Genomic DNA, 113555 nt, shown 5'->3' with positions numbered 1-113555 from the left:
GGCCAATCACAATGAAAAGTCAGCAGTGCTGTCCTATTAATGAATTTTTTACCGGCGCGGCATTCAGGCGGGCGGAAAAGCACCTGATATTAGGTCCGATACGATACCTATCTTCGGTCTGGCGACATTGCCTGCGTCGGCTAATGTGGCGGCGAATCATGAATGGCGGACAAAGGTGACTGCGGAATGACGCTCTTTACTCTGGTGCTGGTGGCCTTGATCCAAGGCGTGACCGAATTTCTGCCGGTCTCGTCCTCGGGGCACCTTGTGCTGCTGCCTTTGTTGACGGGCGAACCCGCGCAGGGATTGGCCATCGATGTGGCGGCGCATCTGGGCACATTGATTGCCGTTGTCCTGTTTTTCTGGACCGATGTGCGCATGGCGCTGTCAGGGCTGTCGCGGCTGATCCGGGGCAAGGTCGATACGCAGGGCGCATGGCTGGCGCTGTGCCTGATGGTTGCGACGATCCCGGTCATCCTTGCGGGACTGATTCTGAAGGTCACCGGACTTGCTGATCTGATCCGCGACAGCATGGTGGTCATCGCGCTGGCGTTTATCGTCTTTGGCATCGTGTTGTATCGCGCCGATCAGACGAACCCGGAGATTCGCACGGCACCCCAATGGACGATGAAACACGCCGTCATCATGGGATTGTGGCAGGTCGTCGCACTGATCCCCGGCACATCGCGGTCTGGCATCACCATCACGGGGGCGCGGACATTGGGATACACCCGAACCGATGCAGCACGCCTGTCGATGCTGATGTCCATTCCGACGATCCTTGCATCAGGGTCGTTGCTGGCGCTGGATGTGATCGGTGACACCACACCGGGTCTGTGGACCGATATTGCAATCGTGGCCGGGCTGTCCTGCGTCGCGGCCCTCGCCGCATTGTCACTGATGATGCGCCTGCTGCGGTCGGTCAGCTATACGCCTTATGTGGTCTACAGGGTCGCACTGGGTGCGATCCTGCTGATCATCGCTATGACTGGCGGAGGTTCTTTGCCGAATTCTTGATCGCGGCATACTGACCCGACGGGCGGAACCGCCACAGATAGTCGGGCAGCACCGATTCCAGTGACGTCGGCGTCAGACCCAGATCGGCAAAGCCACGCGCGCCGTCGGACACCACGTTGTCGATCGCAAGGTTCTTGACCTGATCGGTCGTCAGTGGCGCGGGGGCAAGACCAAACGTCACCTTGGACAGCAGACCAAAGGCCGCCGCCATGGTGCGCGCCACGAAAAACGGGATGTTCATGACCATGTTGTTGCGATTGATGGTGTTCAGCATCTGGCGCATCAATTCGCGGAATGACGCCACATCCGGGCCGCCCAACTCAAAGACGCCAGCGACCGACGGATCGCGCAGGGCCACGGACACCGCACTTGCCACGTCGTCTACGTATACGGGCTGGAACAACGTATCCGCACCCACCACCGGCAGCACCGGACCCATCCGGGACATGCCGGCAAAGCGGTTAAAGAATTCATCCTCTGGTCCGAACACGATGGAGGGGCGCAGGATCACGGCATCGGGCTGATGTTCCAGCAGCGCCTGTTCGCCCAGCGCCTTGGTCCGGGCATAGTCGCTGTCCGCATCTGCATCGGCACCGATGGCGGAAATCTGCACCATCCGGTTGATACCTTCTTCGGCGGCGATCCGGGCGATCCGGCCCGGGGCCTCGGCCTGAAGCGCCTTGAAGGTATTCTTGCCCTTTTCGGCAAGCACGCCCACGCAATTCACGACCGCATCGGCACCGCGCGTCACGGTGCGCACGGAATCATCGTCGCGTATGTTGCAGAACACAGGTTCAACCTGTCCGACCACACCATAGGTGCGCACGAACATCGCCTCGTTCGGGGTGCGGCAGGCCACGCGGATGCGCCACCCGTCCTGAGCCAGCCTGCGCGCGATGTATCGACCGACAAAGCCGGATCCACCGAAAATCGTAACGAGCTTGGACATGGGACGCCTCTTTTGCAGTACCCCGCTGATGTAAACCGCACCCCGCCCACGAGCAAGACGAAAGGCGCTGCGGCAAATTCGTGAGCGTGACGCAAAAAGAGGGGTTTACAGTCCCCCGCACTCCTTCTAAATCGCCCCTCACGTGACCTGCCCAGGTGGCGGAATGGTAGACGCGCTAGCTTCAGGTGCTAGTACTGGCAACGGTGTGGAGGTTCGAGTCCTCTCCTGGGCACCACGATTTCCCCTCAGATCAACGCTTCCCCTCGGGGCACACAGGTCATCGTTGGAATGACGCCTGCCGGGGTCTAGGCTAGGGTATCGCGCCAGAGGATACACCGTGCCGTTCAGCCTGCTAACCACCCATTTCGAAATCGTTTTCCTGACGCTGCTGGTGCTGCTGGCAGCCGCATTCATGTTGCAGCAACGCAGAACGCCGCAATCGACCGCGGCGTGGTTGCTGGCGCTGGTCGTGCTGCCCTACCTGACGGTCCCGATTTTCATCGTGCTGGGGTTTCGCAAGCGCCCGGGCAAGGACAACAGCATTCAGTTTCGCGACGTCGATGCCCCTGACCCGGTCGACGGCTGGGACAGAACACTGCGGTGCTATGACCTGCCGCCGGCCACCGCGGGGCATGATCTGACACTGCTTGATCGCCCGCACACCGCCCGAGAGGCACTGACCGACCTGATCGCAGGGGCGCAGCACCGGATCGACGCATTGTTCTACATCGTCGCGAACGACCCGACGGGTACGGATTTCGTGGCGCAATTGACCCGGCGCGCAACCGAGGGCGTGCAGGTCCGGCTGCTGATCGACCGGCTGGGGACATTGCGACCTCCGACAAAAGCGCTGCGCGCACTGAAGGCCGCTGGCGGTCAGGTGGCCTATTTCTCTCCTTTTACGCAGCGACCGCAGCGCGGACACATCAACCTGCGCAACCACCGCAAGATGCTGATCGCGGACGGGGTGCGGGTGTTTTCGGGCGGCATGAACATCGCGCGCAACTATCTGGATGACACACCAGAGGCCTGGGTCGATCTGGCCTACGTCCTGACTGGCCCGGCGGTGACAAGCTTTGGCGATGTCTTTGCATCCGACTGGTCCGTGGCGGCCACCCAGATCGACGCCAAGGGCGGTGCTGCGGACAGCCACGGCGCGGCCGTCGTGCAACTGGTCCCGTCCGGTCCGGACCTGCCGCACGACGGGTTCCACGATTCGCTGGTGAACGCCATCCACCGCGCCCGCGACCGGGTCTGGATCGCGACACCCTATTTCCTGCCCACCGACAGCCTGTCCGAGGCGCTGGCCGTGGCAGCCCGGCGGCAAGTCGATGTCAGGCTGCTGCTGCCGCACAAATCGAACCAGATGATCGCCGATTTCGCACGCGGCGCCTATCTGCGCGAATTGCAGGAGGCAGGCGTGCAGGTCCTGCTGTTCGCGGACGGCATGATGCATGCCAAGGCAGGCGTGATCGACACAAACGCCTACGTCGGGTCCAGCAATTGCGATGTGCGGTCAATGTTACTTAATTTTGAAACGACACTGGTACTGCATGATGACGCCAGTGCGGCGCTGATTGCGAATTGGTTCACGGGACTGTCGGACCGCTGCACGGTCGGCGTCGCAGAGGCCGGTACGCTGCGCCGCATCGCAGAGGGATTTTTCCGCATCGGGGCACCCGTGTTATGACCGAGGACAGGCCGATCAGGCTGCTGAGCTACAACATCCGCAAGGCGTTAGGCACCGACCGCAGGCGCGATCCCATGCGGATCGTCCGCGTGCTGTCGCACACCCAGGCTGATATCGTTTTGCTACAAGAGGCCGATCTGCGGTTGGGTAACCGTCCTGCGGTGCTGTCCGAGGACGCGCTGGGCGATATCGGCCTTGCGCCGCTGGCGGTCGCGGACACCGACGTCAGCATGGGCTGGCATGGCAATGCCATCCTGCTGCGCGCGGATTGGACGGCACGGCAGATCACCCGCATCCCCCTGCCCGGATTCGAACCGCGCGGTGCCGTTTCTGCCATCATCGACACGCCACAGGGACCGCTGCGCGTGATCGGTCTGCACATAGGCCTGTTGCGGCGGTCACGGGTCGCGCAACAAAATGCGATACTCGCGTGGATCGCGGACCAATCGGACATCCAGACCATCCTTGCCGGTGATCTGAATGAATGGACGCTGCACCGCGGCCTCGGCCCCTTTGCCAAGAGCCACAGCCTGCATGCGCCCGGTCGCAGCTATCATGCGCGCTGGCGACTGGCACCGCTGGATCGCATCGCGGTAGATCGTCGGCTGGACCTGATCGACACGGGCATGATCGACACGAAACTGACCCGTGCGGCCTCGGACCATCTGCCGATCTACGCCGATCTGGAACCCGGATCGCTGCGCGGGGTCTGATCCGCCAAGGCCAAAGGGGGTTGAGCGAGGCGCCACAGCGTCCTATCTGACAGCGAACCCAAGGAAAGCGGAACCACCATGGCGAACCATCTGTATCAAAACGATCTGCCCGACGGGCTGGATCTGGGACCGGTGGTTGCCATCGATTGCGAAACCATGGGCCTGAATCCACACCGCGACCGGCTGTGCCTGATCCAGATGTCCGGCGGCGACGGCGACTGCCATCTGGTGCAGGTCGCCAAAGGCCAGACAGAGGCCCCGAACCTGTGCCGGATGCTGGCCGACCCAAAGGTGCTGAAATTGTTCCATTTCGGGCGCTTTGACATCGCCGCGATGGAACATGCATTCGGTACACTGGCCGCGCCCGTCTATTGCACGAAAATCGCGTCCAAGATGGTGCGGACCTTCACCGACCGTCACGGGCTGAAATACCTGCTGCAGGAACTGGTCGGGGTCGATATTTCCAAACACCAACAGCAAAGCGACTGGGGTGCCGAAACCCTGACCGAGGCGCAGTTGAATTATGCCGCATCCGATGTGCTGTACCTGCATCAGTTGCGGGACGAGCTGAACCTGCGGCTGGAACGCGAAGGCCGCATGGATCTGGCCCAGTCCTGTTTCGATTTCCTGCCGACGCGGGCGAAACTCGATCTGGTCGGCTGGCCTGAAACTGACATCTTTTCGCACTGATGTCCGGGGCAGATTCATTTCAGGCCGTGGGCCGCCGGGTCATCGACGCAGAGGCCGCGGCGCTGACTGCGCTGTCGCGGTCGCTTGGTGCTGATTTCGATGCCGCTGTTGCCCTGCTGCTGAAGGCGACAGGCCGGATCATTATTTCCGGCATGGGCAAATCGGGCCATATCGGCAAGAAGATCGCCGCGACGCTAGCCAGCACCGGCACGCCCGCGCATTTCGTCCACCCCGCCGAGGCCAGCCACGGCGATCTGGGCATGTTGGCGCGGGGCGATGTGGTGATCGTCTTGTCCAATTCGGGTGAAACCCCGGAATTGTCCGATATCGTGGCCTATACCCGCCGCTATGACATTCCGCTGATCGGTGTCGCCAGCCGCGCGGAAAGCACGCTGTGCCGTCAGGCTGACATCGCGCTGATCCTGCCGCAGCTGGGCGAGGCCTGCGGCACCGGCGTGGTGCCTACGATTTCGACGACGATGACCTTGGCGCTGGGCGATGCCTTGGCCATCGCGCTGATGGAACACCGCAAATTCACGCCGGAAAATTTCCGCGACGTGCATCCCGGCGGCAAGCTGGGCGCGCGCCTGTCCAAGGTCGCTGACCTGATGCACACCGGCGACGCGCTGCCCCTTGTCAGCGCAGACACGCCGATGGGAGAGGTGCTGCTGACGATCAGCCAAAAGGGATTCGGCGTCGCAGGCATCGCAAGCGCTGACGGCGGGCTGGCCGGTGTGATTACCGACGGTGACTTGCGTCGCCACATGCAGGGCCTGCTGGACCATACCGCATCCGAAGTGATGACCCCGAACCCCACGACCGTGCCCGCGGGTGCATTGGCCGAACGTGCCGTCGGCGTAATGAACGCGCGCAAGATCACCTGCCTGTTCGCCCTTGATGCCGATAACCGCATTGCGGGGATCCTGCATATCCACGACTGCCTGCGCGCGGGCGTCGCCTGAGCCATGTCACGGGATATCAGCCTCCATACACAGGTGGTGGGTTGGCTGCGCATCCTGCTGCCACTGGGGGCGCTGATCCTGCTGTCCACGCTGTTTCTGATTGCGCGCGGCGACCCGGCGGAGACTGAAATCCCGTTTGCCCAGATCGACGCGGTGGCGGATGAACAGCGGATCGGTGCGCCCCGGTTCACCGGGCTGACCGATACGGGCGACAGTATCGCGCTTACCGCGACCTCGGCCCAGCCCGGTGCGACAGATCCCGACCTCGTGGACGTGACGCGGCCCCGGTTGGCCCTGGACGGTTTGGACGGCACATCGCTTCGGGTGACGGCGGGCAATGGCACGATGAACACTGCTGCACAGCAGGCGACCCTGACCGGCCTGGCACGGCTGGACCTGTCTACGGGGTATGCGATGGAAACCGCCGGTCTGAACGCCGACCTCGCGACGGGCGTCATTACCTCTGACGGGGCATTGGCGATCAAGGCACCTTACGGTGATTTGACGGCGGGGCAGGCTCGGATACAGTTGAGCGGGAACGGACAGGGCACGCAGCTGCAATTCAGTGACGGCGTGCGGCTGGTGTTTGTGCCGCAGCAAACGGGCGAGGAATGACCATGAAACGAATGACCGCCCTGATCTGGGCCCTGCTGGCCGGACCCGCATTGGCGCAGACCAACATCAATCTGGGCGGCATTTCAGCCGATCCGAATGCCCCGGTCGAGGTGACGGCGGATAACCTGAACGTGGACCAGGACGCCGGCACGGCCGTGTTCAGCGGCAACGTGGTGATCGGACAGGGCGATCTGCGCCTGTCTGCGCCGCAGGTCGACGTTACTTATGGCGCTGACAGCGGCGACATTGCCAGGTTGCAGGCCAGCGGCGGCGTAACATTCGTCACCGCAACCGAAGCCGCAGAGGCGCAGACCGCCGACTATGACCTGCAGGCCGGCACGCTGACACTGAACGGTGACGTGCTGCTGACGCAGGGCGCATCGGCGCTGTCCTCGCAAACCATGGTCGTCGACCTGAACACAGGGCGCGCACAGATGTCGGGCCGGGTCAGCACCGTGTTTCAGCAAGGCGGCAACTGATGAAAGACCTCGCCGTGCCCGGTGGTGATCGCGGGCTTGTGGTGCGCCACCTGCGCAAATCCTACCGCAAGCGGCCCGTGATTCGCGATGTGAGCCTGGATTTGGGCCAGGGCGAGGTTGTGGCGTTGCTGGGCCCGAACGGGTCGGGCAAGACCACATGTTTTTACCTGATCGCCGGTTTGATCCGGCTGGAAGGCGGGCAAGTCAGCGTCGATGGCGAGGATGTCACGACATTGCCAATGTACCGCCGTGCCAACCGCGGCATCGGCTATCTGCCGCAGGAAATGTCGATCTTTCGTGGATTGACGGTCGAGGACAACATACTTGCCGTGCTGGAAATCGCCGAACCCGACAAGAAACGCCGCCGCGACAAGCTGGAACGCCTGCTGTCGGAATTTTCGATCAGCCACCTGCGCCGGGCGCCGTCGGTCGCGCTGTCGGGCGGCGAACGCCGCCGCGCGGAAATCGCGCGATGTCTGGCGGCAGGGCCGAAATACGTGCTGCTGGACGAACCCTTTGCCGGGGTGGACCCGATCGCGGTCGCGGAAATCCGCGGATTGGTCGCAGATCTGAAAAACCGTGGAATCGGCGTTCTGATTACCGACCACAACGTGCAGGAAACGCTGCAAATCGTTGATCGCGCTTATATTTTGAATGACGGCAAGGTTCTGATGTCCGGCACCGCCGAAGAAGTCGTCAAGGACGAGAACGTGCGCCGCGTCTATCTGGGCGACAGCTTTCGCGTGAATTGATACGCCATTGACACACGGGCGGTTTCAGCGCTTCATTCAAGGGATGACGATGAATGGATCCCCTTTCTTTTTCGTCCCCACCGCGTCTGAAAAGGACCGGTTCGGCGGATCAGGCAGACCATTTTCTTCATTTTTCACCCGCAGAAACGACATCGGTGCCACCGCCTGAGGGCGCGGTACCTGCACGCCTGCACGACCATCCAAGGAGAAAACCATGCGCTATCAAATCAGTGGCAAGCAAATCGACATCGGCGAGGCGCTGCAAACCCACGTGCAGACCGAGATGGGTGAAACGCTGTCAAAATATGCGGGCCGCCCGACCGAGGCGATCGTGGTTTTTTCCAAGACCGGCCATGAATTCGTTGCCGAGGCCGTCGTTCATCTGTCGACCGGCCTGACGGTGCAGGCCACCGCCCGCGACCCTGAAATCTATGCCGCTTTTGACGCTTGTTGCGAAAAAATGGACAAGCAGCTGCGCCGCTACAAGCGCCGGTTGAAAGACCATCACAGGGACCGTCCCGATCCGGTTGAAATCTCTGGAGGTGGCGCGTATATCCTCGCCGCAACGACAGATGACAACGACGAGACAGAGCAGACCAGCGACGTACCCGTGATCGTGGCAGAAACGGAAGCCAAGATCCCGTCGCTGTCTGTCGGTGAAGCGGTCATGCAAATGGAACTCGCAAGCAGCCCGGTGCTGGTTTTTCGCAACGAAAAACACAACCGGATCAATGTAGTTTATAGACGGGAAGACGGAAACATTGGATGGGTCGATCCTCACACGCGTGAGGAGTAGTCCGTCAGCCGTCCTGGGGAATTGTGATGCAGCTCGCAGAAATCTTGCAACAAAGCGCGATCAAGACCCTTGGCGGATGTTCCAGCAAGAAACGACTGTTTCATGAATTGGGCGTGCTGGCGGAGCAGACCTACAGTGTCCCCGCCAGCGACGTCACCGAGGCCCTGATCGAACGTGAGGGGCTGGGGCCGACCGGTGTCGGACATGGCATCGCCCTGCCCCATGCGCGGCTGAATCAGGTCGAGGCCGTGCGCGGCGTCTTCTTGCGGCTGGAAAAACCCCTGAACTTTGACTCGATCGACCGGCAGCCGGTCGATCTGGTGTTCGCGCTGCTGGCCCCGTCAGAGGCGGGTGTCGATCACCTCAAGGCGCTTGCACTGGTGTCGCGGACACTGCGCAACCCCGACGTCTGCGCCAAGTTGCGCGCGAACGTCGAACCCGCGACGCTGCACATGATCCTGACCGAAGCGACCGCGTCACAAGCCGCCTGATCAGCGCAGGCTGCCGAAGCCAAAGGATTCGTAATCCTTGCCATAGGTGTCGCGGGCCGCGGCCTCGATATCCGCGTCGTAAATCGCCTCGAGGCGCGCGGCGTAGGGGTCCGTGACTGTCGGCACCTCTGGCATCGTGTCGTGACCGACCTGTCCGGCCAGCCGCGCCAGATCACCGCGCAGACCGGTTTCGCGCACGATCACATCCGGCAATCCGAAATCCGACATGGCCTGCAACAGCGACAGTTGCGACGCCCATGCGGCATCCGTGCGCACCGCTGTCTGCGCAGACAGGTTGTTGCGCAGGAATTTCAAAAAGGCGAGGAACGCGATCTTGTGCGCGGCCATGTTGTAGGTCGGATGGGTTTCGGGCTGTGGCCCGCCGTCCGGCACATCGACACCGTTCATCTTGCGCAAGGTGCCGCGAATCTCGGTGAAACTGCCTTTGCCGTTGAACACGATCCGTTCGCAGAATGCGGTATGGGCCCAGATCACCGGGTGCCTGACCACGGTAAATTTGCGATGCGCAGGGTTGCCGCGCAGCCATTCGCGCAACGTTTTCTGACTGAAGGACTGCAACAGATCATCGACCGGAACCTTGTCCAGACGCGCCAGCCAGTCGGATATCGCAGCCGTGGGGCCAGATTTCAGAGGCATATACAACAGCGGGCTATGTGCCGCAGCGATATACGTCGGGATCATCGGGCCACGGCGCGGTTCGAAATTTGGCGTCCGGGTCAGGTTGAACCGGTCCAGACGCGCAAGGGTGGTTTCCATCGCGTCGAAATTCGCGACCTTGTCCGCCATCGGCATCGGGTTCTGTTTCTTCAGCTTCTTGTTCAGGGCCGTGATCTGGCTGTCGACCCCCAGCCAAAGCGTGAGGCCGTTCATCACCTCGACATCGTGCAGGTCCTCGTAGGCGACATAGAAAGCGGTCTGGCCCGTGCGTTGCAGCGTGTTCATCAGCCTGACCTGAAAGCCCTGCAAATCGGTCAGATGACGTTCAAATTCGGCGGGATCGAACCGGATCTGACTGGTTTTGGCGTGGGTCGCATTGGTCAGTTTCCACTGGCCCGTGGCCGTCGCGATTTTCCAACTGACATAGCTGTCGGCGGGATTGCGGGTCAGAATGATCTTGGCGCAGCGCGGATCGGTCAGCGCAATGTCCAGCACCCTTGGGTCGTGATCGTTAAAGAAACGAAACCCGTTCAGACCGGGGGCAGCAATGACGGCGTCGATCAGTTTCTGGGGATCGTCCTCGCGTTCGCGCTGCGTGATGCCCAGCACATTGTCGGTGTCAGGATACCCGATGAAATGCGGATTGAACGCCTCGCCCAGACAGGAAATGCCGTCAAAACTGTTCAGGTTCGCCTCGAGGAAATTGGACCCGGTCCGCATTTCCGCAAACAGGATAAAGTAGTCGTATTTTGACACGTTATTTCACCAGATAGGGTTTGCGCGGCTTTGGCGACTGATTGAGCGGTGCAGCCTCGACCGGGAAATCGCCCATAAGGTAGGGGTGCATCCCCTGATTTTTCAGGTTTTGCAGGAATTGCCCGAACCCGGTCAGATCATGCATCCGGGGTGCCTCTGTCAGGCGTCGTGTGGTTTTTCCGGTCATTTCGTCAACGATGGTCTGAAGCGATTCCATCGGCGTTTCGATGAATTCGGCCATCGTCCAGATCCGCACCCGTGCCTTGGTCCAGGGGGACCGCAGCACGGTCAGGTGATCGTTTTCAATCTTTTGCAGGCGTGCCGCCTCGTGACGCAATTCGGCAAAATTGCGGTTCGACTGGAACAGCGGGACCGCCCATGCGCCCGAAATGACCGACACCTGCGCATTGCCATCCTTGGCCAGCATCCAGTTGATGTTCTGGCTGTCACCGGGTCCGTATTGAAACGCCTGACGTTCGCCCCGGGTGTTCCAGATCAGGTTGGTCAGGAACATCTGCGGGCTGTGGTCGCGCATCGGCGCGCTGTCGGACAGCGCCCCGTTGAAACAGGTCTGCCGTCCGTCAAACTGCACCCGGTCAGGCGCATATAGGTGGCCATGCACCCGTGCGCCCGAAATCTTGGCCAGCCAGGGTTCGAAATTCTCGAACAGTTCGGTGAACCCCTGAAAGACAGAATAGGAGGCTGCTGTTATCCCGTTTTCCCAGTCCTGATTTGGCCAACGGCTTTGCATGTACAGGCCGCGGCGGCCTTGCGTGCGCCGTTCCACGGCCTTGGCAAAGATGCGGTCGATCTTGCCCGGATTGGGTTCCGCGCCTTTCATCGTGGCGGCGTCATCCGACAGGAATGCCTGATAAAGCCGGTCTGCATGCGGCCAGATCTTGCGGGCCACGAAACAATCGGACCGCCGCAGCAATTGCAGGTGATCGTCGTAAAAGATGTGCGGTTTGCCCTGAAAGTCGAATTTCGACAGCGTCAATGACCGGCTTTCGATGTTGAAGGAATAGCTGCGGGCAAGCGTCTGGAAATAGCTTTCGTCGGGAATCCAGACCCGCGAAAAGTATTTGTCATACAGCGGACGATCAGGGTCCTGCAGGATCGCCGACAGGGTCTGCCGGGTCAGGCACCACCACTGCGATCCCATGTGCGGGACCAGCCCATCCGGAATCTTGCGTCGGAAACCGATCGCGCGCTGGAATGCCACGTATTTGTCGAACATGTAGCGATTGGTCCGCCACGAAAACGGGAACCGCAGCGTGAAACGTTCCTGATCCAGTCCGCCGACCGTCCAGGGCACATCGGCCGTTGTCGCGCTTTCGATGAAATCGGTGCGGGGCCGGCTGTCGAGATAGCGGCGCAATTCGCGCACGGGGCGCAGTGGCATGCACGACCCCGAGGCCAGATAGACGTGGCGCACATCCGCAAAGCTGCTCAGCATCACTTCGGCTGCGGACTGCGTGCCCGCCACGATGCCCCATGTGCCCCATTCGCAGCGATGGCGTTTGCAGAACTTGATCATGTCCACATCCGCAAGTGCGGCGCGAAAGATCTTGAACCGGGCGTCGCTGACATTCTTGTCCACGTGGATCACCACGGGACAGCCACCGCTGACCCAGTGCCGCGCCACCTGTTCCGCGCGGTCAAAGGCAGTGTGCACCAGCATGATCACACCCAGCGTCATGCCCAGTTCCCCTTGGACATGAGCCCCAGAATTTCGAGCTGCCGCCAATTGATATAACGTTCCGACCACGTGCACCAAAGGTCAGGTGAATCGTCACTGGCGTAGGCCCGATATTCCAGACTGTTGGCATAGTGCTGCTTGCGTTCCATTTCCTCCTTGGCCTTGTCGGAAAAGGTCGAGAGGAACTTGGTATGCAGCAATGCACCAGAGGCCTTTTCGCCGCCCCACTCGTCGTAAACGAGGTTCAGGCCGCGCGGCAACAGCATGTGGGTCGAACTGACGTAGGCGTAGCGGCGATTCCATTTCACCAGCGGGATCTTGTTCAGCGCCGGGGCGCGTTCGGGTTCACCTGCAAAGAACGTGCGCGACCGTGGGCCACCCTGAATCCACAAATTACCGAACCGCGGGTTGCGGTTGATGGTGTAATTGCCGCTGTCGAACCATTCCGCGATCTGTAGCGGGTCAGCACCACGCCGGTACGGCAGATCATCGACCCGTCCCTTGGGATACATGTCGACCAGCATCGCACCGAACGATTTGATCGACGATGCATCCAGCCAGTCGGTCAGGGCACGCAGTGGTCGGGTGTCGCAGAACGGATAGACCAGCAATTCATCGGGATCGACCACCAGTGTCCAATGACCGTGCCCGTATTTGCACTGAAGCCAGTTCAGCCAATCCACGCCGAAACGGGCCCGTTTGTAACTGGCACCGGTGCGGAACAGGGTGACATCCGGCTGATCCCGCAGAAATTCGCCACCACCATCGGTGCTGGCGTTGTCCACCATGATGAAATGGTTAACCCCCAGCCGACGGTAATATTCCAGAAAATATGGTAACCTGATGTTTTCGTTACGAAATGTCGAATAGACGATGATGTCGTCAGGCTTGATCTGCGACGTGCGGTTCGCGACTGATTTCAGTTCCCGACGCTTACGAATAGCGCGGACAAGCCAACGCTGTCGCTGGACCCTCAGCTTGTAGGACTCCCACGCACCCACCGCGAACCTTTCACCATCCGAAACGACGCCAACACTACGGCGCTGACGTTAACACAGTATCAAAATGTTGCTTCCATGACGGCGCGTCGCGCCTTGATGTACGGCGTGCCGGCGCATGATCCAGAAGCGTCCTGATCTCTATGCTCCATTCATAGCGATCCGAGGGGTTCAGGTAAACGGGCCAGTCGCCCATCGCCTCGCGGCAGGCCGCAAGGTCGGCGCAGATGACCGGCACGCCCAGCGCCGCCGCCTCGATCGGGGGCAGGCCGTAGCCTTCGGCAAAGGAGGGAAACAGCAACCCCTGTGACCCGGCCAGCAGCGCGGCGATGGCACCATCGCTCAGATCGTGTGCCTCTTTGACGTGGGGCACGCCCTCGTCCAGCCTGCGGAACACGTCCTCGTTCAGCCAGCCACGGCGACCGCAGATCAGCAGATCCGGCGCGCCAGGTCCCCAGTCCTGCCAGATATCCAACAGCAGCGCATGGTTCTTGCGAGGTTCGATCGTGCCGACGACCATGAAATAGGGACGTACCGGCGACAGACGGTAGGGGATTTCCTCGGGCGCGGGTCTGGGCGGTGTCACACCCAACGGGGCCACAACCACATCAAGCTGACCGGCACGCGGTCCGGCATGGCGGCGCAGGTCATTCGCCGCGGCCTGGGTCGTGCAGATCAGCTGATCGGCGTGGTTCAACGCAGCTGTCAGCATCTTGCGAAACCGCGGAACAGACTTGGGGCGCTGCATGTCGGGATGATCCAGCGGAATCGTATCGTGGATCAAGACAGTGACCCGCGATCCATCGTGGTTCGACAACGTGCGCAACAGCTGCCCGGTCAGATTGCTGTGGCCCACGTTGTAATAGGATAATCCGCTTCCCAGCCGGTCGAGCATGCGGCCCAATCGGTGCGGCCTGCACCGGTCCACCGCCCGCCAGCGCACAAAGGACTGACCACGACGCGCGGCAGGCGTCAGATTGCCGTTCAGGCGCGACAGGATGTCAGGCAGATCGAACGACCCGGTCCGGCAGGCTGTGGCAAATGCCGTCAGACCCTTGCGATCCAGCAAGGCCAGTCCCAGCGCCGTTCGGGCCAGCCCGTAGACGGGCGTCTGTGTGTCCGCGAGGAATGCATCCACATAGGCCAATTCGACGCGATCCACGCCTGTCGGGGTCAAACCAGCCCTGGACACAAGACGAGAGATGTCCAGCAGGCGAGTCCGGGTCATGTCAGGAATCGGCAACAACGCGTTTGAGATAGGCACGGAAATCATCGCCCAGCTCTGCATTCGCGAGAGCAAAGGCGACGGTCGCCTCCAGATAGCCGGCCTTGGACCCGCAATCGTAGCGTTGTCCCTCGAACCGGTAACCAAAGACGTCACGGTTCTGGGTGATCTCGGCGGCGATGGCGTCGGTCAATTGCACCTCGTTGCCGGACCCGCGTCCGATGTCGTTCAGGTTCGACATGACATCGGGTGTCAGGATGTAGCGGCCGATCACCGCCAGGTTCGACGGTGCGGTGCCTGCCGCGGGTTTTTCGACCATACCCTTGGCACGGACCAGACGGTCATCCTGGGTCACGGCCTTGTCGTCCACGTCCAGAACGCCGTAGGATTTCGTCTGCTCGGGGGCGACCTCCATCGTGGCGACCATCGACCCACCGCATTCGTTGTAGGCCTCGACCATCTGCGCAAGGCAGGATTTGTCGCCGGCGATCACGTCATCCGGCAACATCACGGCAAAGGGTTCGTTCCCGATCAGGCGACGTGCACACCAGACGGCGTGGCCCAGCCCCATCGCCTTGTGCTGGCGGATATAGGCGATGGCACCACTTTCCATGTTGGTGGATTTCAGTGTTTCCAGCAGCTCCAGCTTGCCGTCCTTGCGCAGGCGGTTTTCAAGCTCTGGCGCGTTGTCGAAATAATCCTCAAGCGCGTTCTTGCCGCGCGCGGTGACGAAAATGAATTCCTTGATTCCCGCCTCGCGTGCCTCGTCGATGGCGTATTGCACCAGCGGGCGGTCAACCAGCGTCATGATTTCCTTGGGCACGGCCTTTGTAGCCGGCAGAAATCGCGTTCCCATGCCAGCTACGGGAAAGATCGCTTTGGTTACTTTTTTGCGCATTTGGGCCTCGGAAATGAATATTCTGGCAAGTCAGGATAGCGTCTAGGCCAGAGAAGCAATAAATCCAAGACAAGTTGTTTTAATTTACATTCGACTTTTGCACCTGCGGCACACGCAGATCATGGACGCGCTGCGCCTCGCGCAGGGAACGCGCACGGGCCGTCACGAACGTCAGGATCGGCGCATCCCTGTCTGATCGGCCGAACTGCCCGCCAGATTGTTCCCAAACGCCTGCGTCAGTGAACCGGACCCGATGAAACAGGCCCGAAAACGAAAACAGATACAGCGTCACGACGGCCCCGCCGCTGACCCGCGCGCGCGCCTCATCCCGCAAGCGTGACGCCTGCCAGAAACGTCCCGACATGACATCGTGCGGCCGCACCGTCGTGGGAAAACGCAAACGGTCCCGGGGGCCCTCGACAAGCGCAATCTGCCCCAACGGGCGGGTCATGCCAGCCGCCCAACCCGCGTCAAAGGTCGCGAGGATTCGGCGCACGTCCCCCGGCATCATGTGCCCGGCAACCATATGGCCCAAGAGGCGTCTGCGTTGTTCGGCACGGTGCAGAACGCGGGACGGGTTGCGGGTTGGACCGTGTTTGCGCAGGAACACCGCAAGGCTGGCACCGATCTGGAACAGATTGCGCGGCACACGTCCGGCCGTGCGGCGCGGGCTGGCAGCATAGCCGTGATGCACCTGCGCCAGCGGCACCAACGCCGTGACCGCGCCGCGTGCAGCCAGTCGCAGGTTCACGTCCGTTTCATCCAGATAGAATTCAAAGGCAGGATCGAAACCGCCGAGCGCCATCAAGGCATCGCGGCGCACGGCCATGTTCGTGCCTTCGGTCTTGGCCGCACGCCCCACAGACCCCTGCACAAGAACCGGACGGTCACCCTTGACCGGCAGCGGCACGGCCTGCCCGTCACCGAACACCATCCGCCCGCGCCACTGGAAACTGATCCCGTTGCGACCGCGCACGAAACCCCCGGCAACCGTGACGCTGCCGTCCTGCAACGGGGCCAGCAGATGCGACAGCCAGCGCGGTTCGGGCACGGCGTCATCGTCGATGAATGCAATCAGATCACCCGTTGACTGTGCCACGCCTGCGTTGCGCGCAGCCGAGATGTTGGGCGTATCGAATCGTACCAGTCGGATCACGTCAGCCAGACCCGACGACATCACCGCAGGCGCAGAGGTCGCATCGGCAACCACGATCACCTCGACGTCCGGGTAGTCGATTTGCGCCAGACCCGTCAGGCAGCGCCGCAGCGCGTCGGGTCGGCCGTGGCTGACAACGACGACGCTGGCAGGCAGCATGTTAGTCCAGTCCCATCTTGGCCAGCATCGCCTCGATCCGGGGAACATCCTCTGGGTTGTTCAGCTCCCAAAACTCGCGCCCCTTGGCCGCGACCTTGACGCAGAGCACGCGCTGCGCCTGTTCCAGGAACCGCAGTTGCTCCAACCCTTCGAGGGTTTCCAACGGACCAGTGGGCCAGGTCATGTAGGCCCGTAGCGCATCGGGGCGGTAGGCATAGACACCCACGTGATGCCAGACGGGCGTCATGGCATCGTCAGCGTAGGTTTCACCCCGGTAGGGGATGACTTCCTTGGAAAAATAAAGCGCGTTCATCGCCGCGCCGAATACGGCCGTCGTCCCGCCAACGCGGCCCGCCTGACGGTCCTCGAGGAACCCGCGCAGGGCTGCCCCTTCGGTTTGCAGGACAGGCGTGGCGACCATCGCGTCTGGGTTTGCACGCAGACCAGCGACCAGTTCCTCGACGAACCATGCGGGCGTCAGCGGCGCGTCGCCTTGCAGGTTCACGACGATTTCGGGGTTGCCCAGCGCGTCCAGTGCCGCGGCACAGCGTTCGGTGCCGTTGGCGCAGGACACGGGCGTCATCACGACCTCTGCGCCGAAGGCCTGAGCCGCGTCCCGAATACGGTCATCATCGGTGGCGACCACCACGCGGTCCACGCCCGTGACCGTCATCGCGGCATCCCAGCTGCGACGGATCAGGCTGCGCGCAGTCCCATTGGCACCGCGCAGATCCACCAGCGGCTTGCCCGGATAACGGGTCGAGGCGTAGCGGGCGGGAATGACGATGACGACACTCATGATGTCAGCAAGTCCACATCGGGCGAATAGGCGATAAAGAACGGGTTGGCGAAACCGTCCTTGCCGTATTGCAGCGGCTGGTGGTTATCGAACCGGACGACACGACCACCCGCACCGTTCAGCACCGCATGACCGGCAGCGGTATCCCATTCCATCGTACGACCCAGACGGGGATAGAGATCCGCCTCTCCGGTGGCGATCAGGCAGAATTTCAGCGAGGAGCCCGCAGATTTCATGTCCTTGACCATGTACAGGTCGATGTAGTCGTCCGTCGCCTGATCACGGTGCGATTTCGATGCCACCACCAGCAGCGCATTGTTGTCGGGACGCGACACGCTGATGGCCTCGATCTCGCCCACGGTGTCCTTGTCGAATGGTCCCAGTTCCTCGACCGTGGTGCCGTCGGCCTGCGTATAGAACATGCGGCCCTTGGCCGGGGCATAGACGACGCCCCGGATCGGCGCGCCATCGACCACATAGGCGATGTTCACGGTGAAATCGCCACGGCGTTTGATGAATTCCTTGGTGCCGTCCAGCGGATCGACGATCAGGAACGTGCTGGCTGTCTCACCATGCGTCTTTGATTGTTCCTCGGTGACCAGCGCCACATCGGGAAAGGCCGCGCGCAGGCCCGCGCTGATGATTGCGTCGGCCGCCTCGTCCGCCGCCGTCACGGGGCTGTCGTCGGATTTGGAACGGACCTCGAAATCGGGGCTGTCATAGATTTCCATGATGCGGTCACCCGCCTCGAGCGAGAGGCGACGCATCACGGCGGTCAGCTTTTCAAAATCCATGGTCATACTTTCTTCGCAATCCTGGGCCACACGTTGAATTGATTGATGAACAATGCTGCGGCCCTTATGCTGTGGCGGCAGACGGACGGCAAGAATTTCGTCAACAGACCCGCAAGGCAGTGAAATGTTTCAACCCGATCTTCGCAGAACACGGACGCGCACCGTCTTTGGCATGATGGAATTGATCTACCACAGTGCCGTCCGCGACATCCGCAAGAGCCATCGCAACGCGCTGATGGGTCTGGTTCTGAACATTTTCCAGACGGTGCTTTTCGTCCTCAGTTTCTACGCGATGTTCATGCTGCTGGGGATGCGCGGTGCCGCGGTGCGTGGTGATTTCCTGCTGTACATCATGTCGGGTATTTTCCTGTACATGAGCCATACCAAGGCGATGAACGCCATCGTCCAGTCCGAAGGCCCGGCCAGCGCGATGATGCAACACGCGCCGATGAACACGGTAATCGCGATCTGCGCATCGGCTCTGTCGGCGCTGTATCTTCAAATCCTGTCGATCCTTGTGGTGCTGTTTTTCTACCACGTCCTGTTCACGCCCGTATATATCGACCAGCCTATCGGCGCGCTGGGCATGGTGATTCTGGCGTGGTTTTCAGGCTGCGCCGTGGGCACGATTTTCCTCGCGATCAAACCCTGGATGCCGGAATTTGCGAAAATCGGCAGTTCGATCTATGGGCGGGTGAACATGATCGCCAGCGGCAAGATGTTTCTGGCCAACGCCCTGCCTGCGTCGATGCTGGTGATGTTCGACTGGAACCCGCTGTTTCACTGCATCGACCAGATGCGCGGCTTCGTGTTTGAGAACTATCACCCCTATAATTCCAACGTCAGCTATCCGGTCAAGGTTGCGATCGTCCTGCTGGTGCTGGGCCTGCTGGGCGAATTCTATACGCGGCGTCAGGCCTCTGCATCGTGGAACGCGGCACGCTGATTGCTGACGCACCGGCAAGACGGCCATGCAAAAATTCTAGGCAATTGGTGCGACACCCCCGGTTGCAGGCCCCCGAACCCCCTCCTATATACGGCCAGTCGGTGTGAAAGGCTCTGCCTCGCACCTGAAATCAAATCGGGCGCAGGTGCCGCAATGGGTCTGCGCCTCTCAAACCGCCTGATGTTAAAGGGATTTGAACCATGGCCAAAGTGATCGGTATCGACCTCGGTACGACCAACTCCTGCATTGCCATCATGGATGGCAGCAAACCACGCGTGATCGAAAACAGCGAAGGTGCCCGCACCACGCCGTCGATCGTCGCGTTCACGGATGACGAGCGCCTTGTGGGCCAGCCGGCGAAACGCCAGGCCGTCACCAACCCCGAAAACACGATTTTCGCCGTCAAGCGCCTGATCGGTCGTCGGTTCGACGATCAGGATCTGGCCAAGGACAAGAAGAACATGCCGTTCGACGTGGTCGACGGCGGCAATGGCGACGCATGGGTATCCGCCAAGGGCGAGAAGTATTCCCCGTCGCAGATCTCTGCATTCATCCTGGGCAAGATGAAGGAAACCGCCGAGAGCTATCTTGGCGAAGAAGTCACGCAGGCCGTCATCACGGTGCCCGCCTATTTCAACGACGCCCAGCGTCAGGCCACCAAGGACGCAGGCAAAATCGCCGGTCTGGAAGTGTTGCGCATCATCAACGAGCCGACCGCCGCCGCACTGGCCTATGGTCTGGACAAGAAAGACACCAAGACGATCGCCGTCTATGACCTGGGTGGCGGTACGTTCGACGTGACCATCCTGGAAATCGACGACGGCCTGTTCGAAGTGAAATCCACCAACGGTGACACGTTCCTGGGTGGTGAAGATTTCGACATGCGGATCGTCAACTACCTCGCTGACGAGTTCAAGAAAGAGCATTCCGTCGATCTGACCAAGGACAAGATGGCGCTTCAGCGTCTGAAGGAAGCTGCTGAAAAGGCCAAGATCGAGCTGTCCAGCTCTTCTTCGACCGAAATCAACCAGCCCTTCATCTCGATGGGATCCAACGGCCAGCCGCTGCACATGGTCATGAAACTGACCCGCGCCAAGCTGGAAAGCCTGGTGTCCGACCTGATCAAGAATTCGATCAAACCGTGCAAGGACGCGCTGAAGGATGCCGGCCTGTCCGTCGGTGACATCGACGAGGTCGTCCTCGTCGGCGGCATGACCCGCATGCCCAAGGTTAAGGAAGAAGTCGCCAAGTTCTTTGGCAAAGAGGCGCATCAGGGCGTGAACCCCGATGAGGTGGTTGCCATGGGTGCCGCCATTCAGGCCGGTGTGCTGCAGGGCGACGTCAAGGACGTGGTGCTGCTGGACGTGACCCCGCTGTCGCTGGGTATCGAAACGCTGGGCGGTGTGTTCACCCGTCTGATCGATCGCAACACGACGATCCCGACGAAAAAGTCGCAGACGTTCTCGACCGCCGAGGACAACCAGAACGCCGTGACCCTGCGTGTTTTCCAGGGTGAGCGCGAGATGGCGGCCGACAACAAGATGCTGGGTCAGTTCAACCTCGAAGGTATCCCGCCCGCACCGCGCGGCATGCCCCAGATCGAAGTCACCTTTGACATCGACGCCAACGGCATCGTGTCCGTGGGTGCCAAGGACAAGGGCACCGGCAAGGAACAGACGATCACCATCCAGGCGTCCGGCGGCCTGTCCGACGAGGACATCGAGGAAATGGTCAAGGATGCAGAGGCCAACGCGGACGCCGACAAGGAACGCCGCGAACTGGTCGAAGCCAAGAACCAGGCAGAGAGCCTGATTCACTCGACCGAAAAGTCGATGGAAGAGCATGCGGACAAGGTCGATCCGACCACGATCGAGGCGATCGAGCTGGCCATTGCCGCCCTCAAGGACGATCTGGAAAAGAACGATTCCGCCAAGATCAAGTCCGGCATCCAGAACGTCACCGAATCCGCGATGAAGCTGGGCGAGGCCATCTACAAGGCCAGCCAAGAGGCCGAGGACGGCGGGTCGGATGAACCAAAGGGGGCCGATGCGGATGACGACATCCTCGACGCCGACTTTGAAGATCTGGACGACGAAAAGCGCAACTAAGGCATTCGCCTGACGGAATAGACCGGCCCCTTTAACCGGGCCGGTCTTTTTCCATTCCCAGAGGGGAACACAATGGCAAAACGCGATTACTACGAAACTCTCGGGCTGGCGCGTGGCGCAGATGCGGCCGAGATCAAGAAAGCCTACCGCCAGAAGGCAAAGGAACTGCACCCCGACCGCAATTCCGACAACCCCAAGGCAGAAGAGCAATTCAAGGAAGCCAACGAGGCCTACGAGGTCCTCAAGGACGCCAACAAGAAGGCGGCCTATGACCGCTACGGTCACGCCGCGTTCGAAGGTGGCATGGGCGGCGGTGGCGGCGGACCGCGCGGACCGCAGGGCCAGGGTGATTTCGCATCCGCCTTTTCGGACGTGTTCGACGACCTGTTCGGCGATTTCATGGGTGGCCAGCGCGGCGGTGGGCGCGCGCGCGCGACACGCGGGTCGGACCTGCGCTATAACCTGCGGGTCAAGCTGGAAGATGCCTACACCGGCCAGCAAAAGACGATCAACGTGCCAACGGCCGTGCAATGCGGCAGCTGCAAGGGATCGGGCGCAGAGGATGGGTCCGACCCGGTCACCTGCCCCACCTGTTCCGGCATGGGCAAGGTGCGCGCGCAGCAGGGCTTTTTCACAGTGGAGCGGACCTGTCCGACCTGCAACGGTGCAGGCCAGACAGTGAAAAATCCGTGCCGCGTGTGCCACGGCGCAGGACGTGTGGAAAAGGAAAAATCCCTGTCGGTGAACATCCCGGCCGGGGTGGAAACGGGCACCCGTATCCGTCTGGCCGGCGAAGGCGAGGCTGGGATGCGCGGCGGACCGGCGGGCGATCTGTATATCTTTATCGAGGTCGAGGATCACCAGCTGTTCGAACGGGAATCATCGAACCTGTTCTGCCGTGTGCCTGTCAGCATCGCAGCCGCTGCACTGGGTGGCGAAATCGAAGTGCCGACAATCGACGGTGGCCGCAGCAGGGTCAAGATCCCCGAAGGGTCGCAATCGGGGCGTCAGATGCGCCTGCGCGGCAAGGGCATGCCCGCCCTGCGTGGCGGCGGTGCCGGTGACATGTTCATCGAACTGGCGGTTGAGACGCCTGTGAACCTGACCTCGCGGCAGAAGGAAATCCTGCGCGAATTCGATACACTGTCCAAGGAAAACAACCCGCAAGGGTCCAGTTTTTTCAAGTCAGTCAAAGGGTTCTGGGATTCCATGAAGGGCTGAACGCCCCGTCTGACCGACCCACAACGGCCCGGACCTGCATGGTTCGGGCCGTTTTTCTTGGACGATTATGATGTCATCTCAGGCCGCACCGGATCGCGGTTAACCCTGTCTTCATTCATTGGCGTCACTCTGATGGCATGACTGGATTTCAGGATGCCCTTCCCATCTTTGGCGACCCGGACGAGGCGGCGTGCCCATCCGGCGGCCCTCGTCAGCCATCCTATCTGCGGGATCATCGGGCGCGATTGCGCGACCGGTTTCGCACCGGCGGGGCGGCGGCCTTGCCTGACTACGAAATGTTGGAACTGCTGCTGTTCCGGTCCATCCCCCGGCAGGACGTGAAACCGCTGGCGCGGGCGTTGATCGACCACTTTGGCGACTTGAACGGCGTGCTCTCCGCCACCCCAGACAGGTTGGGCAGGATCAAGGGCGTAGGCGATGCGGTCATCACGGACCTGAAACTGGTCGAGGCGGCGACCCATCGCATGGCGCGTGGCCGCGTGATGCAGCGACACGTCGTGTCCAGCTGGGATGCGCTGCTGGACTACTGCCATACGGTCATGTCGCATCGGGATACCGAACAATTCCGCATCCTTTTTCTGGATACCCGCAACACGCTGATCGCGGACGAGGCACAGGCCAGTGGCACCATCGACCATGTTCCCGTCTATCCGCGCGAGGTCGTGAAACGCGCGCTGGAACTGAACGCGGCATCGCTGATCCTTGTGCACAACCATCCCTCGGGCGACCCGACCCCATCCGACGCCGATATCGCCATGACACGGCAGATCGCCGCCGCTGCGGAAACCATGCGCATCACGGTGCACGATCATCTGATCATCGGGAAATCACGCGAATTGTCATTCCGCGCAGAAGGTCTTCTTTAGTCGCCGATCCAGACTTCAACCCGGCGATTCGCCTGACGACCGCGGGCTGTGTCGTCGCAACCGATGGGCAGCGCCTCTCCAAAGGCTGCCGTGTCGATCTGTACGGTTTCGGGCAAATCATCACCCAGGACATCCAGCAGGCGGTCACGGACACGCGTCGCACGTTCCCCAGAGAGTTCCAGATTGGCAAGCGCCGGCCCCTCGCCGTCACTGAAGCCGATCAGCAGAATGTCACGCCCATCATACAGTCCCGCCCGGATGTCATGAGCCAGCGTCAACAGGTTTGCGTTCGAGACAGGATCCAGCGTCGCGGTGCCGACATCAAAGCGGAACGTCAGCGACGACCGCGCGCGGGCGTGCATCAGTTGCACCATGCGCTGCAATTCGGTCAGTGGCGTATCCACGCCTGCAATCGTGATCGCATGGGCAAGCCGCCCGCCTTGCCCATCCAGCGGAATGGGCACCACACCCAAATCCACAAGACCCGCGCGGCGAATGATCAGATGCGCCTCGGGGCTGCGCAGGTAGCTCAGGAAATCAAGGACGATCTGCGGCTGCCGCTGCTGGGCCAACGTCAGGAACAGTGGGGTGGTCAGCGGGTAATCCTGCGTCTTGATGCTGCTGATACGCGGCGCACTGACCAGACCGCAGGTATCGACCAGACTGACAGCCTGGGCCACACCGGTTTCCGACAGGGCGGTGACGCCCAGCGCCCCGACATCCTCTGCCACAGCGGCACTCAGGGCGGCAGCGTCACCGTGCCGGGTCAAGAATGCGGCATCCCCCGGCAGACTGGCAAGAAAGGCATCCGCTTGCCCGTCAAGTTCGGGCCCCAGATGCAATGACAACGGCGTGCCATCGGGCCAGACCGTCACATCCCCGGTAAAGGCCGCATCCAGCAGACCGGGGTCGATCCTGCGTTGCGGGTTGAGCGGGGACACGATGGGCACCAATGCATCAATCCCAAGGATGAACGCATGGCCCAACCCGCGCAAATCCGCGAGGCCCACGTCAGCTGCCCGCTGGTTTTCAACATCAAGGATTTCCCGGAACGACAGCGCGGCATCGGCCCGAAAGGTCACCAAATCTGCAAACGCCTCGGCGGAATTGGATGGCAGGACAGGCACGTCCAGCACGGGCGCATTCTGGGCATCCAGCAACATAATTCCGGATAGCATATCGTCCGTCACGATCTGCTGTGCCGTCAGGTCAGCCTGTCTGGCGAATCCGTCCAGCAGCGCCGGCAACAGGATTTCGGTCGCGCGCGCCTCGCCAGAGATGCGCAACCGCGGCACGTATTTTGCGGGGTCAGGGCATGCAGCACCGCTGCATTGCACCGTGGTGTAGTCGACCGTCAGCGGACCATAGTCCGATTCTACGCGCATGTATTGCCCGTCGTAACTGACGATCCGCCCCGTCACGCTTAGCCCTCCCTGCGCCGAGGTGATCGTCACCTCTTGGGCAGCCAGTGGGGACAGGCACGCGAAAAGTGCGGCAACCGAAGCTGCCGCACTTTTCAAGATGGATCGGAACCTGTCGCGTGCATTCATCGTGCCGCGAGTGTCAGGTCCTCGAACATATTATTCAACACCAGAAATTCACCAACTGCATCGCAATCGGGCATCGACATTACCAGATCGGTCGCATCCGTGGGCTTGCCCGGAACCACCTGGAGGCTTTGAGCCGCGACCTGACGACCGCAATTTCCTGCTGTCACTTCTGCCTCGACGCTGAGTGCCACATTGCCATCGCGGGCATTGGACCCGCTTGGGAATGTATAGACCTCGGCCATGAAACCGTCGCTGATCGCCGGATCACCCAACGGCGTCAGGACTCCGCCTGTTCCGAATTCCGCAGCGGCCAGATCGCCGGTTGCGCCGTTCCAGATATGGCCGTCCTCGAAATATGCCGCGCCAAACTCGAGGGCGTGCAACTGAATATCCTCTGCACCCTGCCATTGCAGCACGGCACGGTCGTATTGGTCGATGTCGGACACGTCCGCGCTGGCAGCAGCCCCAAGACCCGTGCCGAAATCAGCCACGAACAGCGCGTTACGCGCCAGTGCCGGCACCGTCACGACCAATGCACCGTCATCGTCGGTCAGGTTCTGAAACATCATGCCACGATGATGGATCGTGACGGCTTCGTTCGGACGGCAAGTGTCCGTCAATGTGATCTGCACCATCGCGATCGGCAGCACCTGAGCAGCCATTTTGGGGTTGCAATCGGCGATTTCGACCTCGATCTCACCCTCTGGTTCTGCAACCACTTCTGGCGCAGCCTCTACAGATTTGATCTGAGGCAGGGGCATGGCCTCTGGTGTCTGCAGGACGGGCGCGGATGGGGTCGCTGCAACCGGTTCAATCGCCACCGCAGGTTCGGGCGCTGCCTTGGGCAGCGGAATCATGCCTGGGGCTGCGGTTGCGGTGCGTACGGGCGGCTGTGTCATCGCCTGCGGTGCGTCGTCGCCGCCGATGCGCGACGCAAGTGCGTCGCCGTATTGCATGACCGTACCAATGCCGAGTGCTGCGGAAAACGTCAGCCCGGCTGTGGCATATTTCTTCATCTTGGTCCGCATGTCCCACTCCTCGTCCAATGACTTGGGGCAGATGTGACATTCCCCCGTGTCGTCAGCGGGACGGACTCGCGGAATTAACGTGGCATGAATGCGGCAGCGTAGATGTCGCGATCAGCGCAGATCATAGTCAAAATAGGTGATCATCGGGCAAAAACCTTAACCGACGGGTCGCCCGTGGCGTGGGTGGCCATGTCAGCCAGAACTCGGCCAGTTGGGTCAATGTCTCTGTCCGGGTCACGCCCGTGGGCCGGACCCGGACAGGTTTTCCTGATGCCGCGTCAGACCTGACCGTGACAATGCTTGAACTTTTTGCCCGACCCGCAGGGGCAGGCATCGTTCCGGCCAGGATTGCCCCAGGTCTTGGGGTCGTCCTCGACGAAACCTGCACGCGCCGAGGCGTCGCCCGGCGTCTGGGCCGAGGTCGCCCGTTCTAGGCTGGCATCCGCACGCGCGGCGGCCTGCGCCTTCATCTGGGCGATCAACTGCTGCTGCTGTTCGGGCGACATCGGCCTGATCTGAGACAGTTTTTCGGTCACATCGATCCGCAGACCGTCCAGCAGACGTTCGAACAGCTGGAAACCTTCGGTCTTGTATTCGTTCAGCGGGTCACGCTGGGCGTAGCCACGGAAACCCACCACAGACCGCAGGTGTTCCAGCGTCACAAGATGTTCACGCCATTTGGTGTCGATAGTTTGCAGCAGGATCTGCTTTTCCACGCTGCGCATGGTGTCCGCGCCAAAGGACGCCTCTTTTTCGGCCATGGCGTCGTCGCTGGCTTTTTCCAGACGCTCGCGCATATCGGCATTATCAACGCCTTCTTCTTCGCCCCATGCGGTGACGGGGGCGTCGACACCCAGAACGCGTTTGACCTCGGCGCTCAGCCCCTCGGTATCCCATTGATCGGCGTAGGATTTTGGCGGCATGAAGTCATCGACCATATCCTCGATCACCTGATGACGCATGTCAGCGGTGATTTCGGACAGATCCTGCGCTTCCATGATCTCGCGGCGCTGGCCAAAGATGACCTTGCGCTGTTCGTTCATCACGTCGTCGTATTTCAGCAATTGCTTGCGGATGTCAAAGTTGCGACCCTCGACCTTGGCCTGGGCACGTTCCAACGACTTGTTCACCCAAGGGTGGACGATCGCCTCGCCCTCTTTCATGCCCAGCGTGGACAGCACCTTTTCCAGACGCTCGGACCCGAAAATCCGCATCAGGTCATCCTCGAGCGAGAGGAAAAACACCGACCGGCCCGGATCGCCCTGACGGCCCGAACGTCCGCGCAGCTGGTTATCGATCCGGCGGCTTTCGTGACGTTCGGTTGCCAGCACGAACAGACCGCCAGCCTCGAGCACACGTGATTTCTCGTCGGCGTGGTCAGCCTCGATCTTCTGACGCAAGGCATCGACATCGGCATCCGGATTTTCGGCCAGCGCCTCTTGAACCTTCATTTCGACGTTGCCGCCCAGCTGGATGTCGGTGCCGCGGCCGGCCATGTTGGTCGCGATGGTCACTGCCCCGATCTTGCCGGCATCGGCGATGATCTGCGCCTCTTGTTCATGCTGACGGGCGTTCAGCACGTTGTGCGTGATGCCTTCCTTGGTCAGCAGTTGCGACAGGAATTCGGATTTTTCGATCGACGTGGTGCCAACAAGGACCGGCTGCCCCTTGGCGTGCGCGGTCTTGATTTCCTCGACCACGCCGTTGAATTTCTCGACTGCGGTCCGGTAGACCTGATCGTTTTCATCCTGCCGCGCGATGGGCTTGTTTGTCGGCACCTCGACCACACCAAGGCGGTAGATCTCGCGGAATTCGTCGGCCTCGGTCAGCGCGGTGCCGGTCATACCCGCCAGCTTGTTGTACAGGCGGAAATAATTCTGGAACGTAACGGATGCGAGGGTCACGTTTTCAGGGCGGATCTGGACGCCCTCTTTGGCCTCGATCGCCTGATGCAGACCGTCGGACAGGCGGCGGCCCGTCATCATGCGCCCCGTGAATTCGTCGATCAGCACGACGTCATCGCCGCGCACGATGTAATCCTTGTCCTTGGTGAACAGCTTGTGCGCACGCAGGGCCTGGTTGACGTGATGTACCAGTGACGCGCTCTCGGGATCATACAGCGACTGACCCTCTGGCAACTGATCCGCACGGGACAGCGCGTCCTCGAGATAATCGTTGCCTTCGTCGGTATAAGTCACCTGACGGGTCTTCTCGTCCAGCGTGAAATGGTCGTCCTGGATGCCCGGCACGATCTTGTCGATTTCGCGGTACATCTCGGACCGATCTTGCGCGGGGCCGGAAATGATCAGCGGCGTGCGCGCCTCGTCGATCAGGATGCTGTCGACCTCGTCCACGATCGCAAAGTTATGCGGCCGCTGATACATTTGCGACAGTTCGGATTTCATGTTGTCGCGCAGGTAGTCGAACCCCAGTTCGTTGTTCGTGGCATAGGTCACGTCGCACTGGTAGGCGTGTTTCTTTTCCTCGTCGGGCTGCTGCGGGACCACGACGCCGGTGGTCATGCCAAGGGCTGCATAGACCTTGGACATCCATTCGGCGTCGCGCCGTGCGAGGTAGTCGTTCACGGTGACGATATGCACACCTTCGCCCGACAGCGCGTTCAGATAGGCCGGGAACGTCGCGACCAGCGTCTTGCCCTCGCCGGTTTTCATTTCGGCGATATTGCCCTGATGCAGGAAGATGCCGCCCATCAACTGCGTATCGAACGCCCGCAGACCCAGTGCGCGGCGCGCGGCCTCGCGGCAGTTGGCGAATGCTTCTGGCAGTAGCGCATCCAGGCTTTCGCCACCCTTGGCGCGGTCCTGAAGGCTCCGGGTGCGGTCGATGATTTCGGCGTCGGTCAGGGCGCTGAATTCTGACTCAAGCGCGTTGATCTGTGCGATCAGCGGGCGGACGGATTTGACCTTGCGATCATTGGCGGTCCCAAAGACCTTTTTGGTGATGGTTCCAAGACCCAGCATAATCTCTCCGCGGGCGAATGGCGCCCATGTGATCCGAATGACAGAGGAGGTTGCTTGTAGGCTATCGCCTGCGCCCCTAAACAGGGCCGAGACCAGCCCCCTCAAGGCTTGCAGCCGATGTAAGGGGCCGACCCAATACTGTCAACGTGCGCTCGTTTTTGGCGCAATGATGAAAGGACACGACCCCATGAACAGACTGACCGCCCTGATGGGCGCAGCCGTCATCGCAGGCAGCGCGCAGACCGCCGTCGCACAGGATGCATCCACCGTCGTCGCCACCGTCGGTGACACTGAAATCACGCTGGGCGAAATGATCATCGCCCGCGCACAATTGCCTGCGCAATACGACCAGTTCCCCGCCGATGTCCTGTTCGAAGGCATCGTCGACCAGCTGGTGCAGCAGGAACTGCTGGCCGCATCGCTGACCGATGTGCCGTCCCGTGTTGCCCTGTCGCTGGCGAACGAAGAAAGGTCCCTCAAGGCCGGTGAAGTCATCACCGCGCTGACCGGTGAGGCCGTCACCGAAGAGGCCGTCCAGGCCCGCTATGACGAAATCATTGCCGAATTCGAGGCGAACCCCGCCACCGAATACAACGCAAGCCACCTGCTGGTCGAAACCGAAGAAGAGGCGCAGGCCGCAGCCGAGCGCGCAGCGGACGAGGATTTCGCCGCGCTGGCGATGGAACTGTCCACCGGACCGTCCGGCCCCAATGGCGGCGAATTGGGCTGGTTCAGCACCGGTGCCATGGTCCCCGAATTCGAGGCCGCCGTCGTTGACATGGAGGTGGGCGCGGTGTCCGCACCGGTGCAGACCCAGTTCGGCTGGCATGTGATCAAGCTGAACGAAACCCGCCCCGTGGCGGCCCCCGACCTCGAAGAGGTGCGCGGCGAAATCAGCAGCGCCATTCAGGAAGAGGCGATCACGGCGCGCATCGCGGAACTGCGCGATGCGACCGCCATCACCCTTCCCGAAACCGGCGCGATCGACGCAGAACTCTTGAACAACCTCGAACTGCTGGAACCCTGAACCATGGCTCTGTCCCCGCTTGCACCCGCTGCATTTCCTGACCTGCCCGTCATCGACGGCGTGACCTTTGCGGCGGGTGCCGCGGGGGTCAAATACCAGAACCGCACTGACGTGATGCTGGCGCTGCTGGCCCCCGGCAGCACCATTGCAGGCGTCTTTACCCGGTCGGCCACGCGGTCGGCCAACGTGCTGGACTGCCAGGCCAAGATGGGCAGCGATGCGCAGGCAGGGGCAGCCATCCTTGTAAACTCCGGCAATTCCAACGCGTTCACGGGCAAGGCGGGCGAATCCTCGGTCAAACGCATCTGCGAAGGTGTCGCCGCCCGCGCGGATGTGCCGCTTGACAGGGTATACACCTCCTCGACCGGGGTGATCGGGGAACCGTTGCCGGACGATCGGATCACCGCCAAACTGGACGACCTGATGGCAGCCCAGTCACCCGACGGGATCGCCGAGGCCGCCCGCGCCATCATGACAACCGACACCTTTGCCAAGGGGTCGGCACAGACTGTCACCATCGACGGAAAGCCCGTTCAGATTGCCGGCATCGCCAAGGGGTCGGGCATGATCGCGCCCGATATGGCAACCATGCTGGTCTATATCTTTACCGATGCACAGATCGGCCACAGCGCGCTGCAATCCTTGCTGTTGCGTCTGACAGACCGGACATTCAACAACATCACCGTCGACAGCGACACGTCTACATCCGACACGCTGCTGATGGGGGCTACCGGCACATCCGGCGTGGACGTGACCGACAATGCCGCGTTTGCGGACGCGCTGCATGCTGTCATGCTGGACCTGTCGCATCAGGTCGTGCGCGACGGCGAGGGGGCCACCAAATTCGTGACCGTGAACGTCACGGGTGCAGCCAATGACACCGATGCGCGTCTGGTTGCCATGGCGACCGCCAACAGCCCGTTGGTCAAAACCGCCATCGCCGGTGAGGACCCGAACTGGGGCCGCATCGTCATGGCGGTCGGCAAGTCCGGCGCACAGGCCGACCGCGACCTGTTGACCATTCGCCTGGGCGATCTGGTGCTGGCCCGTGACGGATGGCGCGCACCCGAATATTCCGAGGACGCCTGCGCCGCCTACATGAAAGGCCAGAACATCGACATCAATGTCGACCTCGGGCTGGGCGATGGAACCTGCACTGTCTGGACCTGCGATCTGACCCATGAATATATCCGCATCAACGCGGATTACCGGTCATGAAAACGATCCTCGTGTCCGCCGTTGCCCTGATCGACGTCGAGGGCCGCATCTTGCTGGCCCAAAGGCCACCCGGCAAATCGCTGGCGGGCCTGTGGGAATTTCCCGGCGGCAAGGTCGAACCCGGCGAAACCCCCGAGGCTGCACTGATCCGAGAACTGCAAGAAGAGCTGGGGATCGACACTTGGGCCTCTTGCCTCGCGCCGCTGACCTTTGCCAGCCACAGCTACGATGATTTCCACCTGCTGATGCCCCTGTTCGCCTGCCGCAAATGGAACGGAACACCACAGGGGCGCGAGGGCCAGGTCCTGAAATGGGCCCGCGCATCAGAGTTGCGCGACTATCCCATGCCACCCGCCGACATCCCGCTCATCCCCATCCTGCGCGACTGGCTCTAGACACCCGGCTGCCGCGCACTGCCTGCGGCGGCCGTGCTGTATCATCTTGCCAAAAATACTCAAAAAAAACAGGCCCGCCAGCATCGCTGACGAGCCTGTTGTCGGACTGCGCGTCGATTGCGGACCCTTACAGGTTCCGCTCGACCGATTCGCGCTCAAAGATTTCGATGACGTCACCGTCACGGATATCCTCGTAGTTCTCGAACGCCATGCCGCATTCCTGACCGGACTGCACTTCGGCAACTTCGTCCTTGAAACGCTTGAGCGTTTTCAGCGTGCCTTCGTGGATCACGACGTTGTCGCGCAGCAGGCGGACGCCTGCGGACCGACGTGCCACACCTTCGGTGACGATACAGCCTGCAACCTTGCCGACGCCCGTAACCTTGAACACCTCTTTGATGTTGGCATAGCCGATGAACTTTTCGCGGATCTCGTCACCCAGCAGGCCGCTGGCGGCGGATTTCACGTCATCCACCAAATCGTAGATCACCGAATAATAGCGGATCTCGACGCCCTTCTGGTTGGCCGAATTCCGCGCGGTCGCATTTGCACGCACGTTAAAGCCAAAGACAGGTGCACCGGATGCCTCGGCAAGGCCGATATCGGTTTCCGTGATGGCGCCCACACCGGAATGCAGGACGCGCACGCGCACCTCGTCGTTGCCGATCTTTTCCATCGCCTGAACGATGGCTTCGGCAGACCCTTGCACGTCGGCCTTGACGACGATCGGCAGTTCGCTGACGTTTTCGTTGGCCTTGGCGTTGGCCATCAGCTGTTCCAGCGTCGTGGCGGCCCCCAGTGCGGCCCGCTTGTCCTTGGCGACCTGTGCGCGGTAGTCGGCGATTTCACGCGCCTGCGCTTCGGTTTCGGTCACGTTCAGAACGTCGCCTGCCTCTGGCGTGCCGTTCAGGCCCAGAACCTCGACGGGAACGGACGGACCGGCCTCTTTGACGCGGTCGCCCTTGTCGTCGATCAACGCGCGGACCTTGCCCCACTGTTCGCCGACAACAAAGATGTCGCCCTGCTTCAGCGTGCCGTTCTGCACCAGAACGGTCGCGACAGGACCACGGCCCACGTCCAGCTGCGCCTCGATCACGGCGCCCATGGCAGCGCGGTCGGGGTTGGCCTTGAGTTCAAGGATTTCGGCCTGCAACGCGATGGCGTCCAGCAGGTTGTCCAGACCCTGACCCGTCTGAGCCGAAACCTCGACGTCCTGCACGTCACCAGACATCGCCTCGACGATGACCTCGTGTTGCAGCAGATCCGTGCGGACCTTGTTGGCGTCGGCCGACGGTTTGTCCATCTTGTTGATCGCGACGATCATCGGGACCTTGGCGGCCTTGGCGTGGTTGATCGCCTCAATCGTCTGGGGCATGACCGCATCGTCAGCGGCAACCACCAGAACGACGATGTCAGTGACCTGCGCGCCGCGTGACCGCATTGACGTGAACGCAGCGTGGCCGGGCGTGTCGAGGAATGACAGCGTCTGACCGGATTTTGTCACAACCTGATAGGCACCGATGTGCTGGGTGATGCCACCAGCCTCGCCTGCGACGACGCGGGCGTTGCGGATCGCGTCCAGCAGCGACGTTTTACCGTGGTCGACGTGGCCCATGATCGTGATGATCGGCGCACGCGGTTTCAGGTCAGCAGGTTTGTCCTCGGACTGTTCGATGACCTGCTCGACGTCGGCATCGGACACGCGCACAACGCGGTGGCCGAATTCCTCGATGATCAATTCAGCGGTATCCGCGTCGATGGTCTGGGTCTGCGTGACCATCATGCCCATCTGCATCAGCGATTTCACCACGTCGGACACGCGTTCCGCCATGCGGTTCGCCAGTTCACCGACCGTGATTGCCTCTGGCAGCTGCACGTCGCGCACGACCTTTTCACGCTCGACCTGACCGCCCATCGCCTTTTGACGATTGCGTTCCTGCTTGCGCTTCATGGCGGCCATGGACTTCGGACGACCGCCGGCACCGCCGCGCAATGCGTCGTTGACCGTCAGCTTGCCGGACCGACGACCATCGTCGCTGCGGCCGGGTTTGCTGTCGCGGGGTTTCACGTCGCGGTCGCGGTCTGTCTTGCGCGGCGCGGCAGAGGGGCGCGACACGGCTGTTTCGCCGGGTGCTGCGGCAGCGGGATCGGGGGACGCGGCAGGCGCAGGCGCGTTTTTCGCGGCCTCTTCCTTGCGGCGCTTTTCCTCTTCCTCGGCGGCTTTTGCCTTGGCGCGTTCTTCGCGTTCGCGGTCTTCGGCCTCTTTCGCCTCGATTTCGGCACGACGGCGGTCACGCTCTTCGGCGCGCGCCTTTTCCTCGGCGGCACGTTTCGCAGCGTCCTCGGCCTCGCGGGCCTTGGACATCGCGAGTGCCTTCATCCGGCGCTCCAGCTCTGCATCGGAAATGCCTGCGGGCCGCTTGGACGGATCGCCGCCCAGTCGGTTTGCTGTTCCGGATGTCGTGGGTTTCGCTGCACCGGGTTTCGGCACAACCACGCGCTTGCGCTTGGTTTCCACAACAACGTTCTTGGTCCGCCCATGCGAAAAGCTTTGCTTTACGTTGCTGGGGCGGGACCCGCCAAGGCCGAGTGGTTTCTTGCCGTCAGTATCGCTCATCTAGCTATATATCCTTCCCGACAGCCGGATCGCTGTCGTCAATCTCGCGCAGGCCGCGCAGTCTTGCGGCCTCCATTACAACACGGTCGCTAATTCCGCCAGTCGCGAGCGCACCATGTATCACACTTTGCCGTCCGAATGCCAAACCCAGTTCGGCACCCGTCAGGCAGTTAAAATAGCGGGCCCCTTCCGGGGTCCAGAGTTTCGCCTTGCCGCGGTCAGACCCATCGGCGGCCTGCAATAACACGCGGACACGCGCGCCACCCGCTAGCCAGCCCTTGACCTTTTCAAAGCCACAGATCGCTAGACCCGCCTTGCGGGCCATCGCGATCAGGTCAATCACACGCCGCGTCATCTGCCGTTCAACCTCGTCCGCCAGATCGTCAGGCACCGTCACCGCCTGTTTCGCGGATCGGCTGAACTGGCCCTTTTTCGCGGCATCCAACGCGTCACGGGTGGATGACACATACATGCCACGTCCGGGCAGTTTTTCCAGTACATCGGGCACAACAAGATTTTCTGGCCCCACGACGAACCGAACCAGACCCGATTTCGGGGCCGTCTCGCCGGTGACGATGCACCGCCGTTCGGGGCCATCATCCCGGTTCTTTTTCAATCCGCCGCGCGCCATCGCGATGTCAGAGGCCTCAGGCCTCTGCCTCCTCGTGCATATCGGCATCGTCCGCGTCAGATACAAGGTCATCGGGATCGACCCAACCCAGCATCACGCGGGCCGTCATGATCATGTTCTGCGCTTCTTCGAGGCTGATGTCGAATTTTTCCAGCGTGCCTTCGTCCTTGTGACGCTCGCCGTTGACGATGGTCCAGCCACCGGCCAGTTCCCAGTCGGCACAGGTTGCGAAATCTTCGAGCGTTTTCACGTCATCCTCGGCCAGCGCCTCGACCATTTGCGGTGTAAGCCCCTCGAATTCGATCAGGCTGTCCTCTGCACCCAGTTCGCGGGCGCGATCCAGCGCCTTGGCGTTCTGCGCCTCCAGATAGTCGCGGGCGCGTGCCTGCAACTCTCCGGCGGTGTCGTCGTCCACGCCTTCGATGACCAGCAGTTCCTCTGCGTCGACATAGGCGACTTCTTCGAGGTTGGTGAATCCTTCGGACACCAGCAACTGCGCAAAGAATTCGTCCAGATCCAGCGTGTCCATGAACAGTTTGGTGCGGACTTCGAATTCAGCCTGACGGCGCTTGGATTCTTCTTCTTCGGTCAGGATGTCGATATCGAGACCGGTCAGCATCGACGCCAGACGCACGTTCTGACCGCGACGACCGATGGCCAGGCTCAGCTGTTCATCGGGCACGACCACTTCGATCTTGCCAGCTTCTTCGTCCAGAACGACCTTGCTGACCTCGGCGGGCTGCAATGCGTTCACCAGGAACGTCGGCATGTCCTCGTTCCAGGGGATGATGTCGATTTTCTCACCCTGAAGCTCGTTCACGACGGCCTGGACGCGGCTGCCGCGCATACCCACGCAGGCACCCACGGGGTCGATGCCGCTGTCATAGGAAATGACGGCAATCTTGGCGCGCGAACCGGGATCACGGGCAACGGCCTTGATCTCGATGATGCCTTCGTAGATTTCCGGCACTTCCATCTTGAACAGTTCGGCCATGAATTCCGGTGCGGTCCGCGACAGGAAAATCTGCGGGCCGCGCTGTTCGCGGCGCACGTCCTTGATGTAGCAGCGGATGCGGTCGTTGGGGCGGTATGCCTCGCGGCCGATCTTTTCGTTGCGGCGCAGAATCGCCTCGCCAGAGCCTACGTCCACGATGACGTTGCCGTATTCCTCACGCTTGACCATCGCGTTGATGATCGTGCCGGCGCGATCCTTGAATTCTTCGTACTGCTTGTCACGCTCGGCTTCACGCACCTTTTGCAGGATCACCTGCTTGGCGGATTGTGCCGCGATGCGGCCCAGTTCGACCGGAGGAACCTGTTCGACCAGCGTGTCGCCGACCTTTGGGTCCTCGATGTAACCCTTTGCGGTCTCGACGGTGAATTGCGACTGATAGTTTTCGTATTCTTCCTCGTCCACCACCGTGCGCACACGGGTGAACGTCGCACGACCGGTCTTGCGGTCAATGCTGACGCGGATGTCCATTTCAGCGCCATAACGCGACTTTGCCGCACGCGCGAGCGACTCTTCCATCGCCTCGACCACCAGACCGGGGTCGATGTTTTTCTCGCGTGCCACGGCCTCTGCGGTCTGCAAAAGCTCTAGCTGGTTGGCGGATGTAATGGCCATCAGTTCATCTCCTTGCGCGAACTCGGTCGCTTTTTCGATCTCTTGTCGGGGGCGACGTTGTCGTCGCTGTCAATAATGGTCTGGACTTCGTCGAATTGGGTCTCGTCGATCAGGCCGCCGTCCTTGCGACCCTTGAGAGCCTCGCGGATCAGGTCGTCGGTCAGGACCAGTTTCGCATCCGACAGCCATTCGAATTTCAGGCCGATGGTGCCTTCTTCGATTTCGATCAGCACTTCGTCGCCCTCGACGCCGGCCAATTCGCCTTTGAACCGACGGCGACCGTCGATCAGCTCGTCCGTTTCGATCTTGGCCTCGAACCCCTGCCATTGTTCGAAATCCTTGAGACGGGTCAGGGGGCGGTCGATACCGGGGCTGCTGACCTCCAGCGTATAGGCGTCCAGGATCGGGTCCTCGACATCCATGACGGCGCTCACGGCGGTGCTGATCTTGCCGCAGTCATCGACTTCGATGGTGCCGTCAGGTTTTTGCGCCATGATCTGGAGCGTCGTTTCCTTGCCGGACATCAGACGGATTCGCACGATTTCATAGCCCAGGTCCTCGACCACGGGGGTAATGATCTCTGCGATGCGACGGTCGATGGCCGCCTTGGCGATGAGGTCGTTCATGGATTCCTCCAAGCACAAAAAAACGGGCGCGCGGCCCGTTCGAAATTCCGGTTGGGCGCTGGGGGTGGAGGCCAGCACGCCGCTGTTGAGCATCACATAGAGCAACCTCAGACAAACTGCAAGTGATGCCGATCAGCGCCCCCGTGGCTGGATGTCAGGCCATCCACCATCGTTCGGCCATGCGTGCATCGTCCATCGGTCGCTGGTGCCCCAGTTGCGCTGGCGTGCCGATCCGCGTCGATGCGGCCTGAAGCGTCGTGGCAAAGGCCGGAATGATCGCGCGGCCCTGATCACGCAGCAGCATCTGCGCCTCGGCATAGACTGCATCGCGCAGGTCGGCGTCCATCGTGGACCGCCCCTGCCGCAGCAAGTCCCGGAACCGGTCGGATGCCTCGATCCCGTCGGTTGCCTGACCATAGGCCACCAGCAACATCCAGTCGGCGGTTGCCCGCCCGGCGGATCCGATCCCCGCACAGGTCAGAACTTCGCGGCCCGACGCATCACGCAAGCTGATCCGGGGGCCGGTTGCGCCCCATGACGGCGTGATCCGCGCTGCACCAAAACCAGCCTGCGCCAGATGGTAGCCTGCCCGGTCAGGATCGCAGGCCAAGGTGTGGCCAGCCTGAAAATGAGGGTTCGCCGGGCCAATCGGACTGTCCGTGGCGACCTGACCATATCCCGCCAAGAGGTCATCGACCCAGGCCTGCCGGTCTATCCCATGACGCAAGGCGGCCCGCAAATCATGCGCTGCCGGGCCCTGCGGCACGTGAAACGCATCGTGCTGGTTGCCCGATACCTGTTGTAGCGACAGTCGCGGATGTGCCGCGATTGATGTCACATCCGCCGGGGCGACCCGGTTGATCGCATCCACACGCCCCGCGAGCAACGCCGAGAGCCGGACTGCGGGATCATTCATCGCGACATAGTCAATCCGGTCGAACCAACCCGCCGTCTCGCCCTTGTAATGATCGTCCACGCGCACCGCCGTCATGCGCCGACCGGGCTGAAACGACGTCACGCGGTACAGACCTGTGCCGATCCCGTCGCGCATCGCTGCGTTCATCTGGCCTGCCGGATAGATCAACAGGTGGTGATCCGACAGCAAGTAGGGGAAATCCGCATTCGGCGCAGTCAGTTTCAACGTGACCTGATACGGGCCGGACGCCCGCAGATCGTCGATCAAACGCACGATTGCGCCCGCACCATAGGCGCGGTCGTCGTCGCGGTGCAGGTTCAACGAGGCGATCACATCCGCAGGGCCGAAATCCGCACCATTGTGAAAACGCACGCCACGCCGCAGATTGAAAACCCAGGTCTGGCCATCCGTGCTGTCCCAGCTTTCGGCCAATTCACCCTTGAGGCTGCCATCAGCAGCGATTTCCGTCAGGCAATCGAACACTGCACCCTGACCCGCCGCGATCATGAACAGATCGCTGTGACCGCGCGCATCCCAACTGTCGGACGGATGCGCCCCGCCCAGACCCGCGATCAGCGTGCCACCACGCGACTGCGCCCGCAAAGGCAGCCCTGTCAGCCCCAGCACACCGGCAGCCACCGCGCCCTGCAACAGGCGGCGGCGGTTGGGAATACTGGTCTGTGCGCGTCGGTCTGACATGGCCTGCCTGTGCTGTGACTGTCTTGCAGGTTCGGCCGCAATGGCCGTCCTGTCAAACCCTATAGGCCCAGGGCCGCGCGCTGGGCGGCAAAGCGGTCCATCGCCCGCACCAATTCTGCGCTGATCCCCGGCTCCGACAGCGCGTGACCCGCGCGCCCGACCAGCTTCAGCTTCGACATTGGCCAGGCCTGCGACAGCCTGTAGGCCGAAATCGGCGGACAAATCATGTCATAGCGCCCCTGGACGATGACACCGGGGATCTGCGCCAGACGGTCCATGCGGTTCAGGATCGCCGTGTCGTCGTCCAGCCAGCCCTGATTCTGAAAATAGTGGTTTTCCAGCCGCGAAAATGCGCGGGCATAATCGGCGGGGGATTCGCCGGTCACACCATCGCTGTCTATCGCTGCCAGCGCGTTTTCCCAGGCAGCCCAGGCGCGGGCGTATTTGATTTCCTGCATCATGTCGCCGGAAAACAGGCGCTTGTGATAGGCCGCAATCAGGTCGCCGTGTTCGTCCTCGGGGATCAGCTTGGTAAAGCGGTCCCACAGATCGGGCCAGAACCGGCCCGCACCACCGCCATAGAACCAATCCAGTTCCGGCTGCGTCATCAGGAACACGCCCCGGATCGCAAGGGCCGCTGCACGGTCGGGATGCGTTTGCGCATAGATCAGCGACAGTGTCGCACCCCAGCTGCCACCAAACACGATCCACCGGTCAATTTTCAGCGTTTCGCGAATCAGTTCGATATCGCGGACCAGATGCCAGGTCGTGTTGTTGCTGACCGCGGCATGGGGCCTTGATCGTCCGCAACCGCGCTGATCGAACAGAATGACCCGGTAGTGTTCGGGATTGAAATAGCGGCGCATCGCGGGGCTGCATCCACCGCCCGGACCACCATGCAGGACGACCACGGGAATGCCCGCAGGGTTTCCGCATTGTTCAACGTAGACCGTATGCCCATCACCAACGTCCAGAGTCCGCTGATCAAACGGATCAATCGGCGGGTAGAGATAGGCTGATGCGCTCTTTTGTTTCAGGCTTCTGTCCATGACAGTGGCATATAGTGCGCTACAATCTAAATCCACGCCCAACCCACTTGAGGACGCGATGAATACCAATACGATTGATGACGGCGAAATCGCCAAGTTCGAGGCGATGGCTGCAGAATGGTGGGACGAGACTGGCAAGTTCAAACCGCTGCACATGATGAACCCCGTCCGGCTGGACTATATCACGATGCAGGTGGCCGCCCATTACAACCGCGACCTGTCGGCCGACCGGCCCTTTGCCGGGCTGCGCATCCTCGACATCGGTTGCGGTGGCGGTCTGTTGTGCGAACCGATGGCGCGGCTGGGGGCCGATATCGTGGGCGTCGATGCGGCCCCCCGAAACATTCCCGTCGCACGGGTTCATGCCGAACAATCCGGACTGGACATCGATTACCGTGTGGGCACCGCCGAGGCGCTGGCCGCAGCGGGCGAACAGTTCGATGTCGTCCTGAACATGGAAGTGGTCGAACATGTGGCCGATCCCCAAGGCTATCTGGACGCTTGCCACGATCTGCTGAAACCGGGCGCGATCCACCTGTGTTCGACCATCAACCGCAACGCCAAATCATTCGCCATGGCCATCGTCGGGGCCGAATGGGTGATGCGCTGGCTTCCCAAGGGGACGCATGAATGGTCGAAATTCATCACCCCGGACGAGCTATTCGGCATGATGACCAAGGCCGGAATGGAACCCGTTGACCGCACAGGTTACGTGTTTAACCCGCTGAGTTTCACTTGGTCGATGTCGCCCAAGGATCTGTCGGTGAACTATGTCACCGCCGCGGTCAGGCCCGCCGGCTAGGATACTGCGCGGGACGTCAGGTCTGATCCGACAATTTGACCCGCAGTTCGCGCAATAGCGGCAGGGCGGCGCGGACCTTGTCCTCGCCCACCTTGCCGGCGACATCTGCAACCAGCGGTGTGATCGCCGCGATGGCCGCGTCTCGGGCGGCGCGACCCGCCGGACTGATCGACACCATCTTCTTGCGGGCGTCATCCCAATCGGGGCGGATATGGATATAGCCTGCCCACTCCAGCTTGGTCAGCGTGTTTGTCATCGCACCGCGCGTCAGGTGAAAGGTCTGCGCCAGCTGCGTGGGCGAGCGTTCCGCGTTGCTGTGGGCCAGATGGTTCAGCACGCTGAAGTGCGACAGTTCCATCCCCTTGGGCAGCACACGCGTCAGGGCATGGCGCACCAATTGATCCACGGCCAGCAGTTCGCTGAACAGGCTGACGGCAAGGTGCTGATTGGTATCGGTCAATGTGGCCCCGCGAATGGTCTGTCATGCGACAACGCCGGAATACGCCGCCGGGCCTGTTCTACCTGCGTCAGGTCAAGGTTCACAACCGTCACGCCGGGCGTGGTGCCGGCGTCGGCCAGCACCTCTCCCCAGGGGGCCACGGCCAGCGCATGCCCCCAGGTCTGACGCGGCCGCCCCGCCTGTGCGGGATGCGTGCCGGTCTGGGCGGCAGCAAGGACGAAACACCCTGTTTCAATGGCACGCGCACGCAGCAGCGTTTCCCAATGGGCCGCCCCCGTGACCGGAGAAAACGCAGACGGCACAAGCAGGATATCGGCACCCGCCTGCGCCAATGCCCGATAGAGATACGCAAACCGGAGATCATAGCAGATCGACAGGCCCAGCGTGGCCGTATCCGCGCGCACCGTCACGGCCTGCGCCCCCGGACGGTAGCCCGCGGATTCACGATAGCTTTCCGTGTCGCTGACGGTCACGTCGAACATGTGGATCTTGTCGTAGTAGGCCGCTATCGCGCCGTTTGGATCGATCAGGAAACTGCGGTTGGCGAACCGTCCGTCCACGTCATCCGTTTTCAGCGCCAGCGACCCGATGGACAGCCAGATTCCCAGATCCGCCGCCTGCGCGCGCAGGGCTGTCAACGTGGGATCATCGTCCTGCCGGCGCAGAACAAGCTGCTGGTGCGCCCGGTCCTGACTGACGCAGTTCGTCACCTCTGGCGTGCAGATCAGGGTGGCACCGGCCGCGGCAGCCTGCGCCACATAGGCCTGTGTTGCGCCCAGATTGACATCCGGGTCGTCGCCACTGGTCAGTTGGACCAGCGCCGCCTTCATGCGGCCAAGAGGGCGTCCAGCTTACCCGCCTGTTCCAGCGCATATAGATCATCGCAACCACCCACGTGCACCTCACCCACGAAAATCTGCGGCACGGTGCGGCCACCATTGGCGCGCTGCATCATCTCGGCCCGTTTTTCGGGCTGCTGTGCAAGCGAGATTTCCTGAAACGCCACACCCTTGGAGGTCAGCAAGCGTTTGGCGGCGTGGCAGAAACCACAGGTCGGTGTGGTGTAGATTTCAACGGATGACATGACGATCCCTCGGGTTCAGTGGGTTTGATCATATCTAGTCATCTTTGACCGCCCTTGCCAGTGTGAGGACATGCACCTGCTGTGCGCCAGCGCGCAAAGCCGCGTCAGCCGCAGCTGCAAGCGTGGCACCCGTGGTCATCACGTCATCCACGATCAACATGCGACGACCCGCCATCGCCACCCCACGGCGCGGATGGGGCTGGATGGCGCGGTCGAGGGCGGCAAAGCGGGCGCTGCGGCCTGTCTGCACCATCTTGGGTGCGGGACGTGGGCGCACCAACGCATCAGGCAGATGTTCCAAGCCCAACCGGTGGGCCACCAGCGTCGACAGCAGGTTCGCCTGATTATAGCGCCGCGCCAACAGGCGGGACCAATGCACGGGAACCGGCACGACGAGGGTGTCATCGTCAAAGAGCCCGGACGCCGCCTGCGTCATCCAGCGCGCGGCAGGCACGGCCAGATCGGTGCGGTCGCCGTGTTTCAGACCCAGCACCATCCGCCGACCGATCCCGTCGTAGACCAACGCCGCGCGTCCCCGCGCCCAGGGACGCGCCAGGGTCATGCAGTCGTCGCAATGCAGCACCGCACCGCCTGCGTCGTCCCCCATCAGGGGCGCACCGCACAGGTCGCAGGCCGTGCCGGTGATGAACCGCGTATCGCGCCAGCACGGGCCGCACAGACCATTTTCCGCAGCCGTGGGCTGATCGCAGGCGACGCAACTGGCGGGATAGATGGCGCGGATCACGCTTTGCAACTTCATCGCTTGCCCCTACATGACGCGGATGCAGCCATTGACCGACCGCCCCGCCCTGATACGCAATCGCGCCCGCGCCACCGAAAATTTCCTGCGCGTCCGCGCCATCGACGATGTCGAGGAAAGACTGCAAGAGGTTAACAGGTCGTTTACGGATGTGGCGATCGTCACGCCGCGGCCAGACCTGTGGCAGACGCGCCGGGCAGACGCGCGAATTGTCGCAGACGACGATATTCTTGATCTGCCGCAAGAGGCGTTCGACTTGGTGATCCACGACCTGTCCCTGCACTGGGCGCAGGATCTCGTGGGGCAGTTGGTGCAATCGCGGCGGGCCTTGCGTGCGGACGGATTGTTTCTGGCGACACTGTTCGGGGGGCAGACACTAAACGAGCTGCGCAGCGCATTGGGACAGGCCGAGGCGCGTATCACCGGCGGGCTGTCGCCACGGATCGCGCCGATGGGCGAAATCCGCGATCTGGGCGGGCTGTTGCAACGTGCTGGATTCGCGCTTCCCGTCGCTGATTCCGACACGATAACAGTGACTTATACCGATGCCCTGGCGCTGATGCGTGACTTGCGCGCCATGGGCGAAGGCAACGCGCTGGACGCACGCCTGCGGCATCCGACACGCCGCAGGGTCATGGATGCGGCAACGCAGCTGTATGCGGATCACTTCGGCACGCCGGACGGACGCGTCACCGCCACCTTCGAGATCGTCACGCTGACGGGATGGTGCCCTGCCGCCAACCAGCAGCAGCCCCTGCGCCCCGGCTCTGCCAAGACCCGGCTGGCTGACGCGCTGGGCGTGCCAGAGGCACCGCTGGACCCGTCCATAGATTGACCTGAGCCGCAAAGCGTTTATCTGACCCCTACCCCGCCGCAGAGGAGTTTTCGATGTTCGACGCAAAGTCAGAAGTGCGCCCCGCCACATGCCCGGTCCATGCCCCTGCGGACCACCCTGCCATTGAACCGGCCCGCGTCGGGATTCTGCTGGCGAACCTCGGCACACCTGACGGCACCGACTATTGGTCGATGCGGCGTTATCTGAACGAATTTCTGTCGGACAAGCGCGTGGTCGATTATTCCGCATGGATCTGGCAGCCCCTGCTGCAGCTGGTCATCCTGTCGAAACGCCCCTTTACCTCTGGCGCGGCCTACCGGTCGATCTGGAACACCGAAGCGGACGAAAGCCCGTTGCTGACGATCACCAAGGAACAGACCGCCGCCATCAAGGAAGAGATGCACAAGCGCTATGGCGACCGTGTGCGTGTCGATTTCTGCATGCGCTACGGCAACCCGTCGACCAAATCCAAGGTCCGCGAAATGACCGAGGCCGGTTGCCAGAAAATTCTGTTTTTCCCGCTGTACCCGCATTACGCTGGAGCCACGTCGGCCACAGCAAACGACCAGTTTTTCCGCGCGTTGATGCAGGAAAAATGGCAACCGATCGCCCGCGTGGTCGAACCCTATTACGAGGATCCGGCCTATATCGACGCCTTGGCCCAATCCATCGAAACCGCCTACGCCAAGATGGACAAGAAACCGGAAAAACTGATCTGTTCCTATCACGGTGTGCCGGAACGCTATCTGCGTGAGGGCGATCCGTACCACTGCCAGTGCCAGAAAACGACGCGCCTGCTGAAGGAACGGCTGGGCTGGGACGACACGCAAATCGTCACGACATTCCAGTCGCGTTTCGGGCCAGAGGAATGGCTGAAACCCTACACCGTCAAGGAAGTCGCTCGTCTGGCCGAAGAAGAAGGCGTCAAAAACATCGCCGTCTGCGCGCCTGCCTTTTCAGCCGATTGCATCGAAACGCTGGAAGAGATCAACGAAGAGATCAAGGAAAGCTTTGAAGAAGCGGGTGGCGAGCATTTCACCTATATCCCGTGCCTCAACGCTGACGCCGCGCATATCCACGCGCTGTCTGGTGTCATCGACCGCAACCTGACGGGCTGGATCGACCAGTAGGGCTTGCGCGTTTGCCCTGCCCGTGTCAGCGATCACGCTGACATCAGGGAGGGTTCCATGTCGATCATTGGCCGGATGAAACCGCAGCACCGCGTCTTTGCGGGATTTGCAATCTATGCATTCATCTTGGGTCAATTGTTCACCCGCCTGCCCACGGTCAAGGACGCGATGGGCATTGGCGAAGGTGCGCTGGGCCTTGGGCTGATCGGGGCGCCCGTCGGCACACTGATTGCGCTGACACTGGCCCCGCCGCTGATCGAACGGTTCGGTCACAAACGGTCGATGATTGCCGCGCTGTGCGCCATGTCGGTATTCTACGCCATTGCCGTCCATGCCACCGGGCCGGTCGCGCTGTTCTTGTTGCTGGTGCCCGCGGGCCTGACGCTGGGCACCGTCGAGATCATCATCAACCTCGAGGCCGACCGGGTCGAGGCGACCCTGCCCTACCGTATCATGAACCGCGCCCATGCGTTCTGGTCGCTGGGGTTTTTCGGTGCCGGCCTGTTCGGTGCGCTGATGGCGCAGATCGGGCTGTCGCCACAACTGCATCTGGCGCTGGTCGTGCCGCTGTCGGGTGCCGCGATCTGGCTGCTGCTGTCGGATTTCAGCGCCGCACCGAAACGGGGATCGGAAATGACCGGTCCGTCATCCATGGTCGCAAGGCCGTCGCTGGCGATCATGGCGCTGGTCGGGCTGTGCCTGTCCGCCATGGTGCTGGAAGGCGGATCGATCGACTGGTCCGCGATCTACATGCGCACGATTTTCGAGACAGCGCCCTATTTCGGCGGGCTGACCGTGGCGACCGTGGCGCTTTCCCAGGCGCTGTTGCGCTATTTCGCGGACCCGGTCGTCGACCGTTTCCAGCCCGTCCCTGTCGCGCGCGGGATGCAGGTGGCAATGGCTGTCGGCGTCGTCATGGTCTTTTTCGCGCCGAATGCCTGGGTCGCACTCGCAGGTTTCGCCATGATCGGGGCCGGCACGTCGGCGCTGTTTCCACTGGCCATGTCCGCCGCAGCACAACGCACGGACAGACCGTCATCGGTCAATGTCGCAGCACTCGCGCAGTTCAGCTTTGTCGCATTCCTGCTGGGACCGCCGCTGCTGGGTTTCGTCGCGGAACACATCGGGTTGCGTTGGGTGTTTGGCCTTACCCTGCCGCTGATCCTGCTGTCGGCAGCCCTGTCAAAAGGCCTGCAACCAGACACGGAAAAGCGCGCGGCCTGACCGGCCCGCGCGCCTGCATTCCGGCAAGTCTGATCCGTTACAGAACCAGAACCTGCGTGCCCAGTTTGGTCATGTTGAACAGCTCGGCGATATGTTCGTTGTACAGACCGATGCAGCCGTTCGATGACCGGCGACCGATCTTGCGCGTGTCGTGGGTGCCGTGGATGCGGTAATACTGCCATGTCAGCCACAGCGCATGGGTGCCCAGCGGATTGTCGGGGCCGGGACCGATGTAATCGGGCCATTCGGGGTTGCGTTCCTTCATCGACGGGGTCGGACGCCAGTCGGGGCCATCGACCTTCTTGATGATCTCGGTTTCGCCACGGCGGGTCAGATCGTCGGTCAGCGGAACGGACGTGGGATACAGCTTGTAGATGCTTTCGTCCTCGCTCCAGTAATGCAGCGCCCGGCTTTGCAGGTCGACGAGGATCGCACCATTCGTCAAGCTGCCAAAGTAGGGGCGCCAGTCCAGCGACCGGAAACTGGCGACGTTACGCGTGACGGCACTGCCACCGCGGATGTTGGCTTCCATCTCGGTGCTGTTGGCTTGCGCCAATGCAGGTGTCGCAAGGGCGGCGGCACCGGTTGCCAGCATGGCACGGCGCGTGATCAGGGTCGGTTTCTTCATCAAATCCACCTCAGCTTCTTATTTTGCTTTTGCAACGGATAGGCGGGGCGTATCCAGCGGACAATTCAAACTTGCGTGCATTGGGCAAAGCCTTGCCGAAGCGTGTTTGATTAGCATCGCAAGCTCGCGTAACACAGAGCTGAATTTGAAGGATCACCTGATGCATCGACGCCTTGTTCTGACTGGTCTGGCCACCGTCTCACTGACTGCCTGCGCACGCGCACCGCGTGGCCGGATCGGCCCTGACGGCCTGCCGCTGCCGCAGGTCTACAACATTCAGCCTGGCGACGAGGATGACATCCAGTTTCGCATGCTGGACAGTGTGAATACCCTGCGTCGCGCTGCCGGCGTACCATCGGTGGAGCTGGACCCGCAGCTGACCGCCGCGGCTGCCACCCATGCCCGCGACATGCAGGCCCAGAACCGTCCCTGGTTGTTCGGATCTGACGGATCGTCACCGCTGGACCGGGCACGCATCGCAGGATTCCGAGGTCGGATTCTGGGCGAAAACATCGCTGAATCCTACGAAACAGAGCTGGAAACCCTCGCCGCCTGGATGAAGCAAGAAGACACGCGCCGTGTCGTGCTGGACCCGGCCGCGCGGCGCATGGGCCTTGCTTGGTCCCAAGAGGCAAACGGCAAGCTGTGGTGGACGATGAACATGGGTAGCGACCCGTTCGCACAGGCACCAATCGCCAGTGTCGCAGGGTTCACCCCCGCGATCACGCGCTAAGGGTAGATAAAGATCGGCGTGCCGTCGCGCACCATGGCATAGATTTCTTCAATCTCGGGATTGGTGACGGCGATACAGCCCCAGGTCCAGTCGGGCTGTCCGATATACATTTCTGGCGTGCCGTGGATAAAGATATCGCCGCCCGGTGATTTACCCATGGCACGTGCCACCGCGATATCGCGCGAATTCGGGTAGGAAATGCCCAGTGACAGGTGAAACCGGCTGTTGGGGTTGCGGCGATTGATACGATAGGCGCCTTCGGGCGTGCGACCGTCACCTTCGACGACCTTGTGACCTTCGGGGGCGAACCCCATTTCCATTTCGTATTGCTTCAACAACTGGTTGTTGTGCAGCAATTGCAGAATGCGCTGGCCCTTGAACACCTGAACGCGTGTCACCTCGGGACCGTTGTAGGTCAGAAAACGCGCTGGTTTACCGGCACATGCAGCGAGAAACGCGCCCAATGCCCCGAAAATGGCGAAACGTCGTGTCAGGTTCATGGCTCGTCCCCACAGGTCCGGTCTGCGCCGGTCACCCGCAATCTACGACAGCGCGCGAACCTGCGCTAGCGGACAAGCGGTGCAACATCACCCGCGTGTCAGTTGCGCCACCACTTCTGCGTGAGGTGACCAGCGGAACTGGTCCACAACCTGAACCCAGTCAACGACAAATCCCGCAGCGACCAATGTGGCGACATCCCGCCCAAAGGTGACGGGGTTGCACGATACCATCGCCACCCGGTTGATCCCGCTGGCCGCAATCGTGGCCACCTGTGCGGCAGCGCCTGCACGCGGCGGGTCGATGACAACGGCATCAAACCCGTTGAATTCGTCGGGTTCAAGCGGACGGCGGAACAGGTCGCGTGTCAGCGTGGTGACCCGTTTCAACCCGCGCGCACTGCGCCAGCCCCGATCCAGTGCGGCCAGCATCTCGGGCTCGCTCTCGACGGCCAGCACCTCTGCCTGCGTGGCGAGGGCCAGCGCAAACGTCCCGCAACCGGCAAACAGATCAACAATGCGATCAGCGCCTTGCAGGATCTCCTGAACCGCGTCGCGCAGGGCACCCTCGCCATCAGCTGTGGCTTGCAGGAATGACCCCGGCGGCGGCGTGACCTGCACCGGGCCAAAGGACTGCGCCGGGGACTGGATCGTCACCAAGGTTTCATCGTTCCACGTCAGCCGTGCCAACCCGCTGTTCTGCGCAAAAACCGCAAGGTCGAGGCGCAACTGGTCGGTCAGTGGCTGGTCGGTGCCGATCAGCACATCCAGCCCGTTCAGGCTCTCGGTAACGGTCAGCGCGACCTCGCCCCGGCGGGACGCGGCCAAGACGGTCAACGCTTCCAGCATCGGGATCGCGGCAGACAGCGCGGGCGTGACCAGTTGGCAATCGGGCACCGCCACCAGAACATCGGATGCACGTGCGTGAAACCCGACCATCGCCCCCTTCTTCGTACGGCGACCGGCAAATTTAGCACGCCTGCGCGATTGCGGTGGAGAGGTGTGCAAGGTGCGAAACGGCGGTGTCAGGCCATGCGCGGACAGGGCCCGTTCGACGATCCCCTGTTTGAAACCAGCCACATAGGCATCAGAGGCATGCTGCAACGCACAACCGCCACAGGTTTTAAAATGACGGCAGGGCGGTGCGACCCGATCGACCGACGGTGTCATGATCTGCGCCGATCCATCGTCGCGCAGGGCCACGTCCTCGCCCGGCAGGGTGCGCGGGATCAGCGTGCCATCCTCGGTGCGGCCCAGTCCCAGATGCGTCATCGCGGTGATTTTCATTCAGCGGCGTCCTGTAGCGTCAAGAAGCCCCCCGATTGCCTATTCCAGTAGCGCGCGTAAAGCCCATTTTGCGCCAGCAGGCTGTCATGGGTGCCTTCTTCGACGATACGTCCCTCTTCCAGCACGATGATCCGGTCCATCTGGCGCAGCGTGGACAGCCGGTGTGCAATGGCGATGACCGTCTTGCCGTCCATCACCTGATCGAGTGCGGTTTGAATCGACGCCTCGACCTCGGAGTCCAGCGCACTGGTTGCCTCGTCCAGGATAAGGATCGGCGCATCCTTGAGGATCGCGCGGGCAATCGCGATGCGCTGCCGCTGGCCGCCCGACAGTTTCACGCCGCGTTCGCCCAGATAGGCGTCGAACCCGGTGCGTCCGGCATGATCACGCAAACCCGGAATGAAACTGGATGCCTCGGCCCGGTCGGCGGCGGCTGTCAGGGCTGCATCGTCCGCATCGGGATTGCCGTAGCGGATGTTGTCGCGTGCAGAGCGGTTGAACATCGACGTTTCCTGCGTGACCATCCCGATCTCGCGCCGCAGGCTTTCTTGTGTGACGTCCCGCAAATCCTGACCGTCGATCAGAATCCGCCCCTTTTCCGGGTCATAGAGCCGCAGCAACAAGGCAACGAGCGTGGATTTCCCCGCGCCGGATGCACCGACGATCCCCAGTTTTTCGCCCCCGCCGACGTGCAGGGTTACGTCGCGCAGACCGCCCTGCCCACCGCCATAGGTAAACGTCACACCGTCCAGCGTGACCGCACCATCCGTCAGCGCCAGTGCTGCGGCATCAGGGGCATCGGTCAGGGCATGGGGTGGCGACAGCGTCTGGATCGCGTCCTCGATTTCGCCCACGTTGCCGTACATCTGCATCAGAGTGAAACTGACCCACCCCGTCATCTGCGACAGCCGCAATCCGATGGTGCCTGCAATCGCGATGTCACCGGCGGTGGCCGCACCATTGGTCCACAGAAGCAGCGTGATCCCGACGAGAAGGACCGGCAGCGTGCCCGCCAGCGCCATCAGGAACAGGCGAAACCACACGTTCACCCACCCATAGGCGAGCCCCGCCACGCGGAATTTTTCCATCGCGCCGATGGCGGCCCGGTCCTCGTGGTCGGCATGGGCAAACAGCTTGACCGTCTTGATGTTTGTGATCGTGTCGACGACCTGCCCGCTGACCATCGCCCGCGTGCCGGCCCGCGCCTTGGACGTGGCGCGGATTTTCGGCATGAACCCCCGGATCAGCGCGATATAGGCAACCAGCCAGACGGCCAGCAACAGGGCTGACCACATATCAATGCCGGTCAGTAGCAGCACGGACCCCACGACCGAGGCCAGCGCGTAGACCACCGTTTGCACGAAATCGACAGCCGTGTCGGTCGTCGCCCGCGCCGCCTGCATCTGTTTTTGGCTGATCCGACCTGCAAAATCGTTGTCAAAGAAACTGACCGCCTGTCCCAGCGTGTGCCGGTGCAACCGCGACAGCACCAGCGTATAGATGCCCGGCCCCATCACCACGACGTTCAACAGCGCCGACAGCCCCAGCGTGATCGGCCGCGCGAGGATGAAAAACGCCACGACAGCAGCCAACAACCAGACGTTGCTGGCAAAAAACCCATCCGCGTCCGCTGCAAGCGCCCGGTCGATCACCCGGCCAAGAATCAGCGCGGAGATCACCTCGAGCGCGCCAGCCGCGATGGACAGCAACGATCCCAGACCCAGTGCACGCCCACTGCCTGCCAACGCCCAGCGCAGGAATGCGGCCAGTGAATCCGGTGGCGGTCCCTCTGCCGGGGCAAAGGCGTCGATCATCGTTTCGGGTTTCATCCGTCGTCCCCTAAAAATCCGCCTGACTGACGCGCCCAGAACTGGGCATAGCGCCCTTGCTGCGCAAGCAGGCTGTCGTGCGTGCCGTCCTCGACGATGCGCCCGTTTTCCATGACGATGATCCGGTCCATGCGCGCGATGGTCGACAGGCGGTGCGCGACGGCAATCACCGTCTTGCCATCCATCATCGTGACCAATGCGGACTGGATCGCCGCCTCGACCTCTGAATCTAGCGCGCTGGTGGCTTCGTCCAGCACCAGGATTGGTGCATCCTTGAGAATGACGCGGGCCAGGGCGATACGTTGCCTTTGCCCGCCTGACAATTTGACCCCGCGTTCACCCACCAGTGCGTCGTAACCACGCCGCCCCTCGCTGTCCTCGAGCGTCAGGATGAAATCATGCGCAGCGGCCTGCCGGGCTGCGGCAATCATCGCGTCCTCGTCCGCATCGGGCCTGCCATACAGGATGTTGTCCCGCACGGACCGGTGCAAGAGAGAGCTGTCTTGCTGCACCATTCCGATGGCACGCCGCAGACTGTCTTGCGTGACGTGGCGAATGTCCTGTCCGTCAATCTCGATCCGACCCTGTTCTGCGTCATAAAAACGCAACAGCAGTTTGATCAGGCTCGATTTTCCGGCCCCGGACGCGCCAACGAGGCCGACCTTTTGCCCCGCCGGAATCGTCAGGTCGATCTGGTCCAGACCGCCGCCGCCCCGGCCATAGTGATGGCTCAGCCCTGTGATCTGCAATGCACCTGCGGTCATCACCAGCGGTTTGGCATCGGGGCTGTCGACCAGCCGCGTGCGCTGGCCGATGGTTTCCAACCCCTCGGCCACGACGCCAAGGTTCTGGAACAATGTCGAGACCGCCCACATGATCCATCCGCTCATGCCGTTCAGGCGCAATGTCAGCGCGGTGGCAGCCGCGACAACGCCGGCACTGGCCAGCCCGTTCAGCCACAAAAACAGCGCATAGCCGACGACGCCGACGATCAGCCCGCCGTTCAGCACCAGCAGCGCGATGTCCATGATGGAATAGAGTCGCATTTCACGCTGGAACGTGGTGCGCGCGCCCTCGATCGCGTCGCGGGCGTAGGCCACTTCCTTGTCGTGATGGGCAAACATCTTGACCGAGTGGATGTTGGTGTAGCTGTCCACGACACGGCCCGTGACCACCGAACGCGCATCGGACGCAGCCTTGGACGCAGGCCCGATGCGGCGGATCGTCCATTGCAGCAGCAACAGATAGGGCACCAGCCACAGCATCATCGGCAGGATCAGCCGCGCGTCGCTGTTGCCCAGCAGGATCACCGCACCGATCAGATAGGCCAGCGCAAAGGCAATCGCGTCGAACACCTGAAAGATCGCCTCGCCCGCGGCGGGTGGCGTCTGCATGATCCGGTTCGCGATGCGCCCTGCAAAATCGTCCTCGAACCAGCCGACGGACTGGCGCAGCACCTGCCGGTGCGCCCGCCAGCGGACCAGCGTGGTGAAATTCGGCAGGATCGTGTTGTTCAGCAACGCCACCTGTGCGCCCTGCACGATGGGGCGCAGGACCAGAATGAACAGGGCCACGACGATCAGTTCGATCCCGTGGTTGTCCCAGAATGCCGCGCGCCCCGTGTCCAGCAGATCGACCAGCCGCCCCAGGTAATAGATCAACCAGACCTCGACCGCGGCGACCGCAGCCGCCAGCACGGCAGTGACCGCGAACATCCGCCGAAACGGTCGCGCGTAGTCGCGCAGAAACGGGATCAGCCGCTGCGGCGGCGTATCCGTTTCCGTGTAGGCAACATAGGGATCGACAAGACGTTCAAAGAAACGAAACACGAAAGACAGACCTGAGATGTGATTAGGCCCTCGGTGTCTGCCCCTTTGTCCGGGGTTTCAAGTGGCACCGCGTAGCAGGTCGTCACGTGTCAGTGTGAAACCGGACGCGATCCAGCGTGATTCGGCCTGTTTCAGGGCCTGTCCCAACGCAGGTCCCTGCACGGCAGGCATGAAATCGGCGGCACTGACCGGCAGGATCTGATCCGCGCCAAAACGGGCGCTTTGCACTGCTTTGGGGTCGATTTCCTGCCCCATGGTCGCGGCAAGGATCGCCAGTTTGTCGATCGCGATAGCCGCGCCGTGTCGATATCCCATTTCCGCCGGGCTTGCCTGGTCGGCGCGCAGCGTGTGGATCATCGCGGCCTGTGCCTTGCTCAGCCGTAGCCGGTCCAGCGATCCGCCCAGCGCCGCGAGGCGTCGCATTGGATCGGGTGCCAGACCCGCGCGTTGTTCCACATGCACCAGCACGGTCAACACATCGGCAGCGGCCCCGGTCAACACCCGCATCAGCGCGCCACAGGCGGCCATGCTGGCGAAAGCGGGTGCCGGATCGGGCGCTGCCAGCAGCTTGAGCAGTTCCTGCGTGACCCGTTCGGCGGACAGGCCATCCAATCCGTCGGCATTCATCGCGCAGGCCGCCAGACCATCGGCGTCGATGCCCAGCGCCGGGTCGCCATACCAGGCAAAGAACCGGAAAAACCGCATGATACGCAGGTAATCCTCGCGGATGCGCAGCACGGGATCACCAACGAACCGCACCCGCCCGGCCAGGGCATCCGGCACACCGCCCAATGGATCGGCGATTCTGCCGTCCGCGCCTGCATAGAGCGCATTCATCGTGAAATCCCGGCGGCGGGCATCCTGAGACAGATCATCGGTGTAGGCGACGGTGGCGTGCCGCCCGTCCGTGTCGATGTCGCGGCGAAACGTCGTGATCTCGTAGGGTGCGCCATCCGCAATCACCGTGACGGTGCCGTGGTCGATCCCGGTCGGCACGACCTTTAGCCCCGCTGCCTGCGCCAGCGCCATCACCCGGTCAGGACGGGCATCCGTCGTCAGGTCCAGATCACTGACCGGTGCGCCGATCAACGCGTTGCGCACGCAACCGCCGACGAACCACGCCTGATGGCCTGCCTCTGTCAGCATGGTGCAGACCGCAACCGATGCGGGCGTCGTCAGCCAGGGGGCATTCAACCGGGTCATACTGCCATCCGGTCAGCCAGCGCGCGCAGGATCCGGCCCGTGGCCCCCCAGATGTAATAGGGGCCGTAGGGTACGGTATAGTAATGCCGCCTGCTGCCTTGCCAACGGCGGCTTTGGACCAGGAAACGGGCGGGGTCTGTCACATGGGCCAATGGCACCTCGAACACTTCGGATACTTCGCCCGCCTCGGGACGCGGGGTGAAATCCCTGTCGATCATCCCGATCACAGGGGTCATGTCAAAACCGGTCACCGTCTCGTGGCTGGGCAAGGCACCCAGCACACGTACGGCAGACCGGGGCAGACCGACCTCTTCCTCTGCCTCGCGCAGGGCGGCGGCGATTGCGTCAGCGTCGCCTGCATCCAGCTTGCCACCCGGAAAGGCAATCTGCCCCGGATGGTGGCGCAAGGCAGCAGACCGTTTCGTAAGGATTACGGTCCCACTGGCCGGCCGCACGGCGATTAGCACGGCAGCCGGTCGCAATGTGCGGCTCGCCGGTCGCATCACGTCGGGGTTCAGGTCATAATCAGTGGATGGCCGGCCCGGACGGGCCAGCGCACCCAGCAGACGGGATTCCAGATCAGGCGTCGCCATCGGTTTTTTCGGCCTCGAACCCCAGCGTATCGGGCTGGAATTCGTAATGCGCGCCGCAAAACTGGCAATCGGCGGTAACGATGCCTTCGTCGGTGGTCATCGTGCCGATGTCCTTGGCCGAATAGATCGACAGGCTTTGACGGACGCGATCAGCCGAACAGGTGCAACCAAAGGTGATGGGCTGGGCGTCATAGACGCGCGGTGCCTCTTCGTGAAACAGACGCACCAGCAGGTCCGTAGGCGCAACCGATGGCCCGATCAGTTCCAGATCGTCCACCGTGTCCAGCAGCAGGTTCGCACGGCGCCAGTTTTCGCCCTCATCATCCGTCAGAATATCCTCTGCGGCCAGCAAACCACCCTCGCCGCTGCCGCCTTCACCGCTGGCAAAGGGGGACGCCTTGGGCATGTGTTGCAGCATGACGCCACCGGCACGCCAGCGCGCGCCCTGGCCTGCGTTCTGGTTCAGGCCGAACGACAGCGAGAACCGCGTCGGAATCTGTTCGGACTGAGCAAAGTAAGTCTCGGCGCAGGCGGACAGGCTACTGCCGGTCAGGGGCGTGATCCCCTGATAGGGTGCCATGCCGCTGCCCTGGTCGATCAGAATGGCGAAATAACCGTCGCCAACCTGCGAAAACGGGTCTGCACCTGCATCCAGCAGATCGGCGTCATATCCGGCGTAGGCCCGCATCCGGGCCGGTTCGCCGTCCTCGGTCGGGCCATAGTAATCCGTGGCGATCAGGCGCGCGGCACCCGATGACCGCACCTGTAGCGACAGCTTCCATTCCAGTTTCATGGTCTGGCCGATCAAGGCGGTCAGCAGGGCCATTTCGGCAACCAGTGCCTCGATGACCGGAGGATAGTCATGCTGTTTCAGGACCGCATCCAGAACACCGTCCAGGCGCGCAACGCGGCCCCGGATGTCGGACGCATCCAGCGTGAATGGCAGAACGGTGTCGTCCCAGGCGATCTGAGAGCCTAAGGTCATGGGCTTTCCTAACTTGTGCGGAATTGGCATATCGGGTCCATATAGTGACGGCAAGCAATGGTCCAAGGGGGCGACGATGATCCGCAGATACGGGACACCCCCGAAACATGACGTGCGCTATGGTTTGCGCCCCGGTGCCTATGTGATTTTGCCGCGTGACGGGATGCTGTTGCTGACATGGCAGGGCGATCCGCACAACGAATTGCAACTGCCCGGCGGCGGCATCGATCCGGGCGAGACCCCCATTCAGGCGCTGCACCGCGAGGTGTTCGAGGAAACCGGTTGGCGCATCGCCAAACCCCGCCGTCTGGGGGCGTTTCGCAGGTTCACTTGGATGCCCGAATACAAACGCCACGCGGAAAAGCTGTGTCATATCTACGTGGCGCGCCCCACCCTGCGGATCAGCCATCCGGTCGAGCCGAACCACACCGCCGTCTGGGTCAGCCCCACCGATGCGCTGGGGATGCTGGCAAATGACGGCGATGCCGCGTTTTTGCGGGATGTCATCTGACCGGCAACGGCGCAAACCTTGCCCCGCATCACAAATCGCAGTATCGCGCTGGACCAACGCTCACGTTGCAAAGGCCCTTACCATGACCGCGCCCAAGAAAGTCGTCCTCGCCTATTCCGGCGGTCTGGACACATCCATCATCCTCAAATGGCTCAAAACCGAATACGGCTGCGAGGTCGTGACCTTTACCGCTGACCTTGGTCAGGGTGAGGAACTGGAACCCGCCCGCAAGAAGGCCGAGGATATGGGTGCCTCCAGCATCTATATCGAGGACCTGCGCGAGGAATTCGTGCGTGATTTCGTGTTCCCGATGTTCCGCGCCAATGCCGAATACGAGGGGCTGTATCTGCTGGGCACATCCATCGCGCGCCCGCTGATTTCCAAGCGTCTGGTCGAGATTGCAGCGGCAGAAGGTGCCGATGCCGTCGCCCACGGTGCAACCGGCAAGGGCAACGATCAGGTCCGGTTCGAAATCGCGGCCTACGCCCTGAACCCCGATATCAAGGTCATCGCCCCCTGGCGCGAATGGGACCTGACCAGCCGCACCAAGCTGCTTGAATTTGCCGAACAACACCAGATTCCCGTCGCCAAGGACAAGCGCGGTGAGGCACCGTTCAGCGTCGACGCCAACCTGCTGCACACCTCGTCCGAGGGTAAAGTGCTGGAGGACCCCGCAATCGAGGCCCCCGATTACGTCTATCAGCGCACCGTCGCACCAGAGGACGCCCCCGATACGCCCGAAATGGTGGAAATCACCTTTGAGCGTGGCGATGCGGTTGCGATCAACGGCGAGGCAATGTCGCCAGCCACGATCCTGACCAAGCTGAACGAACTAGGCGGCAAGCACGGCGTGGGTCGTCTTGACCTCGTGGAAAACCGCTTCGTGGGCATGAAATCCCGCGGCATCTACGAAACACCCGGCGGCACCATCCTGCTGGAGGCCCATCGCGGCATCGAGCAGATCACGCTGGACAGCGGTGCGGGCCACCTCAAGGACAGCATCATGCCCCGCTACGCAGAGCTGATCTACAACGGGTTCTGGTTCTCGCCAGAGCGGGAAATGCTGCAAGCCCTGATCGACAAGAGCCAGGAGCAGGTACAGGGCACCGTCCGCGTGAAACTGTACAAGGGTTCGGTCAACACCGTCGCCCGCTGGTCCGATGCCTCGCTTTATTCCGAGGCGCATGTCACGTTCGAGGACGACGCCGGTGCCTATGACCAGACCGACGCGCAGGGTTTCATCCAGCTGAACGCGCTGCGCCTGAAACTGCTCGCCGCACGCGCACGGCGGTTGAAGAAGTAGAACGAAACAACCCGCCCCGGTTTGCACCGGGGCGGGTTTAACAAATCACTCGTTAACGCCGGGCCTGGCGATACTGGTTAAAACAATACTCACTATCCTGCCCGGATATCTGAAACATTTCAGGTCGCGTGCAATCTTGGCGACCATTCGTGAACAGTCACGAGGCGCATCCGGGCAAAGTTTCAGGGGCAGACGAATTATTTCAGCCGACAGGAAAACAGCCTGTCGTAATGCGACATCGCGCGCGCGGCGAGGGCTGCTGCCTCGCCCGTCAGGTCCGGCAAAGCCTGTTCAGCCGCGGCGAACCCGGTGCTGGCATGAACCGCACCATACCAATGCGGGGCCCACGCCCCATCGTCAGGATGGCCGCCTGCGGGCCAGGACAGCATCGCAGGATCAAAATCCAGACCGATCGCGTCGCACAATTTGCGCAACATGGATTCTGGGTCAGCCCGGATATCGGCGCTGTCTATGACCATCCCGCCAATCCGGTCGAACAGGGCCGTCTGCGCGGCAAAGCCGATATCGTCATCCGTGACGCTATCGCGTTTTGCGCCGTAGCTGGCAACGACCCGCGCGGGATGGCGGATCAGGTGAATATTGACGCAGTCCGACACCCAGTCCAACGGCATCCCGTCCATGTGATGCGGCATGTGTTTCATGTAGAAATGGGGCTTTTCATCGGGGATCGGCCCGGCGCAGCGCGCAGCAACACGGGCCGGATCGGTTTCATGCGCCGCCAGAATGACATCGCGCATCGGATGGTCCGCGCCCGTCCGTGCGAGGTAGGGCGCGTAGAATGGTTCATCCCAGACCGCGAAATCCGGCCGCGCGGCAAAGCTATACATCATTGCCGTCGACAGGTTGCGCGGCCCGGACCACATCGCGATTTTCATGCCGCCGCCACCAATGCCTTGTACAACCCCCTGATCCGTGTGGTCACCGGACCCAGCTGCCCGCTGCCGATCACCCGCCCGTCGATCGTGCCAACGGGCGTCTGCGCACCAAAGGTACCCGTCAGGAACGCCTCGTCCGCGCCATAGGTATCAACCAGCGAATAATTGCGTTCAAACACCGGAATGCCATCCGCCCGGCACACGTCGATCACCTTTTGCCGGGTTATGCCGTTCATGCAGTAGTCCCCGGTGCTGGTCCAAACCGCCCCCTTGCGCACGATAAAGAAATTGCAGGCGTTGGTGGTGTTCACGAAACCATGCACGTCCAGCATCAGCGCCTCGTCCGCGCCCGCCTTTTGTGCAGCGATACAGGCCAGGATGCAGTTCAGTTTTGAATGGCTGTTCAGCTTGGGGTCTTGGGTCATCGGCAGACCGCGTTGGTGCGGGACCGTCGCCAGATTGATCGGGCGCGGAATGGACGGTTTGGAATGTTCCATGATGATGACCATGGTCGGACCCGACTGCGACAGCGACGGGTGCTGGAACGGGCGCACCTTGACCCCGCGCGTGATCATCAGCCGTGCGTGCGCATCGGTGGTCATGTCGTTGGCGCGGCGCGTGTCCTCGAGCGCGGCAATCACGCCTGCCCGGTCCAACCCGATGTCCAGATCAATCGCCTTTGCGGCCTCGAACAGACGGTCCAGATGATCGTCCAGAAAGGCCCAGCGACCGTCATACAGGCGCAGACCTTCCCAGATGCCGTCACCCAGCATGAAACCGCTGTCATAGACGCTGACCGTGGCCTCGGCCTTGGGTCTCAGATGGCCATCGACCCAGATCAGAATGTCATTGTTGCGCAAATCCTCTGCGGATTGATGGGTCGATACCTCGGGGGGCATTGAAAATCCTTCCAGTTTTCCGCGACGCTAGGCCGATCTTTCACACGGGTAAAGACCGCGTGAGGACGCCGCGACAGCATTGCGCAGACGCTGTGCGCCGTTGCACGGTCAGGCGACTTTGCGAGGGGGAAAGTAATGTTCAAACGTCTGATCACCGCCGTGATCTGTGCACTGGGTCTGACGACCGGGGCACAGGCACAGGCGACGCACACCGCCATCGTTGCGGGTGGCTGTTTCTGGTGTGTCGAGGCTGATTTCGAAAAGGTGCGCGGTGTCGGCGATGTCGTGTCAGGCTACACCGGCGGCACGACGGCGAACCCGACCTATAATGCTGTCGTACGTGGCGGGACCGGCCACTACGAGGCGGTATTCATCCCGTTCGACCCGAACGTGATCAGCTACCGCGAAATCATCGACCTGTTCTTGCGCAGCATCGACCCGCTGGATGCCGGCGGACAGTTCTGCGACCGTGGCAACAGCTATCGCAGCGCGATCTTTGCGCTGAACCAGCAACAGGCAAACGAGGCGACGGCAGCGATCAATGCAGCCCAGCGCCAGCTGCGCCGACAGATCGTCACGCCCGTTCTGCCCGCCAGCACGTTCTATCGCGCCGAAGCTTACCATCAGGACTACTACAAGAGCGAAGGTCTGAAGGTCACGCGCGGCGGCGTGAAAACCAAGATGGGGGCCTATGAATACTATCGCCGGGGCTGCGGCCGCGATGCCCGCGTGGCGCAGATCTGGGGCGCAGATGCGCCCTTTGTCCACTAGCTGCCGTCGAGCATCATGTCCTGGACCTCCTTGAGGTCCGGGATCACGTCCGCGGTGCCATGGCGTTGCACCATCAGCGCACCGGCCCGCATCGCGACACCGATGGCCTGCGCCATGGGCTGCCCGCGATCCAGCCCGGCCAGCGTGTAGCCGGTGAACGTGTCGCCAGCCCCGGTGGTATCAACCGGTTCGACCGGGATCGCGTCAAAATGCTGTTTGCCTGCGCGACTGTACCAATCGGCCCCGTCTGCCCCAAGGGTAACGATCACGTCGGCCACGCCCAGCGCATCCGGCGTCAGGCCCGTCGCATCCTGTAGCTGCTGCGCCTCGACCGCGTTCAGAAACAACAGATCCAGCGCCGGCAGAACCGCCTGCACGCGGTCCGCATCAAAGGGTGCGGCGGCGTAGGCGATGCGCAACCCCATCTTGCGCCCCAGTACGGCGGCGGTGCGTTGCAGGTTGGTTTCGTTCTGGATCAGCAGCCAATCGCCGGTTTCGGCCTCGGACAGGGCTTCTTGCAGGATGGACTGCGGGATGACCTCGTTGGCACCGGGGGACAGGACGATCATGTTTTCACCCTGAAGATCGACAACGATCAGCGCCTGCGTGGTATCCGCATCGACCCGCGCGATGAACCGCGTGTCGACGCCGTATTCCATCAATCTGTCGACGCACCATTCACCATCGTCACCGACAGCGCCGATGTGATGCACGGTGGCACCCGCACGGGCACCGGCGACGGACATGTTGGTGCCCTTGCCACCCAGAAACAGCGCATGATCGGTGGCAGACAGGGTTTCGCCCGCCTGTGGAATATGCGGCACGGCATAGACGTGATCCGCGTTGATTGATCCCAGGTTCCAAATAGCCATGTCAGGCAATCTTTCCGGCGGCGATCACCGCCATGTTCAAAATATCATTGACCGAAGACACGGTGGAACAGATCTGCACGGGTTTTCCAACCCCCGACAGGATCGGGCCGATGACTGTCGCGCCGCCCATCTCTTGCATCAGCTTGACGCTGATCGAGGCAGAATGCCGCGCGGGCACCACCAGCACATTGGCTGGCCCCGTCAGACGGCTGAACGGATAGGCCGCTGCCGCAAGCGGGTTCAGCGCCACATCGACCGTCATTTCGCCTTCGTATTCGAAATCGACACCGCGACGGTCCAGCACCTCGGGGGCGCGGTGCATCTTGTCCGCGCGTTCCGATTTCGGGTAGCCAAAGGTCGAGAAGCTGCAAAACGCGACACGCGGTTCCAGACCAAAGCCGCGCGCAACCTGTGCGGCACGGGTGGCGATATCGGCCAAATCCTCTTCGTCCGGCCATTCCTGCACCAGCGTATCGGCAATCAGCACGATCCGGCCCCGATTCAGCAGGGCCGTCACGCCGACAGCACCATCCTGCGGTTTCGCGTCAAAGACATGGCCGATCAATTCCAGCACTTGCGCGGATTTGCGCGTGGCCCCCGTGACCATCCCATCCGCGTGCCCATGCGCCAGCATCAGCGCGGCAAAGACATGCCGGTCACGCGCGGCCAGCCGGTGCACGTCCTGACGGTCATGGCCCTGACGTTGCAGGCGGGCGTAGAGAAACGATTTGTAGGTTTCCAGGTGTTCCGTGTTCGCCGCATTGACGATCGTCAGCTCGCCAATGGCGTCATCCAGCTTTTCGGCGCGTAACAGCGCCTCGACGTCGCGTGTGCGCCCCACGACCAGCGCACGGCCCAGCCCCTGCCGCTGATAGGCGATGGCCGCACGGATGACGCGCGGGTCGTCGCCTTCGGCAAAGACCAGCGTCGATTGGGCGCTGCGCGCACGCGCATAGAGCCCGCGCAGAATGTTCGCCGTGGGGTCCATCCGTGCGGTCAACGTCGCGACATAGCTGTCCATGTCGATGATCGGGCGGCGTGCAACACCGGTATCCATGCCAGCCTTGGCAACCGCCGGGGGGATACGACTGATCAGACGCGGATCAAACGGCGTGGGGATGATGTAATCGCGGCCAAAGTTAAGTTTGCGCCCATAGGCAGCCGTCACCTCGTCCGGCACGTCCTCTCGGGCCATTTGCGCCAGCGCATGGGCGCAGGCGATTTTCATCTCGTCGTTGATCGCACGGGCGTGGATATCCAGCGCGCCACGGAACAGGTAGGGAAAACACAGCACGTTGTTGATCTGGTTGGGATAATCGCTGCGGCCAGTGGCCACGATCGCGTCATCACGGACGGCGTGCGCCTCTTCTGGCGTGATCTCGGGATCGGGGTTCGCCATGGCAAAGATCACCGGGTTCGGCGCCATGCTTTCGACCATGTCCTGCGTCACGGCCCCCTTGGCCGACACCCCCAGAAAGACATCGGCACCCTTCATCGCGTCCGTCAGGGTCCTTGCGTCCGTGGTCGCGGCATGGGCCGATTTCCACTGGTTCATACCTTCGGTCCGGCCCTGATAGATCACGCCTTTGGTGTCGCACATGATGCAGTTGTTATGCTGCGCGCCCATCGCCTTGAGCAATTCAAGGCAGGCAATCCCCGCCGCCCCTGCGCCGTTCAATACGATCCGCACATCCTCGATCTTTTTGCCGGACAGATGCAGCGCATTGAGCAAACCCGCCGCACAGATGACCGCCGTGCCGTGCTGGTCGTCGTGGAAAACGGGGATATCCATTTCCTCTTTCAGACGCTGTTCGATGATGAAACATTCCGGTGCCTTGATATCCTCGAGGTTGATCCCCCCGAAGCTGGGTCCCATCAGCCGGACCGCATTGCAGAACGCATCCGCGTCCTCTGTATCCAGTTCCAGATCGATGGAATTGACGTCGGCGAACCGTTTGAACAAGACGGATTTACCCTCCATCACCGGTTTCGACGCAAGCGCGCCCAGGTTCCCCAGCCCCAGCACAGCCGTGCCGTTGGAAATGACCGCGACCAGATTGCCCTTGTTGGTGTAATCATAGGCCAGCGCGGGATTGGCGTGGATCTCCTCGCAGGGGATGGCCACACCCGGGGAATAGGCCAGCGACAGATCGCGCTGCGTGGTCATCGGGACCGTCGCGTTGATTTCCCATTTGCCCGGTGCGGGTTGCAGGTGGAACGCCAGCGCGTCTTCTCTTGTTACTTTGGCCATGAATATCCCCTCCGGTCAGGCGGCCACGTTAGACAGGCCCGCGAATTGGCTCAACCGCTGCTTTCATGGTCCGGCGCGCAATGTTAGGGTTTAACGCTACCAGCGCCGAGGGTTCGATGTCCGACACAATTACGCCGATGATGGCGCAATACCTGGAACTGAAGGATCAGTATCAGGACGCGATCCTGTTCTACCGGATGGGCGATTTCTACGAGATGTTCTTTGACGACGCGGTGCAGGCCGCTGCGGCACTGGACATTGCCCTGACGAAACGCGGCAAACACGACGGGGCCGATATCCCGATGTGCGGCGTGCCTGTGCATTCCGCCGAAAGCTATCTGCTGACCCTGATCCGCAAGGGATTCCGCGTCGCCGTCTGCGAACAGATGGAAAGCCCCGCAGAAGCGAAAAAGCGCGGGTCGAAGTCCGTGGTCAAACGCGACGTGGTGCGATTGGTCACCCCCGGCACATTGACCGAGGACAGCCTGCTGGACGCCCGGCGACACAACTATCTGGCCGCGATCGCACAGGTGCGCGACGACACCGCGATGGCCTGGGTCGATATCTCGACCGGCGTGCTGCGGGTGATGACCTGCCCGGTGGTGGCGCTCGCCCCCGAACTCGCGCGGCTCGCCGCCAAGGAAGTGCTGATCGCGGACGGGACAGAGGACAGCTTTCGATCCCTGATCGAGGACGCGGGTGCCAGCCTGACAACACTGGGCCGCGCGGCATTCGACAGCACAAGTGGTGAAAAACGGTTGTGCGACCTGTTCCGGGTCGGATCACTGGATGCGTTCGGTGCATTCACACGGGCCGAGGTCGCGGCCCTCGCAGGTGTCACGGAATACCTCGACATCACGCAAAAGGGACAGCTGCCCCTGCTACGCCCGCCGGTGCAGGAAAACCGCGCCGCCAGCATGCAGATAGACGCTGCAACGCGCCGTTCACTGGAACTGACCCACGCGCTGTCAGGCGGTCGTGCCGGATCGCTGCTGGATGCCATCGACCAGACCGTCACGGCGGCCGGCGCGCGTCTGCTGGAACGGCGCCTGTCTGCGCCATCCCGACGATTGGACGTGATCACAGCACGTCAGGATGCCGTGGCGGCCCTGGTCGATGACCCTGCCCTGACCGAGGATATCCGCGATCATCTGCGCGGGACCCATGATCTTGACCGCGCACTGTCACGCCTCGCACTTGATCGTGGCGGCCCCCGCGACATGGCTGCGATCCGCAACACGATCGAAGCTGCGCAGCGGCTGGAACAGACACTAAACAAGGCAGAATTGCCAAATCTGCTGGCCGAAGCCCAGTCAGGTCTGACCGGACATGATGCCATTCATGACCTGCTGGATGCAGCCCTTGTCGCGGATCCACCGCTTTTGGCGCGGGACGGTGGTTTCATCGCGCCCGGCTATGACGCCAATCTGGACGAAGCGCGCAAACTGCGTGACGAAGGTCGCAGTGTTATCGCCGCCATGCAGGCGGAATTCATCGCAACAACGGGCATCAACGCACTGAAAATCAAGCATAATAACGTGCTAGGATATTTTATCGAGGTGACTGCTACGCACGCCGACCGCATGATGACGCCCCCCTTGTCGGACACGTTCATTCACCGTCAGACCACCGCCAATCAGGTTCGGTTTACAACCGTCGCACTGAACGAAATCGAGAGCCGCATCCTCAACGCCGGATCAGAGGCGCTTGAAATTGAAAAAAGGCTCTATGCAGGCCTTTCAGATTCTATTCTCGCCGAACAGGCGCACCTTGGCCTATTGTCACGCGCGTTGGCGGAATGTGATCTTGCGGCAGGTCTTGCCCATCTTGCACGACGCGAGGCGTGGGTCAGACCGGACATCGACGACAGCCGCGCCTTTACCATCGAGGGTGGCCGCCATCCGGTGGTTGAGGCGGCACTCATGCGCGCAGGCCAACCATTCGTGGCCAACGGCTGCGATCTGACAGATACGCCGATCTGGCTGCTGACCGGGCCGAACATGGCCGGTAAATCGACATTCCTGCGCCAGAATGCATTGATCGCCATACTGGCTCAGATGGGGGCGTTCGTGCCAGCCACCAGCGCGCAGATCGGCATCGTAAGCCAGATCTTCAGCCGGGTCGGTGCCTCTGATGATCTGGCCCGTGGACGGTCAACCTTCATGGTGGAAATGGTGGAAACCGCCGCGATCCTGAATCAGGCTGACGACCGGGCGCTGGTCATCCTCGACGAGATCGGCCGCGGCACGGCGACCTACGACGGTCTGTCCATTGCCTGGGCCACGCTGGAACACCTGCATGACGTCAACCGCTGCCGCGCCCTGTTCGCCACCCACTACCACGAGATGAGCAGCCTGTCCGCCAAACTGGCAGGGGTCGACAACGCGACCGTCAGCGTCAAGGAATGGGACGGCGACGTGATCTTCCTGCACGAGGTGAAAAAAGGCACGGCCGACCGCAGTTACGGCGTTCAGGTCGCACGGCTGGCCGGGTTGCCGCCTGCCGTCGTCGCCCGCGCCAAGGTCGTGCTAGAGGCACTGGAAAAAGGCGAACGCGAAGGTGGTGGCGCGCGCAAGGCCGTCATCGACGACCTGCCATTGTTCGCCGCCATCCCGCCTGCCCCCACACCCGCACGCCCGGCAACATCGCAGGTCGAAGACCGCTTGCGCGCGATTCTGCCTGATGAGCTGACGGCACGGGACGCACTGGCCCTGATCTACGACCTCAAGACCATGTTGACGCCTGACGCGGATTGACCCGCGCCTGCATCATCTTGCCAAAAATACTCGGGGGTCCGGGGGCAAAGCCCCCGGTCGGTCGGCCCGGCCGTCAGGCCGGGTCGAAACAGGCGTCAGCCTGCCGTGTTCGACGAAACACCCACCTGTGCGGGACGCAGCAGGCGGTCGTGCAGCATGAATCCTTCGGTGGAGACGTCGATGATGTCGCCGGCCTTTGTGCCAGGCAACGGTGCCTCGAACATCGCCTGATGCACATTCGGGTCGAACTTGTCGCCAACCTCTGGCGTGATCGGGTCGATGCCGTGTTTCTTGAATACTGAAATCAATTCGCGCATCGTCAACTCGACGCCTTCCAGCAGGGCTGCATTCACCGCCTTGTCGGTATCGGCGGTGGATTTCAGCGCACGGCGCAGGTTGTCGTATACCGGCAGCAGGTCGCGGGCCAGTTTCGACCCACCATAATTTTCGGCCTCGCGACGATCACGATCGGCGCGTTTGCGGGTATTCTCGGCATCTGCCAGCGCGCGCATCCACTTGTCGCGGAAATCGTCGCGCTCTGCCTCGATGTCAGCGATCCGGGCAAGCGTTTCTTCACCTTGCGCGTCCAGCTCATCGCCCTCTGCTGCAAGCTCATCCAGGCTCATCGGTTCGTCTTGGTCGGCCATATCATTTCCTTCAGGAGCGGTCGGCGATCATCTGTCCGACACGCTGTGCGGTGTAGTTCACAATGGGCACGATGCGCCCGTAATTCAGTCGCGTTGGACCAATGACGCCAACGGCGCCAATGATCTTACGGTCGGCGTTCATATACGGTGAAACGACCAAAGAGGAACCCGAAAGCGAAAAAAGTTTGTTCTCGGAACCGATAAAGATTCGGACACCGTCGCCCTGATCCGCCAGTTCCAGGAACTGGGCGATATCACGTTTGCGTTCCAGATCGTCGAACAGGCTGCGGATGCGGTCAATGTCGTCCGTATCCTCACCCAACAGGTTCCCGCGCCCCCGCACGATCAACCGTTCGTTCGATTCGCCTTCGTTTTCCCACAGCACGGCACCAGATTGCACCAGCTCTGCCGCCAACCTGTCGATTTCCTGCCGGCGGGCCTTGATCTCGCGCTCGATCACGGCCCCCAGCGTCGAAAGTGTCTGGCCCTCGGCGATGGCGTTCAGAAAATTGGCAGCCTCGCGCATGGAGGACGGAGTCTGACCCGGAGGCGGTGTGAACAGGCGGTTTTCGACATGTCCATCGGCGAACACCAGCACAACCAGTGCGCGAGTCGCAGAAAGCGAGACGAATTCGATATGCTTGATGGGGGCTTCGTGTTTCGGGGTCAGCACCAGGCTTGCGACCTGTGTCACCCCGGACAGGGCCGACCCGACGCGGTCGAGGACCGATCCGACATCGGTATCACGGTCCGTCAACGTTTGGTCGATCAGATCGCGATCCGAACCGTTGAGTTCGTTCACCTCGAGCAGGCCATCGACAAACATGCGCAGACCCACCTGTGTCGGCACCCGGCCTGCACTGACGTGTGGACTGCCCAGCAGGCCAAGGTATTCCAGATCATTCATCACGTTGCGGATCGTGGCCGCACTGACCTGTTCGGACATGGTCCGCGTCAGCGTCCGTGAACCGACCGGGGCCCCTGTTTCAAGGTAGCCCTCGACGATCCTGCGGAACACCTCGCGCGAGCGGGCGTTCAGATCATCGAATTGCGGTGGTGACTGGGTCATTTTTTTCCTGTTTCAGGCGATTGGGACTTTGGTCAAACGGACGGGTCGCGTCAACGGGACTTGGATTTATCACATGGGGCGCGTATGCCGCTTGCGCAACCAAAAGGAGCTGACATCATGCGCCCATCCGGCCGCGAGACCCACCAAATGCGTGACGTATCCATCGAAACCGGTGTGACCCGCCACGCCGAAGGCAGCTGCATGATCCGCATGGGCGACACGCATGTTCTATGTACTGCCACTGTCGATGAACGTGTACCATCATTTCTGAAAAATTCCGGACTCGGCTGGGTGACAGCCGAATATGGCATGCTGCCAAGGGCAACGCATACCCGGATGCGCCGCGAGGCCAAGAACGGCCAATCCGGAAGAACGCAAGAAATTCAAAGACTTATCGGACGCAGCCTGCGTGCAGGCGTGGACCGGGTCGCATTGGGCGAACGCCAGATCCAGATTGACTGTGATGTGATCCAGGCCGATGGCGGGACCCGTTGCGCATCGATCACGGGCGGCTGGGTTGCGCTGAAACTGGCCGTGAACAAGCTGATGAAGGCAGGCCTGATCACGGCCGATCCGCTGGTCGATCCGGTTGCCGCGATTTCCTGTGGTATCTACGCGGGGCAAGAGGTTCTGGACCTTGATTATCCCGAAGATTCCGAGGCCGGCGTTGACGGAAACTTTATCATGACCGCAGGCAAATTGGTCGAAGTGCAGATGTCCGCCGAAGGTGCGACATTCACCCGCGGCCAGATGGACAAGCTGCTGGACCTGGCCGAGGCCGGGATCACGGACCTGCACCGCATCCAGATGGAGGCTGTCGCTTGAGGCGGTTTGACGGACAACAGCTGGTGATCGCCACGCACAACACGGGCAAGCGGGACGAAATTGCTGACCTGCTCGGCCCTTACGGCGTAACGTTGACCAGCAATGCCGACCACGGACTGCCGGAACCGGAGGAGACCGAGGATAATTTCGTCGGTAACGCCCGGATCAAGGCCCATGCCGCAGCCAAGGCAACGGGCCTGCCGGCGCTGGCCGATGACAGCGGTATCCAGATTGATGCGCTGGATGGTCAGCCTGGCGTCTATACAGCGGATTGGGCTGAAACACCGCAGGGGCGGGATTTCCAGATGGCCATGCGCCGCGCCCATGATGCGCTGGAGGCGGTCAATGCGCCAGAGCCTCGGACTGCGAGGTTTTGCTGCACATTGGTGCTGGCATGGCCTGACGGTCATGACGAAGTCTTTGAAGGCGTGATGGAGGGGCAGATCGTCTGGCCCGGACGCGGCGAACAGGGGCATGGCTATGACCCGATCTTTTTGCCTGCTGGGTATACGCAGACGTTCGGTGAAATGGACCGCTGGGAAAAGAACCGCATCAGCCATCGCGCGGATGCGTTTCAAAAACTGATGGCCGGCTGTTTTGCCTGAAGACTGGCGCCACGGCGGATTCGGGCTGTATCTGCACTGGCCGTTCTGTCAGGCCAAATGTCCCTACTGCGACTTCAACAGTCATGTCACGGCAAACGTGGATCAGGACCGTTGGGGCCGGGCTTATGTCAGTGAAATTCGGCGGCTTGGGGCAGAAACCGACGGCCGCGTCTTGCAATCCGTTTTCTTTGGTGGTGGCACACCGTCCCTGATGTCGGTGTCACTAGTCGATACGATCATGCGGGAAATCCGCGCGACCTGGCCCATCGCGAATGACATCGAAGTCACGCTGGAGGCGAACCCAACCTCGACCGAGGCAGACCGTTTTCGTGGATATCGCGACGCTGGTGTGAACAGGGTTTCGCTCGGCATCCAGGCATTGAATGACCACGATCTGCGCAGGCTTGGGCGCATGCACAGCGCCGCAGAGGCCATGACGGCATTTCATGTCGCCCGTGACACGTTCGAACGCGTCAGCTTTGATCTGATCTATGCACGGCAGGACCAGACCCTGAACCAATGGAAAACGGAACTGACCACGGCATTGGACATGGCTGTCGATCATCTGTCCCTCTATCAATTGACGATCGAGGACGGCACTGTTTTCGGGCAGCGCGATGCGCTGGGGCAGTTGAAGGGACTACCGGACGACGATCTGGGGGCGGACATGTATTTTGCGACACAGGAAATCTGTGCCGCTGCAGGGTTCGTGGGCTATGAGACGTCAAACCACGCCCGGCCGGGCGCAGAAAGCACGCACAACCGGATCTATTGGCAGTCGGGCGATTATGTCGGCATCGGTCCGGGTGCGCAGGGCCGACTGACACGTAATGGGCACCGATGGGGCACGGCGACACCGCTTGCCCCCGGAGCCTGGCTGAACCAGGTCGAAAAAGAGGGCCACGGCGAAGACCCACGCGAACAGATCAACCGCGCTGACGCACTGACTGAATTGCTGTTAATGGGGCTTCGGTTAGCAGAGGGCCTGGATCGTGATCGACTGGCCGCCGCAGGCTATCAAAACGGCAATGCACAAGAGAGAGAGCTGGCCGCACTGGACCTCATTGCAAAAGACCCCACACGGTTGCGGGTCACGCCCGCAGGACGCCCGGTATTGAATGGTGTCCTGCGGGCGCTATTGGCAGACTAGCTGCCCGCGAGTTGCCGCATAAGATCATCCAACTGGTTCAGGTCGCGGTAACGGATCGTCATTTTACCGCTTTCCTGCCCGGCATCCTGATCAATGTTCACCTGCATGTTGATGGCAGCCGACAGTTCTTTTTCGAGTGCGACAGTATCGGCGTCCTTTCGGGATTTCTGACGTGGCCGCGCGGCCTTTTCGTCAGTCTCCGGTTTCTTGCTCAGCCGTTCTGCATCCCGGACAGACAAACCCTTGGAAATGATCTGCCGCGCGAGGTCTGTCGCCTTGGGGTGACCAACCAATGTCCGTGCATGGCCAGCCGTCAGTTTGCCAGACCCAAGCCAATCCAGAACATCGTCCGGCAACGACAGGAGCCGCATCTGATTTGCGATGTGGCTGCGGCTCTTGCCCAAGGCAGAAGCAAGCTGTTCCTGCGTGTGCCCGAACCGGTCCATCAGCTGCCGGTAACCGGCCGCCTCGTCGACTGGATTCAGATCAGCACGCTGAATATTTTCGATGATCGCGATCTCAAGAACTTCGGTATCGTTGAATTCACGGATCAGAACCGGGATGTCGTGACGATTAGCCATCTGGGATGCGCGCCAGCGACGTTCACCCGCGACGATCTGGTATTGATCCGTCGTGCCAGGTTGAATGCGCACGATCAAAGGCTGAATGACGCCTTTTTCCTTAATAGATTCAGAGAGTTCCGCGAGCGCGTTATCGTCAAAGGTGCGCCGGGGCTGATCAGGATTGGGGTGAACGCTCTCGATCGGGACATAGAGGTCCGGACGCGGGGCGGCCCGTTCCGTATCGGACTGGACTGGCTGAACATCCGCCATCAATGCAGAAAGACCGCGGCCCAAACCACGGGTTTTCGGGGGTTGGGACATCAGCTGACCTTTCTGAGTTGCGATTTGGTTTGTGACAGAACCTCGGCTGCCAGTTCGCGGTAGGCTTGGCTACCTGCGGATTGGTTGTCGTAGGAAAGTGCAGGCATCGCAAATGAGGGTGCCTCGCTCAGGCGCACATTACGTGGAATCACCGTCTCGAACACCAGGCCACCCAAATTGTCGCGCGCATCCGCCTCGACCTGTTGCGACAGGTTGTTGCGGCGGTCGTACATCGTCAAGACAACGCCTTCGATCCGCAACGCCTTGTTTGCGGATTGGCGGACTTCGCGGATGGTCAGCATGAGTTGCGACAATCCTTCGAGTGCGAAAAATTCGCTTTGCAACGGCACGATCACCGAATGTGCAGCAACCATGGCATTTACTGTCAGGATATTCAGTGACGGCGGGCAATCGATCAGCACGAAGTCAAAGCCCATCGCGTCCATCGGCAGCTGTCGCAGCGCATCAAATAAAAGAAAGCTGCGTTTTTCGTTTGAAATCAGCTCGATATCGGCAGAACTCAGGTCTGTTGTCGCGGGGATGATCGACAGATTCTTGACCGTCGTCGCTTGAATCGCCTGATCTGGCAGCGCGTCACCCAAAATGAAATCATAGGTCGTCACCTGACGCGCGTAGGGCGACACACCCAAACCAGTGGACGCATTGCCCTGCGGGTCAAGGTCGATCAACAGCACCTTCTGCCCTACTTCTGCCAAGGCCGCACCAAGGTTGATCGTCGTGGTCGTCTTGCCAACGCCGCCTTTTTGGTTTGCGACGGCAATGATCTTGGCGCTTTTGCCGGGAATTGCGTCAGGCACGAGAGATGTCCTTTATGACAAGTATTTGCGCATCCGGGTCGGTCTGACTGACGGTGGCATCACAGGAAAATTGCCACGATTCACGCGCCGTCGCAACTTCAACCGGGGCTGACTGCCCTTTTGGAAAAATTGCGACGCCAGACGGCTCTAGCAACTGCGCGGCAAACCCCAGCAAATCAGTCAATGGTGCAAGTGCACGCGCCGTAACGCATTGCGCCCTGACAGCTGTCGTATCGGTGATCCGCTCTGCAAAAACATCGACATTGAGGTCAAAGGTGCGTGCAGCTGTCCGCAAAAACGCAGCCTTGCGCTGATCACTTTCGATCAGCTGAACACGCATTTCCGGCCGTTGTGTCTTGGCTGCGATAGCAATGACAACGCCTGGAAATCCGCCGCCACTGCCGATATCTGTAAGGGTATCGCAGTGCTCGGGAATATGGGGCAACAATTGCAGGCTATCCTGAACATGCCGGGTCCAGATGTCCGATACTTGTGAACGCGCGACCAGATTGATCTTGGCGTTCCATTTTAACAACAATGCGCTGAACTGCTCGAGGGTGAGCAGTGTTTCACGTGAAACATCTGATGAGAGTGCACGGCGTTCAACTGACACGCCGTACCTCTTCCCTGCGCAACGCGCCGCGGATCAGCAGCATAGCCGCAGGTGTCATACCTTCTAAGACCAAGCATTCATGAAGGTTTTGCGGTTGTGCCCTTGCCAATTTCATTTTCAATTCATTCGAGAGGCCAGACAGCCCTTGGAAAGAAAAACCGGCGGGAATGACAGTCGCTTCTGCTTCTTTCAAAGCGTCGATGTCACGTTGCTGGCGTTTTGCATAAGGCGCATAGAGGGCGTCATTCCGGACCTGCTGACCGATTTCGTCGGGTATCTGATCAAGAGAAGCATCAAGCGATTTGACCTTTGGAAAATCGCAGTCTGCAAGACCCAGCGCCTCGTGTACGGTTCGCGCAGGACCGTCGACTGCGACATTTACCCCCTGCCCTGCCAATTTCCGCGCCGAGACCTTGACCGAGGTCAGCACGTTCAATGCTGTTTCAATCTGATCAAGTTTTTTGGAAAATCTGTCCCAACGCCGATCATCAACGAGGGAAAGCATGCGCCCAGTCGGCGTCAATCGACGGTCTGCATTATCTGCACGCAACTGCAGCCGAAATTCTGCCCGCGACGTGAACATCCGATAGGGTTCCGTGACACCTTTGGTGATCAGATCATCAATCATGACGCCAATATAGGAGTCACTACGGCTGAAACTAAACGCATCCAAACCTTTGGCCTGCCGGGCAGCGTTCAAGCCAACGACAAGCCCCTGTGCGGCGGCCTCTTCGTATCCGGTTGTGCCGTTGATCTGTCCTGCAAGATACAGACCGGGGCATGCCTTCAGAGCCAGCGCACTTGAAAGGCTTTGTGGATCAACAAAATCATACTCAATCGCGTAGCCAGGTTGCAGAATCTCTGCATTTTCCAGCCCAGCGATCGAGTGAACATAATCGGCCTGAACATCCTCCGGCAATGAAGTACTGATGCCGTTGGGATAGACCACGTCCGACGTAAGTCCTTCAGGTTCTAAAAAGATTTGATGCGAGTCCTTCTCAGCGAAACGCACGACCTTGTCCTCGATCGACGGGCAATAACGGGGTCCAACACCATCGATGTGACCACCGTACATCGCTGAACGTCCGATATTCTTGCGGATAATATCGTGCGTCGCCGCATTGGTATGCGTGATTCCGCAGGCAACCTGCTGAACTGACAACTGGTCACTCAGAAATGAAAACAACGACGGATCATCGTCCGCATGTTGCAGTTCTAGTTGATCCCACTTGATGGATGATGATTTCAGCCGGGGTGGCGTACCAGTTTTGAGTCGCGCGATTGGCAAATCAAGCGACCGCAATTGTTCAGACATCCGCATGGACGCGGCATCGCCCATCCGCCCACTCGGATAGGACTTGTCACCAATATGGATGAGCCCCCCGAGGAACGTGCCCGTGGTCAAAACAACAGCGGACGCTAGAACCGTGCTATCATCAGCCAACATCACTCCGGCGGTGCGTCCGCCATCCATAACCAAGGACGCGACCTCGGCTTCAATCACCTGAAGCCCTTGCTGCGATGTCATGATCCGTTGCATGGCACGTCGATACAGGACACGGTCCGATTGCGTACGCGGTCCCTGAACAGCCGGCCCCTTCGTACGATTCAGCAGTCGGAATTGGATCCCGGATTCGTCGGCAGCAAGACCCATTGCACCGCCAAGCGCGTCGATCTCTCGTACCAGATGGCCTTTACCCAGACCACCAATCGCCGGGTTGCACGACATCACACCAATATCAGACATTTTCATGGTAATCAGCGCAGTCGAAGCACCCGCCCTCGCAGATGCAAGAGCAGCTTCACAGCCGGCATGACCACCACCGACCACAACAACATCAAAATGTTTCACGTGAAACATCCTACTTTCCAATACAAAAACTGGAGAAAATTTCGCCAAGGAGGTCCTCTACATCTACCCTCCCCACAATGCTGTCAAGCGATCTGACCGCGCTGCGCAATTCCTCTGCCAACAGGTCGACAGGCAAGCCCAGTGCCATCTGGTCCTCAGCGTGGTTCAACTGATCAAGCGTTGAAACCATCTGCCTGCGGTGCCGTTCGCGGATCGCCAGACCAGCGTTGGCTGATCGACTGCTCAACTCTTGACCGATTTGGCGGATCATTTCCGACACACCGTCCCCAGTCAAACCTGAAACACCCCCTGCAGCGGACGATTTTCCGACCAAAACCAGATCGGTTGGCTGTCGCGGAAACGGTGTTGTTTGTCCATCTTCTGACAGGAAAACCCTGAGATCAGCATTTTCAGCGCGCTGACGTGCCAGATCGACACCCATCTTCTCGACGATGTCGTCAGTATCCCGAATTCCGGCGGTATCGAGGAGCGTGACAGGCAGCCCCGCAATTTCCATCCGGACTTCGATCACGTCGCGAGTGGTGCCAGCAATTTCAGAAGTGATTGCCGCGTTCCGCCCTGCCAACCTGTTTAATAACGTCGATTTTCCGATATTTGGCGGTCCGACAATAGCGACCTCAAAGCCCGTGCGCACACGCTCGGCGGCAAAAGATCCGGCGATCTGCTTTTCAAGGCCGGATTTGACCCCCACCAAGAGCTGCCTCACCTCCGGGTAGACGTCGACCGGCACCTCTTCATCAACGAAATCAATCGTTGCCTCGATCAGCGCGGCAGCGCGGATCAGGTTTTGACGCCAGCCCTCGGCAAGCTGACCCAGCTCGCCGCTAAAGACCCGCACAGCCTGTTTGCGTTGGGCCTCGGTCTCCGCATCAATGAGATCGGCCAACCCTTCGACCTGCGCGAGGTCAAGACAACCGTTTTCCAGCGCGCGCCGGGTAAAATCACCAGGGCCGGCTGGCACTGCGCCCAACGACGCTAATCGGGAATTTACGGCAGCGATGATCGCAGTGCTGCCATGGCAATGCAGTTCGATGACATCTTCGCCGGTAAAACTGTGACCGCGCGCAAACCGAAGCACCAAGGCTTCGTCCAGCAGGACACCGTCGGCATCAACCAGACGACGCAATCCACGTTTTTCCGGTACGTTTGCCATCAGGCCAGATGCGACAGTGACCGCATCTGGTCCCGAAATACGGATCACGGATACGCCTGCCCTCCCCGGTGCGGACGCCAAGGCGAAGATCGTATCCATATATAACCCCTTGATAAGGCTACGTATTCATCGAATCAAAGAAGTCCGAGTTCGTCTTTGTCTGCTTCAACTTGCCAATCAGGAATTCGATGGCATCCGTGGTGCCCATCGGATTCAGGATGCGGCGCAGGACATAGGTTTTCGCCAAATCTGACTTTTCGACCAACAGCTCTTCCTTGCGGGTGCCGGATTTGAGGATATCCATCGCAGGGAACACGCGCTTGTCTGCAACCTTGCGGTCCAGCACGATTTCCGAGTTACCCGTGCCCTTGAATTCTTCAAAGATCACTTCGTCCATCCGGCTACCGGTATCGATCAGCGCGGTTGCGATGATGGTCAGCGACCCACCCTCTTCGATATTGCGGGCAGCACCAAAGAAACGTTTGGGGCGTTGCAATGCGTTGGCGTCCACACCACCCGTCAGCACTTTGCCGGACGACGGCACGGTCGTGTTGAATGCACGGCCCAGGCGCGTGATCGAATCCAGCAGGATAACCACGTCGCGCTTGTGCTCGACCAGGCGCTTGGCCTTTTCGATCACCATTTCAGACACGGCAACGTGGCGCGTCGCAGGTTCGTCGAATGTCGAAGATACAACCTCGCCTTTGACGGACCGCTGCATGTCGGTAACTTCTTCGGGGCGTTCGTCGATCAGCAGAACGATCAGATAGCACTCTGGATGATTGCGTTCGATCGAATGGGCGATGTTCTGCAACAGCACCGTCTTACCCGTGCGCGGCGGTGCCACGATCAGCGATCGTTGCCCTTTGCCGATGGGTGACACCAGGTCGATGATCCGCGCCGACCGATCCTTCTTGTCGTGCTCGCTGTCGACTTCCATCTTCAGGCGCTCGTCAGGATACAGTGGCGTCAGGTTGTCGAATGCAACCTTGTGCTTGGTCTTTTCGGGGTCTTCAAAATTGATCTTTTCGACCGTCTTCAGCGCAAAGTAGCGCTCGTTGTCATTGGGCTCTTTCATCGTGCCCTCGACGGTGTCGCCGGTGCGCAGCGAATACTGACGGATCATCTCGGGCGAGACATAGATATCATCGGGACCCGGCAGATAGTTTGCCTCGGGCGACCGCAGAAACCCGAAACCGTCCTGCAAAACCTCCAGCACGCCGTCGCCGCCGATCAACCACTCCTCGTCAGCCCGTTCGCGCAGAATGGCGAACATCATGTCGCCCTTGCGCATGGTGGATGCGTTCTCGATCTCAAGCTCTTCTGCCATGGACAACAGGTCCTTGGGGCTTTGTGCCTTGAGATCGGCGAGGTTCAGACGGTGTTCGGACATGTGCAAGGTTCCAGACGCCAGCGCACTGGCGTTTCAAAAAGATCAAACTGGGAAAGCGGGATGCCCGGACGGGCGCGCTGCGCGGCAGTTAAGCGCAGCACCCCGAAAAGTCAACGCAGATCAGAACGGGCGAACGATCACTGCGACCACCGCTACGATCATCAGGATCGTCGGCGCCTCGTTTGCGATCCGGTAGGTCTTGCCGGACCGGGTATTGGTGCCGGCTGCAAATTCCTTGCGACGGGCGGCCATCCACATATGCGCGACTGTCATGGCGATCACGGCCAACAGTTTTGCCCAACCCCAGACGGCACCGAAATCCAGGCCACCCATGCCGATCAGCAGGATCCCGCAAATCCATGCCGTGATCATGGCTGGATTCATGATCACGCGAAGCAGCTTTTCTTCCATTACCTTGAACGTCTGGTCCAGTTCCGACCCCACAGTTGCGCGTTCAGCGTGATAGACAAACAATCTTGGCAGATAGAATAGACCTGCCATCCAGGCAATGACGGCCATGATGTGCAGGGCTTTGATCCAGTCGTAGTAAGGCAAGAGCCAGTTCATTGGTTATCCTCGTCCAGTCTGCCCTACTCTTTCAATAATAAAGAAAGAAAAGAAAGATGATGTTTATGTAGGTTGCCAAGAATCTGGGGATCGATTTTTCATCAACATATTTATCCATAGACCAAGGACCGTTTTATCATAGGTCAAACTCAACGTAAGATCAGAAAAACATCTTAAAACAATAACATAACCAACGATCTTCGTTCAGTTTACACTTTCTCAAGACTTGACTCTCGCTTTTTAGGGACATTGTGCACAGCCCAAAGTTATCCCGTCCACATGAGGATGACCGCAACGAATCCCCCCAGTTGTCCCGGGTTCACCGCGCTGCGTCGACCACTCCTCGGCTGTTTGCCTCAGCTTGACGTTTCACCCAAAAATGTCCTTCAGTTATCCCCATGCCCGATGATTTGATCCTTGCCAGCGGTTCCACGATCCGCGCGACGCTCCTGCGGAATGCGGGTGTTTCCTTTGCAGTTGAAAAACCCCGTGTGGACGAGGATGCGATGCGTCTGTCGCTTCAGCACACGGGTGCGCCGCCGCGTGACATCGCCGATGCCCTGGCCGAGATGAAGGCCGCCAAGGTGTCGTCCCGCCATCCTGACGCCCTGGTGGTCGGCTGCGACCAGGTTCTCGCCTTTGGACAGGATGTGCTGGCAAAGCCCGAAACACCCGAACAGGCGCTTGAACAGTTGAAATCAATGCGCGGGCAGCGGCATCAATTGCTGTCCGCTGCCGTGATCTATCACGACAACGCGCCGCAATGGCGCCATGTCGGCGTGGTTCGCATGCACATGCGTGATGCCAGCGACGCCTATCTGGCCGATTATGTGCAACGCAATTGGGATGACATTCGCCATTGCGTGGGTGCCTACCAGCTCGAGGCAGAGGGGGTGCGGCTCTTTCATCGCATCGAGGGGAATTATTTCGATGTGCTCGGTCTGCCGCTGCTCGACCTCTTGTCTTATCTGACGCTGCGCGGGACACTGCCCGGATGACACATCCTGCCATTCCTCTTGCCGGTGTGATCGGTTTTCCAATCGGTCATTCCGCGTCGCCGCGCCTGCACAAATACTGGCTGAACCGCTACGGGATCGCCGGTGACTACGTCCCGCTGCAAGTGTCGGAAGGATCCTTGGAAACCGTAATCCGCGCGTTGCCGAAAATGGGTTTTGTCGGGGCCAATGTCACCATTCCGCACAAGACGTCGGTCTTGCAGATCGCGGATCACCTGAGCGACCGCGCGATCCTTGTCGGCGCCGCGAATACGCTGATCTTTCGCGCTGATGGCAAGATTCATGCCGACAACACTGACGGTTACGGTTTCATGGCCAACCTGAAACAGGGTGCACCGAACTGGTCGGCTGCATCCGGGCCCGCGCTGGTTCTGGGCGCAGGCGGTGCGGCGCGGGCGATTATCGTGGCGCTGGCCGATGCTGGTGTGCCGCAGATCCTGCTCGCCAACCGGACAAGGCCCAAGGCCGAGGCGCTGCGTGCCGAATTCGGCACCCGGATCAAGGTGGTCGATTGGGTGCAGGCCCAGGATGCCGTGGCCGAGGCGCATCTGATCGTCAACACCACCTCCTTGGGTATGACAGGCCAGCCTGACCTGAAGCTCTCTCTGGATGGTCTGTCCGCCGATACTGTCGTGACAGACATCGTTTACAAACCGCTGCGCACGCCCCTGCTGGAACAGGCAGCCGCGCGCGGCTGCGTCACGGTCGATGGGTTGGGCATGCTGTTGCATCAGGGCGTGCCCGGTTTCGAACGCTGGTTCGGCACACGGCCAGAGGTTGACGACGCCTTGCGCGCGGCCGTTCTGGGATGACCTATCTGCTTGGCCTGACCGGGTCGATCGGCATGGGCAAGAGCACGACCGCACAGATGTTTCGCGACGCCGGTGTGCCGGTCTGGGATGCAGATGCCAGCGTGCACGCGCTGTATGCTGCGGGCGGTGCTGCTGTTGCACCGATCGGCGCAGTTTTCCCCGACGCGATTTTGGATGGTGCAGTGTCCCGCCCTGCCCTGCGGACCATCATGCAGTCCGACGCAACCGCGCTGGACCGGGTGGAACGGATCGTTCATCCCCTCGTCGCGGCTGACCGGGCCGCGTTCATCGCTGCAAAAACGGACCCGTTGCTGGTGTTTGATATACCCCTGCTGTTCGAAGGTGGCGCCGAAGCCTGGCTGGACGGCACACTGGTCGTCACAGTCCCGCCTGACATCCAGGCAGAACGTGTTCTGGCGCGACCCGGCATGACGCAGGCGCAGTTTGACATGATCCGGTCGCGTCAGATGCCTGACGCAGAAAAATGTTCACGCGCTGATTTCGTGATCGAGACGCGCACACTGGACGACACACGCCAGGCTGTGCAAAACCTGATCCTGGATCTGACCGGGCCTGACCATGCGTGAAATCGTTCTAGACACTGAAACCACTGGATTCGAGCCTGCAGAGGGCGACCGGATCGTGGAAATCGGCGCAGTCGAGCTGATCAATCACATGCCGACCGGCCGGACCTATCACCAGTATATCAACCCGCAGCGCACGATGCCGCAGGCCGCGTTCGAGGTGCACGGTCTGGGCGACGATTTTCTGCGCGACAAGCCGGTTTTCAAGGATATCGCACAGGATTTCATCGATTTTGTGGGTGACTCGAAAATGGTGATCCACAACGCCAAGTTTGACATGAAATTCCTCAATGCCGAACTGGGCTGGTTGAACCGCCCGTTGCTGCCGATGGATCAGGCACTTGATACGCTCGACATCGCGCGTCGCCGGTTCCCCGGATCGCCTGCGTCACTCGATGCGCTGTGCCGCAGGTTCGGGATCGACAATTCGTCACGCACCTTGCACGGGGCGTTGCTGGACTCTGAAATTCTGGCAGAGGTCTATCTGGAATTGATCGGTGGCCGGCAACCCGATCTGGTGCTGCAAGGCAGAAGCAGCCAGAAAACCCAGACTTCTGAGCCAGGCGAATGGCGGGCCTACCCACGCGAAACACCCTTGCCGTCGCGCATCACGGATGCGGAAACCGCCGCCCATACTGCATTTGTTGACAGTCTGGGCGACGGCGCGCTTTGGAAAAAGCTGGCCTGACGGCTTAGTTGATCGGCGCTTTTTCGGCCTGGGATTTCTGGGCTTCCATGCGGGCGGCCAATTGGGCGCGATAAAGCGCCACGAAATCGATCTGTTCGAGGTTCAGCGCCTGAAAACCGCCTTCGCGCGTGGCATTGGCGACGATGTGGCGGATATAAGGGAACGTCAGGCGCGGGCATTCGATCAGCAGGAACGGATGCATCTGGTCCTCTGGCACGCCGGAAATCTGGAACACGCCGGCATATTCCAACTCGAGGATGAATAGCGGCTCACCGGCATCCTTGGTCTTGGACGTGATGTTCAGCTTGGTGATGACTTCGAACTGGTTGTCAGTCCCGCGCTTGCGGGCGTCGACGTTGACCTGAACCTGAATTTCCGGCGTCGCGTCGCCCTTGATCCCCTTTTGCGCAAGGATGTTTTCGAACGACAGGTCGCGCACGTATTGCGTGACGATGCGGTTGCTGACCTGCGGCGGTTGTTGGGGGGCGTCGGCGGCGGGTGTCGTTTCAGGCGTATCGGCCATGGAGTGTCTCCGTCAAATTAGGTTGGCGTGAGGCATAGCAGGGCGATGCCGCAGGCTCAATGCTGCGTCCAGCCGGACGGACGGTGCGTTGGTTTCTTGTCCTCGTCGACAGTGCTGTATTCGCCGTCGATCACCGTATCGTCGGGGCGGGGTGATTGATGTGGTGGCGTGCCCATCTGGAACCGCTGCACGTTCACACGCGCCTTGATCGCCAGAAAAACGCGGTGCCGGACGGACGGGATCAGCAAGAAAAAGCCGACGGCGTCGGTGAAAAACCCCGGTGTCAGCAGCAATGCACCCGCAAACAGGATCATCGCACCATTCGCCAGGGGTTCCGACGGGTCTGACAGTTGCGAAAACGACGATTGCAACCGGTTCAATTCACGCGCACCCTGCGATCTGACCAGCCAACTGCCCAAGATTGCTGTCAACAGGACGATCAGCAGTGTGGGCCACAGCCCGATAGCACCACCAACCTGGATGAAAAGGGCGATTTCGATCAGCGGGACGGCAATGAACGCCAGCAAAAGGTACATTTTCGGTCCTTTGGTCACAGGGGGCGGCCACAGGTGGACTTGGCCGCAACTGACACCTACATAAGTTCAGACCCAAAAGTTACCAGCCATCCGGCGGCAAGAGGACCAATATGAACGGACCCATTATCCAGCTACTCGTCCTTGCAGGCATCGCGATTTTCCTCGTGTTGCGTCTGCGCGGTGTGCTTGGCACCCGCGAAGGGTTTGAAAAACCGCCCGTCCCACTGGACAAGCCCGCACCGGCCAAGCGTGACTTTGAGGTGATCGAGGGCGGCCCTGACCGCGATATCATCGACCACGCCGATGAAGGTACGTCCACGGCGCTGGCCCTGGCCGAGATGAAACGCATCGACCCGTCGTTCAACGTGGGCGAGTTTCTGAGCGGTGCGCGTCAGGCCTATGAAATGATCCTGATGGCATTCGAACGCGGCGATCTGGACGAGGTAAAACCATTTATTTCCGAAGACATCGAAGCGGCCTTTACCTCGGTGATCCATGATCGCGCCGACAAGGGGCTGACCGTCGATGCAACATTCGTGGGTATCAGCGAGTTGAAGCTGCGCGACGCGACGTTCGATCAGTCCACCAAGGAAGCCGAGCTGACGATCCGCTTTGGCGGTGAACTGGCCTATGTCGTGCGCGATCATGGCGGCGACATCGTCGATGGTGATCCCAACGCGATCAAAAAGCAAAAGGACGTCTGGACCTTTGCGCGCGTGATGGACAGTGGCGATCCCAACTGGCGCCTTGTCGCAACGGAATGATGGCGAAACCGGCGTGGGCGCTGTCGGCGTTCCTGGCCTGGACGGGGACGGTTATGGCAGAACCGACTTACACGATCCTCGACTTCGGTGACCTGAACGGCTGGGACGACGATGACCACGCCGCCGCATTGGAGGTTTTCACGAACACCTGCGGCGATATCGACCGGACCGACTGGCAGCGGCTGTGTGCCTTTGCAAAGGACGGTCCGGCCGCGCGCGATTTCTTTGAGACGTTTTTCAAGCCCGTTCTGATCGAGGACGGTACGCCGATGCTGTTTACCGGATACTTCGAGCCGGAAATACGCGGTGCGCTGCAACCGTCCGAGACCTATCGCTATCCGATTTACGCGCTGCCCGGTGATGGATTGGAAGGCATCTATTCACGCCGCGAGATCGAAGAGGACCTGCCCTTCGCGGGTCAGGGGCTGGAAATCGCGTGGCTGGCTGATCCGGTCGATCTGTTTTTTCTACAGGTGCAGGGGTCAGGGCGCATCCGTCTGCCTGATGGTGGCATCATCCGCGTGGGATACGCTGGCAAGAACGGGCGCGATTATACCTCGGTCGGCATGGCCCTCGTTGAACGTGGCGAATTCACGCTGGATCAGGTATCTGCCCCGACGATCCGTCAGTGGGTGCGCGATAACCCGGTCGAGGGCCGCAACCTGCTGTGGTTGAACGATTCATACGTTTTCTTTCGCGAGGTGAACGAGGTGCCTGCTGATCTTGGCCCGCTTGGTGCCATGAACCGGTCGATCACCACGGGACGCAGCATCGCGGTCGATCCCAGCATCACGATACTGGGCGCGCCTGTCTGGATCGAAAAGCAGGGCCGTGACCCGATCAATCGGCTGATGATCGCACAGGACACCGGGTCCGCGATCAAGGGTGCGCAGCGTGCGGACATTTTCTACGGCACTGGCGATGCAGCAGGTGCGGCGGCTGGTGCTATCAAGGACGGTGGCCGCATGGTCGTCCTTATGCCCATCGACTACGCCCTGTCCAAGACAGAGCCACGGGTCAGTTTCTGATGCGCCGCCCGCGCCACCTGTCACCCGAAGAGCGCGCGATCTGGGATCATGTCGCAAGGCAGGCGCAACCGCTGAATCCGAAAAAACCCAAACCCGCTCCGGAGGCAAAGGCCCCACCCAAACGCCCGCCCAGCGTCGTGCCTCAGCGCGATTTGCCTGATTTCACCGTCGGGATGACAGCCGACGTGACACGCCCCAACGACATTCTGCCGCCACTGCGCGAACGCCTGCAACGCGCGCCCATCCAGATGGACGCCAAGAATTTCATGCGGATGAAATCGGGTAAGCTAAAGCCTGAAGGCCGTCTGGACCTGCACGGCATGTATCGGGACGAAGCCTATCCCGAACTGATCGCGTTCATTCTCAATGCTCAGGCAGCGGGCAAGCGGCTGGTGCTGGTGATTACGGGCAAGGGGAAATCCAGCGACGACTGGGCCGGCGGGCGCGGTGTGTTGCGCCGTCAGGTGCCGCAGTGGCTGCAACTGCCGCCCATTGGTCCCGCAGTGCTGGAGGTGCGTCCAGCGCATCTGAAACACGGTGGGGACGGGGCCTATTACGTATATCTACGTCGTCGCAAGTGATGCGCGGGCGCGGGTGACGCCCAGTGTGGCCATGGCCGCCGCGATCAGAAAAAACACAAGATAGCCGATCATTTGTGCGGGGAAATCGACGCCCCAGTCGATCAGATACCCCGAGACGCCCGGCCCGATGGCCGATCCGAACACCATAATGGCGGCCGCTGCCGCCTTGATCGCGCCGATGTGGCGCGTGCCGTAGAATTCCGCCCAGAACGCGCCGGGCAGGGTGGACTGCAGGCCTTGACCAATCCCCAGCACAGCCATGCCCAACGCGGCAATCGGGATCGACGGCGCAAGCGCGATGATGCCAAAGGCCAGCGCAAAGGGCAGCATGTAGAACGGCACGATCCGGCCTGATCCAAACCGGTCGATGGCCCAGCCGGTCGCGAAATTCGATGCGATGCTGATGACTGTGAACAGGGGAAAAAGGGCGACGAAACCTGCCAGTGTCCAGCCTTTGACCTCGGTCAGGTGGACCTGCTGGAACCACAGCGCAGTGCCCCAGGCGGGTGGTCCCAGCAGGGCAGGGACCATCAACCAGAACAACGGATGCCGCAATACATCGGCGCGTGTCCAGTGCCGTCCGTGCATGCCGGCGGCCTGTTCATCCTTTGCCAGTGATTGTGGCGTGCGTTCCTGACGCAGCAACAGGCCCATCAGCGGGATTGTGACGACGACGATCACGCCTGCCACCACCCACAGTGTCCGCCAGTCTGTCGTGATCAGCAGGGCCACGAAAACAATCGGCAGCACGGCCTGACCGACGGAATAGCCCATGGATGCCACGGCCAGCGCCTTGCCACGGCCCGCCACGAACCAGCGCGCCATGGATACGGTGGCCAGATGACTGGACATGCCCTGCCCGAACAACCGCAGGAAAAAGATTGCCAGCACAAGCAGTGCAGCATTTGGCACGGCGGCCATGAAAAAACAGGCGGCTGCCAGCCCTGCAAAGACCAGCGTGCCGATGACACGCACCCTGAACCGGTCGACCAGCGTGCCGGCCCAGATCATCGTGATCGCAGACGCGGTGGTGCCCAGCGTGTATAGCCCGCCCCACTGCCCGTCCGTCAGGCCGAAATCGTCCATGATCCCGCCTGCAAACAGCGAGATAAAGAACGTCTGCCCATAGGACGACGTCAGCGTCAGGATGAAACCCGCCAGCAGGAACAACCAGTTGGTGCGAACAAAGGACACAAAATTCATGTGCCCTTCGTCGCGCCGCTAGATGAGAAAGAAAAGCCCTAAAGCACGTAACGCGACAGGTCGGTGCTGCGTGCCATTTCGCCAAGGTGCTTTTCGACAAAGGCTTCGTCGATCGCGATTTCCTCGCCGCCGCGGTCGGGTGCCGTAAAGGACAGATCCTCGAACACCCGTTCGATCACGGTATAGAGCCTGCGCGCACCGATGTTTTCAACGCTTTCGTTCACCTCTGCCGCGATCTTGGCCAATGCCGCGATGCCGTCGGTGGTGAATGTGACGGTCACATCCTCTGTTTTCATCAGGGCGGAATATTGCAGCGTCAGCGCATTGTCGGTTTCGGTCAGGATACGAACGAAATCGTCCTCAGTCAGGGCGCGCAATTCGACCCGGATCGGCAGGCGGCCCTGCAATTCGGGCAGCAGGTCGGACGGTTTGGCGACGTGGAATGCGCCTGATGCAATGAACAGAATGTGGTCGGTCTTGATCGGGCCGTGCTTGGTGCTGACGGTCGTGCCTTCGATCAGGGGCAGCAGGTCGCGCTGCACGCCCTCGCGTGATACATCGGCACCGCGTGCATCAGACTTGGCGCAGACCTTGTCGATTTCGTCCAGAAATACGATCCCGGATTGTTCGACCGCCTCCATCGCGGCCTTGGTGACGATTTCATCGTCTAGCAGTTTGTCCGCCTCTTCGGCGATCAGCGCGTCATAACTGTCGGCAACGCTGAGGCGTTTTTTCACCGTGCGACCGCCGCCCATTTTGCCGAACAGCTCGCCCAGGTTCATCATGCCGCCCATGCCGCCGGGCTGGCCGGGGATGTCCATACCGCCCAGCGGGTTCGACGTATCCTTCAGTTCCAGCTCGATCATCGTGTCGTCCAGCAGGCCGTCCTTCAGTTTCTTGCGGAACATCTCGCGCGTGCCTTCGCGCGCACCTTCGCCTGCGACGGCGTCGATCACGCGTTCCTCGGCGGCCTTGTGCGCGGATGCCTTGACGTCTTCGCGCATGTGTTCGCGGGTGTCGATGATGGCGGTATCGACCAGATCGCGGATGATCTGTTCCACGTCGCGCCCGACATAGCCGACCTCGGTGAATTTGGTGGCTTCAACCTTGATAAAGGGCGCGCGTGCCAGTTTCGCCAGACGGCGGCTGATTTCAGTTTTCCCGACGCCCGTCGGCCCGATCATCAGAATATTCTTGGGGTAGACCTCGTCGCGCAGATCGTCGCCCAACTGCTTGCGCCGCCAGCGGTTGCGCAGGGCCACGGCCACGGCGCGTTTGGCGTCATTCTGGCCGATGATATAACGGTCCAGTTCGGATACGATTTCGCGCGGTGTGAGGTCGGTCATAGTGGTCACTTTCCTTCTTGTGCCACTCAACTGGCAACCCGGACCCCTTTTGGCAAGGGGTCCGGATCGGGCGTCACTTTGCCAAGAAGTCGAGAACGGCCTGGTTCCATTCTGCGGCGTGGCTGACATTGCAGCCATGCGGTGCACCCTTGATCTCGTGCAGTTCACTCTGCGCAACCGCCTTGTGCGTGCGGTGGCCTGCTCCCTCGATCGGCACGATACCATCGTCGGTGCCGTGCAGGACAAGCGTGGGGACCGTGATCTTTTTCAAGTCATCGCGGAAATCCGTGGTCGCCCATGCCTTCATGCAACCGAGTGCCGCATCCTGAGAGGATTGTTTGCACAGAGTCAGCGCCTTTTGGCGTTCTTCTTCGGACACCTTCAACGCACCGTTGGCGGTAAAGAAATCACTGGTGAACCCGTCAAAGAACGCGTCGCGATCCCCGGTCAGGTTTTTCTCGAATTCATCTGCTGCGTCCTGCGTCAGCGGACCGTCGGGGTTGTCGTCGGTCTGCAGCAAGTAGGGCGGTACGGCAGAGGCAAACACCACGCTGCGCAACCGGCTTTCGCCATGGTTCGGAATAAACCGCGCGACTTCGCCACCGCCCATCGAAAAACCGATCAGCGTGGCGTCCTGTAGGTCCAGATCTTCCATGATGCCGTTCAGATCGGCGGCCAAGGTGTCGTAGTCGAACCCTGTGCCCGGCTTCTCGGACTGACCGAACCCACGACGGTCATAAGTGACGACGCGGTAGCCTGCGTCCTTGAGTGCGCCGACCTGATGTTCCCAGGCTTTGCCCGACAGCGGCCAGCCATGGATCAGAACGACGGGGCGGCCCGTGCCGCCGGTATCACTGACATTCAGTTTCATGGATTGTCCTTTCGTAATCCGTTTCAGCAGGACAATCCCCGAGCATTCCATCCAGTTCCGAAAAACCGGATCACGGATACCTCATGCGCTAGCCGCCGACGGTTTCCACGGTCAGGTTGCCGTTGGTGTAGACGCAGATGTCGGACGCAATCGCCATGGCGCGACGGGCGATCGCCTCTGCGTCCAGGTCGCTGTCCATTAAGGCGCGTCCTGCGGCCAGCGCGTAATTGCCGCCCGATCCGATGGCCGTCACGTCGTGTTCGGGTTCCAGCACGTCGCCCGCACCCGTGATGACAAACAGATCTGTACCGTCGCTGACGATCAGCATTGCTTCCAGCTTTTGCAGGTATTTGTCGGTGCGCCAGTCCTTGGCCAGTTCGACGCTTGCGCGTTGCAACTGACCCGGTGTTGCCTCCAGCTTTTTCTCCAGCCGTTCGAGCAGGGCAAAGGCATCGGCGGTCGATCCGGCAAAGCCTGCGACGACATCCGCACCCTTGACCTGCAGGCGGCGGACCTTGCGGGCGGTGCCCTTGATCACGGTCTGGCCCAGGCTGACCTGCCCGTCGCCCGCGATCACAACCTTGCCACCTTTGCGCACGCCTATGATCGTGGTGCCGTGCCAGCCGGGGAATTGATCGCTGTCCATGTCGCTATCCTGTCGCCATTTGCGTTGTGGCTTATATGGTCGGGCGGTCCGGGTGCGGCAACCCCGAGGCTTGCTTGCGCCGGGTGGCTGGGTCAGAATACTGTTATGGATCAACCGGGTGACGTCGTATTCTATCTGGATCCCGGGCTGCTAAACAGCGCGCGGGCGGGCAAGCATAATTTCATCGGTCTGGTCGCCAAATGCCTGACTGACGCCGGTTTGCGCGTCTTTTTTGAACCCAATACGCTGACGGCGCGCAATGCCTCGGCCCGGCGGCCCGGCTATTCGCTGTTTCACATGGATGAACCGACGCATCCGCGTGCCCTGACCCTGCGGCGCAATTATTTCTACCCGTTCTGGCAAATCGAAACATCGGCCCGGCGCTGGGAATGGGATGTGGCGCTGTCCCGTTTCGACAAGGCGCAGATCGACCGCAAGGAGGCGACACGCTTTTTCAATTTCTGGCGCAAGCGGCTGTATCCCGGTCTGGCCGAGGACAGCACGCGGCACGGACCGCTGTATATGCCGCTGCAGGGGATGGTGCGCGAACACCGGTCGTTCCAGTCATGCAGTCCGATCGAGATGATCAAACGCACTGCCGAACGGTTTCCCGACCGCGATGTGATCCTGACGCTGCACCCCAACGAGAGCTATACAAAGGACGATCACGCAGCGCTGCATCTAATCGAGGAGAAATACGACAACGTCAGCATCAGCGCCCGCCCGATGACCGCGATCCTGCCGGGCTGTTCTGCCGTCGTGACGCAGAATTCATCCGTTGCGCTGTCGGGCTTCCTGTTTCGCAAACCCGCCGTGATCTTTGCCCAGATCGATTTTCACCACATCGCCGGGAACGTGCCCAAGGACGGCGAGGACAAGGCGTTCAAGGCGATCACGCAATTCCCGGATTTCGAAGGCTACGTCTGGTGGTTCCTGCAACAGATGTCGATCAACGCAGGCAGACCCGAGGCCCCGGACAAGATCGCCACCACCCTGCGCCGCCACGGCTGGCCGGTGTGAGGGTGTCAGTGGTGTCGTCAAACAGGCAAATTTGATGAAGGAAGGTCCGGTATGTGGAGTTAGCGCCATTTCGCTGCGGCTGCTCCAAGGTGGGCACTGGGGCTGCTTGACTGGACGCCGATCCAATTGCCATGCGGAAGTGTAGAAACTTCCCGCAGAAGCTGAATTGTAGGCGTTTCCAGTTCCAAAGAAACAGCTATGATTATCTTATGGACACTATTGCACAGAACCTCTCGAATTGGCGTGCATCTCTCATGAAGAGCATTCCGGTTGCAGGTCTCATCGCCCGCGAACCCGACGTCTACAAATGGAAGGCTCCTTTTCGTTGTTGGTTATTGCGCGAGGCTGCATTTTGGCGGGCGACGGATCTTCTCACTCAGTCGTATGAGCTACACCAACAGGGTCACGGACTTGGCGCACGCATCCTATTGCGAAGCGGGTTTGAGACACTAGCTACGCTTATTTATCTAAACCAACTCATGCAAAAAGTCGCGGCCAGCGAGCTCGACTTTCACGAGTTCGGAAAGAAGACCAGCATCCTTCTTCTTGGCTCGCGCGACGGCTCGACCCAACACCAATCGCTGAATATCGTCACAATCCTGCAAAAATGCGACAAGCGGTATCCTGGCCTCGAAAAGCTATATGGCATCCTTTCAGAAAGCTCCCACCCAAATTATGAAGGCTTGCTGGCCGGTTATTCAAAGTTCGATCATGACGAATACGAAACATTCTTCTCAAACCGTTGGATGGAGACTTACGGAGGGTCATATCTTGGTTCAATTGAGCTATGCATGGCGACCTTCCAGCGCGAATACGACGATGTTTGGACAAGCCTGATGGAGAATCTGGAAAACTGGATCGTTGAAAACGACGACCGCTTAGAAGCAACGAAGAATACGGCAGCGTAGCCCTGAGGACCTTGTCTAGCTTGTTGCCATTCGCTGCCATGCAGAAAATCGGGAGAGGCCTCAGAGCCACCATCCCGCACCTAGAAATACAACCTGAGCCACGAAAAAGGCCGCCCCGATGGGACGGCCTTTGATCATCACGCCAGTGGCGGAATTCAGATGGAGTCTTCGATCCAGCTTTGGATCGCGGCCTTGGGGGCGGCGCCGGCCTTGTTGGACACGACTTCGCCGTTCTTGAACACGAACAGCGCCGGGATGCCGCGCACGCCCATGGCGGCGGGGGAATTGGGGTTTTCGTCCACGTTGACCTTTACGATCTTCACGCGGCCTTCCATTTCGGCGGACAGCTCTTCCAGGGCTGGGCCGATCTGTTTGCAGGGGCCGCACCATTCGGCCCAGAAATCCACGACGACGGGGATATCGGACTGTTTGACTTCGGCATCGAACGTGGCGTCGGTAACGGCAAGGGTTGCCATGTTGGTCTCTCCTGGGATCAGTGTCAGGGACGGAACCTAGGAACGCGGCGTGCAGACGTCAAGCGACGCTCTGCCGCGACAGGGCATTCAAGGCCAGCCCAATCGGTACATCCATCAGGTTTGCGGCGGCGGTCCACAGGATCGCAGTGCGGATCTGGCGGTCGGGGTAGATCTGCGCGAGCGCATCGGCATAGGCCCCCAGCTGGCGCAGCAATCCTTCGGGCACCTGATCTGCCGCGGCGGGCACAACGCGGTTCGTTTTGAAATCGACGGCCGTCACGGTGGTGTCGGTGACGATCAGGCGGTCGATGGTTCCGTTGATGCGGTGCCCGGACAGGCCCGGCAGGTTGGCCGTGATGCCGACCTCGGCCAGTGTTCTGTCAAACACATGCGCAAGCTCCGGCACGGACAAGAGCGTCAGCGCGTCGTTCACCAGACCATCGGTCGGCACGTCGTCCGCGCCGGGATAGGATGCCAACAGGCGTTCACCGATTACGCGGCGCTGATCTGCGGGATGGTCGGGCAGATGTTCCAGCAGCAGGTGCATCAATGTCCCGCGCATCTTGGCCACGTCGGCGTCATCCTCGGCCGGGTCACCGGGCACCACCTTGGCCCCGTCCATCTGCGACGGTGACAGCGTCCTTGGCCGCACGACAGCGGCAAGGGGGGCCAGGGCCAGCGGCGGATCGTCGGGTGCTGCGGTCTGTTCCGCATCAATGCGTTCGCCCGCCAGCCACGTGCCGTTGGACACGCGCTGGATCGCCAGATCACCGGCATGATCCATCGCGGCACCGGCCTGTTCCATGCCCTGCGCGACCAGATCGTACCAGCCGGTGTCGCCCTTGCCCGGATTGCCGGCAGAGCCGACGATCAGCCATTTTTCCGCCCGCGTCATCGCGACATACAGCAGCCGCAGACGTTCGCGCGCCTGCTTGTCCAGCACGTCCTGAACCTGTTCTTCCAGTGCGGGGGGCGTGTCGGGCTTGTTCGGTTTCCACAGCGGTGTCTTGCCCGGCAGGATGTCACCACGCAGGATTTCGGGGCGTTCCTTGGCGTCAGGCAGGATGACGATCGGGGCCTCCAGCCCCTTGGCCCCGTGGACGGTCATCACCCTGATCTGATCGCCCTGCGCATCGACCTGCCGCTTGATCGTCAGATCGTCGGCATCCATCCATCCGATGAACCCCGTCAGGCTGGGCACGCCGTCGCGTTCATAGGCCAAGGCCTGTGCCAGCAGCGCGTCGATGCCGTCCTCTGCCTCTGACCCCAGACGGGCCAGCAGTTTGCGCCGCCCGTCGTGGCGGATCAGCAGCCGCGCGATCAGGTCGTAGGGCCGCAAAAAGTCGGTATTCTGGCGTAGATCCCTGAGGATCGCGACCGTTTCCGGGTGGTTGTCGTCCGCGCGCAGCACCTGCCACAGCGTCTGACCCAAGCGTCGCGGTTGCGCGAGCGTATAGAGTTCCTGTTCCGACCAGCCGAACAGCGGTGATTTCAATGCCGCCGCCAGCGACAGATCGTCTTCTGGCAAGGCGAGGAACCGCAGCACAGCGCCAATGTCGCGCACGGCAAGTTCCGCGCCGACACGCAGCACGTCGGCACCCGCGATGGGCAGCTGCGCTGCCTTGCAGGCGCGGATTAGTTCGGGAAACAACAGGCCCTGACGGCTTTGTACCAGGATCAGGATGTCGCCTGCGCGCACGGGTCTGTGGTTGTAGGTGCCGGTATTGCCGATCTCGACCGGCAGATATTCGGTTGCCATCATCCGCTTGATCTGGCCGGCCACCCGTTCGGCCATGCGGACCATGTGGTGGCTTTCGCTAATTTCGTCGACGGGGTCGATCCAGCTGGCTCCGGCGTCCTGTTTTTCGACGGGTTCGACCAGTGGCCAAAGGTCGACACGTCCCGGCATATCCGCCTTGAACGCCAGATGCCGTACCTCGCCGCCCAATGCATCGGCCCGTTCCCGCACAAAGGTTTCATCCACCACCCGCAGGATCGCAGGTGCCGACCGGAACGAATGTTCCAGCGTGCTGACCGCCAGCGGGGCGTCACCTGCTGCCAAACCGGTTGCGAAATGACCGCGCATCCGTTGGAATTCCAGCGGATCGGCACCCTGAAACGAATAGATCGACTGTTTGACGTCGCCCACGACGAAAATGGTGCGGCCTTCGTCGGCGCGTGCGCCCTGACCGCTGACCAGTTCGCGCGTCAGATGCTGGATCACATCCCATTGCAGTGGCGACGTATCCTGCGCCTCGTCCACCAGCAGGTGGTTCATGCCGCCGTCCAACCGAAACAGGACCCAATCCGCGACAACAGGGTCAGCCAGCAGGGCGCGGGCCTTGGCGATCAGGTCGTCGAAATCCAGCACGCCGCGTGTTGTTTTCGCTGTCCTGTAGGCATCGGTGAACAACACGCCAAAGCGGTTCAGCGCCAGCGATTTGTCGAATACCTGCAGCGACAGACGCGTGCCACGGGCGACCTCGACCTGTTCCATCAGCCCGTTCAGTGCATCGGTCAGATCGGGGTGGGCGGTGCGCAGGGCCTTGGTCGGAATGGCGTCAATCTTGGCCGCAAAGGGCGTTTTGGCGGCTGATCCGGTCAGCAAAACCTTTTCCAGGATGACCAGATCGGCAGGGCCGGGTGCGTGCAGGTCGATCCGGGCCAGCGCATCGGCGTTCTTGTTGTCCTGCGTGCCGCCGGCGCGCAGAACCCCGATCAGGTCACGGATGATTTCCCGCCCGTCAGCCCCCAGAATATCGGCGATCAGGCTGTCCAGCGTCACGTTATCCGGCAGGTCCAGCGTTGTGCGCAGATCATGTTCGTCCAGCGGCGTGGCAAAGTCATCGGCGCGCCCGGCGATATCCCGCACCAGATCATCCACGTCCGCACCCGTAAAATACCGCAGCATGTCAGCCACGATTGCGCGATGTTCCCCCTCGACCAGCGCATCCATGACCTCTGAGCGCATCAGCGCGGCAGATCGGTCGTCGATTTCACGAAAATCGGGACTGACCCCGGCCTCAAGAGGGAAACGCCGCAGGATGCTGGCGCAGAACGAATGGATCGTCTGAATCTTCAGACCGCCCGGCGTTTCGATGGCCGAGGCAAACAGCGTGCGGGCCCTGTTCAGATCGTGGTCACCGATGTCGGTTTCCACCCCAAGCGTGCGCAGTTCCGCCCGCAGATCGCTGTCGGGCAGCATGGCCCAGCCGCCCAGCCGTTTGAACAGGCGGTTCTGCATCTCGGCGGCGGCGGCCTTGGTATAGGTCAGGCACAGAATGTTCTGCGGGCTCACGCCTTCCAGCAGCAGGCGGGCCACGCGGTCGGTCAGCACGCGCGTCTTGCCGGATCCTGCGTTGGCCGACAGCCATGTCGATGCATGGGGGTCGGCGGCTGTGACCTGCCGTTGTGTCGCCTCGTCACGGATCATGTCAGCACCTCTGGTGTGGCAGGATCGCTGTCTGTCCATTCGCCACGGCGCGACAGATGATCGTAGTCGCCGTCGAACGTGACGCGCTGCGGTGCCCGCCGGGCGGTATAGGGCCAATCGTCCGACTGGCACATGGTCAGGAATTTTATCAGCTGCGCCCAGACAAGGTCCGGCGGGTGGTCGTCCAGCGGGGCTGCGACCTGCGGCATCCCGCGCTTGATCCCCAGAAATGCAGCGGCCTGCGTCTGACGCACCCCAACCGCGGCAAAGGCACCGCGCTCTATCATCGCGGCCTCCAGCAGCAGCTGTTTGTCGAATGCGGCCTGTTCCTTGGCCGTGGGCAGGGTTCCGGTCTTGTAGTCATAGATCAGGGCCCGCCCGTCGGGGGTGGCGTCGATCCGGTCTGCCTTGCCGTTCAGGATGATGTCAGGTCCGGGCACGGTGATTTCGCCCCATGTTTCCAGGGCAACCAGCGTGCCGTCCTTCTGGCGCATGGCCTCTTGTTGCAGAAAATCGGGTGCGATCTGGTCGAACAGGACACGCCATTGCAGGCGCACGGTGGGCCAGGGGCACATTTCGGCCAGCGTGTCGTCCGTAATCCTGCGCAACAGGTCGCGGGCGGCGGGGTCTGACGCATCGGGTCGCGCGCTGACAAACCGTTCGAGAATCTTGTGAAACACATCCCCCTTGAGTGCCGCATCCACATCGGCTGTCAGCGGTTTCAGCGCGGTCAGACCAAGGATCTTGCGCGCGTAGATCGCATAGGGATCACGGTAAAGCGTCTTGATCTGGGTGACAGACACTTTCCTTGGTCGTGCGCTGGCGGGTGGCATGGGTGCCGGGCGCGTCGCCCGGTCGATCGACACATCAGGTTGCGACAGACGTGCCGCGTGTCGCAGCCAGACGGCCCCCCGCGCGCGCATCTCGTCCAGCGCCTGCGGACCCTGCGCATCAGGCAATCCCGCCAGCAGGTTCGTCAGGCGATTGACCCAGCGCGACGGCACGGTTTCCGCATCCGCATCGCGGCGGGCGCGGGTGATCCAGACCTGTGGGGCGCAGATGGCCTGTTGGTAATCATGTGCCGACAGCCCGATCTGGCGCTCTGGCAGCAGCAGCCCGGCCTGCGCGCGCAACGTCCGGTTCAGCCAGGGATCGGGTTTGGGACTGGGTGGCCAGATGCCGTCGGTCATGCCGCCCAGGATGACCAGTTCGGCACCGCCGACACGCGCCTCGAGCGTGCCGAGGATCGTGATACCCGGATGGCCCGCATCGCGGTCGCGGACGGTCTTGGCCGCCATCAGCGCGCGAAACAGCGCTGCATAGTCGCGGTTGTCCATCGGGTTTCCGGCATCGGCATCTCTTGCGATAGCCGCCATGACGCCCTGCATCATGCGGCCTGCCGCCTTCTTGAACAACTCTCCGGTATCGCGCCCGTCTGGTCCCGCAGCGAGTAGTTCCGCAGCCGCCATGTGCTGTGCGAGGTGATCCGCGATCGGCAAGGTGCCGCAATGATCCAACGCGCTGATGACGCGCGCAACCCAGGCTGTCCAATCGTCCAGCCCGTCCTTTGGGTTGGACATGCTGCCGACCCATGCCGTCATGACCGCCGGCGTGACAACAGGCGGACCGCCACGGCGCAGATGCAGTTCCAGGTCGCGGGTCCACAAAAGGTGCTGACGACCCGCGACACTGCTGTTGGTCAGCGGGTGTTTGAGCAGGATCAGCAGGACCTCGGCGGTGATCGGCCTGCCAAAGGCGGTGACGATATGTTCCATGAACCGACCCGGCGGTGACAGGCCCAGCGGCAGGCCGCCGCTGTCGTCCGGCGTGATGTCCCAACGATCCAGTGCAGCGGTGACCTGCCGGGTCAACATCCGGTCCGGCGAAATCAGCGCCGCAGGCACGCCATCCGCCGCAGCCTGTCGCAGGCGCAGGGCAATGACCTCTGCTTCTGCGCGGGGGCTGTCGGCCTCGACCAATGTGACATCGGCCATGGCGGCGGGCAGGTCGGTCAGGGTTGCACCGTCGCGGCGCCATTGATCGGTCACGGGGGCCGGGCGTAGCGACAGCGATACAAGTGCCGCGCGCGCCGGGGCGGGCGGTGGCTGGTCGGTCCAGGGACGGACAAGGTCCGCTGAAAGGTCAAGGTCGCGCATCAGGCGGCGATAGCGATATTGCGGATGATCCTCGTGGGTCAGCGTGCCACCCATGCTGTCCCAGACATGCTGCGGCATGTCGAAATCATAGCCGGGCAGCACGACAGCCCCCTGCGGCAGTCTGGACACGGCCTGCATCAGCAGCCCGGTGGCACCGCGCGATCCGGTGGAACCTGCAACGATCACGGGATGGTCCGGCGGCTGCACCGCCCATAGGTCGATCAGGGACAGGATGTGCATACGCTGGCGGGCTGCCGCATCGGGTTGTGCGGCCTCTGCGGTGAAATAGGGCTCCAGCAACCTGAGGAATTTCAACGCCTGCTGCCAATGGCCGGACACATCGGTTACATCCAATTGGGTCAGGGTTTCGAAATCGACGCCTTCACCATGCATTTCGTCCATCAGCGCAGCCAGACTGTCCGACAGATCATAGAGTGCTGCACGCGGCAGGCCGGGGGTGGCATCAATCAGCTTTTCCACGGCGCGGGACAGTTCCAGCCTGCGGCGCAGGGGTGATACAGGCAGATCGGCTGACCCGATTTCTCCTTCGAATGCCAGGTCGGTGACCAGTTTGATCCGCGGCAGCAGTCGCGCCGGGCCAGCATCGAATGCGGCCCTGATCTGTCGCTGCATCCGGGCTGCGTTCACGTAGATCCGGATCTGTGACAGATCCGTGCTGCGTGCGGCCAACCCGCCGACAAAGGCCTGCGCAAAATCGACACCGGGGGCCAGCCCGAACAGCCTGGGGTGATCGCTGGGGTCAAACATCGTGCTCTTTCAACATGGCCTCGGCTTGCGGAATGCTCTCGGGGCGACCGACATCACAGATCAAGCCGTCCCAGACCAGACCATATAGACCGCCATGCGCGATCATCTGGTCCCAGATCACATTCAACGAAAAGGCCGGCACGCGCACGCCGTGAACCCGGTTCGTGCGCGTCAGCTGCAGGCCGGTATAGACATAGTCCTGACCACGGGTCAGCCGCCCGTCAGCCGCCCGGGCAAAATCGCCCGGCCCGCTGTGCCCACGCATCCGCGACGTCGGCACCAGCAGCAGCAGCGCCTCCATTGCGGGTGTCCAGCCAGCGCAAAGCGTTTGGACAGGGTTCGGGCCGCACCAGACGGCGTCGGTGTTCAGCGTGACAACCGGACCATCGCCCAAGAGTGGCAAAGCGTGGCGCAACCCGCCACCCGTTTCCAACAGCGCGACCTCGTCAGAAATTGCAACGCCGCGTCCGCGCAGGTGATCGTGGATCATCGCGCCCTTGTAATGGGCATTGACAACGCGCTTGCCGATACAAGGCACGTTCGTCAGGTCCAGCGCGTGATCCAGCAGGGTGCGTCCGGCGACTGTGATCAGCGGCTTGGGTCGCGTATCGGTCAGGGGGGCCATCCGGGTCCCCTTGCCAGCGGCGAACAGCAATGCGGCATAGGTCCGCGTCATGGGGCGACCGGGGCGGGAATGTCGCGCAGAACAATGTCGCGCAGTTCGGCCAGCGCAGGATGTCCAAGGTCGCGTAACAGTACTGACCAGACACGCGGCATCATCGTGGCATAGCGCCCCTTGCCGCCCGCGATCAGACGGCAGAACACACCCAGAATCCGCAAATTGCGCTGGGCACCCAGCACGGCAAGGCGCAACGCCATATCGTCTGCCGTCTCACCTGTCCCGCGGGCAAAACGCGCGGTTTCCCGTGCGATGATGTCAGCAGGCACGTCGCGGCGAATATCGGACAAGAGCGAGGCCAGATCATAGCCGCGCGGCGCAAGGCAGGCATCCTGGAAATCCAGCAGACCTACGCGGTCGCTGCCCGAGGCATGCGGACGCCAGATCAGGTTTTCCGCATGGAAATCCCGCAGCGCGATCCGGTCCGCCAGTGGTGCGTGGCGGGTCAATGCCTCTTGAACAGCGGCAACCAGCGGTGCGGGATCGGATCCGGCATAGAGTTCGGCCGTGATGGCGACCATCTGCCCGCCCCGTACCGGGTCGATCTGCGGCAACTCCAGTGGTGCAGCACCGTCAAGTTGGATCAGCACATCGGTTGCCGCATCATACAGGACCTGCTGATCTGCGGATGTTCGGGAAGCCATTTGCGCCAGGCTTTGTTGTCCGAGGTCGGACAAAAGCAGGAACCCTGCGGGATCGGCACTGATGATCCGGGGCGCGCAAAACCCATGATCCGTCAGATAGCGGGCAATCCGCACGAATTGCGTCGTATCCTCGCCTGTCGCCGGATCAGCGTCCATCAGGATCAGGCTGTCGCCCGCTGGTGCCGTCAGGCGTGCATAGGCGCGAGACGATGCATCGGCCGCGATGGGTTCTGCGATCCAGTCGGAAACCCCTGCATCGGTCAAAAAGCGGGTCAACATGGCCGAACGGTCAGTCATTCAACCAGCCCAGTTTCTGCTGCCACCGTTCGGGACCGGTCAGCGTGACGGTGTGGTGGTCGGTCTCGGCCTTGAAATGACAGGTCAGCGCATCACAGGGTGTTTCGGGCCCCAAGCGGTCGGGCCATTCGATCAGACAAATCGCATCTTCAAAGGCATCCTCCAGCCCCAGTTCCAGCACCTCGTCCGCGCTGGTCAGCCGATACAGGTCGCAGTGCCAGATTTCGGTTTCCCCGTCATCGTAGGTCTGTACCAGTGTAAACGTCGGAGAAGGCACATCCTCCATCCGGCGCAGCCTGTTGCGAATGAATGCGCGTGCAAATGTCGTCTTGCCAGCCCCGATATCACCGCTGAGCAGAAGTGTGTCACCACGATCCAGCGCAGCGGAAAATTGCGCGGCAAGCGCCTCGGTCTTTGCGAGGTCTGGCAGGGTGATCTGGGTGCAAAAGGTCGACATGCAACCAGAGTAATCGCCCCCACCTTGGCCGCAACCGGATTCAGCCGCGCGCGACCCGTTGTTTCACACTGTTCGTTTGCGTCACGCAGCCCATCGGTGGCTGGCCATCGGCGGGCAGGAATTTTACCATCGTCATCCCGGCGGGGATCGGATGCGCCTCGCAACGCAGACGGCGCCCGTTCACCAGGATGATGTCATCTGTGACAACCTCGCGCCGCGGGCCGAGCTGGCCGAATTTTTCGACCTTGCGCCAGAAATCCGAGGGTGCGCTGTGCGATTTCCAAAGGCGCAGCGCTGTTCGCAGATCCTGCAAGTCGAACGGATGGGTATTTTGGTCGCCCCACATCTGGGTGTAGGCTTGGTTTGTCATGATCAACGTGCTGGCATCGGAAAAAACCGCGATGGCATCGGGCAGCGTGTCCAGCACCGCCTGACCGGTTTCGATTTCGACGCGAAAACGCCGTGTCAGCGAGACTTCGGCGCTGATGTCCTCGAACAATATGGCGATGGCACCATCGGGGTGTGGACGGCCGGTCACGCGAAAAATCTGGCCATCCGGAAGGTCCCATCGGTCGGAATAGGCACCGTCCGTTGTCACCGCATCAAGGGCTGCAAACTGTTCGCGCCAGCCCGGATAATCCTTTGGTTCAGGAAGTTTGCGCATCTCGCGCAGCCGGTCCAGCAACGATTCCAGCGTCGGTCGGACGGTGACGAACTGAATGGGCAGACCGAACATGTCGACAAAGGCGGGATTGAACATCGTCAGTTTGCGGTCGCGGTCAAAGATCGCAAGCCCGGTGGACAGTTCCGCAAAGGTTTTCACGAGTGTCTGCCGAAAACCCTGCAACTCTCGCTCGGCGCGCATCGTGTCATTGGCGTCGGTTGCGAAAAACAACGTCGAACCGGGCAGGGGGGTTGCGGTGATGTCGAACCAATGCTCTGCCTCTTCGCCGTGCAGTTGCAATGACAGGCGTCGCGCGTGGGGTCCGCGGCACTCACTGTCGGGTACGGAGATTTCATTGAACAGTCGTTGTCCGGGCCAGATGCGACCTGCACCCGACGAATCCGGACGCGTCCGTTCCGCATAGGCCAGATAGGCAGCATTCGCCCAAATCAGTTCGCCACGCGAGTCCTCTTGCCAGATAAGTTGCGGTGTCTCGCGCAGGATGTCGCGCAGTTGGGTCAATTCCTTGTTCTGGATCGCGTGTTCCATTGCGGCGAAGCGGTCGCTTGCCTCTTCGGCCTCGGCCGCCTCGAGGCTGATGCGGGTCAAACCGTTTTCGTTCTTGATCTGGATACGGATCGTGTCGTCCTGTCCTGCCGGGACCTGTCGACTGTCATTCCAGTCCAGATCGCCCAACGTATCCTGCAGCGTCGGGAACTGGTCCCCGAGCACATGCAAAAGTGCCCCCAGATCGCCAAGTTTGTCGCGGTGGTCGCCGATCAGCGCGGACCCACTGGGCGATGCGTCGATCAATATATCCCGGTCGAACAGAAAAACGGGGGTCTGCGCGATCATGTTTGGCCGCAGCGGTACGGACGCAATTCCTGACGTTGATCGGACAAAGATTGATGCCGCTGTCAGGCCTGCCACGCAAAGGCAGGCCGCAACGAAAAGAAGGATATAATCATAGATCACGGTCAAGGCCCCCAGACGTATCTACCCAAAGACTGTCCGCCGGAGGTTAATGCCGCATTAACAGGCCCGATCAGGGCAGGAATGCGGGGTTTTTTCCCAGTGTCGGGCGGTGCGCCGGGCTGATATCGACGAGGGCGCGCATCGGCCAGGTGACAGTCACCACGGCACCGGATTCGGATTTGTTGGCGAATGTCAGGCTGGCACCAGACCGTTCCAGCAGTGTTTTCGCGATAAAGAGACCAAGCCCCATGCCGCTGTAGGCCGGACGTTTTTCGCCGTCGATTTCTGACCGCCTGCGTCGCACGTAGGGGTCGCCGATGCGACCGATGACCGATTGCGGAAACCCGTGCCCGTCGTCACTGATCATGACCCGCGCCTCGGTGGCCGACCAGTCGATGCGCACGAAGACTGCCTCTTGGGCAAAGTCGACGGCATTCTGGATCAGGTTGCGCAATCCGTGGATGATTTCGGGTTTGCGCTGGATCGTGGGCTGCGGGACGGAGCCGCCCTTGATGTCGAACAGAACCCTTGCCTTGCGGTCCAGATGCGGTTCGGCCGCCTCGCGGGCGACGGCCTCCAGCGGGGCGGTTTTCATCATCAGGTCGTCCTTGCCCGCGCGCCCCATCGATTGCAGGATCTCTCCGCAGCGGTCGGCTTGCGACCGGATCAGCATCACATCGTCGCGCAGGTCGGGGTTGCCACCCAGTTCCGCGACCAGTTCGGTGCTGACCAGTTTGATCGTGGCCAGTGGTGTGCCCAATTCATGCGCTGCCGCTGCGACAACACCGCCCAGGTCCGTCAATTTCTGTTCGCGTTCCAGGGCCAGCTGTGTTGCCAGCAACGCGTCGCCCATACTGTGCATTTCGGTTGTCACCCGCCGGGCGTAGATGCCCAGGAACATGACCCCGATCACCAATGACACCCAATAGCCAAAGCCAAAGAGCGGCGGCAGGATCAACAGCGAACCATCCGCCAACTGAAGTGGCAGGGACGTAAAGCTGATCAGCGTGATCATTCCGATCGCAAGCGCCCCGAGTGCGAGAAAACTCAGCAGGTGCAGGACCGTCGCCGCGATGGTGACCGGGGCTAGGATCAACAGGGCAAAGGGATTGTTCAGGCCACCTGTCAGATACAGCAGCAGACCCAGTTGCAGGATGTCGAATGCCAGCATGGCGCTGGCTTCGCGTTCGGACAGGCGTTTGTTCTGGGGAAAATACGCGTGGGTGGCGATATTGGCGATGGCGGCCACGCAGATCGTCGAAATGACCGGCGTCAGGGGCAATGTCAGCCCGTAAAGCTGGACCGCGACAAGGATCGCCACAACCTGACCGCCGACAGCCGCCCACCGCAACGTCAGCAGTGTCCGGAGCCGGACCCAGTTGCTGCGTTCGTGCTGTGCCAGCATCGATATGTCGTAACTCTCCATGATCGCCCTTAAATGTGATGCGTGTGCCCATTGTTATGGGCCGGTGGATAGGCAATCAATGCGACGCTTTTGAAAGGAGTCCTGATGAACCGCGCGATCGTCCTCGTTTCCGGTGCCGCCATTGCTGCAGTGGTAGGTGTGTCACTGTCCCTGACCTTCAACCGTGGTCAGGATCTGGCATCCTGTTTCAGCACCAACGCCGAAGGTGCCGACATTGGTGGACCATTCACGTTGGTCAATCAGGACGGGCAGACGGTCTCGGATGCGAATGTCATCACGGAACCGACGCTGGTCTATTTTGGATACGGGTTCTGCCCTGATGTCTGTCCCATCGACAATGCCCGCAACGTAGCTGCGGTGGATCTGCTGGCAGAACAGGGTGTGTCGGTCACGCCTGTGTTCATTTCCGTGGATCCTGCACGTGATACCCCCGAATTCATGGCCGACTACACTGCAAACATGCACCCCAAGATGATCGGGCTGACCGGAAGCGAGGCACAGGTCAAGGCTGCGGCGGATGCCTACAAGGTCTACTACGCACGCAACGGGGATGATCCTGACTACTACCTGGTGGACCATTCGGCATTTACCTACCTGATGCTGCCGGACACCGGTTTTGCGACGTTCTTTCGGCGCGACACACCGCCGCAGCAGATCGCCCAAGAGGTCAGTTGCGCCTTAACATAGATTGACGGCCTGCCGCGCGGTCCTATCTGTTGGGTAACAAGGCAAGGTATTGAAAATGAACAGCGACACACGCGATCTCGGCCCTGACCCGTCACTTTTGCTGGTGGATGATGACGAGGCTTTCGTCAAACGTCTTGCCAAGGCGATGGAAAAACGGGGGTTTGTCGTCGAAACGGCTGAATCCGTGGCTGAAGGCAAGGCAATCGCGTCTGCCCGGCCGCCTGCCTATGCAGTGGTTGACCTGCGGCTGGAGGACGGCAACGGCCTGGACGTGGTCGAGGTGCTGCGCGAACGCCGCCCGGAATCGCGGATCGTTGTCCTGACGGGCTATGGGGCCATCGCCACGGCAGTCGCCGCGGTCAAGATCGGTGCGACCGACTATCTGGCGAAACCCGCCGACGCGACGGATGTGACCAATGCCCTGCTGGCCGGACAGGACGAATTGCCGCCGCCGCCCGATAATCCGATGAGTGCTGATCGCGTGCGTTGGGAACATATCCAGCGCGTCTATGAATTGTGCGACCGCAACGTGTCTGAAACGGCGCGCAGGCTCAGTATGCACCGCCGGACGCTGCAACGGATCCTCGCAAAACGTAGCCCGCGCTAAAGGTCGAACCGCTTGCGGATGCGGTCGACACGGGTGCCGTCCCGCAGCGGAACATCGTTCAGCCTGTCGAAATCGACAAATCCCATCGCGGCATAATAGCGCAGACCACTGTCGTTATCCGCGCGGATCGTGGCGTCGATGGTGGCGATGCCTTCGGACAGGGCCTTGGCTCTGGTGGCGGCGAATAGCGCCCGGCCAATCCCCTTGCCCGCATGATCGCCCGATACGAAACTGGCGATGATCGCCCAGCCCTGCATCGCAGCATCACCCGGATCGGGCCGGGCAAGCATCTGAAATCCGCCGATTGTGCCGTCCATATCCGCGACATGCGTGCAGATCAGCGCCGGGCGCGTGATATAGTGTTGTCGCATCCCGTCCACATCGAACGGGGTTTGATGTGCGGTCGTGCCGCCCTTTGCGATGATCGGGTTCAACACATCGACCATCCCTCGTGCATCCGCTGACGTGGCCTGTCGGATCATCATTGCATCATCTCCAGCAAGGCGGCGTGTCGTTCGGTGAAATCGGCGCGCACGGCGACCGGCGGGCGCAAGGCGATGGTCAGCCCGTCGATCAGTTCGGGTTTCTGGCGGCCAAAGAACCTGTTGGCCTCGGCCACGTCGAACCCGGCAATCTGCACGGCCTCGGCCCATGCCGATACGCGGTCGGCGGCCTTGATCTGTTTCTTGACGCTGGTGGGCAGGGTTGCAGGCAGTCCGAACCGCAGGTGGATCGCAGCGGTCAAACGGCTGTCCAGCTCGCCATAGCCGGGGCCGATGGCGGCCTTGACCGGGCTGATCATGTCCCCGATCACGTATTCGGGCGCATCATGCAGCAGTGCCGCCAGCCGCCATTTCGCCGGCGCTTTGGGGTTCATGCGAGCAAACAGATCCTCGACCAGCAGCGAATGTTCGGCGACGGAATAGGCGAAATCACCCTGTGTCTGCCCGTTCCAGCGCGCGACAAAGGCCAATCCGTGGGCGATGTCCTCGACCTCGATATCGACGGGCGTGGGGTCCAACAGGTCAAGCCTGCGACCCGAGAGCATCCTTTGCCATGCGCGGGGCTGTTTCATCGTACTGTCATATCCGTTGGAAACCGGTCCAGATAGCGGGCCATGCGCGCCGCTGCGAGGGTATTGCGCAGGAACATCTTGCGCATCATCGGCGTATTTTTGGCAGGCGTTTGTGACACTGGTATCGGGGAATGGTCCGGAAAATGCACGGCCATGAACCGCGCCAGGTCGCGGGCATAGCGCGGTGGCAACTCCTGTGCCTTGTCCCGCCATGGTTTTGCGGGGCCGATGAAATGCGCGATGTTGACGGGGGCCATTGCGCCAAAAAGCCGTGCGCTCTTGGTCATTTGCCAGTTCCATACGGGCGAGAGTTCGGCCCAGTCACAATGAGCAGCCCAATTGAGAAGTGTCTGATCGTGCTGTCTGATCGCATCCGGATGGCGTCCGGCAAGGTCACGGATGCGCGCCGACAGATCAGCCTTGGCCCATTGGATCAAATCCAGCAGTAGCACGCCGCTGTTGAAATAGGGCGCGGGCGGCAGATTGATGGCGGTGAAATCCCCGCTGGCGCGCTGTGGCGTGCGCCATTGCATCGTATCACGCACAGCGCCGATCGCCCGTCCTCCTAGATCGAGGTGCATCAGCGCGTTGAAATCCCCGCCATCGACATGGATGTCGCTGTCCAGATAGAGCAATCGGTCATAGTCGGCTGTCAGCACATGCGGCAGCGCAAGGCGCAGATAAACGCTCTCACTGCGGCGGGCATCGCGCGGCAGGTCTGCGAATGCACCGTCGGTCGTCACCTTGACCAACCGCAGGCCATGGGCCGTCAAACTGTCCGGGATGGCCAGATCGTCCATGGTCACGATGCAGATGTCGAACTGGCGGTCGCGTTGCAGGTCGGCGATCTGCGTCGCTGCATGCAGCGCATAGGGCAAATATCCTGCATCACAGCAAAAAACGACCGCCCTGCGATGGGCGGCCGGTATCGAAAACGCTGCCGTGATCTGCGACATGGGGACCCTGACGGTGCAACGGGTGAACAGACTGTCCACGCAGTCAAAGGGCGATCACGTCGCGTTGTCAACGCGGTGACGTTGGTGGTATGGGGCGGCAACGCTTTTTTCCGCCAGGAGACGGACATGACCCAAGATTATATCGTCAAAGACATTTCACTTGCTGCCTATGGTCGCAAGGAACTGGACATCGCAGAAACGGAAATGCCGGGGCTGATGGCCCTGCGCGAGGAATATGGCGCGTCCAAGCCGCTTGCGGGTGCCCGCATCGTCGGATCGCTGCACATGACGATCCAGACCGCCGTTCTGATCGAAACGCTGGTTGCATTGGGTGCCGACGTGCGCTGGGCATCCTGCAACATCTTTTCCACGCAGGACCATGCTGCCGCCGCCATCGCGGAATCCGGCGTGCCTGTTTTCGCGATCAAGGGCCAAAGCCTGGAAGAGCATTGGGACTACCTGGACAAATCCTTCATGTTCCCCGAAGGCGCGAACATGATCCTGGACGATGGCGGCGACGCGACACTGTACGTTCTGCTGGGTGCCCGTGCCGAGGCAGGCGAGGACATCATCCCCGTCCCGCAATCCGAAGAAGAAGAAGTCATCAAGGCGCAGATCAAAAAGCGGATGGAAGCATCCCCCGGCTGGTTCACCAAGGTGAAGGCTGCGATCAAGGGCGTGTCCGAGGAAACCACCACAGGCGTTCACCGTCTGTATGACCTGCACAAGAACGGCCAGCTGCCGTTCCCCGCGATCAACGTGAACGATTCTGTCACCAAATCAAAGTTCGACAACAAGTACGGTTGCAAGGAATCGCTGGTCGACGGCATCCGCCGCGCCACCGACACCATGATGGCCGGCAAGGTCGCCGTCGTCTGTGGCTACGGCGACGTGGGCAAGGGGTCGGCTGCGTCGCTGCAGGGCGCTGGCGCACGCGTCAAGGTGACAGAGGTCGATCCGATCTGCGCACTGCAGGCGGCGATGGACGGTTTCGAGGTTGTCCTGCTCGAGGACGTGCTGGACAGCGCCGACATCTTTATCACCACCACCGGCAACCGCGACGTCATCCGCATCGAGCACATGCGCGAGATGAAGGACATGGCAATCGTCGGCAACATCGGCCATTTCGACAACGAAATTCAGGTTGCGGCGCTGAAAAACCACAAGTGGACAAACATCAAGGAACAGGTGGACATGATCGAAATGCCTTCGGGCAATCGTCTGATCCTGTTGTCCGAAGGCCGTTTGTTGAACCTTGGCAACGCAACCGGTCACCCGTCGTTTGTGATGTCCGCATCCTTTACCAATCAGGTGCTGGCGCAGATGGAACTGTGGACCAAGGGCGAGGAATACGCTCCCGGCGTCTACATCCTGCCCAAGCATCTGGACGAAAAGGTCGCCCGCCTGCACCTCAAGCGGATCGGCGTCAAACTGACAGAGCTGAAAAAGGAACAGGCGGACTATATCGGCGTCACCGTCGAAGGTCCGTTCAAGCCGGAACACTACCGCTACTGACCCCACGCGGCGGTGTATGCCTGATACCTGCGGCATCGCGGTCCTTGTGACTGCGGTGCCGCATTTGCATTCAGGGCCAGGCAACCCCACGCGCACCGACACAGATCGTCGTGAACGGCCCACGCCAAAGCCGGCCAGAACAGCCCTCTTTTTTCTTGTCCGATGACCTGACCTGACGTTAGCGTTACCGCGACGGCCAGAAAGGCTGCATGGCAATAAGGGGAACCCGATGGGAAAACGTGACGATCTGATCCAGAAATACGCCGAAGATCTGCGCAATGACTGCGGCATGGAGCCGGACATGGACCTGCTGACCAAGGTCACGATCGGCTGCGGTCCGTCGATTTACAACGCCGACGCAAGCACGGTCGCGGGCAGCGATCCAGAGGAATTGCAGCGCGTCGTGGATGGGTTCCTGAAGAAAAAGCTGGGCCTGCCGGACAGCCCTGACCTGATGGACGCCGTCAACAAGGCGATTGACACCTACGGTCGGTCAAACCGGAACAAATACCGGGCGGTGATCTACTATTTGCTGACGAAACATTTCGGCAAGGAAGCCGTTTACGGCTGAACGTGCGCGCGCGCCATATCTGGCGCGCGCCCTCATGCCAGCAGGATCAGCACCGCGCCCATGATGGCACAGCCGAAACTGGCATATCCCGCGTTTATCAGACCCAGTGACCATGGCCTGCCTTCGTAGCCCACGGTCAGGATCAGCCAAGGCGATATGATGAATGCGCCCAGACCGAACCCCGATGTCAGACCTTCGATGATCGTGTCGATCGCGGACAGCGCAAAAATGTGTCGCATCATCCCGGCCACCAGCAGGATCATCACGCCCGAGACTACATAGGGCCAGGGGTTTGCGCTGTTTACCGGTTTGCCATCCGCGCGCACAGCGACGCCTGCGGCCTTGATCCAGTATTTTGACAGCAATCCGTACCAGATCGCACCGAAAACAAATCCGGCAAAAGCCGCCCCGATCACATCTGCAAATCCCAACGCCACCCTCCTCCTGTCGAAAAAACCTGCCAGACCATCGCGCATCCGGCCAGTGTTTGCTTCTGCCGGCAACCGCGCCATCTAGCATGCAAAGCGTCCAGCGGGGTGACCACAATTGATAAAGGCTCTGTTGAACTGGTTTGTCGAGGATGGCGAAGCGATGCCGTGGCGATCCGTGACTGTCACGACGGCGGCTGTGGCGGGGCCCGCACTTGTTGCTGTGCCGCTGATCGGCAGTCCGGGTGCCATCGCATTCATCGCGGGACTGTCGGCGCATCTGGCTGCACGTGATCGCGGGATCGGCCCAGCCGCGTTGGTGACGCTGGTCCTGATGATGTCGGGGCTGTTGGTGTTGGGGGCACCGGTCATGGCACTGATCCTTGCCCCTTGCCTTGCGGTGATGATTGGGATCTGCGGGACGCACGGGATGGCGCAACCGGGGATGCGGGCGATGATCGTCTGGACCATTTTTACCAGCCCGATCCTGCCAGATGACCGGGATGCGGTGCTGGCGGCCATATTCATCGGCGGTATGGTCTGGGCGCTGGCGATCACATGGTGGTTCAAAGAGGACGCGACTGGTGACGCGGAAACAGCGCAAAGTCATCGTTATGCGCTGATCTTCGGGATGGGTCTGGGGATCGGTCTGATGCTGTCTGTCTACGTCGGTGGTCGGTATTTCGGTGAACACGGGTTCTGGTTTCCGCTGACCTTTGTCGTGCTGTGCGTCCCGCCGCACGGTAACCTGTTTTCCAAGACCCTGCGCCGCACCATCGGCACTGTTCTGGGCACGGCAATCGCGATCGCGGTCGCCGCAATATCCGAAGAGATGTGGTTGACCGTCGCCGTGGGCATGATCGCACTACCGATCGCCTTTCGGTTTTTGCCGCGCAACTATACGCTGTTCACGACCTTTCTGACGGTTGCCGTGCTGGAAATTCTGGCGCTTGTTTCGCAGGTCAGCGTGTTGGCGGTCGAACGTCTGGTCACAATGGCCGCGGCCGCAGCGATGACGGTGGTGCTGGGCGTGCTGGGCATCATCGTGCTGCGGTTGGTCAAACCGGATGCGCTGCGCGCGCTTCAGTCCGGAGAATGACCCGCGAGTTCGAGGACGATCTGCCATTCTGCATCACTGACGGGTTGCACGGACAGGCGCGAATTCTTGACCAGAACCATGTCGGGCAGCCGATCATCGCTCTTGATCTGGTCCAGCGTGACGGGGCGTGGCAGCCGTTTCAACGCGCGCACATCGACGCATTCCCATTTGCCATCCTGCGCCGTGCTGTCGGGGTGGGCCGTGGCGATGACCTCGACGATGCCAACGATTTCCAGCCCGGTCCGCGAGTGATAGAAAAACCCCGTATCGCCGATTGCCATCTGGCGCATGATGTTGCGGGCCTGATAATTGCGCACGCCGTCCCATTCACTGCCCGCCTGACCCAAGGCCGTCAGGTGATCCCAGCCAAACACGTCCGGTTCCGATTTGAACAGCCAGTGGGCCATGTCATTCCTCCTTGAGTGGGCGGGATAACAGTGTCTGCAATGCGGTTTCGACACTGATTTTCTGTGCACAAAGGCTAGCCACGATGGTGCAGACCGGCAGGTCGATGCCCCGCGCCTGACCCAGGTCCGTGACCGCGACCGAGGTGGCGGCCCCTTCGACCGTGGCAGCCGCATCGATTTGGTCACCAGCACCAAGTGCGAGGCCCCGACGATAATTTCGCGACAGCGTCGAGGTACAGGTCAGCGCCAGATCACCCAGACCGGATAGCCCGGTCAGCGTTTGCGGATCGGCCCCCAGCGCCCCTGCCAGTCGTTGCATTTCGGCAAAACCGCGGGTCATCAACGCAGCGCGGGCGCTGTCACCCAATCCCGCGCCAATCGCGACGCCGCAGGCAATGGCAATCACGTTTTTCAGTGCGCCACCCAGTTCGGCACCGATGGTGTCCGTGGTGCGATACAGACGCAGATTGGCCGTCGATAGTGTCTGTTGCAACGCCCGCCCGGCCGTATCGTCGGCACAGGCCAGCGTCAGTGCGGTCGGCAGGCCCGCCGCGATATCATCGGCAAAGGACGGCCCGGTCAGGATCGCCGCGGTGGCATCGGGCAAGGTCGCGGAAATGCTGGCGACCGGTCCCGTCAGGGTTTCAAGGTCGATCCCCTTGCAGCAGGCCACGATCCGCTTGTTTGCCAACTGGTCGTGATGTGTCTCTAGCACGCGACGCAGGCTCTGTGCGGGAACGGCCATCAGGACGCATTCCGCTGACTGTAGCTGCGTCGCGTCATCGGTGATCAACACGTTGGCGGGAATTGCCACGTCCAGTTTCGGACTGCGGCGGGTCTGGTCCATGCCCCGGAGGTCACGCGCCAACAGCGTGACTGCCCGCCCGTCCCGTGCCAGCGAAATCGCCAGCGCGGTGCCGAATGCGCCAGCCCCTACAACAGCGATCATGCCTTTGCCCCCTTCTTGCCCGATCCCAGCATCGCCGGTGCGGTGTCATCCAGCGGCCAGCGCGGTCGTGCGCCCAGCGTCAGATCATCCTGTTCGCCTGCTGCAAAGCGCGTCAGCCCTGCGTAGGCTATCATGGCAGCATTGTCGGTGCACAGCGCCAGCGGCGGGGCCAGAAACGCCGTATTGCGCCGCGTGCACAAGTCAGTCAGCGCGGTGCGGATCGCCATGTTCGCAGCGACCCCGCCCGCAACGGCAAGCGTGGGTGTGACCGGGTTCAGCGCAAGATACAGGTCCAGCGCGCGTGCGGTTTTCGCCGTCAGCACATCAGTCACCGCAGCCTGAAATCCGGCGGCAAGGTCGGCCTGATCTGTCCGATTGAGTGTCTGTTCCGGACCGATCACGCCGTCACGCGCCCGCAAAAGGGCGGTTTTCAACCCGGAAAAGGACATGTCGCAGTCGTCCCGATCAAGCAAGGGTCGTGGCAGCTTGAACCGTTTGGGGTCGCCCGTTTTCGCCGCGGCCTCGACCGAAGGGCCGCCGGGTTGCGGCAGGGCCAGCAGGCGGGCGGTCTTGTCGAACGCCTCGCCCGGGGCGTCGTCGATGGTGCCGCCGATCCGTTCGAAACGGTCGCGGTCATGCGCGATCAGGAACTGGCAATGTCCGCCGGACACCAGCAGCATCAGATAGGGAAACGGCACCGCGTCCGTCAGGCGCGGCGTCAGCGCGTGACCTGCCAGATGGTTGACCCCGATCAGTGGCAGGCCGGTCGCAGCCGCCAGACCCTTGGCGCACATCACGCCAGACAGCACGCCGCCAATCAGACCGGGACCCGCTGTCACGGCAATGGCGTCGCAGTCCAACAGGGCCAGTCCTGCATTTGAGAGTGCGTCAGCCACGCAATGGTCGACCTTTTCCGCGTGGGCGCGGGCCGCGATTTCGGGCACGACACCGCCAAAATCGGCGTGCAGGGCGGTTTGACCAAAGACGATGGACGACAGCACGGTCGCGTCATCGGCCGTGCCGCGCACCACGGCGGCGGCGGTATCGTCGCAGCTGCTCTCAATGCCGAGGATCGTCAGGGGTCGGGACATGGGGTGCCTGTTGCGCTTGGTCCGGTCGCAGGTAACACTTGGCAACGGTTCTCACAATAACGGCGCGCCATGGACCCCATTCTGATCATCAGCCGTCCTGCGCCAAAGGGGACTGCCTTTGTAGCGCAGCTGACAGCCATGCTGGACAGGCAGCCCGGCGTGATCATGGCACCTGCCTTTGACATCGTGCCGACCGGTGCGCCTGTGCCCAAGGACGGCGGGGTGATCTTTACGTCGGCGAACGCGGTCGCCTTTGCTCCGCTTGGGATGGGACGCAAGGCCTGGTGTGTCGGGCAGGCCACGTCGCATGCGGCGCGGGCGCGGGGTTATCGCACGCTGGTGGCCGAGGGGGACGCCGCCGCGCTGATCGCGCTGATCCTGTCGCAGCGCCCGACCGGTCCGCTGTGGCATCTGGCAGGCGCGCATCGTCGTGGTGATGTAGGCGAAACGCTGCGCGATGCGGGCCTGACCTGCGAAACTGTCGTTCTCTATTCCCAGATTGCATTGCCGCCGCCCATTCCGTTGATTGATGCGGCAGCAGGGAACGCCCCGCTGATCGCGCCGGTGTTTTCGCCGCGCTCTGCCAGCATTCTTGCGTTGCCGGATCGACTTGCCCCGCTATTTGTTGTCGCAATGAGCAATGCGGTCGCCGATGCGGTGTCGGTCCACCGACCTGATGGGGTCGTGGTGGCCGCAGCGCCCGACACCCCGCATATGTTGGGGGCAACCCGCGCGCTTTGGTCTGAAATTGCCGGTACCGGCAACGCTTGAGACCTGCGCCATAGCAGGCTAACGTCGATTGGTGGCAGATTGCCGCGTTTCGAAGAACGAAGGGGAATGATGTGGCAAAGACACCGGCAAAGGGAAAATCCCTTGATCCCACATCAGCGACCACAGCCATGCCGCCCCCTTCGATTCCTGCGCCGCAAACGGAACGTGACCTGGCCGATGTGGACGCAGCTGTCGCTGTGACGGAACAGCCCCGACAGGCTGAAACCGCGCCAACCCCGCAGCCGCAGCAGACCGAAAAGCGGCGTCCGATTTTCCTGCCCATGGCGATGGGCGGGTTGGTTGCCGGTCTCATCGGCTACGGGATTGCCTGGACGCAAACCGGAATGGTGGCACCTGTTGCAGGTGGTGATGACAGCGTTCAGGTGCAGATCGATGCACTGCGCGACGACATCGCATCGCTGCCCGCCGCGTCACCCGCCCTTGACATGACCGGTCTGGAACAGACGGTTGCAGACATACAGGACCAACTGACCGCATTGCAGGACCAGTTTGCGGCCCTGCCAACGGGTGTTACCGACCCCGCCGCACCCATCGTGGGCGAGGCGGCGCAGGATGCGGCTGTGCAGGCCCTCAGCCAGCAGATCGCGGACCAGACCGCAGCGTTGCAGGCGCAGCGCGATGAATTGCAGTCCCAACTGGAGGCCATCCGCGCCGAGGCAGAGACCATTCAGGCAAACGCGATTGCAGGCGCGCGCACGGAAACCGCACGTGCCGCATTGGCCCGTATTCAGGGCGCCGTCGAAAGCGGCGCACCGATGGCCGCCGTTCTCGGCGATCTGGGGGAGGCGCTGGATGGGCCGGTGCCCGATGCCTTGTCAGCCGTCGCAGAAGAGGGTGTTCCGACGATGGAAGCCCTGCGCGAAGCCTACCCCGAGGCTGCCCGTGCAGCCCTGCAAGCGGCCCGCCAATCCGGCGAAGGAACGGAAACGGACGGGGGTCTGGGCGGGTTCCTGCGCAGTCAGCTGAACGTGCGGTCCACTGCCCCAAGAGAGGGCACATCCGCCGACGCCATCCTGAGCAGGGCCGAAGCGGCACTGCGGAGCGGACGCCTGAACGACGCCCTGGCCGAGGTTCAGACATTGCCCGAAACGCCACGCGCCGCGATGACCGACTGGATCACGCTGGCCGAACAGCGTGCAGCAGCCATTGACGCCGTCGAACAACTCGACACCAACCTGACCGCCAATTGAGGGCCTGACACATGATTTCGACACTCCTAAAAATCGCGGTCTTTGTTGTCATCGTTCTGGGTCTGACCTGGGGTGCCGTGCAACTGTTGGATATGCAGGGCGGCGCGATC

110 protein-coding genes and 1 tRNA gene (1 of these 111 running past the window's edge) are annotated in these 113555 nt (G+C 61.3%); 47 read left to right on the top strand and 64 right to left on the bottom strand.

Annotation, left to right across the window (positions count from 1 at the left end; genetic code table 11):
• Positions 1–186 precede the first annotated feature (186 nt).
• Positions 187–1017, top strand: a complete 831-nt coding sequence (locus LGQ03_RS08510) for an undecaprenyl-diphosphate phosphatase (RefSeq protein WP_226748058.1) — start codon at positions 187–189, stop codon at positions 1015–1017.
• Here LGQ03_RS08510 and LGQ03_RS08505 read toward each other — a convergent pair.
• Complete coding sequence (locus tag LGQ03_RS08505; RefSeq protein ID WP_226748057.1) at positions 983–1966, bottom strand: complex I NDUFA9 subunit family protein; 984 nt, start codon at positions 1964–1966, stop codon at positions 983–985. The two genes, LGQ03_RS08510 and LGQ03_RS08505, sit on opposite strands and share 35 nt — an antisense overlap.
• A 149-nt stretch (positions 1967–2115) precedes the next feature.
• On the opposite strand from LGQ03_RS08505, the gene LGQ03_RS08500 reads away from it, so the two are divergent.
• The 10 genes from LGQ03_RS08500 to LGQ03_RS08455 all read left to right on the top strand — a co-directional run bounded on the left by LGQ03_RS08500 (position 2116) and on the right by LGQ03_RS08455 (position 9154).
• Positions 2116–2201 (top strand) — tRNA-Leu (locus LGQ03_RS08500).
• A gap of 102 nt (positions 2202–2303) precedes the next feature.
• On the top strand, positions 2304–3656 hold the full coding sequence (locus tag LGQ03_RS08495) for a phospholipase D-like domain-containing protein (protein ID WP_226748056.1): 1353 nt from the start codon (positions 2304–2306) through the stop codon (positions 3654–3656).
• Positions 3653–4369 (top strand): endonuclease/exonuclease/phosphatase family protein, encoded by a 717-nt coding sequence (locus LGQ03_RS08490; RefSeq protein WP_226748055.1) that lies wholly within the window; start codon positions 3653–3655, stop codon positions 4367–4369. The genes LGQ03_RS08495 and LGQ03_RS08490 overlap by 4 nt, the downstream gene beginning before the upstream one ends.
• 78 nt (positions 4370–4447) lie before the next feature.
• Complete coding sequence (locus LGQ03_RS08485; protein ID WP_090158050.1) at positions 4448–5059, top strand: ribonuclease D; 612 nt, start codon at positions 4448–4450, stop codon at positions 5057–5059.
• The gene (locus LGQ03_RS08480) at positions 5059–6021 is read left to right on the top strand and encodes a KpsF/GutQ family sugar-phosphate isomerase (RefSeq protein WP_226748054.1); all 963 of its coding nucleotides are present in this window, start codon (positions 5059–5061) and stop codon (positions 6019–6021) included. The genes LGQ03_RS08485 and LGQ03_RS08480 overlap by 1 nt, the downstream gene beginning before the upstream one ends.
• A 3-nt stretch (positions 6022–6024) precedes the next feature.
• Entirely contained in the window at positions 6025–6636 is a 612-nt protein-coding gene (locus LGQ03_RS08475) for an LPS export ABC transporter periplasmic protein LptC (RefSeq protein ID WP_226748053.1), read from the top strand.
• The gene (gene lptA / locus LGQ03_RS08470; protein ID WP_226748052.1) at positions 6633–7115 is read left to right on the top strand and encodes a lipopolysaccharide transport periplasmic protein LptA; all 483 of its coding nucleotides are present in this window, start codon (positions 6633–6635) and stop codon (positions 7113–7115) included. Before LGQ03_RS08475 ends, lptA begins: the two co-directional genes overlap by 4 nt.
• Complete coding sequence (gene lptB / locus LGQ03_RS08465) at positions 7115–7867, top strand: LPS export ABC transporter ATP-binding protein (RefSeq protein ID WP_090158054.1); 753 nt, start codon at positions 7115–7117, stop codon at positions 7865–7867. The genes lptA and lptB overlap by 1 nt, the downstream gene beginning before the upstream one ends.
• 214 nt (positions 7868–8081) lie before the next feature.
• The gene (gene hpf / locus LGQ03_RS08460; protein ID WP_226748051.1) at positions 8082–8663 is read left to right on the top strand and encodes a ribosome hibernation-promoting factor, HPF/YfiA family; all 582 of its coding nucleotides are present in this window, start codon (positions 8082–8084) and stop codon (positions 8661–8663) included.
• 26 nt (positions 8664–8689) lie between these two features.
• Positions 8690–9154 carry a PTS sugar transporter subunit IIA gene (locus LGQ03_RS08455; RefSeq protein ID WP_056029705.1) on the top strand — a complete coding sequence of 155 codons (465 nt, stop codon included), beginning with the start codon at positions 8690–8692 and terminating at the stop codon, positions 9152–9154.
• On the opposite strand, the gene LGQ03_RS08450 is transcribed toward LGQ03_RS08455, so the two are convergent.
• From LGQ03_RS08450 to cysQ, 8 genes are all read right to left on the bottom strand, one after another.
• Positions 9155–10588, bottom strand: a complete 1434-nt coding sequence (locus LGQ03_RS08450; protein ID WP_226748050.1) for a nodulation protein NodH — start codon at positions 10586–10588, stop codon at positions 9155–9157.
• Position 10589: 1 nt separating this feature from the next.
• Positions 10590–12287 (bottom strand): beta-1,6-N-acetylglucosaminyltransferase, encoded by a 1698-nt coding sequence (locus LGQ03_RS08445; RefSeq protein ID WP_226748049.1) that lies wholly within the window; start codon positions 12285–12287, stop codon positions 10590–10592.
• Positions 12284–13288 carry a glycosyltransferase family 2 protein gene (locus tag LGQ03_RS08440; protein ID WP_090158059.1) on the bottom strand — a complete coding sequence of 335 codons (1005 nt, stop codon included), beginning with the start codon at positions 13286–13288 and terminating at the stop codon, positions 12284–12286. The genes LGQ03_RS08445 and LGQ03_RS08440 overlap by 4 nt, the downstream gene beginning before the upstream one ends.
• A gap of 34 nt (positions 13289–13322) precedes the next feature.
• Positions 13323–14513 (bottom strand): glycosyltransferase family 4 protein, encoded by a 1191-nt coding sequence (locus LGQ03_RS08435; protein ID WP_226748048.1) that lies wholly within the window; start codon positions 14511–14513, stop codon positions 13323–13325.
• 1 nt (position 14514) lies between these two features.
• Positions 14515–15408 (bottom strand): UTP--glucose-1-phosphate uridylyltransferase GalU, encoded by an 894-nt coding sequence (galU, locus tag LGQ03_RS08430; RefSeq protein WP_226748047.1) that lies wholly within the window; start codon positions 15406–15408, stop codon positions 14515–14517.
• Positions 15409–15487: 79 nt separating this feature from the next.
• A complete protein-coding gene (locus tag LGQ03_RS08425) occupies positions 15488–16723 on the bottom strand; it encodes a glycosyltransferase family 2 protein (protein ID WP_226748046.1) in 1236 nt (411 codons plus the stop codon).
• A 1-nt stretch (position 16724) separates the two neighbouring features.
• Positions 16725–17522 carry a 3-deoxy-manno-octulosonate cytidylyltransferase family protein gene (locus tag LGQ03_RS08420; RefSeq protein WP_226748045.1) on the bottom strand — a complete coding sequence of 266 codons (798 nt, stop codon included), beginning with the start codon at positions 17520–17522 and terminating at the stop codon, positions 16725–16727.
• The gene (gene cysQ / locus LGQ03_RS08415) at positions 17519–18316 is read right to left on the bottom strand and encodes a 3'(2'),5'-bisphosphate nucleotidase CysQ (RefSeq protein WP_226748044.1); all 798 of its coding nucleotides are present in this window, start codon (positions 18314–18316) and stop codon (positions 17519–17521) included. The genes LGQ03_RS08420 and cysQ overlap by 4 nt, the downstream gene beginning before the upstream one ends.
• A 124-nt stretch (positions 18317–18440) precedes the next feature.
• Here cysQ and LGQ03_RS08410 point away from each other — a divergent pair, with 124 nt between their 5' ends.
• The 4 genes from LGQ03_RS08410 to radC all read left to right on the top strand — a co-directional run bounded on the left by LGQ03_RS08410 (position 18441) and on the right by radC (position 23478).
• A complete protein-coding gene (locus LGQ03_RS08410) occupies positions 18441–19262 on the top strand; it encodes an ABC transporter permease (RefSeq protein ID WP_090158064.1) in 822 nt (273 codons plus the stop codon).
• Between the two features lie 200 nt (positions 19263–19462).
• Positions 19463–21370, top strand: a complete 1908-nt coding sequence (gene dnaK / locus LGQ03_RS08405; RefSeq protein WP_090158065.1) for a molecular chaperone DnaK — start codon at positions 19463–19465, stop codon at positions 21368–21370.
• A 72-nt stretch (positions 21371–21442) separates the two neighbouring features.
• Complete coding sequence (gene dnaJ, locus LGQ03_RS08400; RefSeq protein ID WP_090158066.1) at positions 21443–22591, top strand: molecular chaperone DnaJ; 1149 nt, start codon at positions 21443–21445, stop codon at positions 22589–22591.
• 137 nt (positions 22592–22728) lie between these two features.
• Complete coding sequence (radC, locus tag LGQ03_RS08395; protein ID WP_226748043.1) at positions 22729–23478, top strand: RadC family protein; 750 nt, start codon at positions 22729–22731, stop codon at positions 23476–23478.
• Here radC and LGQ03_RS08390 read toward each other — a convergent pair.
• The 3 genes from LGQ03_RS08390 to secA form a co-directional block, all read right to left on the bottom strand.
• A complete protein-coding gene (locus tag LGQ03_RS08390) occupies positions 23475–24998 on the bottom strand; it encodes a phosphate ABC transporter substrate-binding/OmpA family protein (RefSeq protein WP_226748042.1) in 1524 nt (507 codons plus the stop codon). The genes radC and LGQ03_RS08390 overlap by 4 nt on opposite strands.
• Before the next feature lie 26 nt (positions 24999–25024).
• A complete protein-coding gene (locus LGQ03_RS08385) occupies positions 25025–26056 on the bottom strand; it encodes a hypothetical protein (protein WP_226748041.1) in 1032 nt (343 codons plus the stop codon).
• A gap of 278 nt (positions 26057–26334) precedes the next feature.
• On the bottom strand, positions 26335–29037 hold the full coding sequence (secA, locus tag LGQ03_RS08380) for a preprotein translocase subunit SecA (RefSeq protein ID WP_226748040.1): 2703 nt from the start codon (positions 29035–29037) through the stop codon (positions 26335–26337).
• 187 nt (positions 29038–29224) lie between these two features.
• Here secA and LGQ03_RS08375 point away from each other — a divergent pair, with 187 nt between their 5' ends.
• Genes LGQ03_RS08375 through mutT form a run of 3 tightly spaced genes read left to right on the top strand, consistent with a single transcriptional unit; the run spans position 29225 to position 31677 of the window.
• Entirely contained in the window at positions 29225–30064 is an 840-nt protein-coding gene (locus LGQ03_RS08375) for a peptidylprolyl isomerase (protein WP_226748039.1), read from the top strand.
• Positions 30065–30067: 3 nt separating this feature from the next.
• Positions 30068–31282: a bifunctional glutamate N-acetyltransferase/amino-acid acetyltransferase ArgJ gene (gene argJ, locus LGQ03_RS08370; protein WP_226748038.1), complete on the top strand. Its 1215-nt coding sequence runs from the start codon at positions 30068–30070 to the stop codon at positions 31280–31282.
• Positions 31279–31677, top strand: coding sequence for an 8-oxo-dGTP diphosphatase MutT (gene mutT / locus LGQ03_RS08365; protein WP_226748037.1), 399 nt, complete (start codon positions 31279–31281; stop codon positions 31675–31677). Before argJ ends, mutT begins: the two co-directional genes overlap by 4 nt.
• 127 nt (positions 31678–31804) lie before the next feature.
• Here the strand turns inward: mutT and infB are convergent, their stop codons facing one another.
• The 6 genes from infB to pip all read right to left on the bottom strand — a co-directional run bounded on the left by infB (position 31805) and on the right by pip (position 39842).
• Positions 31805–34294: a translation initiation factor IF-2 gene (gene infB / locus LGQ03_RS08360; protein ID WP_226748036.1), complete on the bottom strand. Its 2490-nt coding sequence runs from the start codon at positions 34292–34294 to the stop codon at positions 31805–31807.
• A gap of 4 nt (positions 34295–34298) precedes the next feature.
• Entirely contained in the window at positions 34299–34925 is a 627-nt protein-coding gene (locus LGQ03_RS08355; RefSeq protein WP_090158075.1) for an RNA-binding protein, read from the bottom strand.
• 16 nt (positions 34926–34941) lie between these two features.
• The gene (gene nusA, locus LGQ03_RS08350) at positions 34942–36552 is read right to left on the bottom strand and encodes a transcription termination factor NusA (RefSeq protein ID WP_226748035.1); all 1611 of its coding nucleotides are present in this window, start codon (positions 36550–36552) and stop codon (positions 34942–34944) included.
• Positions 36552–37178: a ribosome maturation factor RimP gene (gene rimP, locus LGQ03_RS08345; RefSeq protein ID WP_056030666.1), complete on the bottom strand. Its 627-nt coding sequence runs from the start codon at positions 37176–37178 to the stop codon at positions 36552–36554. The genes nusA and rimP overlap by 1 nt, the downstream gene beginning before the upstream one ends.
• 154 nt (positions 37179–37332) lie before the next feature.
• Positions 37333–38793 (bottom strand): ABC transporter substrate-binding protein, encoded by a 1461-nt coding sequence (locus LGQ03_RS08340; RefSeq protein ID WP_226748034.1) that lies wholly within the window; start codon positions 38791–38793, stop codon positions 37333–37335.
• Between the two features lie 59 nt (positions 38794–38852).
• Positions 38853–39842 carry a prolyl aminopeptidase gene (gene pip / locus LGQ03_RS08335; protein ID WP_226748033.1) on the bottom strand — a complete coding sequence of 330 codons (990 nt, stop codon included), beginning with the start codon at positions 39840–39842 and terminating at the stop codon, positions 38853–38855.
• 58 nt (positions 39843–39900) lie between these two features.
• On the opposite strand from pip, the gene ubiG reads away from it, so the two are divergent.
• Positions 39901–40644 (top strand): bifunctional 2-polyprenyl-6-hydroxyphenol methylase/3-demethylubiquinol 3-O-methyltransferase UbiG, encoded by a 744-nt coding sequence (gene ubiG, locus LGQ03_RS08330; RefSeq protein WP_226748189.1) that lies wholly within the window; start codon positions 39901–39903, stop codon positions 40642–40644.
• Between the two features lie 16 nt (positions 40645–40660).
• On the opposite strand, the gene LGQ03_RS08325 is transcribed toward ubiG, so the two are convergent.
• From LGQ03_RS08325 to LGQ03_RS08310, 4 genes are read right to left on the bottom strand one after another with little or no spacing between them, the layout of a single operon-like run.
• A complete protein-coding gene (locus tag LGQ03_RS08325; RefSeq protein ID WP_177172618.1) occupies positions 40661–41104 on the bottom strand; it encodes a MarR family winged helix-turn-helix transcriptional regulator in 444 nt (147 codons plus the stop codon).
• Positions 41101–41934: a carbon-nitrogen hydrolase family protein gene (locus tag LGQ03_RS08320; RefSeq protein ID WP_226748032.1), complete on the bottom strand. Its 834-nt coding sequence runs from the start codon at positions 41932–41934 to the stop codon at positions 41101–41103. The genes LGQ03_RS08325 and LGQ03_RS08320 overlap by 4 nt, the downstream gene beginning before the upstream one ends.
• A complete protein-coding gene (gene grxC / locus LGQ03_RS08315) occupies positions 41931–42188 on the bottom strand; it encodes a glutaredoxin 3 (protein WP_090158081.1) in 258 nt (85 codons plus the stop codon). Before grxC ends, LGQ03_RS08320 begins: the two co-directional genes overlap by 4 nt.
• Positions 42189–42222: 34 nt before the next feature.
• Positions 42223–42948, bottom strand: coding sequence for a double zinc ribbon domain-containing protein (locus LGQ03_RS08310; protein WP_226748031.1), 726 nt, complete (start codon positions 42946–42948; stop codon positions 42223–42225).
• A gap of 13 nt (positions 42949–42961) precedes the next feature.
• Here LGQ03_RS08310 and LGQ03_RS08305 point away from each other — a divergent pair, with 13 nt between their 5' ends.
• The 3 genes from LGQ03_RS08305 to LGQ03_RS08295 are packed head-to-tail and all read left to right on the top strand — an operon-like array spanning position 42962 to position 46137.
• Complete coding sequence (locus LGQ03_RS08305; RefSeq protein ID WP_226748188.1) at positions 42962–43783, top strand: methyltransferase domain-containing protein; 822 nt, start codon at positions 42962–42964, stop codon at positions 43781–43783.
• Positions 43784–43836: 53 nt separating this feature from the next.
• Positions 43837–44913, top strand: a complete 1077-nt coding sequence (gene hemH, locus LGQ03_RS08300; protein WP_090158083.1) for a ferrochelatase — start codon at positions 43837–43839, stop codon at positions 44911–44913.
• Between the two features lie 57 nt (positions 44914–44970).
• On the top strand, positions 44971–46137 hold the full coding sequence (locus LGQ03_RS08295; RefSeq protein WP_226748030.1) for an MFS transporter: 1167 nt from the start codon (positions 44971–44973) through the stop codon (positions 46135–46137).
• Positions 46138–46174: 37 nt separating this feature from the next.
• Here LGQ03_RS08295 and LGQ03_RS08290 read toward each other — a convergent pair whose 3' ends face one another.
• Positions 46175–46765, bottom strand: coding sequence for a L,D-transpeptidase (locus tag LGQ03_RS08290; RefSeq protein ID WP_090158700.1), 591 nt, complete (start codon positions 46763–46765; stop codon positions 46175–46177).
• Positions 46766–46925: 160 nt separating this feature from the next.
• On the opposite strand from LGQ03_RS08290, the gene LGQ03_RS08285 reads away from it, so the two are divergent.
• Positions 46926–47498, top strand: coding sequence for a CAP domain-containing protein (locus tag LGQ03_RS08285; protein WP_226748029.1), 573 nt, complete (start codon positions 46926–46928; stop codon positions 47496–47498).
• On the opposite strand, the gene LGQ03_RS08280 is transcribed toward LGQ03_RS08285, so the two are convergent.
• From LGQ03_RS08280 to hslO, 7 genes are all read right to left on the bottom strand, one after another.
• Positions 47495–47998, bottom strand: a complete 504-nt coding sequence (locus LGQ03_RS08280) for a L,D-transpeptidase family protein (protein ID WP_226748028.1) — start codon at positions 47996–47998, stop codon at positions 47495–47497. The two genes, LGQ03_RS08285 and LGQ03_RS08280, sit on opposite strands and share 4 nt — an antisense overlap.
• A gap of 87 nt (positions 47999–48085) precedes the next feature.
• Complete coding sequence (locus LGQ03_RS08275) at positions 48086–49282, bottom strand: class I SAM-dependent RNA methyltransferase (protein WP_226748027.1); 1197 nt, start codon at positions 49280–49282, stop codon at positions 48086–48088.
• Complete coding sequence (locus LGQ03_RS08270; protein WP_226748026.1) at positions 49279–51111, bottom strand: ABC transporter ATP-binding protein; 1833 nt, start codon at positions 51109–51111, stop codon at positions 49279–49281. The genes LGQ03_RS08275 and LGQ03_RS08270 overlap by 4 nt, the downstream gene beginning before the upstream one ends.
• Positions 51108–52940, bottom strand: a complete 1833-nt coding sequence (locus LGQ03_RS08265) for an ABC transporter ATP-binding protein (RefSeq protein WP_226748025.1) — start codon at positions 52938–52940, stop codon at positions 51108–51110. Before LGQ03_RS08265 ends, LGQ03_RS08270 begins: the two co-directional genes overlap by 4 nt.
• Before the next feature lie 57 nt (positions 52941–52997).
• On the bottom strand, positions 52998–54143 hold the full coding sequence (locus LGQ03_RS08260; RefSeq protein WP_226748024.1) for a CCA tRNA nucleotidyltransferase: 1146 nt from the start codon (positions 54141–54143) through the stop codon (positions 52998–53000).
• Positions 54140–54736 carry a CoA pyrophosphatase gene (locus LGQ03_RS08255; protein ID WP_226748023.1) on the bottom strand — a complete coding sequence of 199 codons (597 nt, stop codon included), beginning with the start codon at positions 54734–54736 and terminating at the stop codon, positions 54140–54142. The genes LGQ03_RS08260 and LGQ03_RS08255 overlap by 4 nt, the downstream gene beginning before the upstream one ends.
• Positions 54723–55721: an Hsp33 family molecular chaperone HslO gene (gene hslO / locus LGQ03_RS08250; protein ID WP_090158092.1), complete on the bottom strand. Its 999-nt coding sequence runs from the start codon at positions 55719–55721 to the stop codon at positions 54723–54725. The genes LGQ03_RS08255 and hslO overlap by 14 nt, the downstream gene beginning before the upstream one ends.
• A gap of 76 nt (positions 55722–55797) precedes the next feature.
• Between hslO and LGQ03_RS08245 the strand changes: the two genes are divergently transcribed.
• Both LGQ03_RS08245 and LGQ03_RS08240 read left to right on the top strand, forming a co-directional pair.
• A complete protein-coding gene (locus tag LGQ03_RS08245) occupies positions 55798–56232 on the top strand; it encodes an NUDIX hydrolase (RefSeq protein WP_226748022.1) in 435 nt (144 codons plus the stop codon).
• Positions 56233–56314: 82 nt separating this feature from the next.
• Positions 56315–57535, top strand: a complete 1221-nt coding sequence (locus LGQ03_RS08240; protein WP_226748021.1) for an argininosuccinate synthase — start codon at positions 56315–56317, stop codon at positions 57533–57535.
• Between the two features lie 197 nt (positions 57536–57732).
• On the opposite strand, the gene LGQ03_RS08235 is transcribed toward LGQ03_RS08240, so the two are convergent.
• Positions 57733–58431: a sulfotransferase gene (locus LGQ03_RS08235; RefSeq protein WP_226748020.1), complete on the bottom strand. Its 699-nt coding sequence runs from the start codon at positions 58429–58431 to the stop codon at positions 57733–57735.
• On the bottom strand, positions 58428–59330 hold the full coding sequence (locus LGQ03_RS08230; RefSeq protein ID WP_226748019.1) for a D-amino acid aminotransferase: 903 nt from the start codon (positions 59328–59330) through the stop codon (positions 58428–58430). Before LGQ03_RS08230 ends, LGQ03_RS08235 begins: the two co-directional genes overlap by 4 nt.
• Before the next feature lie 135 nt (positions 59331–59465).
• Between LGQ03_RS08230 and msrA the strand changes: the two genes are divergently transcribed.
• Positions 59466–60101, top strand: coding sequence for a peptide-methionine (S)-S-oxide reductase MsrA (gene msrA / locus LGQ03_RS08225; RefSeq protein ID WP_226748018.1), 636 nt, complete (start codon positions 59466–59468; stop codon positions 60099–60101).
• On the opposite strand, the gene LGQ03_RS08220 is transcribed toward msrA, so the two are convergent.
• A complete protein-coding gene (locus tag LGQ03_RS08220; RefSeq protein WP_226748017.1) occupies positions 60098–60973 on the bottom strand; it encodes a ribokinase in 876 nt (291 codons plus the stop codon). The genes msrA and LGQ03_RS08220 overlap by 4 nt on opposite strands.
• Position 60974: 1 nt before the next feature.
• Entirely contained in the window at positions 60975–63224 is a 2250-nt protein-coding gene (locus LGQ03_RS08215; RefSeq protein ID WP_226748016.1) for an NADP-dependent malic enzyme, read from the bottom strand.
• A gap of 116 nt (positions 63225–63340) precedes the next feature.
• On the opposite strand from LGQ03_RS08215, the gene mutS reads away from it, so the two are divergent.
• On the top strand, positions 63341–65980 hold the full coding sequence (gene mutS / locus LGQ03_RS08210; protein WP_226748015.1) for a DNA mismatch repair protein MutS: 2640 nt from the start codon (positions 63341–63343) through the stop codon (positions 65978–65980).
• 95 nt (positions 65981–66075) lie between these two features.
• Here mutS and LGQ03_RS08205 read toward each other — a convergent pair whose 3' ends face one another.
• Together LGQ03_RS08205 and hrcA are read right to left on the bottom strand one after the other, a co-directional pair.
• Entirely contained in the window at positions 66076–66627 is a 552-nt protein-coding gene (locus LGQ03_RS08205; RefSeq protein WP_090158100.1) for a nucleotide exchange factor GrpE, read from the bottom strand.
• A 10-nt stretch (positions 66628–66637) separates the two neighbouring features.
• Positions 66638–67696, bottom strand: coding sequence for a heat-inducible transcriptional repressor HrcA (gene hrcA / locus LGQ03_RS08200; protein WP_090158101.1), 1059 nt, complete (start codon positions 67694–67696; stop codon positions 66638–66640).
• A gap of 117 nt (positions 67697–67813) precedes the next feature.
• Here hrcA and rph point away from each other — a divergent pair, with 117 nt between their 5' ends.
• The 3 genes from rph to hemW are packed head-to-tail and all read left to right on the top strand — an operon-like array spanning position 67814 to position 70276.
• On the top strand, positions 67814–68521 hold the full coding sequence (gene rph / locus LGQ03_RS08195; RefSeq protein WP_090158102.1) for a ribonuclease PH: 708 nt from the start codon (positions 67814–67816) through the stop codon (positions 68519–68521).
• Positions 68518–69126 carry an RdgB/HAM1 family non-canonical purine NTP pyrophosphatase gene (gene rdgB, locus LGQ03_RS08190; RefSeq protein ID WP_226748014.1) on the top strand — a complete coding sequence of 203 codons (609 nt, stop codon included), beginning with the start codon at positions 68518–68520 and terminating at the stop codon, positions 69124–69126. The genes rph and rdgB overlap by 4 nt, the downstream gene beginning before the upstream one ends.
• Positions 69119–70276 carry a radical SAM family heme chaperone HemW gene (gene hemW, locus LGQ03_RS08185; RefSeq protein WP_226748013.1) on the top strand — a complete coding sequence of 386 codons (1158 nt, stop codon included), beginning with the start codon at positions 69119–69121 and terminating at the stop codon, positions 70274–70276. Before rdgB ends, hemW begins: the two co-directional genes overlap by 8 nt.
• Here the strand turns inward: hemW and LGQ03_RS08180 are convergent.
• The 7 genes from LGQ03_RS08180 to hemJ form a co-directional block, all read right to left on the bottom strand.
• Positions 70273–71160: a ParB/RepB/Spo0J family partition protein gene (locus tag LGQ03_RS08180; protein WP_226748012.1), complete on the bottom strand. Its 888-nt coding sequence runs from the start codon at positions 71158–71160 to the stop codon at positions 70273–70275. The genes hemW and LGQ03_RS08180 overlap by 4 nt on opposite strands.
• A complete protein-coding gene (locus tag LGQ03_RS08175) occupies positions 71160–71978 on the bottom strand; it encodes a ParA family protein (RefSeq protein WP_226748011.1) in 819 nt (272 codons plus the stop codon). The genes LGQ03_RS08180 and LGQ03_RS08175 overlap by 1 nt, the downstream gene beginning before the upstream one ends.
• Positions 71971–72591, bottom strand: a complete 621-nt coding sequence (rsmG, locus tag LGQ03_RS08170) for a 16S rRNA (guanine(527)-N(7))-methyltransferase RsmG (RefSeq protein WP_226748010.1) — start codon at positions 72589–72591, stop codon at positions 71971–71973. Before rsmG ends, LGQ03_RS08175 begins: the two co-directional genes overlap by 8 nt.
• Complete coding sequence (gene mnmG / locus LGQ03_RS08165; RefSeq protein WP_226748009.1) at positions 72581–74452, bottom strand: tRNA uridine-5-carboxymethylaminomethyl(34) synthesis enzyme MnmG; 1872 nt, start codon at positions 74450–74452, stop codon at positions 72581–72583. The genes rsmG and mnmG overlap by 11 nt, the downstream gene beginning before the upstream one ends.
• Before the next feature lies 1 nt (position 74453).
• On the bottom strand, positions 74454–75716 hold the full coding sequence (gene mnmE / locus LGQ03_RS08160) for a tRNA uridine-5-carboxymethylaminomethyl(34) synthesis GTPase MnmE (RefSeq protein ID WP_226748008.1): 1263 nt from the start codon (positions 75714–75716) through the stop codon (positions 74454–74456).
• Positions 75717–75735: 19 nt separating this feature from the next.
• Positions 75736–77010: a transcription termination factor Rho gene (rho, locus tag LGQ03_RS08155; RefSeq protein ID WP_090158110.1), complete on the bottom strand. Its 1275-nt coding sequence runs from the start codon at positions 77008–77010 to the stop codon at positions 75736–75738.
• A 120-nt stretch (positions 77011–77130) separates the two neighbouring features.
• The gene (gene hemJ / locus LGQ03_RS08150; RefSeq protein ID WP_226748007.1) at positions 77131–77577 is read right to left on the bottom strand and encodes a protoporphyrinogen oxidase HemJ; all 447 of its coding nucleotides are present in this window, start codon (positions 77575–77577) and stop codon (positions 77131–77133) included.
• 398 nt (positions 77578–77975) lie between these two features.
• On the opposite strand from hemJ, the gene LGQ03_RS08145 reads away from it, so the two are divergent.
• The 4 genes from LGQ03_RS08145 to dnaQ are packed head-to-tail and all read left to right on the top strand — an operon-like array spanning position 77976 to position 80677.
• Complete coding sequence (locus tag LGQ03_RS08145) at positions 77976–78575, top strand: Maf family protein (protein WP_226748006.1); 600 nt, start codon at positions 77976–77978, stop codon at positions 78573–78575.
• Positions 78572–79405, top strand: coding sequence for a shikimate dehydrogenase (locus LGQ03_RS08140; protein ID WP_226748005.1), 834 nt, complete (start codon positions 78572–78574; stop codon positions 79403–79405). The genes LGQ03_RS08145 and LGQ03_RS08140 overlap by 4 nt, the downstream gene beginning before the upstream one ends.
• Positions 79402–79992 carry a dephospho-CoA kinase gene (gene coaE, locus LGQ03_RS08135; RefSeq protein ID WP_226748004.1) on the top strand — a complete coding sequence of 197 codons (591 nt, stop codon included), beginning with the start codon at positions 79402–79404 and terminating at the stop codon, positions 79990–79992. The genes LGQ03_RS08140 and coaE overlap by 4 nt, the downstream gene beginning before the upstream one ends.
• Positions 79985–80677, top strand: a complete 693-nt coding sequence (dnaQ, locus tag LGQ03_RS08130) for a DNA polymerase III subunit epsilon (RefSeq protein ID WP_090158115.1) — start codon at positions 79985–79987, stop codon at positions 80675–80677. The genes coaE and dnaQ overlap by 8 nt, the downstream gene beginning before the upstream one ends.
• A gap of 4 nt (positions 80678–80681) precedes the next feature.
• Here the strand turns inward: dnaQ and secB are convergent, their stop codons facing one another.
• Positions 80682–81200 carry a protein-export chaperone SecB gene (gene secB / locus LGQ03_RS08125; protein WP_226748003.1) on the bottom strand — a complete coding sequence of 173 codons (519 nt, stop codon included), beginning with the start codon at positions 81198–81200 and terminating at the stop codon, positions 80682–80684.
• Between the two features lie 56 nt (positions 81201–81256).
• The gene (locus LGQ03_RS08120; RefSeq protein WP_226748002.1) at positions 81257–81736 is read right to left on the bottom strand and encodes an FxsA family protein; all 480 of its coding nucleotides are present in this window, start codon (positions 81734–81736) and stop codon (positions 81257–81259) included.
• A gap of 110 nt (positions 81737–81846) precedes the next feature.
• Between LGQ03_RS08120 and LGQ03_RS08115 the strand changes: the two genes are divergently transcribed.
• From LGQ03_RS08115 to LGQ03_RS08105, 3 genes are read left to right on the top strand one after another with little or no spacing between them, the layout of a single operon-like run.
• Positions 81847–82500 carry a Tim44/TimA family putative adaptor protein gene (locus LGQ03_RS08115; protein WP_090158118.1) on the top strand — a complete coding sequence of 218 codons (654 nt, stop codon included), beginning with the start codon at positions 81847–81849 and terminating at the stop codon, positions 82498–82500.
• A gap of 53 nt (positions 82501–82553) precedes the next feature.
• On the top strand, positions 82554–83528 hold the full coding sequence (gene mltA / locus LGQ03_RS08110; RefSeq protein WP_226748001.1) for a murein transglycosylase A: 975 nt from the start codon (positions 82554–82556) through the stop codon (positions 83526–83528).
• Positions 83528–84109 (top strand): Smr/MutS family protein, encoded by a 582-nt coding sequence (locus tag LGQ03_RS08105; protein WP_226748000.1) that lies wholly within the window; start codon positions 83528–83530, stop codon positions 84107–84109. Before mltA ends, LGQ03_RS08105 begins: the two co-directional genes overlap by 1 nt.
• Here LGQ03_RS08105 and LGQ03_RS08100 read toward each other — a convergent pair.
• From LGQ03_RS08100 to hslV, 4 genes are all read right to left on the bottom strand, one after another.
• Positions 84092–85312 carry an MFS transporter gene (locus tag LGQ03_RS08100; RefSeq protein WP_226747999.1) on the bottom strand — a complete coding sequence of 407 codons (1221 nt, stop codon included), beginning with the start codon at positions 85310–85312 and terminating at the stop codon, positions 84092–84094. The genes LGQ03_RS08105 and LGQ03_RS08100 overlap by 18 nt on opposite strands.
• A gap of 38 nt (positions 85313–85350) precedes the next feature.
• Positions 85351–86658: an ATP-dependent protease ATPase subunit HslU gene (hslU, locus tag LGQ03_RS08095; protein ID WP_090158121.1), complete on the bottom strand. Its 1308-nt coding sequence runs from the start codon at positions 86656–86658 to the stop codon at positions 85351–85353.
• A 73-nt stretch (positions 86659–86731) separates the two neighbouring features.
• Positions 86732–87529: an alpha/beta fold hydrolase gene (locus LGQ03_RS08090; protein WP_226747998.1), complete on the bottom strand. Its 798-nt coding sequence runs from the start codon at positions 87527–87529 to the stop codon at positions 86732–86734.
• 88 nt (positions 87530–87617) lie between these two features.
• A complete protein-coding gene (hslV, locus tag LGQ03_RS08085) occupies positions 87618–88175 on the bottom strand; it encodes an ATP-dependent protease subunit HslV (RefSeq protein WP_226747997.1) in 558 nt (185 codons plus the stop codon).
• Between the two features lie 105 nt (positions 88176–88280).
• Here hslV and LGQ03_RS08080 point away from each other — a divergent pair, with 105 nt between their 5' ends.
• Both LGQ03_RS08080 and LGQ03_RS08075 read left to right on the top strand, forming a co-directional pair.
• A complete protein-coding gene (locus tag LGQ03_RS08080) occupies positions 88281–89195 on the top strand; it encodes a capsular polysaccharide export protein, LipB/KpsS family (protein ID WP_226747996.1) in 915 nt (304 codons plus the stop codon).
• A 209-nt stretch (positions 89196–89404) separates the two neighbouring features.
• A complete protein-coding gene (locus LGQ03_RS08075) occupies positions 89405–90103 on the top strand; it encodes a hypothetical protein (RefSeq protein ID WP_226747995.1) in 699 nt (232 codons plus the stop codon).
• A gap of 155 nt (positions 90104–90258) precedes the next feature.
• On the opposite strand, the gene trxA is transcribed toward LGQ03_RS08075, so the two are convergent.
• The 8 genes from trxA to regB form a co-directional block, all read right to left on the bottom strand.
• Positions 90259–90579 carry a thioredoxin gene (trxA, locus tag LGQ03_RS08070; protein ID WP_056029920.1) on the bottom strand — a complete coding sequence of 107 codons (321 nt, stop codon included), beginning with the start codon at positions 90577–90579 and terminating at the stop codon, positions 90259–90261.
• 58 nt (positions 90580–90637) lie between these two features.
• A complete protein-coding gene (gene addA / locus LGQ03_RS08065; protein WP_226747994.1) occupies positions 90638–94012 on the bottom strand; it encodes a double-strand break repair helicase AddA in 3375 nt (1124 codons plus the stop codon).
• Entirely contained in the window at positions 94009–96936 is a 2928-nt protein-coding gene (gene addB / locus LGQ03_RS08060) for a double-strand break repair protein AddB (RefSeq protein WP_226747993.1), read from the bottom strand. Before addB ends, addA begins: the two co-directional genes overlap by 4 nt.
• Positions 96929–97612, bottom strand: coding sequence for a nucleotidyltransferase family protein (locus LGQ03_RS08055; protein WP_226747992.1), 684 nt, complete (start codon positions 97610–97612; stop codon positions 96929–96931). The genes addB and LGQ03_RS08055 overlap by 8 nt, the downstream gene beginning before the upstream one ends.
• Positions 97609–98556: an aminoglycoside phosphotransferase family protein gene (locus tag LGQ03_RS08050; RefSeq protein WP_226747991.1), complete on the bottom strand. Its 948-nt coding sequence runs from the start codon at positions 98554–98556 to the stop codon at positions 97609–97611. Before LGQ03_RS08050 ends, LGQ03_RS08055 begins: the two co-directional genes overlap by 4 nt.
• Complete coding sequence (gene tsaE / locus LGQ03_RS08045; RefSeq protein WP_226747990.1) at positions 98549–99013, bottom strand: tRNA (adenosine(37)-N6)-threonylcarbamoyltransferase complex ATPase subunit type 1 TsaE; 465 nt, start codon at positions 99011–99013, stop codon at positions 98549–98551. The genes LGQ03_RS08050 and tsaE overlap by 8 nt, the downstream gene beginning before the upstream one ends.
• 40 nt (positions 99014–99053) lie before the next feature.
• Positions 99054–100532, bottom strand: a complete 1479-nt coding sequence (locus LGQ03_RS08040; RefSeq protein ID WP_226747989.1) for a PAS-domain containing protein — start codon at positions 100530–100532, stop codon at positions 99054–99056.
• A gap of 190 nt (positions 100533–100722) precedes the next feature.
• Positions 100723–102078 (bottom strand): sensor histidine kinase RegB, encoded by a 1356-nt coding sequence (gene regB, locus LGQ03_RS08035; RefSeq protein WP_226747988.1) that lies wholly within the window; start codon positions 102076–102078, stop codon positions 100723–100725.
• Between the two features lie 84 nt (positions 102079–102162).
• Here regB and LGQ03_RS08030 point away from each other — a divergent pair, with 84 nt between their 5' ends.
• Both LGQ03_RS08030 and LGQ03_RS08025 read left to right on the top strand, forming a co-directional pair.
• On the top strand, positions 102163–102765 hold the full coding sequence (locus LGQ03_RS08030) for an SCO family protein (RefSeq protein ID WP_226747987.1): 603 nt from the start codon (positions 102163–102165) through the stop codon (positions 102763–102765).
• 55 nt (positions 102766–102820) lie between these two features.
• Complete coding sequence (locus tag LGQ03_RS08025; RefSeq protein ID WP_090158132.1) at positions 102821–103372, top strand: ActR/PrrA/RegA family redox response regulator transcription factor; 552 nt, start codon at positions 102821–102823, stop codon at positions 103370–103372.
• Here LGQ03_RS08025 and LGQ03_RS08020 read toward each other — a convergent pair.
• The 3 genes from LGQ03_RS08020 to LGQ03_RS08010 are packed head-to-tail and all read right to left on the bottom strand — an operon-like array spanning position 103369 to position 105403.
• Complete coding sequence (locus LGQ03_RS08020; RefSeq protein WP_226747986.1) at positions 103369–103857, bottom strand: GNAT family N-acetyltransferase; 489 nt, start codon at positions 103855–103857, stop codon at positions 103369–103371. The two genes, LGQ03_RS08025 and LGQ03_RS08020, sit on opposite strands and share 4 nt — an antisense overlap.
• Positions 103854–104447, bottom strand: a complete 594-nt coding sequence (locus LGQ03_RS08015; RefSeq protein WP_226747985.1) for an HD domain-containing protein — start codon at positions 104445–104447, stop codon at positions 103854–103856. Before LGQ03_RS08015 ends, LGQ03_RS08020 begins: the two co-directional genes overlap by 4 nt.
• A complete protein-coding gene (locus tag LGQ03_RS08010) occupies positions 104444–105403 on the bottom strand; it encodes a glycosyltransferase family 8 protein (RefSeq protein WP_226747984.1) in 960 nt (319 codons plus the stop codon). Before LGQ03_RS08010 ends, LGQ03_RS08015 begins: the two co-directional genes overlap by 4 nt.
• Positions 105404–105529: 126 nt before the next feature.
• Between LGQ03_RS08010 and ahcY the strand changes: the two genes are divergently transcribed.
• Together ahcY and LGQ03_RS08000 are read left to right on the top strand one after the other, a co-directional pair.
• A complete protein-coding gene (gene ahcY, locus LGQ03_RS08005) occupies positions 105530–106918 on the top strand; it encodes an adenosylhomocysteinase (protein WP_056029955.1) in 1389 nt (462 codons plus the stop codon).
• Positions 106919–107147: 229 nt separating this feature from the next.
• Positions 107148–107489, top strand: coding sequence for a DUF2853 family protein (locus LGQ03_RS08000; RefSeq protein ID WP_090158136.1), 342 nt, complete (start codon positions 107148–107150; stop codon positions 107487–107489).
• Between the two features lie 32 nt (positions 107490–107521).
• Here LGQ03_RS08000 and LGQ03_RS07995 read toward each other — a convergent pair whose 3' ends face one another.
• A complete protein-coding gene (locus LGQ03_RS07995; protein ID WP_226747983.1) occupies positions 107522–107920 on the bottom strand; it encodes a DUF1761 domain-containing protein in 399 nt (132 codons plus the stop codon).
• A 130-nt stretch (positions 107921–108050) separates the two neighbouring features.
• Here LGQ03_RS07995 and LGQ03_RS07990 point away from each other — a divergent pair, with 130 nt between their 5' ends.
• Positions 108051–109016 (top strand): FUSC family protein, encoded by a 966-nt coding sequence (locus LGQ03_RS07990; RefSeq protein ID WP_226747982.1) that lies wholly within the window; start codon positions 108051–108053, stop codon positions 109014–109016.
• Here the strand turns inward: LGQ03_RS07990 and LGQ03_RS07985 are convergent.
• The 3 genes from LGQ03_RS07985 to tsaD are packed head-to-tail and all read right to left on the bottom strand — an operon-like array spanning position 109001 to position 111463.
• A complete protein-coding gene (locus tag LGQ03_RS07985; RefSeq protein WP_226747981.1) occupies positions 109001–109423 on the bottom strand; it encodes an EVE domain-containing protein in 423 nt (140 codons plus the stop codon). The genes LGQ03_RS07990 and LGQ03_RS07985 overlap by 16 nt on opposite strands.
• 1 nt (position 109424) lies before the next feature.
• Positions 109425–110372 carry an NAD(P)H-dependent glycerol-3-phosphate dehydrogenase gene (locus LGQ03_RS07980; RefSeq protein ID WP_226747980.1) on the bottom strand — a complete coding sequence of 316 codons (948 nt, stop codon included), beginning with the start codon at positions 110370–110372 and terminating at the stop codon, positions 109425–109427.
• On the bottom strand, positions 110369–111463 hold the full coding sequence (gene tsaD / locus LGQ03_RS07975; protein ID WP_226747979.1) for a tRNA (adenosine(37)-N6)-threonylcarbamoyltransferase complex transferase subunit TsaD: 1095 nt from the start codon (positions 111461–111463) through the stop codon (positions 110369–110371). Before tsaD ends, LGQ03_RS07980 begins: the two co-directional genes overlap by 4 nt.
• 69 nt (positions 111464–111532) lie before the next feature.
• On the opposite strand from tsaD, the gene LGQ03_RS07970 reads away from it, so the two are divergent.
• From LGQ03_RS07970 to LGQ03_RS07960, 3 genes are all read left to right on the top strand, one after another.
• The gene (locus LGQ03_RS07970; protein ID WP_226747978.1) at positions 111533–112234 is read left to right on the top strand and encodes a uroporphyrinogen-III synthase; all 702 of its coding nucleotides are present in this window, start codon (positions 111533–111535) and stop codon (positions 112232–112234) included.
• 71 nt (positions 112235–112305) lie between these two features.
• Entirely contained in the window at positions 112306–113445 is a 1140-nt protein-coding gene (locus tag LGQ03_RS07965) for a COG4223 family protein (RefSeq protein WP_226747977.1), read from the top strand.
• Between the two features lie 11 nt (positions 113446–113456).
• Positions 113457–113555 carry the start of a heme biosynthesis protein HemY gene (locus LGQ03_RS07960; RefSeq protein WP_090158144.1) on the top strand. The gene runs 1359 nt beyond the window's last position, so the window shows 99 of its 1458 coding nt (coding positions 1–99); the start codon lies at positions 113457–113459; the stop codon falls past the right edge of the window.

It is taken from the genome of Loktanella gaetbuli (genome assembly GCF_020531945.1).
GTDB lineage: Bacteria > Pseudomonadota > Alphaproteobacteria > Rhodobacterales > Rhodobacteraceae > Loktanella > Loktanella gaetbuli.
Note: the sequence above shows the minus strand (reverse complement) of the source record. Positions and strands in the feature narration are given on the sequence as shown.

Excerpts from the sequence above, each read along its gene's own strand:
- cysQ (WP_226748044.1), bottom strand. The coding sequence starts at position 18,316 with ATGGATTTTGAAAAGCTGACCGCCGTGATGCGTCGCCTCTCGCTCGAG.
- LGQ03_RS08220 (WP_226748017.1), bottom strand. The coding sequence starts at position 60,973 with ATGGCTATTTGGAACCTGGGATCAATCAACGCGGATCACGTCTATGCC.
- LGQ03_RS08105 (WP_226748000.1), top strand. The coding sequence starts at position 83,528 with ATGCGCCGCCCGCGCCACCTGTCACCCGAAGAGCGCGCGATCTGGGAT.
- ahcY (WP_056029955.1), top strand. The coding sequence starts at position 105,530 with ATGACCCAAGATTATATCGTCAAAGACATTTCACTTGCTGCCTATGGT.
- LGQ03_RS08355 (WP_090158075.1), bottom strand. The coding sequence starts at position 34,925 with ATGGCGCGCGGCGGATTGAAAAAGAACCGGGATGATGGCCCCGAACGG.
- ubiG (WP_226748189.1), top strand. The coding sequence starts at position 39,901 with ATGAATACCAATACGATTGATGACGGCGAAATCGCCAAGTTCGAGGCG.
- hslV (WP_226747997.1), bottom strand. The coding sequence starts at position 88,175 with ATGGACAGCGATCAATTCCCCGGCTGGCACGGCACCACGATCATAGGC.
- tsaE (WP_226747990.1), bottom strand. The coding sequence starts at position 99,013 with ATGTCGACCTTTTGCACCCAGATCACCCTGCCAGACCTCGCAAAGACC.
- LGQ03_RS08435 (WP_226748048.1), bottom strand. The coding sequence starts at position 14,513 with ATGACCCGGACTCGCCTGCTGGACATCTCTCGTCTTGTGTCCAGGGCT.
- LGQ03_RS07985 (WP_226747981.1), bottom strand. The coding sequence starts at position 109,423 with ATGGCCCACTGGCTGTTCAAATCGGAACCGGACGTGTTTGGCTGGGAT.
- LGQ03_RS08075 (WP_226747995.1), top strand. The coding sequence starts at position 89,405 with ATGGACACTATTGCACAGAACCTCTCGAATTGGCGTGCATCTCTCATG.
- LGQ03_RS08145 (WP_226748006.1), top strand. The coding sequence starts at position 77,976 with ATGCCCGATGATTTGATCCTTGCCAGCGGTTCCACGATCCGCGCGACG.
- LGQ03_RS08385 (WP_226748041.1), bottom strand. The coding sequence starts at position 26,056 with ATGCGGACCAAGATGAAGAAATATGCCACAGCCGGGCTGACGTTTTCC.
- LGQ03_RS08420 (WP_226748045.1), bottom strand. The coding sequence starts at position 17,522 with ATGAGTGTCGTCATCGTCATTCCCGCCCGCTACGCCTCGACCCGTTAT.
- LGQ03_RS08245 (WP_226748022.1), top strand. The coding sequence starts at position 55,798 with ATGATCCGCAGATACGGGACACCCCCGAAACATGACGTGCGCTATGGT.
- LGQ03_RS08375 (WP_226748039.1), top strand. The coding sequence starts at position 29,225 with ATGAACAGACTGACCGCCCTGATGGGCGCAGCCGTCATCGCAGGCAGC.
- dnaK (WP_090158065.1), top strand. The coding sequence starts at position 19,463 with ATGGCCAAAGTGATCGGTATCGACCTCGGTACGACCAACTCCTGCATT.
- pip (WP_226748033.1), bottom strand. The coding sequence starts at position 39,842 with ATGGACAGAAGCCTGAAACAAAAGAGCGCATCAGCCTATCTCTACCCG.
- LGQ03_RS08280 (WP_226748028.1), bottom strand. The coding sequence starts at position 47,998 with ATGAACCTGACACGACGTTTCGCCATTTTCGGGGCATTGGGCGCGTTT.
- LGQ03_RS08000 (WP_090158136.1), top strand. The coding sequence starts at position 107,148 with ATGGGAAAACGTGACGATCTGATCCAGAAATACGCCGAAGATCTGCGC.
- LGQ03_RS08040 (WP_226747989.1), bottom strand. The coding sequence starts at position 100,532 with ATGATCGCGCAGACCCCCGTTTTTCTGTTCGACCGGGATATATTGATC.
- mnmG (WP_226748009.1), bottom strand. The coding sequence starts at position 74,452 with ATGTTTCACGTGAAACATTTTGATGTTGTTGTGGTCGGTGGTGGTCAT.
- mutS (WP_226748015.1), top strand. The coding sequence starts at position 63,341 with ATGTCCGACACAATTACGCCGATGATGGCGCAATACCTGGAACTGAAG.
- LGQ03_RS08305 (WP_226748188.1), top strand. The coding sequence starts at position 42,962 with ATGACGCGGATGCAGCCATTGACCGACCGCCCCGCCCTGATACGCAAT.
- LGQ03_RS08260 (WP_226748024.1), bottom strand. The coding sequence starts at position 54,143 with ATGACCCGGTTGAATGCCCCCTGGCTGACGACGCCCGCATCGGTTGCG.
- LGQ03_RS08090 (WP_226747998.1), bottom strand. The coding sequence starts at position 87,529 with ATGAAACTGAATGTCAGTGATACCGGCGGCACGGGCCGCCCCGTCGTT.
- LGQ03_RS08275 (WP_226748027.1), bottom strand. The coding sequence starts at position 49,282 with ATGAAAATCACCGCGATGACGCATCTGGGACTGGGCCGCACCGAGGAT.
- galU (WP_226748047.1), bottom strand. The coding sequence starts at position 15,408 with ATGCGCAAAAAAGTAACCAAAGCGATCTTTCCCGTAGCTGGCATGGGA.
- LGQ03_RS08455 (WP_056029705.1), top strand. The coding sequence starts at position 8,690 with ATGCAGCTCGCAGAAATCTTGCAACAAAGCGCGATCAAGACCCTTGGC.
- LGQ03_RS08140 (WP_226748005.1), top strand. The coding sequence starts at position 78,572 with ATGACACATCCTGCCATTCCTCTTGCCGGTGTGATCGGTTTTCCAATC.
- lptA (WP_226748052.1), top strand. The coding sequence starts at position 6,633 with ATGACCATGAAACGAATGACCGCCCTGATCTGGGCCCTGCTGGCCGGA.
- LGQ03_RS08235 (WP_226748020.1), bottom strand. The coding sequence starts at position 58,431 with ATGAAAATCGCGATGTGGTCCGGGCCGCGCAACCTGTCGACGGCAATG.
- LGQ03_RS07980 (WP_226747980.1), bottom strand. The coding sequence starts at position 110,372 with ATGATCGCTGTTGTAGGGGCTGGCGCATTCGGCACCGCGCTGGCGATT.
- addA (WP_226747994.1), bottom strand. The coding sequence starts at position 94,012 with ATGATCCGTGACGAGGCGACACAACGGCAGGTCACAGCCGCCGACCCC.
- LGQ03_RS08100 (WP_226747999.1), bottom strand. The coding sequence starts at position 85,312 with ATGAATTTTGTGTCCTTTGTTCGCACCAACTGGTTGTTCCTGCTGGCG.
- trxA (WP_056029920.1), bottom strand. The coding sequence starts at position 90,579 with ATGGCAACCCTTGCCGTTACCGACGCCACGTTCGATGCCGAAGTCAAA.
- rho (WP_090158110.1), bottom strand. The coding sequence starts at position 77,010 with ATGTCCGAACACCGTCTGAACCTCGCCGATCTCAAGGCACAAAGCCCC.
- LGQ03_RS08340 (WP_226748034.1), bottom strand. The coding sequence starts at position 38,793 with ATGTCAGACCGACGCGCACAGACCAGTATTCCCAACCGCCGCCGCCTG.
- hslU (WP_090158121.1), bottom strand. The coding sequence starts at position 86,658 with ATGACCGACCTCACACCGCGCGAAATCGTATCCGAACTGGACCGTTAT.
- LGQ03_RS08425 (WP_226748046.1), bottom strand. The coding sequence starts at position 16,723 with ATGCTGCCTGCCAGCGTCGTCGTTGTCAGCCACGGCCGACCCGACGCG.
- LGQ03_RS08285 (WP_226748029.1), top strand. The coding sequence starts at position 46,926 with ATGCATCGACGCCTTGTTCTGACTGGTCTGGCCACCGTCTCACTGACT.
- secA (WP_226748040.1), bottom strand. The coding sequence starts at position 29,037 with ATGCTGGGTCTTGGAACCATCACCAAAAAGGTCTTTGGGACCGCCAAT.
- LGQ03_RS08080 (WP_226747996.1), top strand. The coding sequence starts at position 88,281 with ATGGATCAACCGGGTGACGTCGTATTCTATCTGGATCCCGGGCTGCTA.
- LGQ03_RS08055 (WP_226747992.1), bottom strand. The coding sequence starts at position 97,612 with ATGACGCGGACCTATGCCGCATTGCTGTTCGCCGCTGGCAAGGGGACC.
- LGQ03_RS08020 (WP_226747986.1), bottom strand. The coding sequence starts at position 103,857 with ATGATGATCCGACAGGCCACGTCAGCGGATGCACGAGGGATGGTCGAT.
- dnaQ (WP_090158115.1), top strand. The coding sequence starts at position 79,985 with ATGCGTGAAATCGTTCTAGACACTGAAACCACTGGATTCGAGCCTGCA.
- LGQ03_RS08485 (WP_090158050.1), top strand. The coding sequence starts at position 4,448 with ATGGCGAACCATCTGTATCAAAACGATCTGCCCGACGGGCTGGATCTG.
- nusA (WP_226748035.1), bottom strand. The coding sequence starts at position 36,552 with ATGGCCATTACATCCGCCAACCAGCTAGAGCTTTTGCAGACCGCAGAG.
- LGQ03_RS08230 (WP_226748019.1), bottom strand. The coding sequence starts at position 59,330 with ATGCCCCCCGAGGTATCGACCCATCAATCCGCAGAGGATTTGCGCAAC.
- rimP (WP_056030666.1), bottom strand. The coding sequence starts at position 37,178 with ATGAACGACCTCATCGCCAAGGCGGCCATCGACCGTCGCATCGCAGAG.
- LGQ03_RS08310 (WP_226748031.1), bottom strand. The coding sequence starts at position 42,948 with ATGAAGTTGCAAAGCGTGATCCGCGCCATCTATCCCGCCAGTTGCGTC.
- LGQ03_RS07970 (WP_226747978.1), top strand. The coding sequence starts at position 111,533 with ATGGACCCCATTCTGATCATCAGCCGTCCTGCGCCAAAGGGGACTGCC.
- LGQ03_RS08295 (WP_226748030.1), top strand. The coding sequence starts at position 44,971 with ATGTCGATCATTGGCCGGATGAAACCGCAGCACCGCGTCTTTGCGGGA.
- secB (WP_226748003.1), bottom strand. The coding sequence starts at position 81,200 with ATGGCCGATACGCCTGAAACGACACCCGCCGCCGACGCCCCCCAACAA.
- infB (WP_226748036.1), bottom strand. The coding sequence starts at position 34,294 with ATGAGCGATACTGACGGCAAGAAACCACTCGGCCTTGGCGGGTCCCGC.
- LGQ03_RS08205 (WP_090158100.1), bottom strand. The coding sequence starts at position 66,627 with ATGGCCGACCAAGACGAACCGATGAGCCTGGATGAGCTTGCAGCAGAG.
- LGQ03_RS08025 (WP_090158132.1), top strand. The coding sequence starts at position 102,821 with ATGAACAGCGACACACGCGATCTCGGCCCTGACCCGTCACTTTTGCTG.
- hpf (WP_226748051.1), top strand. The coding sequence starts at position 8,082 with ATGCGCTATCAAATCAGTGGCAAGCAAATCGACATCGGCGAGGCGCTG.
- LGQ03_RS08510 (WP_226748058.1), top strand. The coding sequence starts at position 187 with ATGACGCTCTTTACTCTGGTGCTGGTGGCCTTGATCCAAGGCGTGACC.
- LGQ03_RS08445 (WP_226748049.1), bottom strand. The coding sequence starts at position 12,287 with ATGACGCTGGGTGTGATCATGCTGGTGCACACTGCCTTTGACCGCGCG.
- msrA (WP_226748018.1), top strand. The coding sequence starts at position 59,466 with ATGTTCAAACGTCTGATCACCGCCGTGATCTGTGCACTGGGTCTGACG.
- LGQ03_RS08320 (WP_226748032.1), bottom strand. The coding sequence starts at position 41,934 with ATGAAGGCGGCGCTGGTCCAACTGACCAGTGGCGACGACCCGGATGTC.
- coaE (WP_226748004.1), top strand. The coding sequence starts at position 79,402 with ATGACCTATCTGCTTGGCCTGACCGGGTCGATCGGCATGGGCAAGAGC.
- LGQ03_RS08215 (WP_226748016.1), bottom strand. The coding sequence starts at position 63,224 with ATGGCCAAAGTAACAAGAGAAGACGCGCTGGCGTTCCACCTGCAACCC.
- mnmE (WP_226748008.1), bottom strand. The coding sequence starts at position 75,716 with ATGGATACGATCTTCGCCTTGGCGTCCGCACCGGGGAGGGCAGGCGTA.
- LGQ03_RS08475 (WP_226748053.1), top strand. The coding sequence starts at position 6,025 with ATGTCACGGGATATCAGCCTCCATACACAGGTGGTGGGTTGGCTGCGC.
- LGQ03_RS08015 (WP_226747985.1), bottom strand. The coding sequence starts at position 104,447 with ATGAAACAGCCCCGCGCATGGCAAAGGATGCTCTCGGGTCGCAGGCTT.
- LGQ03_RS08505 (WP_226748057.1), bottom strand. The coding sequence starts at position 1,966 with ATGTCCAAGCTCGTTACGATTTTCGGTGGATCCGGCTTTGTCGGTCGA.
- mltA (WP_226748001.1), top strand. The coding sequence starts at position 82,554 with ATGGCAGAACCGACTTACACGATCCTCGACTTCGGTGACCTGAACGGC.
- LGQ03_RS08120 (WP_226748002.1), bottom strand. The coding sequence starts at position 81,736 with ATGTACCTTTTGCTGGCGTTCATTGCCGTCCCGCTGATCGAAATCGCC.
- grxC (WP_090158081.1), bottom strand. The coding sequence starts at position 42,188 with ATGTCATCCGTTGAAATCTACACCACACCGACCTGTGGTTTCTGCCAC.
- rph (WP_090158102.1), top strand. The coding sequence starts at position 67,814 with ATGCGCCCATCCGGCCGCGAGACCCACCAAATGCGTGACGTATCCATC.
- LGQ03_RS08480 (WP_226748054.1), top strand. The coding sequence starts at position 5,059 with ATGTCCGGGGCAGATTCATTTCAGGCCGTGGGCCGCCGGGTCATCGAC.
- hrcA (WP_090158101.1), bottom strand. The coding sequence starts at position 67,696 with ATGACCCAGTCACCACCGCAATTCGATGATCTGAACGCCCGCTCGCGC.
- regB (WP_226747988.1), bottom strand. The coding sequence starts at position 102,078 with ATGGAGAGTTACGACATATCGATGCTGGCACAGCACGAACGCAGCAAC.
- radC (WP_226748043.1), top strand. The coding sequence starts at position 22,729 with ATGACTGGATTTCAGGATGCCCTTCCCATCTTTGGCGACCCGGACGAG.
- LGQ03_RS08240 (WP_226748021.1), top strand. The coding sequence starts at position 56,315 with ATGACCGCGCCCAAGAAAGTCGTCCTCGCCTATTCCGGCGGTCTGGAC.
- argJ (WP_226748038.1), top strand. The coding sequence starts at position 30,068 with ATGGCTCTGTCCCCGCTTGCACCCGCTGCATTTCCTGACCTGCCCGTC.
- LGQ03_RS08255 (WP_226748023.1), bottom strand. The coding sequence starts at position 54,736 with ATGGCGACGCCTGATCTGGAATCCCGTCTGCTGGGTGCGCTGGCCCGT.
- addB (WP_226747993.1), bottom strand. The coding sequence starts at position 96,936 with ATGTTTGACCCCAGCGATCACCCCAGGCTGTTCGGGCTGGCCCCCGGT.
- LGQ03_RS08050 (WP_226747991.1), bottom strand. The coding sequence starts at position 98,556 with ATGACTGACCGTTCGGCCATGTTGACCCGCTTTTTGACCGATGCAGGG.
- LGQ03_RS08290 (WP_090158700.1), bottom strand. The coding sequence starts at position 46,765 with ATGAAGAAACCGACCCTGATCACGCGCCGTGCCATGCTGGCAACCGGT.
- hslO (WP_090158092.1), bottom strand. The coding sequence starts at position 55,721 with ATGACCTTAGGCTCTCAGATCGCCTGGGACGACACCGTTCTGCCATTC.
- LGQ03_RS08180 (WP_226748012.1), bottom strand. The coding sequence starts at position 71,160 with ATGTCCCAACCCCCGAAAACCCGTGGTTTGGGCCGCGGTCTTTCTGCA.
- LGQ03_RS08270 (WP_226748026.1), bottom strand. The coding sequence starts at position 51,111 with ATGAAACCCGAAACGATGATCGACGCCTTTGCCCCGGCAGAGGGACCG.
- LGQ03_RS08490 (WP_226748055.1), top strand. The coding sequence starts at position 3,653 with ATGACCGAGGACAGGCCGATCAGGCTGCTGAGCTACAACATCCGCAAG.
- LGQ03_RS08010 (WP_226747984.1), bottom strand. The coding sequence starts at position 105,403 with ATGTCGCAGATCACGGCAGCGTTTTCGATACCGGCCGCCCATCGCAGG.
- LGQ03_RS08410 (WP_090158064.1), top strand. The coding sequence starts at position 18,441 with ATGTTTCAACCCGATCTTCGCAGAACACGGACGCGCACCGTCTTTGGC.
- lptB (WP_090158054.1), top strand. The coding sequence starts at position 7,115 with ATGAAAGACCTCGCCGTGCCCGGTGGTGATCGCGGGCTTGTGGTGCGC.
- LGQ03_RS08115 (WP_090158118.1), top strand. The coding sequence starts at position 81,847 with ATGAACGGACCCATTATCCAGCTACTCGTCCTTGCAGGCATCGCGATT.
- tsaD (WP_226747979.1), bottom strand. The coding sequence starts at position 111,463 with ATGTCCCGACCCCTGACGATCCTCGGCATTGAGAGCAGCTGCGACGAT.
- dnaJ (WP_090158066.1), top strand. The coding sequence starts at position 21,443 with ATGGCAAAACGCGATTACTACGAAACTCTCGGGCTGGCGCGTGGCGCA.
- hemJ (WP_226748007.1), bottom strand. The coding sequence starts at position 77,577 with ATGAACTGGCTCTTGCCTTACTACGACTGGATCAAAGCCCTGCACATC.
- LGQ03_RS08030 (WP_226747987.1), top strand. The coding sequence starts at position 102,163 with ATGAACCGCGCGATCGTCCTCGTTTCCGGTGCCGCCATTGCTGCAGTG.
- mutT (WP_226748037.1), top strand. The coding sequence starts at position 31,279 with ATGAAAACGATCCTCGTGTCCGCCGTTGCCCTGATCGACGTCGAGGGC.
- hemH (WP_090158083.1), top strand. The coding sequence starts at position 43,837 with ATGTTCGACGCAAAGTCAGAAGTGCGCCCCGCCACATGCCCGGTCCAT.